The sequence below is a fragment of the Sphingomonas brevis genome (assembly GCF_023516505.1).
GTDB classification, from domain to species: Bacteria; Pseudomonadota; Alphaproteobacteria; order Sphingomonadales; family Sphingomonadaceae; genus Sphingomicrobium; species Sphingomicrobium breve.
Genome location: NZ_JAMGBB010000001.1, coordinates 666,638 through 779,312, shown reverse-complemented (window position 1 = coordinate 779,312; position 112,675 = coordinate 666,638). Strand labels below are relative to the sequence as shown.

The window sequence follows — 112,675 nt, the reverse complement described above, 5'->3', positions numbered from 1 at the left end:
GAAGTGATCAATCCCAGCACCAGGATAGTTAGCCCTATCACCAGCAATAGAATGCCGGACACGAGCCACGGGCCGCGCCCTAGCCTTGGGCTTACTCGAGGCCGTGCCCGCTTTGGCGTCGGCTCGACAGCTGGGGAGGCGCCTTTGTCCGCAAGCGATTCCACGGCTTCGTGCACCGCGGCCATCTGCTGCGAGCCGCCACGATCCGGCAGATCGATTGTCTGGAATTGCCTGAAGCCAAGTGGCGGCAGGGTTCCGTCAATCGTGACCGGAACCAGCCGCCCGGTGTCGCGCCCGACTGAAGCCTCGTCACGAACCCAGGCGGATTCGATCGAGTTTGCGGACCACAGGACGACGACAGCGTCAGCGGACTCAAGCGCTTCCTCGATTGCCTTCGAAAATTGCGCGCCGCCGCGGACATGGAGGTCCCACCAAACGGCGTGGCCCGCCTTTTCCAGTGCAGCTGCGACCGGGCGGGCTCGCTCGGTGTCGTCACGGTCATAGCTCAGGAAGACCTTGGCCATTGGCTGCCCCCAGCGAGAAGGGTTTTGGTCCGAATTCCTTTTGTGAGCAAGGAGGGCCGAATCTACACGGTTGGCAGAGGGGCGGGTGCGCCGTAAGAGCGCATCCGCCCCTTCGCATGTCTGGGCCCGACGAAAGAGGAACTGCCGCAATATGACCCGACCGCGCTTTCACCGCATCCTGCTGAAGCTGTCGGGTGAGGCATTGATGGGGCCGGGCCAGTTCGGGATCGATCCGGAAACGGTTGCCAGCATGGCCGGTGAGATAGCGGCCGCCAAGGAAGCCGGGCACGAGCTCTGCCTGGTCGTTGGCGGCGGCAACATCTTCCGGGGAATTGCCGGGGCCGCGCAGGGCTTCGATCGGGCGACCGGCGACTATATGGGCATGCTGGCGACGGTCATGAACGCGCTGGCCGTGCAGAACGCGCTGGAGAAAATCGGGATCGATACCCGTGTCCAGTCGGCCATTCCCATGTCGAGCGTGTGCGAACCTTACATCAGGCGCCGCGCCATGCGCCACATGGAGAAGGGCCGCATCGTGATTTTCGCCGCCGGCACCGGCAATCCCTATTTCACCACGGATACCGCGGCTGCCCTGCGCGCGGCTGAAATGGGGTGTCATGCCCTGTTCAAGGGCACCAGCGTCGACGGCGTCTACAATGCAGATCCCAAGAAGGTGCAGGACGCCAGCCGCTATGACACGCTGAGCTTCAATCGCGTGCTCGCCGACGATTTGAAGGTGATGGATGCCAGCGCAGTGGCGCTGTGCCGCGATAATAATATTCCGATTGTCGTGTTCAACATCCGCCAGCCGGGCAACCTCGCCGAGGTCCTGGCCGGGCGAGGAACCGCGACGATCGTTCAGAACGAGGAGTAGAGGATGCCCGCCTACGACAAGAATGACATCAACCGCCGGATGCACGGCGCTCTGGAAGTCCTGAAGCACGACCTGGCGGGACTGCGGACAGGCCGGGCATCGACCGCCTTGCTCGACCCGATCCAGGTCGAAGTCTATGGCGCCAATATGCCGATCAACCAGGTTGCGACGGTATCGGTGCCCGAACCGCGCCTGCTGACCGTCCAGGTTTGGGATCGGACCAATATCGGCCACGTGGAAAAGGCGATCCGCAATGCCGGCATCGGTATCAATCCGATCGTCGACGGTCAGTTGATCCGCCTGCCCATTCCCGACCTGACCGAGGAACGGCGCAAGGAACTGGCCAAGCTGGCGAGCCAATATGCCGAAAAAGCCCGGGTGGCCGTCCGCAACGTTCGCCGCGACGGCATGGATGACCTCAAGACCGACGAGAAAAAGCACGAGATCAGCGAAGACGAGCATAAGCGGCTTGGCGCCGAAGTGCAGAAGATGACCGACGAGACGATCAAGGAAATCGATGCCGCTGCTCATTCGAAGGAACAGGAAATCCTCGGCAAGTGACTTCCCGCGCTGCCCCGAAAGAGGGGGCACCAGTTCACGGCACCAGCGCCGGGGGCGTGCCTCGCCATGTCGCAATCATCATGGACGGCAATGGGCGCTGGGCCGCCAAGCGAGGCTTGCCCCGCGTTGCCGGCCACCGCGCCGGCGCCGAGGCGGTTCGCGCGGCGTTGAAGTCGGCTGCCAAAGCCGGGATAGAAGTACTTACGCTTTATGCCTTTTCTTCCGAGAATTGGCGACGGTCCGAGGAGGAGGTGAGCGACCTCAAGGGCCTTCTTGGATATTATCTCGAACGCGAGCTGGACGAATTGGATCGCCAGGGTGTCCGGTTGTTGCTGATCGGCGATCACACTGCTTTCGGTCCGCAGCTGGTCGAGCGGCTTGAGCGCGCCGTGGAACGGACGGCGGCGAACGATCGCCTGACGCTGGTTGTCGCGCTGAGCTATGGCGCAAGGAGCGAAATTGCGGGGGCGGCCCGCAAACTCGCCGCCAAGGTGAAGTCAGGCCTATTGGACCCGTCGGCGATCGACGAGGAGCTGTTCGGTTCCGAACTGATGACCGCTGGCCTGCCCGAGCTCGACCTGGTGATCCGCACTTCCGGCGAGAAACGGCTGTCGAACTTCCTCTTGTGGCAGGCGGCCTATGCCGAGCTGATCTTCATTGACACGCTTTGGCCGGATTTTGACGAAGCGGCGCTCGCAGCTGCTCTTGAGGAATATTCAGGGCGGCAGCGCAGGTTCGGCGGCCGATGAAGGAACTGGCTACCCGCACTGTGGTCGGCGTCCTGCTGATCGCGGTCGCGCTCGGCGCGGCGTTTCTTGGCGGCACGATTTTCGCCATCATGGTCGCCTTGATCGCGACGGTGATGTACGTCGAATGGTCGCGGATGCTGTCGAACTGGGGCGCCGCCTGGAAGGTCTATGGCTTTTTCTATTGCCTCTTGCCGGCCGTTTCCCTGCTCTGGATTCGCGAGCAGGCGGAATATGCTGGCATCGGCAGGGGCTCGGACCTTCTCATCTGGGTGTTCCTGGTGGTCTGGTCGACCGACATCGGAGCCTATTTTGCCGGTCGCGCCATCGGGGGTCCGAAACTGGCGCCCTCGATCAGTCCAAACAAGACGATCGCCGGCCTGGTCGGCGGCGTGATCAGCGCCGCGATCCTTGCCGGCTCCTGGGCGGTCTACATGGACCTGCCGTCGCACCTGTTGTGGCTGGCCGCCCTATTTGCGGTTGCGGCGCAACTTGGCGACCTGTTTGAGAGCGGGCTGAAGCGGCGCGCCGGCGTCAAGGACAGCGGCACCTGGCTGCCCGGTCATGGCGGATTGCTCGACAGGCTCGACGGACTGGTGCCGGTCGCAATGTTGACCGCGGGCCTGATGATGGTGGGCTGGCTATGAAGCGCCGTACCGTCTCGATCCTCGGAGCGACCGGCTCGGTCGGGACTTCGACGCTCGATCTCATCGAGCGCCATCCCGACAGGTTCGAGGTGGTTGCGCTGACAGCGGCCCGCAATGTCGAGGCGCTCGCCGATGCCGCACGCCGGACGAATGCCAGGCTGGCTGTCATTGATGATGAGACCCGACTTGCCGAGCTCCGGCAGCGGCTGCAAGGCAGTGGCTGCCGCGCCGCCACCGGCAAGGAGGCGCTGGCCGAAGCGGCGGCAGGCGAGGCCGAATGGGTCATGGCGGCGATCGTCGGATGTGCCGGGCTTGAACCGGTCATGGCGGCGATCGAAGCTGGCCGAACGGTTGCCCTCGCCAATAAGGAAAGCCTGGTTACCGCCGGCGCGCTGATGACCCAGGCGGCGGCCCGGTCGGGCGCCGAGATCCTGCCGGTCGACAGCGAGCACAACGCCATTTTCCAATGCCTGGCCGGCAATCGACCCGGCGACGTCGCCAAGCTGGTGCTTACCGCCAGCGGAGGGCCGTTCCGCACCAAGAGCCGCGACGAAATGGCGGCAATGACGCCCGAGCAGGCGGTGGCACATCCCAATTGGTCGATGGGCGCCAAGATCAGCGTCGATTCGGCGACGATGATGAACAAGGGGCTCGAGCTGATCGAGGCCCATCACCTGTTCGGCCTGCCGAGCGAGCGGATCGAAATCCTCGTGCATCCGCAATCAGTCATCCATTCGATGGTCGAATATGTCGACGGGTCGGTGCTGGCCCAGCTTGGCAGCCCGGATATGCGCATTCCGATCGCGCATGCGTTGGCATGGCCCGAGCGGATCGACACGCCGGCGCAACGCCTCGACCTGGCCCGGATCGCAAAGCTGACTTTCGAAGCGCCTGATTTTGAACGGTTCCCGGCATTGCAGGCGGCACGCTCGGCGCTTGAAGCCGGCGGGTCCGCGCCGACCGCGCTCAATGCCGCCAACGAGGAAGCCGTCTCCGCTTTCCTGCAGCGCAGGATTGGCTTCCTCGACATTATCGGCATTGTGTTGGAGACCATTGCCCGGACTGGCGTATCCGCGCCTCAATCCATCGCCGAAGTCATCGACATCGATCGGAAAGCAAGAGCAATGGCAAACAATCTGATGCGCGAGATGGCCGCCTGATGCTTGCCCAGCCGCCACTGTGGTTCATTATCATCGCCTTCCTTTGTGCGCTGGGACCGCTGGTCCTGTTTCACGAGCTTGGCCATTATTGGGTGGCACGCTGGCTCGGCGTTGGGGCCGAGCAATTCTCGATCGGCTTCGGACGCGAAGTGGCAGGCTGGACCGACAAGCGTGGGACCCGCTGGAAGATCGGCTGGCTGCCCTTGGGTGGCTATGTCCGCTTTGTCGGCGATATGAATGCGGCAAGCCAGCCTGGCGAAACGTCCAAGCTGCCGCCGGAAATTCGTGCCAAGTCATTTCACTTGAGGCCTTGGTGGCATCGTTTCCTGATCGTGCTGGCCGGGCCGGTCGCCAATTTCATTCTGGCCATCGCGATCTTCGCCGCATTTTTTGCGGTATTCGGGGAGCCGCGGACCTCGAACATGGTGAGCGCGGTGATCGCGGGTGGTCCGGCAGATATTGCCGGCATCGAGCCGGGCGACCGGATCCTGTCGGTCGCCAACCGCGCTACGGAATCCTTCGAGGACGTATATCAGGCCGTCACGCTTCGGCCGGATGAGAATGTCGATGTCGTCATTTCGCGCGATGGCGAACAGCGGCTCGTAAAAGTGCGTATCGGTGTAAAACTCGAACAGGACCGCTTCGGCCAGAAGTTCAAGGTCGGCCGCCTGGAGATATTGGGGAGCGAACGGCAATATGTTCCGCCGTCAGCCGTCAACCTGATCCCGTCCGCGACGGCCTACACCTTCAAAATCACCCAATGGATGATCGATGGCATATGGCAAATCCTGTCAGGCCGCCGTTCGGTCAAAGACCTTGGCGGGCCGCTGAAGATGGCACAAATCGCCGGCCAGCAAGCTAGCCTTGGTCCGTTTGAGTTCATCCAGCTGATCGCGCTCTTCTCTATAAATCTGGGGTTCATCAATCTCTTGCCAGTCCCTGTCCTGGATGGCGGACACCTTGTTTTCTATGCGGCGGAAGCCGTGCGGCGGCGGCCCGTCAGCGAACGGGCTCAGGAGTGGGCGTTTCGAGGCGGCCTTGCGCTGCTGCTTGCCCTGCTAATCATGGTAACTGTCAACGACTTGGCGTCTTTTGGCCTGTTTGAGCGACTTGGGCGCTTGATTGGATAGAAGGGTTGGGGCAGGGCGTGACAATCATCTGCGGCACCGCGGGCAGCGGGCCGCCCAGCAAATTAGGCGGGGAAGCGTGAGTTCCAGCACCACTCAATTTACCAAGCGGATCGGCGGGTTCCTGTTGGTCGGTACCATCCTTGGCGGCTGGTCCGCTCCCCTCCTGGCGCAGAATGCTCCCGCGCAAACGGCTCCAGCGCCGGCCGCGGTGACGCCGCCGCCGGCACCGGCACCGGCGCCGGCGCAGGCAATCTCCGGGACCATACGCTCGATCCGAGTGGACGGTTCGGAACGCCTCGAACCCGAGACGGTTCGCAGCTATTCGAACCTGTTCCCGGGTCAGGAATATAGCGCTGAATCACTCGATCAGGCGCTGAAAGACCTTTACGCTACCGAACTGTTCGCGGACGTGGTCATTACTGGCGCCGAGACCGGCAATTTGGTCGTTACGGTGCGTGAGAACCCGGTCATCAACCGCATCGTCCTGGAGGGCAACAAGCGCATCAAGGACGACAAGATTTCCCCGGAAATCAAGCTTTCGCCGCGACAGATCTTCACACGTTCGAAGGTCCGTGCCGACGTCGACCGGATTATCGAGCTTTACCGGCGGCAAGGGCGATTCGCGGCAACCGTCGAACCCAAGATCGTGCAGCTCGATCAAAACCGCGTGGACCTCATTTTTGAGATCAGCGAAGGCGACAAGTCCAAGGTCCGGGCGATCAATATCATCGGTAATCAGGAATATTCCGACGGCCGTCTGCGCAAGGAGATGTTCACCAAGGAAGCTGGCGGTCTGCTCGGCATTCTGAAGTCGAACGATAGCTATGATCCGGATCGCCTGGCCGCTGACCAGCAGAAGCTGCGAGCCTTTTACCTGACGCAGGGATATGCTGATTTTCGCGTGGTTTCGGCGCTGGCCGAACTTACCCCCGATCGCGAAGACTTCATCATCACCTACGTGATTGAGGAAGGGCCGCGATATAAATTTGGCACGGTCGAGGCCGAAAGCGAACTTCGCGATTTCCCGGCCGAATATATCAAGGCCGCGGTCCAGATTAAGCCCGGCAGCTGGTTCAATGCCAAGCAGGTCGAAGATGCGACGACCGGGCTTAATGAACTTGCTGGCTTGCGCGGCTATGCCTTCGCCGACGTGTCGCCCAATTTCGATCGTGACGCCGAAAAGCGCTTGATGAACCTCACTTTCCGGGTTGCAGAAACGCCGCGCGTCTATGTCGAGAGAATCAACATCCAGGGCAACACGGTTACCCGCGACAAGGTTATCCGGCGCGAGTTTCGCTTGAACGAGGGCGACGCCTTCAACGCTTTCAAGCTCAAGCGCAGTCAGGATCGAATCCAGAGCCTTGGTTTCTTCCAGGAAAATCTGGAGATCAAACAGGCGCAAGGTTCTTCCAGCGACCGCGTCAATCTCAATGTCGACCTGGAAGAAAAATCGACTGGCGAACTGCAGCTGTCCGCCGGCTATTCGAGCCTTGAACGGTTCATCCTGTCGGCGTCGGTCGCCCAGCGCAATTTCATGGGCAAGGGCCAGCAGCTGCAGACCGGAATTAGCTACTCGCGCTATTCGAAGGCGATCCAGGCCGGGTTCAGCGAACCCTATTTGTTCGACAAGAGCATCCTGCTTGGCGGCGAGGTATTCTATCGCGACTACAGCAGCTTCAACTTCCAGGGTAATAACCGCAACCAGACCTATGGCCAGCGCTCGATCGGAAGTTCGATCCGCTTGGGCTTCCCGGTCACGGAATATGTGAGCTTCGGTACCCGCTACTCGCTGGTTCAGGACAAGATCACGCTCGATGAAGATATCTTCTTTACCGACCCGGATTTTGTTGCCGATCCAGACGGCAATGGTCCGCTAACCTCGTCCAACGGCCCGCTTGATCCAGTGTGCGATCCGCGCAAGGCCAGCCGCTATCTCTGCCAGGAACTCGGCACTCGACTGAGTTCGGTGCTCGGCTATACGGCTGCCTTTGACGACACCAACGGCATTCATGCCACACGCGGACAGCGTGTGGTGTTCAATCAGGACTTTGCCGGGCTAGGGGGCGACACCAAATATATCAGGACGAGGATCGACGGGACGAAATATTTCGGCCTTCCGGCCGGCTTTATCCTCTCGATCCACGGAGAGGGCGGCTATATCCACCCGCTCTCGAAAGAGGATGAGGTCGGTCGCGATCCGATCCGCCTGACCGATCGTTTCTTCGGGCCGCAAATGCGTGGTTTCGATATCCGCGGAATTGGTCCTCGCATCATTCGTGTGCCCTATGTGGACGCGGATGTGCTGGATGACGAAGATTCAAAGAACGCCATTACCGACGCGCTTGGCGGCCGGGCCTTTTACATGGGTCGAGTGGAAGTCGAATTTCCAAACTCCTCCGCCCTCAAAAACCTCGGGCTTCGCCCGTCGGCTTTCGTAGATATCGGATCGGTGTGGAACTTGACGAAGCCGGTACTGCTCAACGATCCCGGTGCCTGCTCGGGTCCCGACGGATCGGACGCCGGTACGTCCGAAGACGTAATCAACCTGCTGCCTGGCCAAACCTGCGCCGAAGCGGCAGCCCCGCGGCCGGACGCTGCCGAATTCGACTTCATTCCGCGATCGGGCTTCAGGGAATTGTATCGCGGAGACTCGATCAAGCCACGTTTGTCGGTTGGCATTGGCGTAAACTGGGTTTCTCCGTTCGGCCCGCTGCGTATCGACATCGCCAAAGCTCTGCTGACGCAGAAGGGCGATGAAACCAAACTATTTTCATTCAACGTAGGAACACAATTCTAATGATTACTCGTCTTACCGCCGCGCTCGTCGTGGCTTCCGCTCTCGCTACTCCGGCGCTTGCCCAGCGCGTCCCCGCAGCTCAGGTCGCGGTTGTCGACCTTGCGCGGGTCGGTCGGGAATGCACCGCTTGCAAGACCGCTGGGACAGCATTGCAGTCACAGGTTGCCGCCTTCAACAGCCGCCGCACGCAGCTTAACACGCAGCTTCAGCCGGAGCGCACCTCGCTGCAGGCCGCGGTCACCGCATTGAATGGCAAGCAACCGGACGCGGCGCTGACGCAGCGCATCCAGGCGTTCCAGCAGAAGGAAGGAAGCGCGGCCCAGGAACTGGAGCGCCAGCAGAACCAGATCCAGCGCAACCAGGCTTATATTAGCCAGCAGATCAACGCCAAGCTTGCTCCGCTGCTTCAGCCCGCCATGGACAAGCGTGGCGCCAACATCCTGCTCGACAGTGAAGCGGCGTTGCGTTTCGCAACCACTGTCGACGTTACCAATGACGTTTTGGCCGCACTGAATGCGGTCCTGACGACGGTTTCGACGACCGCTCCGGCGCAGCCTGCCCAGCAGCAGAACCCGCAGGGCCGGTGAACGAAACCACCGAAAACGCCGCCATCGGGCCGCTGGATGTCCGGCGGGTGATGGCGGCGTTGCCGCATCGCTATCCGATGCTGCTAGTCGACCGGGTCGAACAGATTATCCCGGACCGATCGATCACCGCGATCAAGGCGGTGACCATGAATGAGGGCTTTTTCCAGGGTCACTTCCCGGGAAGGCCGATCATGCCCGGCGTGCTTATCGTCGAGGCGCTGGCCCAGGCCGCTGGAGTTCTGGCGGTGGAAAGCCTCGGTCTCGCTGACAGCGGCAAGCTGGTCTACTTCATGGCGATCGAAGGAGCCAAGTTCCGCAATCCGGTCGAACCAGGGTGCCTGCTGCGGCTCGACGTAGAGTTCGTCCAGAAGCGCGCGACGGTTTGCAAGTTCACCGGGCGGGCATCGGTCGACGGCAAGCTCGCCGCCGAAGCCAGCTTCACGGCGATGATCGCCGACCCGCCTAGCGCTTGATGGTCCAACCGCCGTTTGCGGGCCGTATCCTGAAGACTTCCTCGAAGCGCTCGCTGGCCGTCAGGCTGGCGGGCGCTTCGTCCATCTGGACCTTGCCATCGGCAATCAGGAGCGCCCGGCTGAAATGGCTGAGCTGAGCAAGGTCATGAACCGCGACGAGGACCGACTGACCGGACCGGGCGATATTTTCCAGGACCTCGATGATGTGGATGACCCAATAGGGATCGAGATTGGACAGAGGCTCGTCCAACAATAGGACTTGGGGGTTTCCAACCATCGCGCGGGCGAGAAGGATTCGAGCGCGTTCGCCGGTCGACAGGCGATTGACCGGGCGGTCCGCCATGCGCTCGAGTTCCAGCAGTGAGATGAGCTCGTCGATCCGGCAGTCATCCCGGCGGTCGAGCCCGAGAGCAATGACGTCACGGGCGGCAATCGGCCAGGTCACGTCGCGCGAGGCCGGGAGGAAGGACAGCAGCCTGCGGCGGCGGGCGATGGGCGCCTGATCGAGATCCTCGCCGTCGATCGCGACGACGCCCGCAGCGCCTTCGATCCGGGCGAGGGCACGCAGAAGGCTGGTCTTGCCGCCACCGTTGGGACCAACCAGCGCGACCAGCTCGCCCGCCCGGACGTCGAGGTTGGTCGGTTCGAGGCGGCCGGGAATCGCGACCTGGCGGGCGGCAAGTGACGTCATGCCGTCACCCTCCTCCGCATGGTCACCACCAGCCAGACGAACAGAGGGGTGCCGAACAGAGCGGTGACGACGCCGACCGGGATCGGACGGTCGAGCGGCACCGCGCGGACGACCAGGTCGGCAGCCGCGAGCAGGATAGCGCCGATCAATGCAGCGGGGACCATCGCCGAACCGGGGTGCCCACGGCTGAGCGTACGGCCAAACACCGGGGCGACCAATCCAACGAAGCCGATCGCCCCGGCGACGGAAACGCAAGCGCCAACTGCAATTGCGGAGAGAGCGATCACCTCCAGGGCGAGGCGGCGCGGCTTCAGGCCGAGCGAAGCAGAGACGTCTTCGCCAAGCGCGGTCAGGTCGAGCGCCCGGGCACGGCGCAGCAGCAGGGCGGAGGCAATCGCCGCCGGGATGAGCGCCGCGGCTGCCTGGGCGAGGCTACGGTCGGCGAAATTGCCCATCAGCCAATCATAGGCGTCGTAAAATGCAAAGGGCGAAGGGGCGAGCGCGAGGGCAAGGCTGGTCGCGGCCCCTGCGGCGAGTGAAATGGCAAGACCGGCCAGAAGCAAGGTGGTCGTGTCAGCCCTGCGCCCGGCTAGTGTGACCAGCAGCGCCAGCGTGCCGATCGCGCCGATGGCGCCGCAGGCCGCCAGCAGCAGCGGCTGGGTAAGGCCAAGCCAATAGCCGCCAACGACGGCGCCCAGTGCCGCTCCGCTCGATGCCCCGCTGATGTCGGGCGAGGCGAGAGGGTTTGCGAATATTGCCTGCAGGGCCGCGCCACTGATCCCCAGTACCGCGCCGTACCCAAGCACCAGCAGGGTCCGCGGCAGGCGAAGCTGGACCAGGATCAGGTCGGCCAGATCGGGATTGATGGCCCGGGCCTCGGCCAGCGGGCCCAGCGGCAAGAGCAGATGCGCCGCAATCGCGAGCAATAACCCAATTGCCAGCAAGGCCTTCACAAGGCGCTCCGCAGGCGCTCGACCTCGCCCAGCATCAATGGACCGGCACAGGTCCAGGGACGGCCGTCGATGGTGACGATCTTCGATACCTTCGGGCTGGCCAGCGGATGCTCGAGCCAAACCTGGCCCAGCGACCGCTCGGAACGGCGATAGGTCGAGCGTAGCAAGACAGCGGGCGGGTTCATCGCCAGCTGTTCAAGCGTGGCACGACCGCCGGGCAGCGCACGTTGCTCGAGCCCGCCCATCCGCATCCATTCCGCCTCGACCGATCGGGCGGCGACGCTATTGCCACCGGCGCCGAGGAAAATGGCGTCACGGGCGGGCGGTGCGGATCGCCGGAGGCCGGCCAGCTTCGCCTTCCAGGGGAGCGCGCGGCTTTCATCGCCCAATGCACGGGCAACCAATGTCATGCTGTTTGAAATATCGGCGATGGTCGCCGGATAGGGCAGGTCGAGCGTCCTAAGGCCCATCTGCCTGGCGATCATCACCGTCGATTTTCCGCCTCCGCCCATTGTAATCAACAAGTTGGGCCTAGTTCTTAAGGCACTTTCAAGGTCGCCGCGATTGCCAGGATAGCGTTGCCCGAGGCGCCAAAGCGACGAGTCCGCCGGATCGCGCGACAATCGGCTGACACTGGCGATCTCCTGCGGCCTGGCCAGCAGCAGGAGATATTCGTCAGCGCACATGTTGAGCGATGCCACCCTCAGGGCAGCGCTAGTCGCCAAGAGCGACGCGAAGCCCGCCAAAGACACTCCTCCCTTCAGTCCGATAGCCGAATACATCCTGATAATCGTCGTCGAAGGCATTGGCGACGCGCAGATGCGCTTCGATCCGGTCGGTCAGGCGATAGGCGACTTTCGCGCTGGCCAGCCAATAAGCGTCAAGCCGGACCGACTCGGCCGGGAAGAAGTCGAAATCATCATCCGTACGCTCGCCGGTATAGGCGATTGCCGCGCCATAGCTTAGTCGGCCCTTGGCGCCATCGAGGGCCACGCTCCCGCTATGCTTGGGACGGCGTGTCTCCCTGAGCTGACCGCCGCCAACTTGCGGTTCGCTGGCATCCAGCCATGCGTAGTTGACGGTCAGGCGAAGGGCCGCCCACGGCTGATAATAGCCTTCCAATTCGACGCCCTGGCGCTTGCTCTTGCCCTCGGCGTTTATTGCCGTCGACGTGAAGTCAGGCAGGAAGATCGTCGCGATCTCATCCTTGAGCCGTTGGTGAAAGTAAGTCAGCGCTCCGCCGATCTGGTCGGTGGCATAGCGCAGCGAAACTTCGCCGCCGCGGCTTGATTCCGGCTTGAGTGCGGGATTGCCGACGAACCGGTCGGGCGAAAAGCCAAACAGGTCGAAGAATGTGGGTTGGGAAATGCCATCGCCGTAGCTGGCGGCGAGCGAAATCCCATGCCCGACGTCGGCCCTCAGCGAGGCGCGAATGCTGGTGGCGTCCTTGAAGCGGGAGAAGATGTCGTGGCGGACCGCAACGCCGCCGCTCACCGGACCGATATCGGCTGCCCGCCATTCCAGCGTCAGCGATTCATGGTGCCGGGCCTGGTCCTGGTTGGGATAGTTGCCACGAGCCTCGAAGGTCTCGCGCTCACTCTCGATCGCGCCGATCAGCTGATGCTTCCCTAGCCGGTGCCCGCCTTCAAGCGATAATGTTCGCCTGTGGGCGGTGGTCTTGTTGAGGAATTCATCGTCGAGATAGTTGCGATTGGACGAGCCGAGCAGGCCGGCGGATGCGATCGCATAGCTGGTTTCGCGCTGGCCATATTCCGCAAACAGCCTGCCGGCAGCCATCCCAGTGCGGCTTTTGTCCAGAGTGTCTCCATGGGGGAAGGGGAAGGCGCTGAGGAAGCCGTCAAACTCGCTCTTGCCCTTGATCGCGAAGCCCGACGTTCCGATCAGCAGGGAAGGGGCGGCGCGGTAACGCCCGGCCATTCGAAGACCGTAGTTGTAATAGCCGTCCCGGTCGCCATCGCCGTCGAAACTGTCGATTCCGTCACTGCGCTGCCCGGCAATGCCAATGGAAATGCCGCCATCGGCATCGCCTGCCTCGGTACGACCCGCGCCACGCCAAGTCGAATGGCTGCCGCCTTCGACAAAAGCCTGGCTGCCGCCGGCTCCCGGCGCCGGTCCGCTTACCGCCACAACCCCGCCGATCGCTTCGGAGCCCCACAGCGCCGATTGCGGGCCGCGAACGATCTCGATGCGGCTGGCGAGGTCGGCGTTCAGGAGCTCGAACCGAGGCTCATTGCCGGAAGCCGGGTCGTTGGCGCGGATGCCTTCCACGAACAGCAGGCTGTGATTGGCCTCGGCACCGCGAATGCGCACTTGAGTAAGAGAGCCGGCGGGTCCGCTGACGCCGACGGCGACCGACGGCACGAGCCGCAGCAATTCAGGTATGGATGGCGCTCCAAGACGCTCGATGCGCTTTTCGTCGATCACCGTTACGCTGGCCGGCGTGTCCGATATGCTTTCCTCGGCACGTGACGCGGTGACGACGATTGCTGGTGGTTCTATCGCTTGAAAATCAATCATTTGCAGTCCTTCTCTTCCATGACATGTCGTCACGGAGGGAAGGCGCGCGCCGTTGAGGCGTGGTCTGACCCACGTCCCAAGGCTGGTCCCGGCCGAGGAAACGGACGACGGGCCAAGGCGGGTATCTGACTACGCTCAGCGGATGCTGAGATCACAGTTGCGGGCACAGTGCCGGATGTTCGCCGGCTTCCCCCTTCGCTCCCGCCATTACGGCAGGAGACCCTGGTCGCTGTGGGCGAACTGCTCCGGCTGACTGCAACTTGTCAAGCGAGGCGGCATAAGCTAGGGGCGCGCTTCACTTCTTGAGGCTGGTCGGAACCAGCCAATTTACAAGGAATTTGTCATGAAGAGCGGGACGCACCCCGATTATCACTTCATCACCGTCGAGATGACCGATGGCACCAAGTACCAGACCCGTTCGACCTGGGGCAAAGAGGGCGACACGTTGCACCTCGACATTGATCCCTCGGCTCATCCGGCGTGGACCGGTGGCAACAGCCGCATGCTCGACACCGGCGGCCAGGTTGCGCGCTTCAACAAGCGCTTCGGCGGCCTGTCCCTGGCCAAGAAGTAACGCGCGCAATCAGTCCGGGGGACTGATGAGCACGTTACTCAACCAAGAGCTGCAACAAGCATGACAAAGGCGCCGGTTGTAGAGACCGAGCGCCTTCGCCTGCGCGCATGGCGCAAGGACGATTTTCGTCCTTACCACGCCCTTCTCCAGCATCCGGACGTTCACCGACACTTCGGCCCCGAGCCGATGGGGCAGGAGGATTGCTGGCGTCGCCTGCTGGCCGCGGTCGGCGGCTGGGAAATCAACGGTTTCGGCACTTGGGCGGTCGAGCGAAAGAGCGACGCCAAGCTGGTCGGCAATGCCGGGCTGTTTACTGCCTGGCGCGGGCTTGACCCTGAATTCGGCGACGATCCGGAAATGGGCTGGATCTTCGCCAAGGAAGTTCATGGCCAAGGGATGGCCGGCGAAGCGTGTCGTGCAGTGATCGAATGGGCCAAAACCAACCTCGATCCGACGCCGATCTGGGCAATCATCGCCCCCGCCAATGAACCTTCATTGAAACTCGCGGATAAGCTTGGGTTCGATCGGCTGCACCAGGCCGATTATCACGGCGATCCAACCTGGGTGCTGAAACGCCCGGCGTGGTAACTCGGCAGACCGCTGGAGTTCCGGCCTAGAAGGCGGGAATTCCCGTGATCGCGCGGCCGAGGATCAGCGCATGGACGTCATGCGTGCCCTCATAAGTATTGACCGTCTCCAGGTTCGCGGCATGGCGCATCACGTGGAATTCCGCCGAGATGCCGTTGCCGCCATGCATGTCGCGGGCCATCCGGGCGATATCCAGCGCCTTGCCGCAATTGTTGCGTTTGATGAGGCTGATCGCCTCGGGGATCAGTTCACCCGCTTCGAGCCGGCGGCCGACGCGCAGCGCCGCCTGGAGGCCGAGCGTGATCTCGGTGATCATGTTGGCGAGCTTCAGCTGAACCAGCTGGTTGGAGGCGAGGGGCTTGCCGAACTGGGCCCGGTCGAGGGTGTACTGGCGCGCGGCCGCGTAGCAGGCTTCAGCGGCGCCCATCGCGCCCCAGCCGATGCCGTAGCGGGCACGATTGAGGCAACCGAACGGACCCTTGAGGCCCGAGACGTTGGGAAGCAGGGCGTCTTCGCCGACTTCGACCTCGTCCATCACGATTTCGCCGGTGATCGAAGCACGAAGCGAAAGCTTTTCCTTGATCTTTGGCGCGGAAAGGCCGGGCATGCCCTTCTCGAGGACGAAGCCGCGGATCGCGCCGCCATGCTCTTCGGACTTGGCCCAGACCACGAACACGTCCGCGATCGGCGAGTTGGTGATCCACATCTTGTTGCCGGTCAGCTTGTAGCCGCTTGGCGTCTTGGTGGCGCGGGTACGCATGCTGCCCGGGTCGGAGCCGCTGTCGGGCTCGGTCAGGCCGAAGCAACCGACCAGATCGCCCTTGGCGAGTCCGGGAAGGTACTTCCTGCGCTGTTCCTCGGAGCCGTAGGCGTTGATGGGATGCATCACGAGCGAGCTCTGCACCGACATCGCCGAGCGGTAGCCGCTGTCGACCCGCTCGACCGCGCGGGCGATCAAGCCATAGCTGACGTAGCCGAGGCCGGCGCCGCCATATTCGGGGGCGATGGTCGCACCCAACAGGCCGAGATTGCCCATCTCGCGCATGATCTCGCGGTCGAAATTCTCATTGAGATAGGCTTCGGTGACCCGCGGCTGCAGATTGTCCTGGGCGAAAGCCTCCGCCGTATCGCGGACCATCCGCTCTTCGTCGGTCAGCTGATGATTGAGGTCGAACGGATCGGCCCAGTCGAACGGCAGGATGGCAGGCTCGCCCACTTGTTGCTCCAGGGTAATGAGGTGTGTGTGGGCGCCCTTTAGCGATGCTGGCTAATTGGCGCCACCCCCGCCGCTCGAGCTTGAGCCGCCGCCACCGAAGCTCTGCCTCAGGGTCAAGCCGAAGTTGAGGTGACGGTTGCGCTCCCTGAACTCGTCGATGACGAACGGATCGGCCGCTCCGCGATGGGGATCGAAGATCAGCCGCTCTCGCAGGCCGGGGGTCTCGATGGCGTTATCGAGATCGAGCGTGATCGTCGTTCCGGCCCGCGGCCGATATTCGACGAACGCGGTCATGTAGACGCCGCCGTTCCAATTGGTATCGAACTCATCGGTGCGGAAGAAGGTGAAGCGGTCGCGGTCGGCGATGTTGAACCCATAGGAGAAGTTGCCGATGTCGTGGCGGACGTCGATGTTCCACTGCCAATCGGGGAAGAAGTCGGACCAGTTGCGCTGTTCGCCGCTGATCGGGTCCTCGACCCGGGTCCGCTGGATGGTACCGTCGAACTTCACGCGGACGCCGTTGAGGCCGATCTGGGCCAGCGGGGCGTCGAGCGTCAGGCGGGCGAAGTAACGCTTGCCGGTGCCGAGGTTACCAGGGGCGTCGAAGCAATCCTCGGGGTGCAGCGGGTCGCAGATCAGCACACGGTCCTGGAAGTCATTGACGAGGTCATAGCCGACATCGAGCTTGGCGAGGCCCTCTCCGAGCAAGGGATGCTCGAGCGTTCCGCGAAACTCCCAGGTCTGCTGCGGCACCAGATTCGGGTTGCCGCCATTGATTCGGTCGGCCGACAATTCGGCCGAACTTATGAAGTCGTAGAAGTCGAGCTGGGCGACTGTGCGCCGGACCGACAGCTGGCCATGCCAGCCCTTGCCGCCCTTCCAGTCGAACGTCAGGCTCGGCTTCCAGAACCGAAGCGGATCGCGGTCGAGGTCGACGTCGCCGCGGACGCTGATCTTGGAATATTCATAGTTCACGCCGGCATCGACACGGATCGAATTCGACAGCTGGCGGCCAACCCGAACAAAGGCCTCGGCGCGCTTTTCCTTCACGTCCGCCTGGTCGACGGCGAGGTCGACGGGGTCCAACTCTCCATCCGCGCCGAAGCGGAACAGCTGGACCTGATGATCGAGCGTGTTGAGCGCGCCTTCAATGCCAGTTTCCACGGAAAATCCGCCAAGGTCGGACCGCGTCCAGTTCACCCGAAGAATGGTCTCGTTGCGCTGGGCGTCCTGAAGTTGTTCCGAGCCACCGAGCACATCCTCTCCGCCTTCTGTGCGCAAGCGATAGCGCTCCAGCCAGTCACGCTTGCGGCGGGTGGCGAGGCCGACAAGCTTGACCGCGCCGCCGGCCAGCGGCTGGGTGACGTCACCGCCAAGCTCGAACACCGGATTGTCGAAATCCTGGATCAGGTCGTCGTCGCGCTCGGGCGAACCGGTCGGCGTTACATGGTTGCGCTGCTTGAGGTCGAACTGACCCGGCGACCAGCGCGCATTGAGGCGGTAGGCCTCGTTGCTCGATTTCTCCAGCGCCCAGCTACCCGACACATAAGGATTGAAGTCGTGATAGCTGTTATGCTTGCGGCGGAATTCGAGCAGTTCGCCGGTATCGGCGTCGCGGAGCGTGTCGGTGCCTTCCTCATGGTTGAGGGCGTTTGCGAAGCCAGCCGACAGGTTGATGCTCGACGAGCCTTTGCGGATCAGCGCCGAGACCGAGCCGTCGGGCACGACCTTGCCGGTGTAGAGCCGGCGCGCCGAGGCGGTGATATTGCCGTCGATGCCACCGGCGGCAGACAGGATGACGTTCAGGACCTGGCTCTTGGTCGAATATTCCGAGCCGTAAAGATCCCCGGGCCCGACCTCCACCCTGACCACTCGATTGGCCGGGATTCGGGCGAGGGTGGTTTCCAGCGACTCCGCCTTGGAGCTCGGCCGCGCGCCATTGATGACGACGTTGCCGGCGGCGCCGGCGAAGCCGCGGGTGTCCTGGTCGCCAAGGTCCAGCGCGAACCCCGGCACCTGGCGGGCAATGTCGAGCGCGGTGCGCGGCGCATATTGGGCAAAGAAGGCGGCCTGATATGCAGTCGTCCGCGTTGCCTTGGATGCGGGCGCGGCGGCGACCGGCGCATCGCCCTGCTGGGCGGAAGCGGGTGGAACAAGAGCAGTCGACAAAGCAATGAAACTGCAAGCGGAAAGGCCGCGACGCATGAAATTGATCCCCTAATTGTTTGGCGGGGACCTACGCTTACAGTTGTAGTTGCGGGAGCGTCGTTCGATCAATCGACGAACGGCTCTGCCAAGTGGCGAAGGGGCGAATGAACGGTCGAATCGGTTTCGATTCAGGCTTCATCTCGCGTTCATTCTGGCAACGGAACTTTTCCCGGATTTTTGCATTTTTCCGGCGCCAAATCGCAGCGCGAATATCCTGGATCGCGACTGCCATTGAAGGAGCGAGATACGGGAGACGAATGATGACAGACGACGCTTTGGGCAACGCCGCCTATTATCGCCACCGGGAAGCTTCGGAACTGGAACTGGCCTCAAAGGCACCCGCCGAAGACATTCGCAAAATCCATCTGCAACTGGCCCGACGATATGCCGGGCTTGCCGATGAATCAGAGGCGGAAGCCAGAGCCAACTCGTCAAGTTCGGACTGAGCGAACTTTGAAATTGGGGGAGAGTGGCCACCAACCTTTGCAGAATGAGGCCGGTGGGGTAAGCGCCCGCCATGCGGAGAGGTGGCCGAGTGGTTTAAGGCAGCGGTCTTGAAAACCGCCGTGGGTGCAAGCTCACCGTGGGTTCGAATCCCACCCTCTCCGCCAGTTCTCGATAGGCACCACAGTTCTCGGCGGCTCGACAGTCCGTGCAAGCCTCGGGACAAACATGCATGGGCGGTTCACTTAACCTCGGTTAGCGTTGGGCGATGGTGGTTGGAGCAACAGTAAAGATACTTTCGGCGTTGGCGGTGACGGCATTGGCGTCAAATGGGCAGGAAGATCCGCTTGCGCCATTGCCCGAAGCTCAGCGGCCGGCAGCGCCGCTGATCCTGCAGCCGCCGCCGGTAGCGCTACCGCAGCCAAGTGCCCCGCTGACCGGCTTTACCGCCTACAAGGTGCGACTGTCCGCCTTGGCGCGGAGCGCGGGGGTGCGCGACGCGACCATTCAGGCGGTTATTCCCTATCTTCAGCTCAATGGCCGCGTCGTCCAACTCGACCAGGCGCAGCGCCCGCTGTCGACGAGCAGCAACGCCCCAAGTTCGTTCGGGCCATATATCAGTCGGCATATTACCTCGTCGCTGATCAGTCGCGGCTATGCGCGCTACGCCGGGCATTGGACCAATCTGTCGCGAATCCGCGAGCGCTATGGCGTCGAGCCGGCGGTCGTCATCGCGATCTATGGCAAGGAAACGAGCTACGGGTCGATCACCGGCACATTCGACCTGGTCGAGGCGCTCGCGAGCTTGGCCTATGAGGGCCGCCGCCGTTCGATGTTCGAAGGCGAATTTGTTGCCGCGCTGCAGCTGCTTGACGCCGGAGTCCGCAGAAGCACGCTCAAGGGCAGCTATGCCGGCGCAACCGGTTACCCGCAATTCATGCCGTCGGTCGCCTTGCGGCTTCGAGCGGACGGCGACGGCGACGGCTATGCCGACATCTGGCGAAGCGAGGATGATGCCTTCGCGTCAATCGCCAATTATCTGCGCGACGCCGGGTGGAAGCCGAACCTGCCATGGGGCGTGCCGGTATCACTGCCCGCCAACCTTGATCGCGCCGCGATCCGGTCCGCGATCAAGCCCCCGCGTTGCCCGGCGGTTTACAGCCGCCACAGTCGCTGGCTGACCGTTCGCGAATGGCGGGCAATGGGCGTCAGGCCTGCCGACAGCCGTGTTCCGGACAATGAGATGGCGACCCTGATGGAGACGCCAGGCGCCTATGCGCAGGGTTACCTGCTGACCACCAACTATCGGTCCATCCTCGATTATAATTGCTCCAACTATTATGCGCTGACCATCGGCCTGCTGGCCGATGCGATTTCCCGGCGCGGATAGCACTCGCGCCGCTTCGAACAGGGCGCTAGACAAGGCTTCGTCCCACCCTGAAGGATTCGAAGCCCCTCCATGATCCGCGCCGCCCTGTTCCTGACCGCCGCTTCGCTCGCACTCGCTTCCGCCGCTCCGGCCAAGGCACCACCGTTCGATACGCCCGCCAAGATCGCCTATCTGGTCGACTTGTCGTCCGGCGCGGTGCTGCTGTCGAAGAATGCCGACCAGCGCATGCCGCCGGCGTCGATGGCCAAGATGATGACCACCAACGTCGCCTTCGAGCTGATCAAGAAAGGCGACCTGAAGCTCGACAAGATGTGCACGGTGCGGCCGGAAACCTGGCAAAAATGGCATGGCCCGCAGGCCGGGTCGACCATGTTCCTGTCACCTGGCGAGCAAGTCAGCGTCGAGAATCTGCTGAAAGGTATCATCACGCTTTCGGGCAACGACGCTTCTGTCGTGCTGGCCGAATGTATTGCCGGGACCGAGGAAGCCTTCGCCGAGGTGATGAACGACAATGCCAGGCGGCTGGGACTAACCAATAGCCGTTTCGGCAATTCGAACGGCTGGCCGGACGAAGGCCGCACCTATGTCAGCGCGCGGGACCTGGCGGCCCTGGCCCGGGCAGAGATTGAAAACTACCCGGACCTCTACAAGAAATTCTACAGCCTGACCCAGTTTACCTGGGGCAAGACGCTGGGTTCCGGCACCGACATTACCCAGGCCAACCGCAACCCGCTGCTGGGCCGCGTCCCAGGGGCCGACGGGCTCAAGACCGGCCATACCGACGAGGCGGGCTATGGCTTTACCGGCTCGGCCGAGCAGAACGGCCGCAGGCTGATCATGGTGGTCGCGGGCCTCGACAGCTTCAACCAGCGGATCGAGGAATCGGTCAGGCTGATGCAGTGGGGCTTCAATGCCTGGCAGGCCAAGCCGCTGTTCAAGAAGGACACGGTGGTCGGTACCGCCAATGTCCAGCTGGGCGGATCGAGCGAGGTCAATCTGGTCGCGCCGCGCGACCTCAACATCACCATTCCCGCGGGCCTGCTGTCCAAGGTGAGCAGCATGAAAATCCGCTACCAGGGGCCGATCAAGGCGCCAATCGCCAAGGGGCAGCATGTCGCCGACCTGGTGGTGACAACGTCGGACTCCGGCGAACAGGTGATGCCGCTCGTCGCTGCGGATGAAGTCGGCGAAGCCGGGTTCTTCGCCCGGGCCTGGATCGGCCTCAAGCAATTGCTCGGAATGGCGTGAGCGAACGCGGCAAGTTCATTAGCCTCGAGGGCGGGGAAGGGGTCGGCAAGTCGACCCAGCTCGCCGCGCTGGCCGATGCGCTTCGGGCGCAAGGAATCGAGCTTGTCCTGACCCGTGAGCCAGGAGGCAGCGACGGAGCGGAGAAAATTCGCGAGCTGCTGCTCACCGGGGACGAGGATCGGTGGGGAGCCGAGGCCGAGGCGCTGCTGTTCGCGGCGGCGAGGGCCGATCATGTCGACAAGGTCATTCGGCCGGCGATCTTGGCGGGCAAATGGGTGTTGTCCGATCGATTCGTCGACAGTTCGCTGGCCTATCAGGGTGGCGCGGGCGATCTCGGCATCCAGGCGGTACGCGCGATCAACGCCTTCGGCATCGGTGAATGGTTTCCCGACCGGACGTTGGTACTTGCCTTGGCCGAGGGCGGGGCGCGGGCCCGGGCGCGAGATAATGAAATGAGCGACAGGATCGGCGGGCGGCCGGCCAATTATCATCAAAAGGTCGACCTGGCATTCCGCCAAATTGCCAGCGAGGAGCCGGCTCGACTCCGTATCATCGATGCGTCCGGGAGCCCGGAAGAGGTCACCGGCCGATTGCTCGACGCCATCGCGGACCTGCTGCCATGATCGTTGGGCAGGGAGTCCTTTTAGGGCAAGATCGGGCCGTCGAGGCCTTCGCCAGCGCCTGGAGATCGCGGAGACTACATCATGGCTGGCTGCTGACTGGGCCAAGGGGTGTCGGCAAGGCGAGCTTCGCCAGGGCGGCGGCGACGCGGGTGCTGGCCGAGGCAGCCGGACCAGCCTTCGAACAAACTGGTCTTGAAACCCCTGACGACCACCGGATCGCCCGGTTGATCGCTGCCGGAAGTCATCCGGACTTCCGCTGGCTGGAGCGGCTGGAGAAAGAGCGCGGGGAGGGCATTGCGCGCAACATCAGCGTCAAGCAGGTGCGCGAACTCGGCGAGTTTCTGAACCTGACGCCGTCGCTGTCCCAGTGGCGGGCGATCGTCATCGATAGCGTCGACGATCTCGAGGCTTCGGCGGCCAATGCGCTGCTCAAGATGCTGGAGGAGCCGCCAGCCAATACGCTCTTCTTCCTGGTCAGCCACGCGCCTGGGCGGTTGCTTCCAACCATCCGTTCGCGCTGCCGCCGGCTGGACTTCGGAAAGCTTGACGATGACGCCATGACGTCACTGCTAAGCCTTTCATTGCCCGGGACAAATTCATCGGAGATCAAGCGGCTGGCGGAGTTCGCCAATGGCTCGATCGGCCGTGCGCTGGGCATCGCCGAGCTCGACCTGGCGCCGTTGGAGAGCGAAGCGCTGGCGATCCTCAGGCAAGGCGACCCCGACAACGCGCGGCGGTCCAAGCTGGCCTCGGCACTGGGCGGCAAGGCGGCGGCGGAACGCTATGCCGCCTTCCTCGAGCTGGTTCCTGGCCTGATTGCCGGCGAAGCGACCGGGTTGGCGGGTGACGCTCGGGGACGGGCGCTCGATGCCTATGCGAAGGCACGGGAAACGGCCCTGGTGGCGCCGCGACTGTCGCTCGACCCGGCGGCCACCATATTCCAGCTGGGCACCATCCTCGCCTCGGTTGCTCCGGAACCAGCATCCCGTTAGGGGCTTGGGCAATGTCCGAGCCCTATTATATCACCACCGCGATCAGTTATCCCAACGGGAAGCCGCACATCGGCCATGCCTATGAAGCGATCGCGGCCGACGCCATGGCCCGCTTCCGTCGTGCCCAGGGGCGCGATGTCAGGCTGGTTACCGGCACCGACGAACATGGGCTCAAGATGGTCCAGACGGCGCGTGCCGCAGGACGCGAGACGAAAGAGTATGCCGACGAAATGTCGTCTTATTTCCGTCAGATGTGCAATGATCTGAATATCAGTTATGATGCCTTCGTGCGGACCACGGAGCCGCGCCACTATGAGGCGAGCAGGGCGATCTGGCGGGCGATGGAGGCCGCCGGCGACCTCTACCTCGACCGTTATGAGGGCTGGTATTCGGTTCGCGACGAAGCCTTTTACGACGAGAGCGAGCTCGTCGAGAGCGAAAGCGGGGAGAAACTGTCTCCGCAGGGAACGCCGGTCGATTGGACCGTCGAAGAGACCTGGTTCTTCCGCCTGTCCAAATATCAGGATCGGCTGCTCGCGCTCTATCGCGAAAACCCCGGCTTCATCCGCCCGGAAAGCCGCCGTAACGAGGTCGTGCGGTTCGTCGAGGGCGGACTCAAGGACCTCTCCGTGTCGAGGACCAGTTTCGACTGGGGCGTGCCGGTGCCGGGATCTCCGGACCATGTGATGTACGTCTGGGTCGACGCGCTGACCACTTACATGACCGGGGTCGGCTATGCCCAGGACGAGGCGGAATATGCCCGTTACTGGCCGGCCGATGTTCACCTGATCGGCAAGGACATTGTCCGCTTCCACGCGGTTTACTGGCCGGCCTTCCTGATGTCGGCGAACCTGCCGCTGCCGAAACAGGTGTTCGGCCATGGCTTCCTGCTCGCCCGGGGCGAGAAAATGTCCAAGTCGCTCGGCAATGTGGTCGACCCGATGGAGCTGGCCGAGCGGTTCGGCGTAGATCAGCTGCGCTATTTCCTGCTGCGCGAAATCAGCTTTGGCCAGGATGGAAGCTATTCTTCCGAAGCGATCGTCAATCGCGCCAACAGCGAGCTTGCAAACAGTTTCGGCAACCTGGCCCAACGTAGCCTGTCGATGATCTTCAAGAATTTGGATGGCATCATTCCGGCGGCGGGGGAGGCTGAAGAAGATCGCGCGCTGCTGGTTCAGGTCGACGATGCCTGCGCCGAGCTGGCCCAGGAGTTCGACCAATTCGCTTTCTCGACGGGCCTGGAAGCGTGGATGGCGGCGGTGTTCGCCTGCAACCAATATGTCGACACCATGGCTCCGTGGGCACTGAAAAAGACTGACCCGGACCGCATGGCGGCAGTGCTCGGCACTTTGGTCGTGGCAGTGCGCAGGCTCGCCGTGGCGGTTCATCCGGTGATACCGGCCTCGGCGGATAAGCTGATCGCGCTGATCGACAGCGGCGAGGGCGGGAAGCCGATCGCCCAGCCGACGCCAATTTTCCCGCGGCTCGTGCTTGAGGAGGAAGAGGCGGCGTGAAACTGGTCGATAGCCATTGCCACCTCAACTACGCTGGCCTGGTCGAGCGGCAGGACGAGGTGCTTGCTAGCGCCCGAGCACGCGGAATCGCTGGATTTCTGAACATTTCGACGCGGCAGAAGGAATGGAATGACGTCATTGGCGCCGCGACTCGAAACGAAGACGTCTGGGCCACTGTCGGAGTTCATCCGCATGAGGCCGATGCGCATCCCGATCTCGGCGCCGCGGCGCTGATCGAGGCCACGCAGCATGACCGCGTGATCGCGATCGGGGAGTGCGGCCTCGATTATTATTACGACAAATCGGACCGGGCGGCGCAGCGCGAGCGGTTCCAGGCGCATATCGAGGCGGCGCGGGCGACCGGCCTGCCGCTAGTGGTTCATACCCGCGATGCCGAGGACGATACCGCCGAAATACTGACCCGCGAGGTGGGCAAGGGGGGCGTCGCCGGAGTGTTGCATTGCTTCACCGGCAGCGCCGAGCTGGCGCGCAAGGCGCTCGATCTCGGATTTTACATCTCCATTTCGGGGATTGTGACGTTCAAGAACGCCAAGGATCTGCAGGAGACGGCAAGGGCGATTCCGCAGGACCGGCTGCTGGTTGAGACGGATTCGCCCTTCCTGGCGCCGGTTCCGCATCGCGGACAAACCTGCGAGCCGGCGTTCGTCGCCGACACCGCTGCCTTCCTGTCCGACCTGCGGGACGAGCCGCTCGACGAGCTGGCCGAGGCGACCACCGCCAACTTCTTCAGATTGTTCAATAAAGCCGCCGCATGAAGGTAAGCTGCTGACGAACCTCGACAAACGGCTGGATTATGCCACGCTGGCTACCCGGCTGCCCGACTGGGCCGAGCCGGCCAATGACGGCCTGGAGCTTGCGCTTTGACCAACGACTGGATGCTTGGCAGCTTGTATCTGCTGATGGCGATCATGCTGGTCGCTGGCTCCCTGATTTCGCGCCGCGAGAAATTCGCCAAGCTGGCGACAATCGCGCTGGCCTGGATCGCGATCTTCGGGGCTGGTTTTGTCCTGTTCAGTTTTCGCGACGATCTCAGCTATGTCGCGCAGCGCCTCAAGGCCGAGGCAACCGGCGATCCGGTGGTCGAGGGCCAGGAAGTGCGCATTCCGATGGCGATCGACGGGCATTTCTGGATTGACGCTCAGTTGAATGGGCAAAAGGTCAAATTCCTGGTCGACAGCGGTGCCACCATGACAACGATCGGCCGCGACGTGGCCGAGGCCGCGGGCGTCACCGTCAATGATGGCCGGACCCAGGTCGTGCGGACCGGCAACGGGATGCTGCGCGTGGCGACCGGCCGGGCCGACGAACTGTCGGTGGGGCCGATCAATCGCCAGAACATCGGGCTGCACATTGCCGATCGGGAAGAGCTGAACGTGCTCGGCATGAATTATTTGTCTTCGCTGGAACGCTGGGGGGTCGAGGGTCGATGGCTGATCCTCAAGGGATGAGCTTTGCAGGGGCTTTGCTGTGGATCCCCTGTGCTGGCTGACGTAGTGCTTAACATAATATATATTATCATACTCAAAGATCAGATCGGACAGGGCCCTTCAAACGGTCCCTCACGCCTTGGAGATAGACAAAAATGGGCCTCGACCGCCTCGACAATATCATGAAGCGGCTGCGCGATCGCGAGACCGGCTGCGAATGGGACAGCGTTCAGACCTTCGAGACGATCGCACCCTACACGATCGAGGAAGCCTATGAGGTCGCCGATGCTATCCAGCGCGGCGACATGGACGCACTGGTCGACGAGCTCGGCGATCTGCAGCTCCAGGTCGTGTTTCATGCCCGAATGGCCGAGGAAGCCGGCCATTTCACGCTGCAGGACGTGCTGACGCGCATTTCTGACAAACTTGAGCGCCGTCACCCCCATATCTTTGGCGAGGCCGAAGAAGGCGGCCATCATCTGTGGGAGGTCATCAAGGCCGAGGAACGCTCCAAGCTCGATGACAAGAGCGCGCTGGCCGGCGTTGCACTCGCCCTGCCCGCGCTGGAGCGAGCGATGAAATTGCAGAAGCGGGCCGCCCGGACCGGGTTCGATTGGCCCGATATTGACGGTCCCAAGGCCAAGATCCGCGAGGAACTGGACGAAATCGCCAGTGCGCCGCCAGAAGAGCTGGAAGAGGAAGTCGGTGACTTGCTGTTCGCCGTCGTCAACTTCGCACGGTTTCTGAAGATCGAGCCGGAAGAGGCGCTGCGCAAGGCTAATCGCAAGTTTGAAACGCGGTTCCGGAAAATTGAGCAGGCGCCCGGCTTTGCCGAAATGGACCTGGATCAGATGGAAGAGCTTTGGGTTGCGGCAAAGAAGGCGTCGGTCGAAGCCTAGAGGCGCTCGAAGCGTGCCCAATTCTCTGGACTGAGCTTGACCGCAAGCTGGAGCTGATCGCCATCGGATTGTTGCTCGAGCACTTCGCCGCGGGCGTGGAGCCACGCGATCCGCTCGCCGTCGCCGGCATTGAGGCGAATATGGTGGGTCTGGGCGCCGGAATGGAGCAGGTGCGAGATGGTCTCACGCAGGTCGTCGACCCCCTCCCCGGTGAGCGCACTGACCGCAGCCACATCCTCACGCCGCTCCGCTTCGCCGAGCAGCTCGTTGCGTTCGCCGGTATCGAGCAGGTCGAGCTTGTTCCACACCTCGATCCGGGGCGGGGAATCCTCCTCGGCCAGTCCAAGCGTGGAGAGCACCGCTTCGACGTCCGCGGCCTGCGCGTCGCTGTCGGGATGGGCGATATCGTGGACGTGGAGGATGAGGTCGGACGCCGCCACCTCTTCCAAGGTGGCACGGAACGCCGCGACCAGCTCAGTCGGCAAGTTGGAGACGAAACCGACGGTGTCGGAGAGTATCGCCCGGTCGAAACCGGGAATCTTGACGTTGCGCATGGTCGGATCGAGCGTCGCGAACAGCAGGTTCTCGGCCATCACAGACGCCTGCGTCATGCGGTTGAACAGGGTCGACTTGCCGGCATTGGTATATCCGACCAGCGCGATTATCGGCCAAGGCGCTCGCTGGCGGCGGCCGCGGTGCAGGCCGCGGGTGCGGCGGACCTGGTCCAGCTCCTTGCGGATTCGCGCCATGCGGTCGCGGATCAGCCGCCGGTCGGCTTCGATCTGGGTTTCGCCCGGCCCGCCGAGGAAGCCGAAGCCGCCGCGCTGCCGCTCAAGGTGGGTCCAGCTGCGCACCAGGCGACCGGCCTGATAGTCCAAATGGGCCAATTCGACTTGCAGCCGCCCTTCCGCCGTCGCGGCGCGCTCACCAAAGATTTCGAGGATCAGCCCGGTGCGATCGATCACCTTGCACCGGGTCTCATCCTCCAGCGTCTTTTGCTGGACCGGTGTCAGGCCGGCGTCGACCACCAGCAGCGTAGCGTCATACCGCTCGGCCAGCGCGGCAATTTCCTCGACCTGTCCCTTGCCGAACAGGCTGGCGGGCCGAACCTGGCGCAGGCGAAAGCTCTTCTTGCCGATGACGTCGACGCCGATCGCCTGGGCGAGGCCGACGGCCTCATCGATCCGCGCGTCGAGCGAGCGCAAGCCTCCTGCCCCGACCCGTTCCGGCACCACAACGAGCGCGCGTTCGCCGCGCGCCACGCCGCTGTCGTCTGTTCGTTTGAAGATGCTCAGCCGTCGTCCTCCGGGGTGGTTTCACCCCCCAGGTGAAGCGGATGGCCCGGCTGCAGCGTCGAAATGGCGTGCTTGTAGACCAGCTGTACCTGCCCGCCGCGTTCGAGCAGCAACGAAAATTGGTCGAAGCCGGCTACCGCCCCCTGAAGCATGACTCCGTTGACGAGGAATATGGTCATCGGCTCCGTTTCACGCGCCGCCGCCTGCAGGAACAAGTCCTGAAGCATCGGCTTCTTTCCGTTGCCCCCTTCCCCACCGGCGGCCAGCTCAAGATCGGCCGGCGCATGAGCGGGCATGATGGTCGAAATGGCATGTTTGTACACCAGCTGCGCATTGCCATCGCGGCGCAGCAGCATCGAGAAGGGATCGAACCAGGTCACGATCCCCTGCAGCTTGACGCCCTTGACCAGGAATATCGTCACCGGAACCTTGGACCGGCGGATCGAATTCAGGAATTGATCCTGCAAGCTCAGCGCTTTGTCGGCCATGGCTGCGGCTATTCCTCATCCCGCTTGTCGCCCAGGCCAAGCGCCTTGAGCTTGCGGTGAAGGGCCGATCGCTCCATTCCGATGAACGAGGCGGTCCGGGAAATATTGCCCGAAAAGCGGCGGATCTGGATCTTCAGATATTCGCGCTCGAAGCTTTCCCGCGCCTCGCGCAAGGGCGAGCCCATGATCGCCATCGACGCGCCGCCCAGCCCCGCCGACCCCTGGGAATCGATTACTTCGGGGGGCAGCAGGTCAACCTCGATGCAGCCGATCTGATCGCCAGGAGTGAGGATCAACGTCCGCTCGATGATGTTCCGGAGCTGCCGGACATTGCCCGGCCAGTCGTGGGCCTGGAGCGCGGCAATTGCCTCCTTGGACAATTCCGGGGTTTGAATTCGCCGCTCGGCCGCAAAACGGGCGAGGAAGTGGTTGACCAGTTCGGGGATATCCTCGCGCCGCTCGCGCAGCGGCGGGATCCGGACCGGAACGACGTTCAGGCGGTAATATAGGTCCTCACGGAAGCGCGCAGCCGCAATTTCGTCGGCAAGGTTGCGCGACGTCGCCGACAAAACCCGAACGTCGACCTTGACCGGGCGCTGGCCGCCGACCCGGGTGTAGCTTTGGTCGGTCAGGACCCGCAGGATCTTGGCCTGCGTCGTCGCCGGCATGTCGGCGATTTCGTCGAGGAAGATGGTTCCGCCGTGAGCCTGTTCGAGCAGGCCGGGGCGGGATACGCCGCCCTGCTCGCTTCCGAACAGCTCTTCCTCGACACGGTCCGGGCTCATCATCGCCGCGGAGAGGACGATGAACGGGGCGGCGGCGCGCGGGCTCCAATTGTGGATCATTCGCGCGGCGATTTCCTTGCCGACACCAGCGGGCCCGGTGATCATCACCCGGCTCCCGGTCGGAGCCACACGCTTCAAGGTTGCCCTCACCGTATTGATCGCCACCGAGGTGCCGTCGAGCTGGTCGTCGGGACCAAGCTGGGTCCGCAGGGTCGCCACTTCGCGGCGAAGCCGGTCGGTTTCGGTGGCGCGGCCGACAAGGTGGAGCAGGCGATCGGCCTTGAACGGCTTTTCGATGAAGTCGACCGCGCCTTCCCGGATGGCGGCGACGGCGGTGTCGAGGTTGCCATGGCCGGAGATCATCAGCACCGGCAGCGTGGCGTCGCGCCGCTTGATCTGTTCGAGCAGCTGCAGCCCGTCGAGCTTGGAGCCCTGGAGCCAGACGTCGAGCAGCACCAGGCTGGGACGGCGATCGTCGATGGCGTCGAGCGCGGCATTGCTGTCGGCGGCCGAGCGCACGGCATAGCCTTCATCCTCCAGCACACCGGCTACCAGCTCGCGGATATCCGCCTCATCGTCGACCACCAGCACCTCAAGCGCCATCAGCTATGGTCCTCCTCGTCATAATCCTCATCTTCGCCCTCGCCGGGCGCGGCTGCGTTCGGTTCCTCGGTCGCCAGCGCCTCGAGCCGGTCGGCATCGAAGGCGATACGCACCCGGGTCCCTCCCCCCGTCCTGTCGAGAAAGGCGATCTCGCCAAGATGTTCCTCGACAATCTTCTTGACGATGGCGAGGCCGAGGCCCGTCCCGCGGACGCGGGTCGTCATATATGGCTCGGTCAGCCGCTCGCGGTCCTCGGGCAGTCCCACGCCGGTGTCGGTGAGGTCGACGACCAGCTGGTCCGCTTCGCGCTTGATGCAAAGGTCGATGCGGTCTCCATCGGAATGTTGTTCTCCACGATTTCGCCTCAATTCAATGGCTTCCACCGCGTTCTTGACGATATTTGTAAGCGCCTGGCTGAGCTGCCGCCGGTCGCAGACCATGCGGATGTCACCCGACGGCGGATCGATGCTGAAGCTGATGCCCGGATGGGCAACCTCATGCAGGAACAGGGCGGCCCGGGCGATGTCGTGAACATTCTCGTCGCGGAACACCGGCTTCGGCATCCGGGCGAAATTGGAAAATTCGTCGACCATCCGCCGCAGGTCGCCAACCTGCCGGACGATCGTGTCGGTCAGGCGGGCGAAGGTTTCCGGATCGGACGTGACTTCTTCGCCGTAGCGACGCTGCAGCCGTTCCGCGGCAAGCTGGATCGGGGTCAGCGGGTTCTTGATTTCATGGGCGATCCGCCGGGCAATGTCCGACCAGGCGGCGCGGCGCTGGTCGCTCAGCTGGTCGGTGATATCGTCAAAGGTCAGCACCGATCCATCGGCGTAGCGCATCCGCTTGACCGCCAGGGTGCGCTGCCCTTCGGCCAGATGGACCAGTACGTCGGCGTCGCGGCTCTCTCCACTGAGGAATTCGCCAAGCTCTGGCGAAACGTCGCCGAGCTCGCTGCCTTCGATGCTGTTCCCGCCCCGCTGCATCAGCGTTTCCGCCGACCGGTTCGTCAGCAAGATGCGGCCCGATCCGTCGAGCGCGATGACGCCGGCGGTCACGCTCGACAGCACCGCCTCGATGAAGGCGCGCCTTGTGTCGAGCTGCTCATTTGCGCTGATCAGCGCCCCGGTCTGCTCCTGGAGCTTTCCGGTCATGCGATTGAAGGCGGTCCCCAGCGTCGCCAGCTCGTCATCGGGATCGCCGATGATCGGAACTCGTGCGGTGAAATCCCCCTCCTCGATCCGGCCTGCGGCATCGACCAGCTCTTCAACCGGACGGAGAAGGCGATCGGCAATCTTCAGCGCGGCGAAAATGGCTCCGGCCGCGACGATGAGAGCCAAGGCGAGCAGTGCAGCGTTGAACTGGAGCTGATTGATCCGACTCCGCTCGAGGAGTTCGCGATAGTCCGTAAGGACGCCGGTGGCGCTTTCGATCTGTTTCCGGAAATCGCTGGTGACTTGTTGTGCCACATAGAGATAGGCGCCGGGGTCATTGGTTAGCGGGGTGATGACGGCGATCCGTCCCTGCGTCACGACCTCAGCTGCTTGCGTGTCGCCTTTGAGTTGGGCCAGTGCTTGGGCGACGCGCGATGGATCGATGAGCCCATCAACGTAATTGACGCCGCTTAACACCACCATCGGCTGATTTGGCGTAACTCTAATAACCGCGGCCTCGTTGAGACCGCGCTGATAGGTTTGGTAGGCAACGAATTGGTCGAAGCGCGGGTTCGCCATGGGCTTGGGACCCATATATTTATAGAAATCGGAAACCATGGTGACTGCCTCGCCACCAACGCGATTGACCTCACTGGTGTAAGTCGACTGTGCCAGCTGGGCCGTATTTTCCAGCATCCCCTTGGCGCGATCCGAGAACCAGAACTCCAATCCCGATTGCAGCAGGAACGACGCGAAAATGGCGATAATGACCGTTGGAACCGCCGCGATCACCGAGAATAGCGCGACCATTCGCGTATGAAGCTGGCCGGTGCCGATCGCTCGCGCGACCGCCCGCGCCCTTGCGATTCTCCGCGACAAGAGCACCATCAACGCGATGGCTGGAATGAGGTTACCAATAAGCAGAACTGCGATCAGCCCGGGAGACAGCATCGTCCCGGGCGCGCCCCCGCGGGTCAGCAGTAAATAGCTAAGCACCAGCATGCCGGCGAACAGCGCGGCGCTGGCGTAGGTGGCCCAATCGTAGATCCGGCCGCTTTCCTTCTCGCGAGCGAGCCAGCGGGGAATCGGGCGTTTCTTCAGGTCAGATTCGAGTGTCTGCACATCCATGCCAGGCAAGGCCTAGCATGGACGCGTTGCATAAAGAACACAGTTTCTAGTCAGGCGGCCGACCGCGCGAGCCAGGGCGAATAGAATTCCTCGAGCATCGCGGTGACGACCTTGGGATCGTCCTGGGTGTTGACCCGGTTACGGAACTCGGCCGAGCCCGCCAGCCCCTTGGTGTACCAGCCGATATGCTTGCGGGCGAGATTGACGCCGGTCTGCACGCCATAGAGCGATTGCATGGCGTCATATTGCTCGAGGATCAGGTCGAGCTGCTCGTCCATCGAGGGGTCGGGCCTGTGACCGTCGGCGGAAAGATCGCTCATTACCTGCCCCAGCAGCCAGGGCTTGCCGTAGGCGCCGCGGCCGATCATCACCCCGTCGGCGCCCGACTGCGCCAAAGCCGTGCGGGCGTCCTCAAGGCTGCAAATGTCGCCATTGACGATCACCGGCAGCGTGGTCGCCTGCTTGACCGAACGGACGAACGCCCAATCGGCCTCGCCCTTGTACATCTGGCAGCGGGTGCGGCCATGAACGGTGATCATCTTGATCCCGAGGTCCTCGGCGATGCGGGCGAGCTCCGGCGCGTTGAGACTGTGATGGTCCCATCCCATCCGCATTTTGAGCGTCACGGGCACCTTCACCGCCTTGACGGTCGCGTCGATGATCGAAGCGGCCAGCGGCAGGTCGCGCATCAATGCCGACCCGGCATCGCCATTGACTACTTTCTTGACCGGGCAGCCCATGTTGATGTCGATGATCGCCGCGCCGCGCTGCTCGTTGAGCTTTGCCGCCTCGGCCATTTCGACAGGTCCGCAGCCGGCAAGCTGGAGCGACACCGGCTCCTCGCTCGGATCCCAGGCCGCCTTCTGGAGCGACTGGCGGGTCTCGCGGATCATTGCCTGGCTGGCGATCATCTCACTGACGGTAAGGCCTGCCCCGTAGCGCTTGACGACCTTGCGGAACGGCAGATCGGTGACGCCCGTCATCGGCGCCAGAATGACGGGCGCGTCGATGGTCACCGGACCGACGTGGATGGGCTTTACCAGGCTCATGGGAGGGCGCGCCTTTACAGGAAGGGCCGGATACGGGCAAGGCGCGGCGCCAATGACTAAGCAAACCGTCACCGCCCTCATCGTTGCCGCCGGCTCCGGAAGCCGGCTCGGCGGAGGAATAGCCAAGCAATTTCGCCCGATCGGAGGCAAGGCCGTGCTGGCCCATGCGGTCGACGCATTGGCGTCACATCCGGCGATTGACGCAGTGCGCGTGGTCATCGGACAAGGTCAGGAAGAAATGGCCGGGCAGGCCCTTGGCCAGCGCGATGTCGGCGAGCTTATCATTGGCGGCGCCGAGCGGTCTGACAGCGTTCGCGCCGGCCTCACCGCGATCGATTGCGACGTCATCCTGGTTCACGACGCCGCCCGTCCCTTTTGCCCGCCACAGGTGATCGACCGGCTACTGGCTGCGCTGGAAAAGCATCAGGGGGCGGTACCGGTCCTGTCGATACCCGACACAATCGCCCGGGCAGGCGAGACGCTCGGCGTTCCACTCGACCGGACCGACGCCGTGCGCGTGCAAACCCCGCAGCTCTTCCGGCTTGCGGATCTCAGCGATGCCTTCGCCCGCTGGACGGGCCCATCGCCAACCGATGAAGCAACCGTCGCGAGGGCCGCCGGGCTGACCATTGCGGCGGTCGAGGGCGATGTTCGGCTCGACAAGCTGACCGGGCCTGCCGATTGGGCCCGGGCCGAAGCTATGCTAGCCGCACGCCTGATCAGCCGCACTGGCTTGGGTTTCGACGTTCATGCCTTTGCCGGCGAAGGGCCGATCATGATGGGCGGGATCGAGATTCCACACGAACGCGGCCTGGCCGGCCACAGCGATGCCGATGTCGTGCTACATTCAATTACCGATGCGTTGCTGGGCGCTGCCGGCCTGGGCGACATCGGCCAGCATTTCCCCCCATCTGAACCCCGGTGGAAGGGTGCTAATAGCGAGATCTTCCTGGCCCATGCCGCGACGCTGATCCGCGAGCAGGGTGGGCTGATCGACTTTGTGGACTGCACGGTGATTTGCGAAGCGCCCAAGCTGCACCCATATCGCGACGTCATGCGGTCACGCATCGCCGAAATATTGCAACTTCCCCAATCCAGCGTGAGCATCAAGGCCACTACCACCGAGCGACTTGGCTTTGCCGGGCGCGGAGAGGGAATCGCGGCCCAGGCGGTGGCGACCATTCGGATGGACCCAAATGATGAGTGATTACCTTCTTCCTGATGACCTGGTCGCCAAGGCGCGGGCAGTGATCGACGCAAACCGCCAGGCAGGCCGACGGGTCGCCGTCGCCGAAAGCTGCACCGGCGGGCTGGTCTGCGCCGCCCTGACCGAAATACCCGGGTCTTCGGACGTGCTCGAAGCCGGCTACGTCACCTATTCCAACCAGGCCAAGATCGCCGAGCTGAATGTCTTTCCGGACGTCGTCGAGACGTTCGGCGCGGTCAGTGTCGCTACAGCCTGGGCGATGGCGCAGGGCGCGCTCGAGGCATCCGGAGCCGACGTCGCGGTCGCGATCACTGGTATCGCCGGACCCGATGGCGGAACCGAGCAGAAGCCGGTTGGAACGGTGGTATTCGCCCGCGCCGAGAGGCGGGCCGGCCCGGACGAAATCGTGGCGGACCAACAATTGTTCGATGCCAAGGAAGGCCGTTCGGGAATTCGCCGTCAGGCGGCGCTTTGCGCGCTCGACCTGCTGATGCCGTAGAGCTGCTCGGCGCGCTTTTCGAACGCGCCCGTCATGCGCCGCAGCGCCCGGTCGAACATCGATCCGGCGAGACTCTCGAAAATCCGCGACTTGAACGCGAAATCGACCGAAAAATGGACGTTGGTGCCGCCCTGCGGCGCGGGTTCGAAGCGCCATTCATTCTTCAGATATTTTAGCGGGCCTTCGATGTAGTCCACGCAGATATGCCCTGGCCGCTCCTTGGTCACACGGCTGGCGAACCGCTCCTTGAACGCATTGAAGCCGACGATCAAGTCGGCGACCATCTCATGCTCGCTGTCGGACCGGATGCGGACCGCGCTGACCCATGGCAGGAACTCGTCATAGCTGCCGACGTCGGCGACGAGGTCGAACAGCTGATCCGGGGTATATGGTAGGTGGCGCGTCTCGCTATGCCGCGGCATCAGGCGATGACGCCCCCTGCCCTCGCCAGCTGGGCGTTGCGGGCATCGCGCATCTTCTGGAAATCGTCGCCGGCGTGATAGCTCGACCGGGTCAGTGGCGATGCCGCGACCAGCAGGAAGCCCTTGGCCCGGGCAATCGAGGCGTAGGCCTTGAACGCGTCGGGCGTAACGAACTCCTCCACCTTGGCATGCTTCGGCGTCGGCTGGAGGTACTGGCCCATCGTCAGGAAATCGATCCCGGCCGAGCGCATGTCGTCCATCACCTGATGGACCTCGAGCCGCTCCTCACCCAGCCCGACCATCAGCCCTGACTTGGTGAAAATCGACGGATCGAGCTTCTTGACCTGCTCTAGCAGACGCAAGGAAGCGTAATAGCGCGCGCCGGGACGGATCGTCGGATAGAGCCTCGGCACGGTCTCGAGATTGTGATTGTAGACGTCAGGCCGCGCCGCGACGATCGCCTCTACCGCTGCTTCATGCTTGTTGCGGAAGTCGGGGGTCAGGATTTCGATCGTCGTATGCGGAGTTTCGCGGCGCAGCGCCTCGATCACCTTGACGAATTGCGACGCGCCGCCGTCGGGCAAGTCGTCGCGATCGACTGAGGTAACGACAATATGCTCAAGGCCGAGCTTGGCCGCGGCGATGGCGACATGCTCCGGCTCCAGCGGGTCGACCTTCATCGGCATGCCGGTCTTGACGTTGCAGAAGGCACAGGCCCGGGTGCAGGTGTCGCCAAGGATCATCACCGTGGCGTGCTTCTTGGTCCAGCATTCGCCGATATTCGGGCAGGCAGCTTCCTCGCACACCGTGGCGAGGTTCAGGGAGCGCATCAGCTTGCGCGTCTCATGATAGCCTTCGCTGACGGGTGCCTTGACCCGGATCCAGTCGGGCTTGCGCTGCTTGGGCGCCTGGGGAGGAACAGGAAGCGGAGCGTTCATGCCGGGCCAGATAGCGATTTGGATCCCGACTTGCCACCCCTGCCCCGTTGCCGGTAGCGAGCGCGGCGATGACTCGCTTTTCCGACATGCTCGACGGCTATCGCCGCTTTCGCACGACCGACTGGCACAATGAGCATGAACGATGGGCCGAACTGGCCGAAGGCCAAAGCCCGAGAGTCATGGTCCTTGCCTGCTCCGACAGCCGAGTCGAGCCGGCCGTGATCTTCGACGCCAATCCGGGCGAGATGTTTGTCGTCCGCAACGTTGCGGCGCTGGCCCCGCCGTTCGAAACGACACCGGGTTTGCATGGCGTTTCCGCCGCGCTGGAATTTGCCGTGACACAATTGGAGGTCGAGGAAGTGGTCGTGATGGGCCACGGCCTGTGCGGCGGCTGCGCAGCGGCACTGACCCGGAAATTCGACCATGCCGCGCCGGGCGAAGGCCACTTCATCGCCGAATGGGTGAGCCAGCTGGACGAAGCGCGCGACCGCGTTACCGCCAGGCATAGCCACCTGGATCGCGACGCATTCCTCGAAATGGAGTGGGAGGGCGTGCGGGTCTCGCTCGCCAATCTCCGCACCTTCCCCTGGGTCGCGGAGCGGGAGGCCGATGGCAGGCTATCGCTGCACGGCTGCCATTTTTCGATAGCGGATGGCAGGCTCTACATACTCGACGAGGCGGAAGAAACCTTCCGCCCCGCCTGAACTTACATTGCTAAATATCTAGCGACGATACTCTTCGCTGACGCCGTCCCCCGGACGGCTAGCAACGAGTATTATAATCGTAGATCGGGTTGCCGTACTGGTCGACGTAATAGCAATAGCCGCGGGTATCGCGATAATATTGCCGTCCCTTGATCACCGCACCGGCGACGCCGCCCAACACCGCGCCAACGACGGCACCGGTTATCGGGTTCACACCGGGAACCACGGCACCAACGACCGCGCCCGTGGCGCCGCCGATCGCCGCGCCAGTCGCGACGCGACGGCCCTGCGAGTCATATTGATAGCCGCCATTGTAGCCATAGGGATCGGTGGCGCAGCCGGAGACTGCGATGCTGCTTGCTATTATGGACGCAAAAACTAGACGCTTCATCACAACATCCTTCCTGAATCTTTTTCGCCGTTCGTGGCATTAAAGCGTTCAGACGCCGGTTTCGTTCCGACCCCGTTGCGGAATGAACGGCAGATAAACAGAACGAAAGACTCGATGGCTGACCGTAACGACTTTGCCGAATCCGAGCTGAACATTGCCTTGCTGATCGACGCCGACAACGCCTCGCCGGACCATATTGACGAGGTGCTTCTGGTGCTGGGAGAGCTTGGCACGATCAATATTCGCCGGGCCTATGGCAACTGGGCCAAGACCAGCCTCAAGGGCTGGGGTGCGTTAACCGGACTGCATTCGATCGTGCCGATGCAGCAGTTCGACGTGGTCAAGGGCAAAAGCTCCACCGACATGCGGATGACGATCGACGCGATGGACCTTCTCTATCGCGGTCACGTCGACGGGTTCGGCATCATGTCATCGGATTCCGACTTCCTGCCGCTCGCCCAGCGGATCCGCGAGGACGGCCTGCCGGTCTACGGTTTCGGAACCGCCAAGACCCCGACCAGCTTCCAGCAGGCCTGTACCCGTTTCTTCGATGTTGCAGCGCTGGCGGCGGCCGAGGCCGAGGCACTGGAGCAGCCGATCGTTGGCGAAGGCCAGCGGCCGATCGATACCGAGCTGCTTCACGTCCTGGGCAACGCCTTCAAAGCCTCGAAGCGGGACGAGGAAGGCTATGCCGCGCTCAGCGAAATGGGCCAGCGAGCCAAGGCCGTGTCGAGCTTTGCGGTCCGCAACTACGGCTTCAACCGGCTGTCGGACCTGATCAAGGCGCTGCCCAATTTCGGCACCAAGGTCGGCGATGACGGCCGGATGATGGTCAAACGGCTGCGCTAGGCGAAGGCAGGGAGGCAATCGATGGCGGAAGGCCGTTTTGGACCGCAGGCGCTGAGCCTGCTTCGAATCGTTGCCGCGCTGCTGTTCCTCATGCACGGCACCGGCAAGCTGTTTGGCTTTCCGGCAATCGGCATGAATCCACCAGTCCTCTCAATGTTCTGGATCGCCGGCGTAATCGAGATCTTCGGCAGCCTGTTGCTGATCGCCGGCCTGTTTTCGCGGCCGGCGGCCTTTCTGCTCTCGGGAGAAATGGCCTACGCATATTGGACCGTGCATGCGCCGGACTCGACCTTCCCCCTTTTGAATCATGGCGAGTCTGCGATCCTGTTCTGCTTCATCTTTCTGGCTGTCGCAGCGGCAGGGCCCGGACCATGGAGCCTCGACGCGAAGCGCAACAGGACCGTCGTCAGAACCGAGGATGCGACCGGCGAACCGCTGCCGGAAGGTTGATCAGAGCAGGTCGAGCGTTACGGTCACCCGATCGCCGGCGGAAATGCCGGCGCGCCGGCAGACATCGATCTTCATCGGCAGGAAATAACCGCCGCTCTTCTGTGGAAAGACCGACGTCCGCCACACGATCTCGCCGATGGTGCATTCGACCTTGACCGAGCGGAATCCGCGCGGATTGAGGAAGGCGTGAGCCCGGATTTCGAGCGATGCATCCTCGGCGATCGTCAGGAAGTGCGAACCGCCCTCCCCGTTCGACCAATATTGCAGGGGCGCGGTGACGGCGATCATGGCTGCTTGCGCCGGAATTCGGCTTCGCTGGCGAAACAGATGGGCATATGACATCCTTTGCAGCAGGACGAAGCTGTATTATATGAGCTATACAGTCAAACGAGGCCTGGAATGTTAAGCCGCATTTTCTGGATTGGGATAGCCGGAGTTGCGCTGATCGCGGGAATGATCCTGCAGGACGGCAACGGAATATTGTCATGGGGCGATGACTCCGATCATGCGCGATCCGTCGCGGAGCGGATCGAGGCGCGCGTCGACCGCACCATCGATCATAGCTTCGACAAGATGACGGTAGTCAGCAGCGACGGCGAGGAAGTCGACGTGCCGGCGGAAACCAAGCGCGCGCTGGCCGACGCGGTCGGCCGGCTGGTCAAGGCCGAAACCGACCTCGCCCTGCTCCGCGTCCGCGACGGGACCGACGAGGAAGTTGCGGCGGCCGATGTCCGGCGGGACCAGGCGCGAGCCGATCTGGAAAGGCTGAAGGATCAAATCAACCGCCAGAAGCAGCTGACTGCGGATGGCCGCGACGAGCTCCGGGACCAGATCCGCGAGGACATTCACGAAACCGTCCGCGCAGCCGTCAAGAACTGATGTTTGACGTTTCCATCGCTCTGCCGGGCCAACCCGGATCGCTGGCACGCTTCGGCGAAATCCTGGGCGCTGCAGGCGTCAGCCTGGAAGGCGGCGGCGTGTTCACCGTCGACGGCGTCGGATACGCCCATTTTTTGGTCGAAGATGGCGAAGCCGCGCGAGTTGCGCTCGAAAATGCCGGGATCGGCATTGCGACGGTGCGGCCGGTATTGATCCGTCGGCTGAAGCAGGAAATTCCGGGCCAACTTGGCGCGATCGCCGGCGCCCTGGCCGATGCCGGAGTCAATATAGAGACCCAGTACAGCGATCATGCCAACCGGCTGATCCTGGTCGTCGACGACATGGCAGCCGCCGAACGCGTGACTGCCGATTGGGTCTCCGCGTAGCGACTTACCTCGTCAGCTTGCGGTAGGTCGTCCGGTGCGGGCGGGTGGCTTCCTCACCCAGGCGACGGACCTTGTCTTCCTCATAGGCCTCGAAATTACCCTCGAACCATTCGACGTGGCTGTCGCCCTCGAACGCCAGAATGTGGGTCGCAAGCCGATCGAGGAAGAAACGGTCGTGGCTGATGACCACGGCGCAGCCGGCGAAATTCTCGATGGCCTCCTCGAGGGCGCTCAACGTCTCGACGTCGAGGTCGTTGGTCGGCTCGTCGAGCAGCAGCACATTGCCGCCGCGCTTAAGCATCTTGGCGATGTTGACGCGGTTGCGCTCGCCGCCTGACAGCTTGCCGACATTCTTCTGCTGGTCCTGGCCCTTGAAGTTGAAGGCGCCGACATAGGCTCGGGTCGACTGGTCGTGGCCGTTGACCTTCATATAGTCGAGGCCGTCCGAGATCTCCTCCCAGACATTATTCTTGTCGTTGAGGTGATCGCGGCTCTGGTCGACATAGCCGAGGTGGACGGTCGGGCCGATATCGACGTTGCCGGAGTCCGGCTGTTCCTGGCCGGTGATCAGCTTGAACAGGGTCGACTTGCCGGCGCCGTTGGGGCCGATCACACCGACGATGCCGCCGGGCGGCAGCGTGAAGGACAGGTCGTCGAACAGCAGCTTGTCGCCATAGGCCTTTGAGATGTTGTTGACCTCGATGACCTTGCCGCCAAGCCGCTCCGGCACCTGGATGAGGATTTCGGCCTTGCCCGGGACATGCTTTTCCTGGGCGGCGACCAGCTGGTCGAACTTGGCGATACGCGCCTTGGACTTGGTTTGGCGGCCCTTGGGGCCCTGCCGGATCCACTCAAGCTCGTCCTTGATCGCCTTCTGGCGACCGGATTCCTCACGATCCTCCTGCTCAAGGCGCTTGGCCTTCTTCTCCAGGTAGGTCGAATAATTTCCCTCGTACGGGAAGTATTTGCCGCGATCGATTTCGAGGATCCAGCTGACCACATTGTCGAGGAAGTAGCGGTCGTGGGTGATCATCAGCACCGCGCCGGCATATTCCTTGAGATGGCTTTCCAGCCACTGGACGCTTTCGGCGTCGAGGTGGTTGGTCGGCTCGTCCAACAGCAGGATCGACGGCTTCTGGATCAGCAGGCGGGTCAGCGCGATGCGGCGCTTCTCGCCGCCAGACAGATTTTCGACCGGCCAGTCCGACGGCGGGCAGCGCAGGGCCTCCATCGCCACTTCAAGCTGGTTGTCGAGCGTCCAGCCGTCGACCGCGTCGATCTTTTCCTGGAGGGTACCCATTTCCTCCATCAGCGCGTCGAAATCGGTGTCGTCCCTGGGGTCGCCCATCTCGGCCGAGATCGCGTTGAAGCGATCGACCATGTCAGCGACATCGCGAGCACCGTCCTTGACGTTTTCAAGCACGTTCTTGGTCGGGTCGAGGTGCGGTTCCTGCGGCAGAAAGCCGACGGTTACATTCTCGCCAGGCCAGGCCTCGCCCTGGAAGTCCTTGTCGATGCCGGCCATGATTTTCATGAGGGTCGACTTGCCGGCGCCGTTGGGGCCGACGATGCCGATCTTGGCGCCGTGATAGAATTGCAGGTTGATGTGGCTGAGCACCGGCTTTTGCGCGCCGGGGAAGGACTTGGTCATGTCCTTCATCACAAATGCATATTGGGCGGCCATTGGGTCGCGACATCCTTCAAATGCGGGAATTTGGCAGGGCAAATAGGGGAAGGACGCCGCGGAATCCAGCCCTACCCGTCGCCCCAGCGCAGGCTGGGGCCCATGTCAAATTTTGCATGGATGCCAGGCTTCGCTGGCATGACGAAAGAGGGAACAGCCTAATCCCTGCCCACCATGTCCTCGACGCCGGCGAAGCGGTAATCGCGAAACTGCTCACGCAGCGTCTTCTTTGAAAGCTTGCCGGTGGCGGTATGCGGCAGCTCATCGACGAATTCGATCGCATCAGGCAGCCACCATTTGGCGACATGGACAGTCAGATGCTCGCGGATTTTGACTGCGCAGACGTCGCTCCCGTCCGTCCTGACGCAAACCAGCAGCGGCCGTTCGTCCCATTTGGGATGGGGAATGCCGATTGCGGCGGCTTCCGCGACGCCCGGGCAGCCAACCGCCGCATTCTCCAGGTCGATCGAGCTGATCCATTCTCCGCCCGACTTGATCACGTCCTTGGACCGGTCGGTGATCTGGACGGTGCCGTCGGGATGGAGCGCCGCGACATCGCCAGTGTCGAACCATTCCCCGTCCTCGGTCGCGTCGGCGTCCGCCTTGAAATAGCGCTTGATCACCCACGGGCCACGGGCCTGCAGCCGGCCCGATGTCTCGCCATCGCGTGGCAAGACATTGCCATCGTCGTCCACCGTGCGCAGCTCGACGTTGAAGGGCACCCGTCCCTGCCGCGAAATATAGTCGACCTTTTGATCGACTGAATATTCGTTCCAACCGAGGGGCCGCGAGCCGCAGGTGCCGATCGGAGAGGTTTCGGTCATGCCCCAGGCGTGGCCAACCTCGATGCCCCGTTCCAGGAACCAGCGGATCATGGCGCGCGGTGCGGCAGACCCACCGATGGTGACCTGTTCCAGGTCACCCAATTCCTCGCCGGTCCGCTCGATATATTCGATCATTGTCAGCCAGATGGTGGGAACGCCGGCGCTGTGGGTAACCTGTTCTTCGCGGAACAGCCGGCACATGCGGTCCGGGCGATAGTCAGCCGACAGGACCAGCTTGCAGCCGACCATCGGCGCCGCCCAGGGCACGCCCCAGGCGTTGGCGTGGAACATCGGCACGATCGGCAGAACCACGGCGCGCTTGGACAGGTTGAAGATGTCGGGCGAAGCCTCGGCCAGCGTGTGGAGCATGGTCGAGCGATGCTCGTAAAGCACCCCCTTGGGATTGCCGGTTGTCCCGCTGGTGTAACAGAGGCCGCAGGGATCGCGTTCGTCGCCTTCGACCCACTCATAATCGCCGTCATGGGGGGCCAGCCATTCGGCGAAGCCCAAGTCGCCGTTCCAGCCCTCGGGCGGATCGTAGCAGATATATTTTTCGATAGTCGTCCAGTGCGGCTTCATCCGCTCGACCACGCCCGACCAGACATGGTCGTAAATCAACACCCGGTCCTCGGCATGGTTGGCGATATATTCGAGCTGTTCGTCGAACAGCCGTGGGTTGATGGTGTGGAGAATCCCACCCATGCCGATCGCGCCGTACCAGCTGGTCAGGTGATGGCTGTGGTTCATTGCCAGCGTGGCAACGCGATCCCCGGGGCCGATGCCAAGCGCTTCGAGCGCCTGGGCCATCCGCCGGGCGTCTCGAGCGATGCTGCGCCAGTTGGTTCGGCTCGTCGTGCCATCGGCCCAAGCGGTAACGATTTCGCCATCGCCATGCTCGCGCTCGGCGTGGTCGACCAGCCGCATGACGCGGAGCGGCCAGTCCTGCATTGCACCCAATGTTTGCACGCCCATTCCCCCGCGCGTCTCAAGCTGTCAGCTTTGCCACGCTCCGGCCCGGATACAAGTGCTTATTTTGGGCGGCTTTTTAGAAAGGAAGCTTGAATCCGGGCGGCAGCGAAAGTCCAGCCGTCATCGACTGCATCTGCTCGCCGGCGGCGGCATCTGCCTTCCCACGGGCATCGTTGATCGCCGCTGCGATCAGGTCTTCCAGCATGGATTTTTCGGCCGGAACCAACAGGCTGTCGTCGATGGCCACGCCGAGAATGCGGCCCTTGGCGGTCGCCTTGATCTTGACCAGGCCCCCGCCCGACACGCCCTCAACTTCGACCTTGTCGAGATTTTCCTGCGCCTGGGCAAGTTGCGCCTGGGCGGCTTCGGCCATTTTCATGATTTCATCGAGGCTGGGCATTAGGCTTCTTTCCGGTCAATCGATTCCAGGGTTGCGTCGGGAAATTCATCAAGCAGCGCGCGGACATTTTGTTCCTCGAGGACGGCTGAGCGCATCCGTTCTTCCGCCATGACTTCCTGCTGCTGAAGCGAGGGCGATCCGCCCTCGTCGGTCAGGCGCACCTGCCAATTCTGGCCAGTCGCGGCCTTGGCTGCGGCAGCCAGCTCTCGCGGGAATTCCGGGCCGAGCGGCTTCAACGGCTTCAACACCAACTCGCCGGGTTCGAAACTGACCAGGCCGACATGATCGCGCAGCTGGACGCCAAGCAATTGCTTGCCTTGCTTCTCTACTGCATCGACCAGCGACGGATAGTCTGTCGGCACGCTGGCCTTCGCTCCGGGCGGTGCCGTAGCGCTTGGCGCCGCTGGAGCGGCAACTGACGTGCCGCCGCCCGACAGCATCGCGGCAAGCGCCGAGGGATCAGGCATGTCGGCGGCATGGATCAAGCGCAGCAGGGCCATGGTCGCCGCCTCATGCGGATCAGGGGCGATGCGGACATCCTCCAATCCCTTGAGCAGCAGCTGCCATAGGCGATGGAGGCTGCCCCAACCAAGGCGCCCGGCCAGCTCGGCGCTATGCTCGCGCTCCTCGGCGGACTGCAGCATATCGGCCTTGGCCCCGGCCTTGGCGCGGGTCACGGCGTGCATCGATTCCATCAGGCCGCGGAGCAGCGAGCCTGGCTCAATGCCCAGCGCATGGGCCTCGTCGAGCTGCTCGAGCGTCGCGGCAAGGTCCCCAGTCAAGAGGGTTTCGAGCAATCGGCGGATACGCCCGCGGTCAGCCTGACCGAGCATGTCGCGCACCTGTTCCGCAGTGACCTTGCCTTCTCCATGCGCAATCGCCTGGTCGAGGATCGACAGGCCGTCCCGGGCGGAGCCTTCAGCGGCGCGGGCGATTGCGTGGAGGGCCTCCGGCTCGACCTCAACATTCTCCGCAGCCGCAACCCAGGCGAAATGCTCGGCCAGTTTCTCGGCCGGGATGCGCCTGAGGTCGAACCGTTGGCAACGCGACAGAACCGTCACCGGAACCTTGCCGACCTCGGTGGTGGCGAACAGGAATTTCACATGTGCCGGCGGTTCCTCAAGCGTCTTGAGGAGCGCGTTGAACGCGCTCTTCGACAGCATGTGAACTTCGTCGATAATGTAGATTTTGTAGCGCGCGGAGACACTGGCGTAGCGCACCGCCTCGATAATCTCCCGAACGTCGTCGACCCCGGTGTGAGAGGCAGCGTCCATCTCGATCACGTCGATATGGCGGCCCTCCGCAATCGCCCGGCACGGCTCGCAAACGCCGCATGGCTCGATGGTCGGCCCGCCGTGCCCGTCCGGGCCGATGCAGTTCAGCGCCTTGGCGACGAGCCGCGCGGTCGACGTTTTGCCGACCCCGCGCACCCCGGTCAGCAGGAATGCGTGGGCAATGCGGCCGCGCTCGATCGCGTTGCCGAGCGTCTTCACCATCGCGTCCTGGCCGATCAGCTCGGCGAAGGTCTGCGGCCGGTATTTGCGGGCGAGCACGCGATAGTGCGCCTCGTCATTTGGCCGCTCGGGCAGTTCGGGAAGGTCTAGGCCAAGGCCCGGCGATTCGTCGTCAGTCATCGAGGATGGTTTAATGATCTCGACCCGGCTTTGCGAGGCGCGAGTATTGCTTGCATCATGTGAGCCATGTCCCCATATGGCGCGCGGAAGTCGGCGGACGGCGCTGTCGCCAACCTGGTCAGATCCGGAAGGAAGCAGCCACAACGATTTCGTGCCGGGTCGTCGGCTTCCACCGCTCCCAAATGCCAAGCCCTTCATCGGCCGTTCACGCGATGGGACCGAGGTAGCCTCATGCCGCTTGTCGCGCCGATCATCGCTCTCCTGATGTCCGCCGCCGCGGCCGACGAACCGCCGATCACCGTGAAGGCCTATCCCTGGGCACCATTCATCAGTCCGATGGGCGAGCCGTTTCGCGGACGGGCGACCGCCGAATCTCCCATCGCGCGATGGTTCGGGCAGGCGGACGCAAACCGGGACGGCGTGCTGACCGCCGACGAAATGCAGGCCGATGCCGACCGCTTCTTCGCCAAGCTCGACGATAATCACGATGGCCAGATCGATCCCCAGGAAATCACCACCTATGAGTGGGAGGTCGCGCCCGACGTCCAGGTGAACACGGACTGGAAGCGGCCCCGGGGCGACACTGCTCCCAAGCCTGAACCGGACCGGGACCACCCGTTCGGCGATGACCGGAAACGAGGAGACCGATACGACGGCTATCGGTTGGACGGCCTTCAGGGGGGCGCCCGTTACGGGCTGCTCAATATCCCTCAGCCAGTGGCCAGTGCCGATGCCGACTTCAACCGGGCAGTCACGCTTGCCGAGTTTCGACAGGCCGCTTCCACCCGGTTCAAGCTGCTCGACAGCGATGGGCAGGGACGCCTCACGCTTGCGGCGCTGGAAGCCCGGTTGCCCACCCGGCCAAAGGGGAAAGGCGAGAAGCACCGCAAGGGCGAGTTTGACAGCCGGGTCGGCCAGCCGCTGCCCAAGGGCGACTAGCGGTCGAGGTTATAGGCTCCGCCGGGCATCTGAACGGTGATGGTCCCGACGTCATCGCTAAGGTTGATCTGACACGCCAGACGCGACGTCGGGCGGACCTGCCAGGCAAGATCGAGAAGGTCGTCCTCTTCCTCGCTGGCAGGCGGCAAGCGGTCGAAGTCCTCCTTCGCCACCACCACATGGCATGTCGAGCAAGCCATCTGCCCCTCGCAGGCACCTTCGAGCGGCTGGCCTTCGCGCTGTGCGAGGTCGAGTAAATTGGTGCCGGACGGTGCCTCGATTTCATGGTCGAGTGTCCCGTCGGCCTTCAGAAACCGGACCTTGATCATGCCGGAAGCCGGGCCTGGGCGTTGGCGGTCTCGTTGATCCGGCGGCAGGCCGAGGCCAGCTCCTCCTCGCCAGTGTAGCGTCCGAAACCGAGGCGGATCGAAGAGCGCGCCTGCTGGTCGCTCAGCCCAATTGCGCGGAGGACGTGGCTGGGACGGCCGGAGCCGCTGGCGCAGGCGGAGCCGAGCGAAAAGGCGATATTGCGCATGTCCGAGATCAATCTCGCGCCGTCCAGGCCGTCGCGGCGAAGGTTGAGATTTCCCCGGTAGCGATGGGCCACACTACCATTAATATTCCAATTCTGTCCGAGTGTTGTCAGCGCAAGCTCATATAATTTCTCAACATGTACCGCATCGGCGTCGCGCCGTTCGGACGCTAGTTGTGCCGCCTCGCCCATCCCGACGCACAAGGCGGGCGACAATGTGCCGGAACGCAGGCCCTGCTCCTGCCCACCGCCATGCAACAGCGGCTCGGGCTCACAGCCGCTCCGCATCCACAAGCCACCAACTCCCTTCGGGCCGTGGATTTTATGGCCCGACACGGCAACCAGGTCCGGTCCATCGGGGATCGCCAACCGGCCAAAGCCCTGCACGGCGTCGCACAGCATCAGTGCGCCGGCCCCGTGGGCAAGCCGCGCAAGTTCGGCGATCGGCTGGATCACGCCGATTTCATTATTGACCAGCATCGCCGCGACCAGCGCCGTATTGTCGTCGATCGCGGCTTCGGCCATGTCGCGATCGATGCGACCGTCCGCGCCAACCTGGAGCCGGACGACCTCAATGCCCTTCCCTTCGAGCCACTCGGCGGTATCGAGCACCGCGGCATGTTCGGTAGCGACGGTGACCAGCTTGCGGCGCTTGGCGGTCTCGAAAACGCCCTTGAGCGCCCAATTGAGCGCCTCGGTCGCGCCGGAGGTGAAAGCGAAGTGCCCGCCGCCGAGGCCCAGCGTCTTTTCAACCTGCCCCCGAGCGACCTCGATCGCCGCTGCCGCCTCACGGCCCCATTTGGAGGGACTGTGCGGGTTGGCGAACTTCTCCTCGATCCACGGCCGCATCCCGGCCGCCACCTCGGGAGCAACGGGCGTGGTCGCCTGGTAATCGAGATAGATCATGCCGCCCGAGCGCGGCTCGCGATCCGCGACCATTCGGCGAGGAAGGCATCGACCTCTGCTTCGGTCGTCATCGGACCGAAGCTGATCCTGAGGAAGCCGCCGGCGATTTCTGGCGCGACGCCCATTGCCGACAGCACGGCGCTTTCCTTCATCTTGCCCGACGAGCAGGCGCTGCCGGCGGAGACGGCGATGCCGGCCAGATCGAACTGAACGAGCAATGCGGCGCTCGATGCGCCGGGCAGCGATATGGCACCGATGGTCGGCAGGCGTGGACTGTCTTCACCGATCACCACTCCGCCGGCGGCCCTTACACCCTCGTCGAGCCGCGAACGAAGGGCGGCAAGCCGCTCCATATCATAGGGCTTTGCCGATAGCGCAGCGGCAAAGGCCAGCGCGCTCGGCGCGTCCTGGGTGCCGCGGCGATAACCCTTTTCCTGCCCGCCGACCGGCTCCAGCGTGCCGAGGTCCCTGACCAGCAGCGCGCCAAAACCCGGCGTCGCGCCCAATTTGTGCGCCGAAAGGGCGATGAAATCGGCGTCAGGAAGCGGATATTTGCTGGCGCTCTGCGCGCAGTCGGCCAGCAACAGCGAGCCGGCCTCCCGGATCATCGGCGCCAATCGCTCAAGCGGCTGCAGGATCCCGGTCTCGTTATTGACCATCTGGATCGCGACAAGTGCCGGTCCTTCCGCAAGGATCGCTTCGAGCGCTGTTTCGTCGATCAGGCCGCCGGCATCGACCGGAACGACCTTCGAGCTTGCCCCCATCGCGTGCGGCACAATGGCATGCTCGGTCGCGCCATGGGCGCGGCCAGGAATGCGCGCGCGCGCCGCGACGATTTCGACCGATTCACTGGCGCCGCTGGTGAAAATGACGTCATGACGCCAGCCCAATACCTCGGCGACGGCCGACCTGGCCTCTTCCAGCGCCGAGCGCGCCTTGCGCCCCTCGGCATGCGGAGAGCTGGGATTGGCCCAGGCGTCATAGCCGCGTTCAAGCGCCGCCCGAGCCTCGGGCAGGACGTTGGTCGTGGCGGCATGATCAAGGAAAATTCGAGTCGCTGAATCGGTCATGTGAAATCTACAGAATCCTGCCGTTGCCAGAGGTTGCGCCAGCCCTATATAGGGTCCGCCGCCGCGGTGCATCCCTTCCGCGGATTTTCAGTCCTAGTAGCAGGCGAAGCGACCACCCATGCCCGAAGTGATTTTCCCCGGACCCGAAGGCCGTCTGGAAGGCCGTTTCAGCCCGGGACCGCGCCCGCGTGCGCCCGTCGCCATGATCCTGCACAGCCACCCGCAGGCCGGCGGGACGATGAACAACAAGATCGTCCAGCTGCTCTACAAGGATTTCGTCCGCCGCGGCTTCGCCACGTTGCGCTTCAACTTCCGCGGTGTCGGCAAGAGCCAGGGAACGTTCGACAATGGCATCGGTGAGCTGAGCGATGCCGCTTCCGCGCTCGACTGGGTCCAGCAGATTCACCCCGAGGCGGAGCAAACCTGGGTCGCAGGTGTCAGCTTCGGCGCCTGGATCGGCATGCAGCTTCTGATGCGACGCCCGGAAATCCGCGGCTTCATCTCGATCGCGCCGCCGGCCAACATGTATGATTTCAGCTTCCTCGCCCCCTGCCCTGCATCGGGCATCATCATCCAGGGCGAGGCCGACGAGGTAGTGACGCCTGGCGCGGTCCAGAAGCTGGTCGACAAGCTTCGTACCCAAAAGCACATCACAATCGCCCACGACACCATCCCGGGCGCCAATCACTTCTTCGCCAATGAAATCGACCTGCTGATGAAGAGCGTGGACGGCTATCTGGACTATCGTTTGGACCCGAGCTGCCCGATCAGGTGAGGCACCATGGTGCGTCATCCCGGGCTTGACCCGGGATCCGCCTTTTCTTCCTTTGGCCAAAGAAGGCAGACCCATGATCGGCATGCGGTACTGTCTGGGGGACAGTACCGGTCCGATCATCAAGGCCGGGGTGACGGGGTTGGTTCCGGAACTAAAGCGTCCAGATCAGCACATTCCCGACGAAAATGATTCCGCAGGCGATCATTAGCAGCCCACGCTGACGTTCCTCTGGCCTCATCGCCAGTTTCACGCCGAAGATCAGCAGCAGGATTGCCGCGATCATGGTGACCGCGAGCGCGGCGGAGGCGACGGTGCTCAACGATTGCCCTTTCATTGCTTCTTAACCCATCCGGCCCATGGTCTACGCCCATGCGCGATGTCCAGCAGCAACAGGCGCGCCTCGAGGAGGCGTTCGAGCGGATCGAAGAGACGATTCTGCCGTGCATCGCCATGATGCTCGACACGCTGCTCGACGCTTCGGCCAATCTATCCGAAATCGACCCGAAGGTGCTGATTGCCGAGCTCCAGACGCTGGCTGCCGAGCTTGAAGAGCTGACCCGGGCGGTCGAGCGCAATTCGCCGGCCCATGTCGAGCCCGGCGAATATCGGATCGCTTCCGCCTAGCTGACCAGGCGAGCGTGAAGCGCGGGGTCGATATTCCCGCCCGACACCAGCGCCACCGTCTCCGGGATGATTTCCACCTTGCCGGATAGCAGAGCCGCCATCGACACCGCGGCGCCCGGCTCGACGACCAGCTCATGCTCCTGCCAGGCCCAACGAACGGCTGCTACCGTTTCCTCCTCGCTGACCGCCACTCCACGGGCATCGCGATCCTTGAGAATGCCCAGGGTAAGCGGCGAAACTCTTAGCGTCTGGATCGCATCGCAGAGGGTCGGCGGCGGGTTTGGGCCTACCGGCACAATTTCTCCCACCTCCAGCGATTTCCGCATGTCGTCCCAACCTTCCGGCTCGACCGTGACGATCGCGGCATCGGGACAGGCAAGGGCAAGTCCCGATGACAGGCCGCCGCCGCCGCAATTCACCAGTATCTGTGCAGGCGATGCACCAAGCTGGTCGATTATCTCCAGTCCTGCCGTCCCCTGGCCGGCAACGATGTGAGGATCGTCAAAGCTCGGCACGACGACCGAGCCTTTCTCCGCCCCCAATCGAGCGGCGATTTCCTCTCGGTTCTCGGTAGCGCGGTCGTAGAAGATGATCTCCGCGCCATGGGACCTTGTGCCTTCGATCTTCTTTGCCGGCGCGTCAGCCGGCATGACAATGATGGCGTGAATGCCAAGGCGTTCGGCGGCAATTGCCACGCCCTGGGCATGGTTGCCGGAGGAAAAAGCGACCACGCCGCGACGGCGCTGCTGCTCGTCAAGCAGCATCAGCCGATTGGTCGCCCCGCGCAGCTTGAACGATCCGCCGGTCTGCAGGCATTCGCATTTGAGCCATATGCGTTGCCCGCGAATCCGTGACTCAATTAATGGCGTTCGCTCGACCGAGCCTGAAATTCGTTCCCTGGCCGCCAGAATATCGTCGCGGGCCACTTGAGGATAATTACCCAAACCCTTCAACTCCTTGCTCTTTCTGCGAACCGTTTCTTGCCGGGGACCAACACGGGACTAGGGCTCCAAAAAAACTTTACATGGGGGACCCCCGCACATATATCGCGCCTCCGCTGCCCCATGGGACTTCCAACCGCAAGGCAGCTTTGTCTCGATCTACCAGTTGGAGGTCCCTTGAGTTGCACAACCATCATAGCGCGCTGGGGCTAGCTACCGCCCTCCGACCGGTTCAGCCGGTCACGCTACTTCGTCCGCATGCCGCCACGCGTGCCGCCCGCTTCTTTGCCGAGAAGTTTCCGGGCAAGTCGCTCTATGCGGTCAAGGCCAACCCCTCGCCTTCCCTCCTGAAGGTGCTGTGGGATGCGGGGGTCACCCATTACGACGTTGCTTCGCTTGGAGAGGTCCGGCTGGTGGCGGAAACGCTGCCAGACGCGACGCTGTGTTTCATGCACCCGGTCAAGGCCGAGGAAGCGATCGCCGAGTCCTACTTCAACTATGGCGTGAAGACCTTCAGCCTCGATACGCTTGAGGAGCTGGAAAAGATCGTCCGTGCCACCAAGGGTGCCACCGATCTCAACCTGCTGGTTCGCCTGCGTGTTTCGTCGGATCACTCCAAGCTCAGCCTCGCCTCGAAATTTGGGGCCGAGCCGCATGAGGTCAAGCCGCTGCTGATGGCAGCCCGCCAGGCGTCCGACGCGCTCGGCCTCTGTTTCCACGTCGGCAGCCAGGCGATGAGCCCGACGGCCTTTGCCGAAGCGATGACGCGTGTCCGCGATGCTATCGTGGAGGCAGCGGTCACGGTTGACATCGTCGATGTCGGCGGGGGCTTCCCCAGCTGGTATCCGGGCATGGAACCCCCGGCCCTCGAAGCCTATTTCGAGGTCATCCACCGCTCGTTCGAAGAGCTGCCGATCAGCTATTCCGCCGAGCTTTGGTGCGAGCCGGGCCGTGCGCTGTGCGCGGAATATGCCAGCGTCCTTGTCCGCGTCGAAAAGCGCCGCGGCAGCGAGCTGTACATCAACGACGGCGCCTATGGCGCGCTGTTCGATGCGGCGCATATCGGCTGGCGCTACCCGGTCAAGCTACTCCGCGAGGAAGATTCGAACGTCAAGGATGCGGCGTTCAGCTTCTACGGGCCGACGTGCGACGATCTCGACCATATGGCGGGGCCGTTCATGCTGCCCGCGGACGTGCAAGCCGGCGATTATATCGAGGTTGGCATGCTCGGCGCCTATGGCTGCGCCATGCGCACCGGCTTCAACGGATTCGGGGTCGAGGACCATGTCGTCGTCACCGATGAACCGATGGCATCGCTCTACACGGACGTACCGGAACGCGAGCGTACTTCGAACGTCATCACGCTGTAGCAACGGCATTATTTATTTAATCGTCATCCCCGCGAAAGCGGGGACCCAGACTTGATTTTTTGCTAGGTTCCCGCTTGCGCGGGAATGACGAACAATTGGAGCATTCCATGACCACCGACACGCTGAACAAGGTCCAGGACGTCGACGCCCTGGCCAACGACACCCGCAAGGCGGAGCTGCTGAAGAGCGAGGTCGAGCATATCGACATCACCAGCTTCGATGCCCGCCCGATCGTCGAGGCCATGGGCAAGATGAGCTTCACCAGCCGCGACCTTGCCCGCGCCGCCGGTATCTACAACCAGATGCTGGCCGATCCCAATTGCTCGGTTTGGCTGGTGATTGCCGGATCGACCTCGGCCGGCGGCTGCATGGACCTTTATGCCGAGCTGGTGAAGAACAATATGGTCGACGCCATCGTCGCCACCGGCGCCAGCATCGTCGACATGGATTTCTTCGAAGCGCTTGGTCACAAACATTATCAGGCGCTCGAAATCCCTGACGACGACACGCTGCGTTCTCTCTACATCGACCGCATCTACGACACTTACATCGACGAAGTGGCCTTGCAGGATTGCGACTATACGATCGGCAAAATCGCCGACAGCCTGGAACCGCGCCCTTATTCGAGCCGCGCCTTCATCCGCGAAATGGGCAAGTGGCTGAGCGAAGGGAACGGCAAGAAGGACAATAGTCTGGTCAAGCTCGCCTATGAGCATGACGTGCCGATCTTCTGTCCGGCGTTCACCGACAGTTCGGCCGGGTTCGGCCTGGTCAAGCACCAGGTCGACGCGATGAAGCGCGGCGGCCACTGGATGACGCTCGACAGCATCGCCGACTTCCGCGAGCTGACCGATATCAAGATTGCGGCCGGGACCACCGGCCTGCTGATGATCGGCGGCGGCGTTCCGAAGAATTTCGCGCAGGACACCGTGGTTTGTGCCGAAATCCTCGGCCACGAAGATGTCGAAGTGCATAAATATGCCGTGCAAATCACCGTCGCCGACGTTCGCGACGGCGCCTGCAGCTCATCGACCCTCCAGGAAGCAGCCAGCTGGGGCAAGGTTTCGACCGCGCTCGAGCAGATGGTCTACGCCGAGGCTACCTCGGTCCTGCCGCTGCTGGCCAGCGACGCCTATCACCGCGGTCATTGGCAGGGCCGAGACAAGCGGCGCTTCGCCAGGCTGTTCGAATAGATCGGTTGCCAACCGAAACGAACTGAAGCACCCTCCTCTGAGAAATCAGGGGAGGGTTTTTCATGAGCTACAGCCCAATTCTTGTGCCGGTGGTGGCGCTGGTTGCCTGGACGTTTGTCGTCATGCTGTGGATGCTGGTCGCGCGGATGCGCGAATTCCGCCGGCTGGGGGTTACCTTCAATAACATTCCGGCGGGCGCGCGCGGCGTCGACATGGAGGGCAAGGCCAACCCATCTGCGCAGTGGAAATCCCACAATTACAATCATTTGATGGAACAACCGACGATCTTCTATGCGATCGCGATCACGCTTGCATTGATGAATTTCGGGGGCGGTATCAACTATTGGCTGGCGTGGGGTTATGTCGGTCTCCGGGTCATTCACAGCCTCATCCAGTGCACGGTGAATACGGTCCGCTACCGGTTGGCGATCTTCACGCTCGCCTCATTCTGCCTGCTCGGCCTTACAGTGCATGCCGGGGCGCGGATCCTCCACGATTGCCTGGGCTGGCACCTCATGCACTAGCGGCTGAAGGCCGAAGCCAGCTCCACATGGGTCGACCAGCGAAACTGGCCGACCGGACGCACCCAGTCGAGCCGGTAGCCGCCCGAGGCAAGGATTTCGGCATCCCTGGCAAAGGTCGCAGGATTGCAACTGACGTAGGCGATGCGCTCGACTGTGGACGCGGCCAGTTCGCGCACCTGCTCCTGCGCCCCGGCGCGGGGCGGATCGAGCACTACCGCGTCAAATGCGGCCAATTCCTTGCCATCACAGGGGCGCCGGTAGAGATCGCGATGTTCGACCGCGATTGGCCTGCCGGCGCGGTTGGCGGCGGATTTCACGGCGAGCACGGCTTCCCTGCCCGCCTCTGCCGCGGTGACTTGCCCACCCAGCGCAAAAGCAAAGGTGCCGAGGCCCGAGAACAAATCGGCCGTTCGCAACGCGGCTTCCGTCGCTTCGCGAACTGCGCTTACCAGGGCGGCCTCTCCGTCGTTCGTGGCCTGCAGAAAGGCACCGACCGGCAATGCCACGCCGATTCCGCCAAGCGTAGCGGTGACCGGTTGCGGCTCGTAGCGCGGCTCCGGCCCCAGGCCCTCGTCAACGCTCAAGCGAGCAAGCCGATTTGCCTCGCAAAAGGCCGCAAGCCCTTCGACTGCCTGGAGACCTTCGACTTCGATACCCTTGAGCATCAGGTCCACGCCCTGATCGGCCAGCGTCAGGTGGATTTCGGCCGAGCGTTTGGCAGGCAAATATCCGGCCAGCAGTTTGCGGAGCGGTCCCAGCAATTCGAACAGGCGAGGATGGAGAATATGGCACTCCATCATGTCGACGATGCGGTTGCTGCCGGCCTCGTTGAAGCCGATCATGACGCGGCCGCCCGACCGCAGCGTGCGCAGTGTTGCCCGGCGCCGGGTGCGCGGCGGCGACAGGTGCGGTGCGCGGATTTCAGCATCCAGGCCATGCTGGGCCAAGGCACCAGCCACGCGCGACACACAATAATCGGCATATGCATCGTCGGTCAGGTGTTGGAGCTGGCAACCGCCGCACTGCGGGAAATGGCTGCATGGCGCGATTTGATGGCCGGGGCCTTCTTCCAGCCTGCCATCGTCATGGATGATGTCACCAGGAACCGCGAACGGGACATGGCGGCCGCTGGCGGTTACTCCATCACCCCTCGCGGCAATGCGGATTATTTCCTCACTCACAGGACGGATGGGATGGCTTCGAGGAGATCGTCGGCAATCATGTGCGGGCCGGCGGCCTCAGCGGCTCTGCCGTGCAACCAAACGCCAGCGCAGGCAGCATCGAAAGCCTCGAGTCCCCGGGCCCGCATCGCCGCGATCATCCCAGCGAGGACGTCGCCCGTGCCGGCCGTGGCCAGCCAGGCCGGTGCCGGGGGCGCGAAGCCCAGGCGTCCGTCCGGCGCGGCAACCAGCGTGTCCGGCCCCTTGTAAACCACAACCGATTGCGAACGGCGGGCTGCTTCCAGCGCACGCTCGGCCTTGCTGCCTTCCAACTTGCCGAACAGCTTGCCGAATTCGCCCTCGTGCGGAGTCAGGATGACGTCATGGCCATGGAGCCGTTCGGGATCGCCGACCAGGCCGATGCCGTCGGCGTCGATGACGATCGGTTTGGGCGCGGTCAGGGCCAGGGTCAGCACCGGCGGCACGTCGCCAAGCCCCGGTCCGACCAGGATGCAACCGATGCGCTCATCCTGCAGATCCGCGCCACCGGACTGGACAACCGAAGAAGGCAGGCCGGAAATGGGCAGCGACGTCGATACCCGCACGTAGCCGGCACCACTTTTCGCGGCTGCCGTCGCGGCCAGGACGATCGCGCCCGGCATTTGCCCCGCAAGGCAATGGACGAGGCCGCGGCTATATTTATGTCCCGCTGGGTCGAGAGATGGCAGGTCTGGGCGTTCGATTTCGAACCAATCCGCGCCAGGATCGATGCCGATGTCGGCGAGCACGGTGCGCCCCATGCGCGACATGGCGGGCATCAACCGGTGCGCGGGCTTCAATGCGCCAAAACTGACGGTCAGGTCGTAATTCCCGATCGCTGACAGCAACGTGCCGTCATCACTGGCGACGCCGCTTGGTAGGTCACAAGCAACCGCCACCAGCGCCTTATCGACTAGCAGCAAAAGTCTTTCCGCAACAACGGGTTCCAGCCCACGGCTTAGCCCGGTTCCGAACAAGCAATCGATGATGATCGGCGCTTCAGTGGCTGCGGCGAACGACTCTACCGGGCCATCCCATTGGCCCCTTGCCCATTTCGCGGCATCGGCCGTCGGCTCGGCCAGCGCGGCGACCCGGACAGTGTAGCCGGCATTTTTAAGGAAGCGGGCTGCAACATAACCGTCGCCGCCATTGTTACCGGGCCCGCATAAGATCAGCGTTTCTCGCGGGCCGGCATAGAGACGGACCGCCTCGGCAAGCGCCCTGCCCGCCTGTTCCATCAACACCGTTTCAGCTATCCCGGCGTCAATCGCTGCCGCTTCGGCGGCGCGCATTTGCTCGGCGGTGAGGATCGGGCGGCTCATCTGGCGCACCTAGCGCAAATCGGTCGCCAAATGCCACCATTCGACCGGGCAAGCGGCGGCAGCCGCGTCGCGGGCGGCCTCATTGCCGAAGAGAGCGAAACAGGTCGCACCGCTGCCCGACATGCGCACAAGATTGGCGCCGGTTCGGTTTTTCAGCCAATCAAGCACGTCGCCAATGGCTGGCACCAGCGAGCGCGCGGGCAATGCAAGGTCGTTGCGCCCACGCCGCCAATCGCCAAGCGGCCCGCGATCGATCCCGTCCCAGGTCGCGAACACATCGCGGGTCGACAGAGCGACACGCGGATTGACCAGCAGCACGGCCTGACCCGAAATCGCCAGATCCTGCACCAGTTCAAGCTTGTCGCCGGATTCCGTCCCGCGCGCGCTCAGACTGAGGAGGCAGGCCGGGACGTCCGAACCGATCTTCGGAGCAACGTCCACGGCGAAGGACGGGTTCAGATTCCACAGCCGCGTCAACAGCCGGAGCGCCGCGGCTGCGTCGGCGGACCCTCCGCCCATGCCCGAGGCGATGGGCAGATTTTTGGTGAGCGTCAGCGCGGCCTTGGGCTCAATATTGGCAGCGTCGGCCAAGGCATGAGCAGCACGAAGCACCAAATTCTGATCATCGGCGGCCAGGCTGTCGGCAAATGGCCCGACAATGTCGAGGCTGAGCTTGTCGCTATCCTCACCGTCGAGCCGGTCGCCGTCAGTGCAGAAAGCAAAGATCGTTTCTAGCGCATGCCGCCCATCGGGCAGCGTGCCGCGCACATGGAGCGCCAGGTTCAGTTTGGCCGGAGCCGGCTCCGACAGCCGCATCAGGGTGCGGCGGTGGCGGGGGTCAGGCCGGTTTCCAGCTTATCTTCAAGCCGGGTCTTGGCCTTGTCCTTGGCGGTGATCAGTGCGGCCTGCCAGGAAAAGCGCGCCTCGATCCGCCGCCCGGATGCGAACAGCGCATCGCCCAGATGCTCGTGAATCTCCGACTGCGACGGATCGCCAGCGGCTGCCCTGGTCAGGGTGCTGATCGCCTCGGGCAAGCGTCCGCGCTTGTAGAGCGCCCAACCGAGCGAATCCGTGATCGACGCATCGTTGGGACGGAGCGCACTGGCCTTGCGGATCATCGCCTCGGCGACGTCCAGGTCTTCTCCCCGTTCAAGCTTCCCATATCCGAGGAAATTGAGCAGCAGCGGGTTCTCCGGCTCAAGCTTCATCGCCACTTCGAGGTCGGCCTTGGCCTCGTTCCAGCGGCCAGCCTGCTCCAGGCTTGCGGCGCGGAACAGGTACAGGGTCCACAAGGAGTCGCTGCCTCCCTTTTTCGACCGGGCAATGGCTTCACCATAGGCGGCGGCGGCCTCAGCGTGGCGATCCATATCGCCCAGCACATTGGCCATCCGCGCATAATCCTGCGGTCCGGCATATGGCGACGCCGCGGCATCCTGTGCCCGCCGCAGAGCGCCGGCTTCATCGCCCTTGTCGCCCAGCAAACGAGTTTCGATGTCCAACGCTTCGCCAGCAAGAAGGTCGTTGGCCGGGATCGTCTGAAGCAATGACAAAGCGGCGTCCTGGCGGTCATCGCCATCTAGCAACAGTGCGAGCAGGATCGTTGCCTCGCTACTATTTGGACTGGCATGCCGTGCGACCTGGGTCAGCGAAATCGGCAGCGCCTTGTTCTGGTCGCGGCCGAGATCGACCGCCAGCGCCATCAGCATTTCGGCAAAGCCTTCCGCTGGCGTCTCGATTGCCGTGCCCAGCGGTTGCCCCTTGGCAATCCGGTTGCGCGCCGCGACCAGGGCCTCGTCATCTCCCTGGAGCATCACCAGTGCCTGGTCCTGCCGTTTCTGGCGAACCAGCGAGTCGGCGAAGGCCAGGCGCAGCCGGGCGTTGCGTCCGCCACCCTCCAGCAAGGCCTTTTGCGCCAGGGGCAAGGCTTCGTCAGTCTTGCCGAGCGCAAACAGCATGGCAGCGCGCTGTTCGTCGGCAATTGGGGTCAGCGGGCTTCCGCTAGGCAGCGATGCCAGCATGGCCGGCCCATCCGATTTGCCGCGCGACGTCAAATCCCACGCCTTGACCAGTGGCGCGAACAGCTCAACCTCTGTCGACGTCGCGCCCTTCTCCAAGCTGGCGACCGCACGCTTGGCCTTGCCGTTGCGCAAATCATCGGCTGCAAGCATCAGCCGCGCATCGATCGGCAACTGGTCGCCGGGTATGCCCTTGGCCAGCGAAACAGCGAGGTCAGCCTGCCCCGACTGGATGGCGGTGGCGATCGCCCGGCGGGCAATGGTCCGATCGGCGGGATCGGCAACTGCCATTGACGCGAACAGCCGCGCCGAGCGCGTCTCGTCGCCGTTCATTTCGGCGGCCCGCGCCTGGACGTAGGTTTCCAGCGGAATTGCCGCATGGGCAGATCCTGCCGCAAGGGCCAGGACGCCTACCGCGACGAAGAAATCACATGTTCGGGTAATTGGGACCTCCACCGCCTTCGGGAGCGACCCAATTAATGTTCTGGGTCGGATCCTTGATATCACATGTTTTGCAATGGACGCAGTTCTGCGCGTTGATCTGAAGCCGCGGTGAACCGCCGTCCTCGACGATCTCGTAAACGCCCGCCGGGCAATAGCGTTGTTCCGGCGCGTCGTAGAGCGCGAGGTTGACCTTGATCGGAACCTCGGCGTCCTTGAGCGTGAGGTGGATCGGCTGGTCCTCCTCATGATTGGTGTTGGAAATGAACACCGATCCCAGCCGGTCGAAGGTCAGCTTCCCGTCCGGCTTGGGATAGTCGATCGGCGAATAATGTTCCTTGCGGCCGATCTGACTGTGGTCGGCATGGAGCTTCAGGGTCCACGGTGTCCTGATCTTCAGCGTGTTGAGCCACATGTCGAAACCGGCGAACAGTGTGCCGATCGTCCCGCCCCACCGCGCTACGGCAGGCTGGGCGTTGCGGACCGTCTTAAGCTCGTCAGCGATCCAGCTGGAGCGGACCGCCGGTTCATAATCGTCGAGGATATCGCTCTGCCGGTCGGCAGAAATGGCCCGAAAGGCGGATTCGGCCGCCAGCATCGCCGACTTCATCGCCGTGTGGCTGCCCTTGATCCGCGGCACGTTGACGAAGCCCGCGGCGCAACCGATCAGCGCTCCGCCGGGAAAGGCAAGCTGCGGGATGGCCTGCCAACCGCCCTCGTTGATTGCCCGGGCACCATAGGAAGCACGCTTGCCACCCTCGATTTCGGCGCTGATCGCCGGATGGGTCTTCCAGCGCTGGAATTCCTCGAACGGCGAGAGATAGGGATTCTTGTAATCGAGCGCGACGACGAAACCGAGAGCCACCTGGCCGTTGGCCTGATGGTAGAGGAACCCCCCGCCCCATGCGTCGTCAAGCGGCCAACCCTGCGTGTGAATGACCCGCCCGGGTTGATGTTTGTCGGCAGGAATATCCCATAATTCCTTGATTCCGATGCCGAAAACCTGCGGCCCGCTTTCCTTGCGCAGGTCAAAGATGCGCGTCAGCTCCTTGGTCAAATGGCCGCGGGCCCCTTCAGCAAGGAAGGTGTAGCGGGCATGAAGCTCCATGCCGGGCTGGTAGTCCGGTTTGTGGGTTCCATCGCGAGCGACCCCCATGTCGCCCGTGGCGACTCCTTTGACCGACCCTTCCTCGTTGAAAAGCACTTCGGCCGCAGCGAAGCCCGGAAATATCTCCACCCCCAGCGCCTCAGCCTGCCCCGCCAGCCAGCGGGTCACATTGCCCAGGCTCGCGGTGAATTTGCCGTGGTTGTGCATCAATGGCGGCATCAGGAACTGAGGCAACGCCCATTTGCGGCTCTTCGTGAGAACCCAATGCTGGTTGTCGGTCACCGGTACGGTGAGCGGACTGTCCCGGTCGCGCCAGTCGGGGAATAGCTCTTCGATCGCCCGCGGGTCGATCACCGCGCCTGACAGGATATGCGCCCCGACCTCGCTGCCCTTTTCGAGCACGCATACTGAAATTTCGCGGCCTTTTTCCTCTGCCAGCTGCTTGAGCCGGATAGCCGCGGCCAGGCCGGCCACCCCTGCCCCGACGATGACCACGTCATATTCCATCGATTCGCGCTGGCTCATTCGCTCTCCTCGCTCTCCCGCTTCGCGCGGCTCGTTTCGCGCCCCTTGTCGCGTCTCACCGTCGTTCCGGCCTTGAAAGCCCTGCGATTCCTTGACCGCGCCGTCAACCTTGGACGACAGTGGGATATGGGTGGGGATCGGCAAGTTATTGCAAGCGATGGCGGGCGGGCAGCCGCCGACAGCCTGATCGGCTGGTGGCTGGACGCGGGCGTCGACGTGGCGGTTGGCGAGGCGCCGCGTGACTGGCTGCGCCGCAACCCAGCGCCGGCTGCGGATATTCCCCCGACGGCCAATGTCACCGAACCGAAGCCGGAAACTCTCGCCGCGCTTCAGGACTGGCTCGCCAGCAGCATCCAGCTGCCACTGGCATCGGCGACCGCGCGGCGAATTATGCCTCACGGGCCCGAAGAGCCCACGATCATGCTGCTAAGCGACGCCCCCGCACTTGAAGATTTGGCAAGCAGCCAGCCGATCGGTGGCGACGCCTGGCAGCTGACCGTCAAGATGCTGGCCGCGATCGGCGTGGGCGCCGAGGATGCTTACAGCGCGTCTCTGTCCTGCATTCATTCGCCTGGAACGCGAATGTCCGAGAAGGATCGCGCCGAATGTGCCGAGATCGCGCGCCAACATATTGCGCTGGCCAAGCCAAAGCGGCTGATCCTGTTGGGTGACGGTCCGTGCAAAGCCTTGCTCGGCGAACCGTTGACCCGGGCGCGCGGGCGCGTTCATCGGATTGAAGGGGTGCGCACGATAGCAACCTTCCACCCGCGCTGGCTGTTGCAACGGCCGTCCGACAAGGCGCTTGCGTGGCGCGACCTGTCATTGCTGATGAGTGAGAGTGATTGATGAAGTTCGGCTGGTTTTTGGTTGGAATGATGACGGCAGGCCCGGCGCTTGCCCAGGACGCCGATCCGCTTGCCCCGCTGGACGTTGGCACGGTCGACCAGGCCACTCAGACAACCGATCAGGGCAAGCCCAAGCCGCCCCCTGCGGCCACGCTCACGCCGGTGATTAAGCCGGTGGTCGTTCCGAAAGACTGGGCCGGCGTGCTGCTGGCAATCGGCAACGGCGAATGGGAGGCGGCCCGCGTCGGCATCGATGCCCTCGGCGATGACCCGCTCAAGCCTTATGCCAAGGCCGAGCTCTTCACCGCCAAAAATTCGCCGAAGGTTGATCTGCCGGTGATTCTGGCGCTTCTCGCCGAGGCGCCCGAGCTGCCGCAGGCCGAGCAGTTGCAGCGGATGGCGATGACCCGTGGCGCGGTCCAGCCGCCGGCGATCATGTGGCCGCGGCCGACCGTAGCGCTTGGCGCCGCGCCTCGCCGTGGCAAGACCAGGCCAGTCGAAGGCGAGCGAGCAGCCGACGAGCTTCGGCTCGCGCTGGAACCGCTCATCAAGGTCGACGACGGAACAACCGCCGAGGCACTTTTCCTGGCCGCCCTTCCCAACCTGTCGTTCGAGGCAAGGGCCGAGGCCGCCCAGCGCGTGGCCTGGATGTATTTTGTGAGCGGTCGCGATGCCGACGCGCGGCGCGCGGCAGATTACGGACGGCCAGGCGCGACCGGCGAATGGGCGGCTCAGGCGGCCTGGATTTCGGGGCTTGCCTCGTGGCGGATGAACGACTGGAACGCGGCTTACGATTCATTTCGCCAGGCTGCGTCGCTGGCCCGCGAGCCCGAATTCAATGCCGCCGCTTATTATTGGACCGCCCGCGCCGCGCAGGCGAGCCGCCGCCCGGCCGAGGTTGCCCCATTGTTGAAGGCCGCTGCCCGGTCGCAGGAAAGCTTCTACGGGCTGATGGCGCGCGAGACGTTGGGGATGGACAAGCGCCTCCCCAAAACCGCGCCGTCGCGAGACGTCGAACGGCTGGAGGCCCTGCCCAATATTCGCCGCGCCACGGAACTGCTGGCGATGGGGCGGCGGGCCCAGGCCGAGGAGCTGCTGCGCCACCAGGCGAAGATCTGCAATCCGGCCGAGCATCGATCGCTGGTGCAGCTTGCCAAGAAGATGGACCTGCCCGGCGCCCAGTTCTGGCTGGCTCATTTCGGCCAGGCCGGCGCCCGGGTCGATGCCGCCGACCGCTATCCGGTTCCGAACTGGACCCCTTACAACGGCTGGCGAGTCGATCCCGCGCTGGCCTACGCCCACATCATTCAGGAATCGAATTTCCGCACTGACGCGGTCAGCCCGGCGGGCGCGGTTGGACTGATGCAGGTGCGGCCCGGGACCGCGGGCGACACGGCGCGAAGCCGCGGTACCAGCGTCAGTGCCGCGAATCTCAAGGACCCGCTGGTCAACATCGATTATGGCCAGGCGTTTATTGAGCTCATTCGCTCCAATGCCGCCACGCGCGGCCAGCTACCCAAAGTGATCGCCGCTTATAATGCGGGCCCGGTCCCGGTCGAGCGTTGGGCCTATTATGACCGCGGCGATCCGTTACTATGGATTGAGAGCATCCCATATTGGGAGACGCGCTTCTACGTGCCCTCGGTGCTCCGCAACATGTGGGTAATCCAGGGATTGGAGGGAGAGCAGACGCCGACCCTGACCTCGCTTGCCCAGCATAAATGGCCCGATTTTCCTAGCCGGCGCCGCTAATCGTTCTTGATATGTTCTATGGATTTGGGCATGGTGCCGCCATGCCGGTCGAGTCCATCAAGGCGCGCGGGGCAACCCGAAATTCAACCCCCACCCGTTTCAATCTCAAGGAGCGGGTCAGCGACGGAGATTGGCTCGACAGCGTGGAAAGTATCGACGGCATCGTGCCCCGCCGCACCACCGTGACGATTGAGAAGCCCAAGTCGATCCTTACCCGAAATAGCTCCCCCGACGTTGGCTTCGATCGGTCGATCAATCCCTATCGCGGATGCGAACATGGCTGCATCTACTGCTTTGCCAGGCCAACCCATGCCTATCATGACCTTTCGCCGGGCGTTGACTTCGAAAGCCGCCTGTTCGCCAAACCCGAAGCCGCAAAACTGCTTCATGCCACCCTTTCGCGTCCGGGCTATGAGGTCGCGCCGATCGCCTTGGGCACGAACACCGATCCCTACCAGCCGATCGAGGAGCATTGGCGGATCACCCGTTCTATTCTCGAGTTGCTGCTGGAAACCAGGCACCCCTTTACCATCACCACCAAGTCGGATCGGGTCCTGCGCGATCTCGACATCATTGCGCCCGCGGCCAGGTTGGGACTGGCGGCGGTGGCGATTTCAGTCACATCGCTCGACCCCAAGGTGCATCGAACTCTCGAGCCGCGAGCCCCGGCGCCGCGCAAACGGCTGGCGGCAATCAAGGCCCTGAGCCAGGCCGGCGTTCCGGCGTTCGCCTCGATCGCTCCTGTAATCCCGCAAATTACCGACCATGAAATCGAAGCGCTGGTCGAAGCGGCCGCGGAGGCTGGGGCAAGTGGCGCGACATTCCTCCCGGTGCGGCTTCCGTTCGAGGTCGCGCCGCTGTTTAGGGCCTGGCTCGACGAACATTATCCCGACCGCGCCGCCAAGGTGATGGCGACCATCCAGTCGATCCGCGGAGGTCGCGACAACGATCCCAACTTCTTCACCCGGATGAAGTGCCAGGGACCCTGGGCCGAGCTGATTCGAACCCGTTTCGAGATCGCCTGCCGCAAACATGACTTGCCGCGGCTCAAGATCCCCCTCCGCCGCGACCTGTTCGAACCGCCGCAGGGCGACCAGCTTCGCTTGTTTTGATGGCCGCGGTTCGAGATTTGATCATGTTATTTCGACCAACGGCGGTGACAATGTTGCATGCCGCCGCTAGCTCTTCGGGCATGGTTCGTTCGTTCGTCGCAGCCGCGCTGCTCGCCGCCGCTTCTCCCATTTCAGCCCAAGTTCATGCTTCGCCGTTGGTCGACCCCAAGGTTGCGTCACTGCGCGACCTGGCGCTGGATCGGGACCAGCATGCCTGGGACATTGTGGAGGGCCTTACGACTGAGGTCGGACCGCGGCTGGCCGGGACGCAAGCCGAGGCGCGCGCCCGCGACTGGGCGGTAACCAGGCTTACCGCAATGGGTTTCGCCAATGTCCGCATCGAGCCGTTCGACATGCCCGTCTGGTCACGCGGATTTGAAAGCGCGGAAATTCTGGCTCCATTCCCGCAAAGAATGGTCGTTGCCGCGCTCGGTAACAGCGGATCGACCGGTCCCGAGGGCGTGACTGGCGAGATTGTCGCGTTCGACAGTGTCGACGCGCTCAAGGCCGCGCCGGATGCGGCCGTCCGCGGCAAGATTGTGTTCGTCGATCACCTGATGCCGGCCAATCAGGATGGGTCCGGCTATGGGCAATTCGGAGCGCCGCGCCGGCAAGGGCCGACCATCGCATCGCAAAAGGGCGCCCAGGCGATCGTCATCCGCTCGATCGGCACCGACCATCACCGCAACCCGCACACCGGCGTGATGACCTTCAGCGATGGAGCCAAACCCATTCCTGCGGGCGCCTTGTCGATCCCCGATGCCGAGCAGTTGGTTAGAATCATCAAGCGAGGCCAGCCGGTCCGAATGCGGCTGGTGCTTCAGAACCAGACCATTCCCGGCCAGTCGGGCAATGTTATCGCCGAGGTACCAGGGCGCGATCCGTCACTGCCGCCGGTGCTGGTTGGCGGTCACCTGGACAGTTGGGACCAGGGCACCGGCGCGATCGACGATGGCGCTGGAGTGGCCATAGCGGCCGCCGCCGCCAAGCGGATCATGGATGCCGGCAGGCCGCTTCGGACGATACGGGTCGTCTGGTTCGGCGCCGAGGAGCCCGGCCTGTTCGGAGGCGAGGCCTATCGCGCCAAATATGGCAAGCAGCCGCACTATGCGCTGATCGAGAGCGACTTTGGCGCCGACAAGATCTGGAAGGTCGACAGCAAGCTGGGCGATGCCCGCAAGGCCGAGGCGGAGGCGATCGGCAAGGCGCTGGCGCCCCTTGGAATAGTCACGGGCAAGTTCGATGAGGCCGACGGCTCGGATATTGGCCCGATGCTGAAGGATGGCCATCCCGGTGTCGGGCTGAGCCAGGATGGAACTCGCTATTTCGACATCCACCACACGCCTGACGACACGCTCGACAAGATTGATCCCGCCCAGCTTAGGCAAAATGTCGCCGCCTGGACGGCGGTGCTGGCGATCCTGTCGGGCGGCATCGAGGAGCCAAAAGCCCGCAAGCGGCGTTAGTGACCCCGGCAAGTCTTTGCCGGGAGGAACATAATGCGCTCGATAATCTTACTGCCCCTGCTCGCGATGGGCCTTACTGCGTGCCAGGTTACCAAGGACGAAGGCAACGACACGGTCACGGCCGAGTTCAACGCCGACGTCGCCGAAAACGGCCTGTCCGATGCCGGCAATATGGCCGAAAATATTGCCAGCGATGTCGGCAATGAGGCCGACAAGATTGGCGACAAGGCCGAGAATGTCTCGGTCGAGGTCGACACCAACAAGGCGAATTAGCCTTTTCGCTACGATAATGCGCTGCTAGGCGCGCAATTCGCCGGCGTCGGGGAGTGGCGCAGCCTGGTAGCGCATCTGCTTTGGGAGCAGAGGGTCGCAGGTTCGAATCCTGTCTCCCCGACCATCGCGGCTCGTCACCATCCTGGGGATGGTGCCGAGTACGCGATCATGCCAGTTTCTTCGACGGTGGGGCCTGTAGCTCAACGGTAGAGCTGGCCGCTCATAACGGCTTGGTTGTAGGTTCGAATCCTGCCGGGCCCACCATTGCGATCAGGCAAGTGGCAATATCAGCGTCAGATCCGATGCCGAAAGCCGAAGGTCGCCCCCAGCCAGGCGTGCGAGGCCGCGAACCAGGCGCAGTGCAAAACCGAGACCCAGGCTTGCTCCCTCGCCCGTTGCTTCGGTCGAATAGGCCGGGTCGAACAGTCGCGATTCGCCAAGATGCAGCGTCGTCGCGGGCCGGCTGACCGCGATCGTAAGCCGACCCCTGCCCTCCTTGGCCTCCACGTGGATGGTTTCGTGCGCGGCGGTGGAATCGATCACCGCCCGAAGGAACCGCTTCAGCAGCCGTTCGGCCAGGTCCCGATCGAGGCTCGAGCGAAGCTGGCTCGTTTGCGGAGAGACCCGCAGCTGCACGCCATTGGCAAGCGCCTGGTTGGCCCATTCCTCGACCAGCGGGGCCATAATTTCAGCCAGTGGCGCGGCATCGACCTTGCCGGGCTGGCGGCCCTGCAGCCGCGCGGCGAAGTCGAGATCCTCGATCGCTGCCAGCAACATCCTTGCCTGGACGACAATCTCCGCCGCGCGTTGGCGATAGTTGCGGTGCGCCGGCCCGAGATATTGGCCGTCGATGATCTCGGCAAAGCCGATGATGGCATTCAACGGGGTCTTGATCTCGTGGATTGTCTCGCGAAGCGCTTCGGCATCGGCGGCCGCGGCAAGCTTCGGGGGCGCCGAGGGCGCATCGACCTGCTGACCCTCGCGGCGAGCGATTCCGCGGTAACCGAGAAAACGGCCGTCGACAGGCGAAAAGGCCGGGATTCCGGACAAGCGCCAGTCACCGTCAAGCGCGGGCGTCGGCAGCGTAATCAGCGTATCTTCAAACGGCAGCCGGTCGGTGAACGCCCGAATAAGCTCTCGCGGGGCGCCTTCCTCGCCCGGCAAGCTCCGACCGATCAAGGCCCCGCGCGGTGCGCCCTCGACCCAGCCGATCTCACCCGCTGCGTCGCACTCCCATCGGAAAAGGCCGGGGGTAAGCGAGTGCTGCGGCAAAGCCGCTGGCGGCCGCGGCAAGTCCTGCGACGCGTCGTCCATCAGTTCCGGCTCGCCAGCCTCGCGCTTGGTCTTCAACCGTTCGATGCGGGCGGCAATGTCGCCAATCGAGGGATGCGGCTCTTCGGCGGCCGGGGCGGCACTCTCCTCAGCAATCGGCTCTGAAGCTTCAGACACGTCTCCCCTGATCGTCCGCATGAAGGACGCGACTTCCTTGCTCGCGGCAGCGGCCACCTCCGCCCAGCCCGCGTCATTGAGCGGAGCAGCGGCGAGCAGCGGCGCGGCCACCTCAAGCCGGTCGCCAGCGAAAATCGCGATCAGGCGGGGCTCGGCGGCGCGGCCGGCAATGCTCCGGGCGGTTGCGGCGCGGATCGGCCGCGCGACCGACCGCATGCCGGTCCTGACCATCGTCAATGCCGCATCCAGAAGAGCGGGATCGATTTCGTAATGTGGGCGGGACAGGAGGTCGACGAGCTGGCGCCAGCGGACAGTCCGGTCGTGCGCATCGGCGACCGGTTGGGTCATCACTGTCCTTAGGCGATCATCAAAACGCACTTCACTTCGCCCCCCGCAGGCTTGGCCGCGCGCAAGCTTTGCGGTTTGGGCCCGCCGACTGACAGGGGGTGGAGATTAACCATCCCAATTTGGCACAAAATAAGGGCGCCGGACCGGCCGGCCCGACGCCCCGATTTCAGGCTTCAAGATAGCCTTGGATCAGCCTTTTTGGGCGACGTAGGCGAGCCACAATTTGGCAAGATCCGCTTGGGCTCCGCCCGCGGAATTGAGCGCAGCCGTCGCTCCGGCCTTGTCGCCCGCCTGGGCCAGCGCCATGCCAAGCCGAAGATTGGCGAGGTCCTTGTCGACTCCGCTCTTGCCGAGCGCGGCGCGCAGCAGGTCGGCCGACTGGCTGTAATCGCCATAGCCATAATAGGCCTCGGCGATCACCATCGCCTTCTTGGCGTCCGGTGCGGCCTTGGCGGCGGTCGCCGATGCGGCCAGCGACGCCTGGTCACCCTGGGCCCGGCCCGACGCCGTGCCGTAGAGCTGGCTGAACATGTCCTTCGACCGATCGATCGCCTTGGCGGCAAAGCCCTGGTCGAGCACGGCCTTGGCTTCGCCCGGGAACCCCTTGGTCACAAGCGTGCTGGCGTAGCGGTAATAGTCATTTTCGCCGGCCAGCGATCCGGTGGCGCGTGCCAGGCGCATCGAGTCCAGCAATGCCGCATCGGCGGCGTGCGTCGACATCTGGTAGATGCGGATCGTGTCACGCCAGTTGCCGGGGTTGGGGTAGGCTGAAACCCACTCACGCGCCAAGGTGGGAGCAGTCGGCAGCTTGGCATTGTACGACAGCGCCACTGCCCGCTTGTACCAGGCTTCCTCGGCCTTCTGGCCGGCAGCAGTCCGCGCCGCAATGGCCTTCTGGATCAAGCCAATTGCCTCGGCCGTGCGGTTTTGGTTGTTGCGCGTTTCAGCCAGGAGGACGAGCGCCTCGACGTTATTCGGATCGCTCTTCAACACCTGGTCGAAGGCAAATCCGGCGGCGTCATAAGCCTTGGCGTTATACTGAAGCTTGCCGAGGTTGAGGAAGACTGGTCCCACTTCGGCCGGCTTCAGGAATCCGCTGTCGACAACCTCCTGGAGGCTGCTTGCCATCGCGGCATTGTCGTTGGCAGCGATCGCCGCCTTCAGCTGCAGCTGCGCGATAATATATTTGTCGTCCTTGGTCTTGGCCTTGGCCTTGGCGGCCGCAGCCTTCGCTGGGATATTGGCCACATCCTTGTTGTTGACTGCCGTTTGGAGCTCGACGATCTCCTTCTTGGCCGCGCCTGAGACCTTTGGCTGGTTGCCGCTATCCTGCTTGGCGGCGTCATCGCTCATCTGGTTGGAGGACGGCGTCGGCGCCGGCGGCGCGGAACCATATTGCGCCTGGGCCGGGGTAGCGATCGCGAAGCCTGCACCTGCGAGCAGCAGCGCCATGGCAGTCGAAGTTAGTTTCATTCCAGTCTCCTGATGCGCCGCTCCTGCTCATCAAGGCAGCGCGAATGTCGTGGGATACCGGGGAAGCCCCATAGCCTTGTCGCCCGGTTGCGAAAAGCGGCAATAGCGATACGGGCATGAACTCCAATTGAACCGCGCTTTTGCGCGCGTGCGCGTTACGCGCGCGCGGGGGTGGCCTTATCCCTGCCTATCCGCTAGCAAGTCGGAGGGGCGCGCCTGCCGGAAACGCGGGCGACTCTCCCGTGTCCAATACCAACAAGAACGACAGGAAATATCTTGGCGACCCAGCCTCCCGCCGACGAACATCAACACGGCGACATTGCCCCCATCTCCATCGTCGAGGAGATGAAGACCAGTTACCTCGATTATGCCATGTCGGTGATCGTCAGCCGCGCGCTGCCTGACGTGCGCGACGGTCTGAAGCCGGTCCACCGCCGCATCCTGCATGCCTGCCAGGAGGCGGGCTATGTCGCCGGGCGGCCCTATCGCAAATCGAGCCGCATCGTCGGTGACGTCATGGGTAAGTATCACCCCCACGGCGACCAGGCGATTTACGATGCGCTGGCCCGCATGGTGCAGAGCTGGTCGCTGCGTGTGCCGCTGATCGACGGCCAGGGTAATTTCGGCTCGATGGACCCCGATCCGCCGGCCGCCATGCGTTACACTGAAGCCCGGCTCGCCAAGGTGGCCAACTTCCTGCTTGGCGACATCGACAAGGACACGGTCGACTTCCAACCCAACTACGACGCCAGCGAGCGCGAGCCGCAGGTGCTGCCCGCGCGCTTCCCAAACCTGTTGGTCAATGGCGCCGGTGGCATTGCGGTCGGCATGGCGACGAACATTCCGCCGCACAATTTGGGCGAGGTGCTTGCCGCGTGCCGCGCCTATATGGACGACCCGACGATCAGCTCCGAAGGGCTGATGGAGCATGTCAAAGGTCCGGACTTCCCGACCGCGCCGCTGATCCTGGGCACTTCGGGCATCCGGGCGGCTTATACGACAGGCCGCGGATCGATCCTGATGCGCAGCAGGGCGCACGTCGAGGAAGGGCGCGGCGATCGCCGCTCGATCGTTTTGACCGCCATCCCTTACCAGGTTGGCAAGTCGGGCCTGGTCGAAAAGATCGCCGAGGCAGCCAAGGACAAGCGGATCGAAGGCGTCTCGGATATTCGCGATGAATCCAACCGCGAGGGCGTCCGGATTGTCATCGACCTCAAGCGCGATGCCACGCCCGAAGTCGTGCTGAACCAGCTGTGGCGCCACACTCCCGCCCAGTCGAGCTTCCCGGCCAATATGCTCGCGATCCGCGGCGGCCGCCCCGAAACGCTCGCGCTCCGCGACATCATCGAAAGCTTCGTCAAATTCCGCGAAGAGGTTATCACCCGCCGCTCAAAGTTCGAGCTGCTGAAGGCACGCGAACGCGCTCATATCCTGCTTGGCCTGGTGGTCGCGGTCACCAATCTCGACGAGGTGGTGAAGCTGATCCGCGGCTCGGCCAGTCCCGCCGAGGCTCGTGAAAAGCTGCTCGAGCGCGATTGGGCCGCGGATCAAATCCGCCAGTACATCGCACTTGTCGAAGCGGTGGAACCGCAGGCCAAGGGCGAATCCTATCGCCTGACGGAGATCCAGGTCCGCGCAATCCTGGAATTGCGCCTGCACCGCCTGACCGCTTTGGGCCGTGACGAAATCGGCGGCGAACTCGAAGGGCTCGCCAAGAATATCGGCGAGCTGTTGGAGATCCTTAGCAATCGCGCCCGCCTGTACGAGGTCATGCGTGAGGAGTTCGACGAGGTCGATGCCGAGTTCGCAACGCCCCGCGTGGCCGAGATCACCGCCGCATTCGACGGGCTTGAGGACGAAGACCTGATCGAGGTCGAGGACATGGTCGTGACGGTGACCATGACCGGCTACATCAAGCGCACTCCCCTCGCCCTGTTCCGCGAGCAGAAGCGCGGCGGCAAGGGCCGCTCGGGCATGTCGACCAAGGATGAAGACATCGTCACGGAGCTGTTCGTCACCTCGACACACAACCCGGTGCTGTTTTTCTCCAACATCGGCCGAGTCTACCGGATGAAGGTATGGCGGCTGCCGGAAGGCGGGCCGACCGCAAAGGGCCGCCCGATGGTCAACCTCCTGCCGCTGGCCGAAGGGGAAACGATCACGACAGTGCTCCCGCTACCCCAGGACGAGGCCGAATGGGGTGGGCTGCACATCATGTTCGCCACTGCGAAGGGGACGGTCCGGCGCAATTCGATGGATGCCTTCACCAACATTCCGACTGCAGGCAAGATTGCGATGAAATTCGGCACCTCCGAGGAGGGCGAAGAGGGCGAAGAGGATAACCTCGACCGAATTATCGGCGTCGAATTGCTGACCGAAGACGATGACGTGCTGCTTGCCACCCGCAACGGCAAGGCGATCCGCTTCAAGTCGACTGACGTGCGCGAATTCCAGAGCCGCGCCTCGATGGGTGTGCGCGGCGTCAGGCTGCAGGGTGACGACCAGGTCATCTCCATGTCGATCCTGCGCCGGGTCGGCACGACCCCGGAGGAACGCGAAGCCTATCTCCGCTGCCCGGCCTGGCGGGAAAAGGACGAGGAATGCACCCTGCCCGCCGATCGCTACGCCGCCTTGGTGGATGGCGAACAGTTTCTGCTGACCGTTACCGAGAACGGCTACGGTAAGCGCTCGTCGACCTATGAATATCGCCGCACCAATCGCGGCGGTCAGGGCATCATCAACATCGTTACGTCCGAACGTAACGGCGGCGTGGTTGCAAGCTTTCCCGTCAAGCCAGGTGAATCTCTGATGCTGGTCACCGACCAGGGGAAGATGATCCGCACGACCGTGGGCGATATCCGGATTGCCGGACGCAACACGCAAGGCGTCACCATCTTCAACGTCAAGGACCAGGAAAAGGTCGTGTCGGTCGCCAAGATCGACGAGAGCGACGAGGAAGAGGTAGAACTGGACGGGGGCGACGAGATTGCGCCGGAAAGTGGCGGCGATACGTCGGAAGACCTCGCCGCTGGTCCGGACGACGGCCAATAGGGGAACGTGGGCGTCGGCGGGCGCGTTGAATTTAGGTGAATTCTAACCGGAGGAAACCCTGATGCCGCTCGCCAACAACGCCCTTGTCCTGGTCACCGATGGCCGCAAGACGCTCTTCTTCCGCAACGAAGGCGACGAAAACCAGATCGACCTCCGCACCGAGGATTTCGATGAGCGGGAGGATCTTAGGGACGGCGAAATGAAAACCGATGCGCCAGGCGCGATCGGCCAGGGTGGCGGTTACAGCGGGCGGGTGGCCTATGAGGAGACCGATTTCCACCAGCAGGAGGAAGACCGTTGGGCCGTGGCTGCGGCCGAGCAGGTCAACCGGCGAGCGCTGCGCAACGATTTCGACCAGCTGGTGATCATCGCACCGCCCAAGACCCTCGGTGTCCTGCGCAAGAAGTTGCACAAGGAAGCCGAGCGGAAACTGCTGTGCGAAATTCCCAAGGAGATGACCCGCCGCCCGATCCCCGACATTGAGGCGCTTCTGGTCGGCGAGACCAAAGCGGAAGCTCCCGCCGACTTTTAGGGGAAAAGGTGGGTCACTTCGGCGTTCGGCGCCTCAGCCGCCAACAGCAGAGTACGGTGGCAGCCGGCGGGATCGCGCTCAAAGCAAAGAAGCGCGCTTGGCGCTTCGGCCGCCAGCTCGCGCATTTGCTCGGACTGGACCATTGCTTCGGGCAGATCCAGCTGGCCGGCGTAAATTCGCTCCAGATCCTCCTGCCGTCCGGCCCTCGCCGCTGAACGGCCGTCCGCGGGTGTCCCCAGCGCTTTCAGGTGAACATAATCGATCCCGACCTCGGCCAGCGCGTTCTTGAGGGGGTTCTTCGAAAAACCGGGCCTGCGCGAATTGGGCACGGCCCTGATATCGATCACTCGCTTGACGCCCGCCTGCTCCAGCGAAGCGAGAAACTCGCCCATCGTTGTCGCTTCATAACCGATGGTGAAGATGTGCATTTCGAAACTCTAGCCGTTCGTGTCGAGCGAAGTCGAGACACGTCCCTCGACTTCGCTCGGGACGAACGGATATGGGGGCGCTCAAATGACTCAAGACGTTCACATCATTGGCGGCGGACTGGCCGGTTCCGAAGCTGCGTGGCAGCTGGCGGCAACGGGGCTGAAGGTCCGCCTCAGCGAAATGCGCGGAGGCGGCGACATGACGCCCGCGCATGAGAGCGACCGGCTGGCCGAAATGGTCTGCTCGAACAGCTTCCGCTCGGACGATGCCGAAAACAATGCCGTGGGCTTGTTGCACCAGGAGATGCGGGCGCTGGGCTCGCTGATCATGATGGCGGCCGACCAGCACCGGGTTCCCGCTGGATCTGCCCTGGCCGTCGATCGCGAAGCCTTCGCCGCGGAAGTAACTTCACGGATTGCCGACCATCCGGGGATCGAAGTCGTGCGGGAACGGGTCGATGCACTACCTGCCTCCGGATCGACGATCATCGCGACCGGCCCCCTGACGGCGCCCGGCCTGGCCGAGGCGATCGCCAAGATCACCGGCAGCGACGCCCTCGCCTTTTTCGATGCCATCGCTCCGATCGTTCACCGCGATAGCATCGACATGGACGTCTGCTGGATGGCGGCGCGGTGGGACAAGGGCGGCAAGGACTATATCAACTGCCCGATGACGAAGGATCAGTATGATGCCTTTGTCGCGGCGCTGAACGAGGGTGAAAAGACCGAGTTCAAGGAGTGGGAGAAGGACACGCCCTATTTCGAGGGCTGCATGCCGATCGAGGTAATGGCGGCGCGCGGGGTCGAAACGCTCCGCTTTGGACCGATGAAGGGCGTCGGCCTCGACGATCCGCGCACCGGTCGCTGGCCGCACGCCGTCGTGCAGCTTCGCCAGGACAATGCGCTCGGCACGCTATGGAACATGGTCGGCTTCCAGACCAAGCTGAAGCATGGCGAGCAGGTGCGCATCTTTCGCACCATTCCCGGGCTGGAGAATGCCGAGTTCGCCCGGCTGGGCGGTATCCACCGCAACAGCTTCATCAGATCGCCCGAATTGCTCGACGAACAGTTGCGCCTGAAGGCCATGCCGAACATCCGCTTCGCCGGTCAGATCACCGGCTGCGAAGGCTATGTCGAAAGCGCCGCGATCGGCCTGCTGGCGGCACGATTTGCCGCGGCGGAGTTGCAGGGCCGGACCCTCCCCACCCCGCCCCCGCAGACCGCGCTGGGTGCGCTGGTAGGTCACATTACCGGCGGCGCCGACGCGGAGACCTATCAGCCGATGAACGTCAACTTCGGGCTGATGCCGCCGATCGAGGGCCCCAAGGCAAAAAAGGCCGACCGCAAGCGGCTGTACACCGACCGGGCCCGCGCCGCGCTGAAGGAATGGTTGAAATCAGTTCCTCCCCAAGATCCGATCTTGGGGAGGGGAACCAAGCGCAGCTTGGTGGAGGGGTAAACGGCTCAAAGCGGTTCGGACAATCTCACGGACCACTGCTTCCAAATCGTTCATCACTTCAGGCACGGCAAAGCGAGCCACGTGTAACCCTTGGCTTCGCAACCAGCTGTCGCGACGACGATCTCGGTCGGCCTCCGAACCCATTTGATGGGCCATTCCGTCAATCTCGATGACCAAGCGCGCAGCCGGACAATAGAAGTCAACAATACAGCGCCCGAATGGATGTTGCCGCCTGAACTTGAGACTTCCCGGTCGCCTGCGTAATTCCCGCCAAAGCAGGACCTCAGGCAACGTCATTTCTCGTCTCAGCGCCCTGGCACGAAGGACAGTTTCGTTTCTCTCGCGTCGTGGCGGCACTTACCCCTCCACCATCTTCGATGGTTCCCCTCCCCAGGCAAGCGGGGGAGGACCGTTAGCTGCAGGCGCAAGCCGGCTTCTTCGGTCGCGATTTGGGCGCGGTCGACGCAAATTCGACGGGATTCAGGATCTGGTCCCTGTCGGCATCGGCCTCCGCGAATTTCTTGATGGATCAAGCGGCCCACTCCTCGAAACTCAATCTGCCATCATGGTCGACATCCAGTTTGCCGAATGACTTGCGCCGAGGCTCCATCAGCTCCGCCATGCTGAGCTTGCCATCCTCATTTGCATCGGCGCGAGCGAAGCGCCTTTGCTCCTTGCCCTTGGCGTCAGCCTCCGGAGCGTCAGGGATTGATAGACTCTCGCCTGACGCCGCCGCCAGGCGTGGTTCCGGCGCCGGAGCTATTCCGGGTGCCTCGGCATGGCCTTGCAGCGCGAAGACGGCGCCAGCGACAAGTAAAAAAACGGCAGCGATGCCGGCGATCCAACGGGTCATTGGCCCTCCAAATTAGGGCGATCCGGCAAGGCAATTTTTATGGCCGGGATTTAGAAATTCAATCCACTTAGGCGACGAATCCAAATCCAAAATGGCGAAGCAATGCCGCAGCGCGCGCGGGCGTGGCCTCGCTTTCGATTGTCATTCCTTGCTTTAGGTCACGCGCGCCAAGGCGGGCGAATGCGGTCAGGGGACGCAATCGTCGAGGAAATCGGTGGCCTTTCAAGTTGCTCAAATCAAATGAAGATTGCGCGAATGCAGCCATGCGCATCCGCCGGATTTGAACCAGGGCATAAACCCGGCCCGCTGCTTCCAGGAACGGATCGCTGGCACCCAGCAACTTCGCCCCGATTGCGAACAGGCGCACACCCCGTTCCTCGACCTTGTTCAAGTCGGGCACTTCATCCAGCAGGGTAGTCCAGCCATCCTCCAGCGCAGCCAGCTCCTTGCCTGTAATGCCCAACGGTAACAGCTCGGCGGCGGCGGCATGCAATCGCGGCTCGGGCGGCGGCGGGCTTCTATCGAGCCGCTCCAACGCCTCGCGCCACCAGGCGAGCCGGATCGCGCCCAGCGCCGGCTGCGTCGACGACGTCACGACTTCGGCGAGCGCATCGTCGATCGCAAATAGGGCATCGAAGGCGGGCCGGAGCTTTGCCGGCCAATAAAGCCGGACGAGATCGCGGTCCGTCAGCTCAACGATAGGAGACAGCCTTGGCAGCCGCTACCACGTCATCCGCCTTGATCAGCGCCAGCTTCTCGAGGTTGGCGGCATAGGGCAGCGGGACGTCGACATTGGTTACCCGCGTCACCGGCGCATCCAGATCGTCGAAGCCCTCTTCCATGCAGATCGCCATAATCTCGCTGGCGATGGAGCAGGTCGGCCAGCCTTCCTCGACCACCACCAGTCGATTGGTCTTGGCGAGCGATGTAAGCACGGTCTGCTTGTCGAGCGGGCGCAGGGTTCGAAGGTCGATCACCTCCGCGCTGATCCCGTCGTGCATCAACTGTTCGGCGGCCTGCAGCGCCACGCCAACGCCGATCGAATAGGTCACCAGCGTGACGTCCTTGCCTGGACGTACGACCTTGGCCTTGCCGATCGGCAGGACATAATCGTCGAGGTCGGGAACGTCGAAGGTCTGGCCATAGAGCAGCTCATTTTCGAGGAACACGACCGGATCCTCGCTGCGGATCGCCGCCTTGAGCAGCCCCTTGGCGTCCGCCGCGCTGTAGGGCGCGATCACGATGAGGCCGGGGACGCTGGCATACCAGGGCCCGTAATTCTGGCTGTGCTGGGCGCCAACCCGGGCGGCGGCACCGTTGGGACCACGAAACACGATCGGGCAACGCATCTGGCCGCCCGACATATAATTGGTCTTGGCCGCCGAATTGATGATGTGGTCGATCGCCTGCATGGCGAAATTGAAGGTCATGAACTCGACGATCGGCTTCAAACCGCCCATCGCCGCGCCGGAACCGAGGCCGGCGAAGCCATATTCGGTGATCGGCGTATCGACCACCCGGCGCGGGCCGAATTCCTCAAGCAACCCCTGGGTGACCTTGTAGGCGCCCTGGTACTGGGCGACTTCCTCGCCCATCACGAAGACGCGGTCGTCGGTCCGCATTTCTTCGGCCATGGCATCGCGAAGCGCCTCGCGGACGGTCATTTCCTTCAGCGGAGTGCCTTCCGGAACGTCGGGCTCGTCATGCGTGGCGGCGACGTCGGCAACCAGGTCGCGCGCGGCGGTTTCCATCTGGTGCGGCGTCGGCGTGACCGACTCCGGCTCGGGAATCGGCGCGGCCTGCGGCTCGGGAGCCGAAGTCCTGGGTTCGTCCGCCTTGGGAGCAGCAATTTCGCCATCGCCGCCCATCAATGCGATGACGGTGCCAACTTTCACGCCGTCGGTGCCTTCGGCGACCAAGATCTTGCTGATCGTTCCCTCGTCGACCGCCTCGAACTCCATGGTCGCCTTGTCGGTCTCGATCTCTGCCAGAATATCGCCGGAGGAGACGTTGTCGCCTTCCTTGACCAGCCATTTGGCGAGCGTTCCCTCTTCCATGGTCGGCGAGAGCGCGGGCATTTTCAGTTCGAGTGCCATCAGTAGCTCTCCACCAGCACGTCGGTGTACAATTCGGCGGGCCCAGGCTCCGGCGCCTCCTCAGCGAACTTCGCAGCTTCGACAACGATATCCTTGATTTCCTTGTCGATTGCCTTGAGCTCCTCTTCCTTGACGCCGAGCTTCTCCAACAGCTTCGCGGCATGGTCGATCGGGTCGCGATGCTCGCGATAGTCCTGCACTTCCTCGCGCGTCCGATACTTGGCCGGATCGGACATGGAGTGGCCGCGATAGCGATAGGTCAGCAGCTCGAGAATGATTGGCCCCTTCCCCGCCTGGGTCCAGGCCATGGCTTCCTCCGCCGCGCCACGTACCGCCAGCACGTCCATCCCATCGACCTGGATGCCTGGAATCCGGAAACTCTCGCCGCGCTTGTAGAAATCCGGTTCCGAAGCCGCCCGCTCGACGGCTGTCCCCATCGCATAGCGATTATTCTCGATCGCATAGATCACCGGCAGGTCCCACAGCTTCGCCATGTTGAAGCTTTCATAGACCTGGCCCTGGTTGGCCGCGCCGTCGCCGAAATAGGCGAGACAGGTTCCGCCATCGTTCGAATATTGATGCTTGAAGGCGAGGCCGGTGCCGAGCGCCACCTGCGCCCCGACGATGCCGTGGCCGCCATAAAAGCCATGCTCGACACTGAACATGTGCATCGAGCCGCCCTTGCCCTTGGAAATGCCCGCTTCGCGCCCGGTCAGCTCGGCCATGATGACCTTGGGGTCGATGCCATAGGCCAGCATATGGCCGTGGTCGCGATAGCCGGTGATGACGCTGTCGCGTCCGACCTTCATCGCCGACTGCAGGCCGACGGCAACCGCTTCCTGGCCGATGTAGAGATGGCAGAAGCCGCCGATCAGGCCGAGCCCGTAAAGCTGGCCGGCACGCTCCTCGAAGCGGCGGATGAGCAGCATCTGCTTGTAAAAGTCGAGCAGCTCCTCTTTCGAGGCCTTGTAAGGCTGCGGCTCTTTCGGGCGCTCCCTGTTGGGCTTGCCGGGCGCTGCGGTTGCGGCAGCGGTTTTGCGGGCGGTTTTCGCCACAGGCCTCTCCAGTCAATCGTCGATTGGCCGCGCTATAGGAGCGGCAGGCCCGAAAGGGCAATCCGTAGTCTCAGCTATTCGTGGATTAGTTGTCGAGCGGAACGACGACTTCGTCGGCCCGGACGAGGCCGAGGTCCTTGCGAACCATTTCATCGGCGAGGTCGGGATCGGCCCGCCGCGGATCGAGCAGCACCGACTTATGCTTGAGCTCGGCCCGCTCTGCCTGGAGCGCCGCCAGCTCGGACTTGCGGACCTCTAGCTGTTGGGCGTAGCCGCGCCAGGCGAACAGGCCGTTAGGCCCGGCAATGGCATGGCCGGCAAAGGTCCCGATGACGAGCAGCGCCAGCGCCGGCATGGCCGCGCGGCGGATCAGTCCGATGCTCCTGGGACGATTGACCGTCATAAAGTTAGAAGAATCAGAAAGACGCCATGAAGGCAAGCGCTTTCATGGCATTGATTCACAGAAATTTTTCCTGTGACTCGTTGGTGTTGCCTTGAGGACTCAGTTTGGCCGGTATGCCTTGATCGCGGCGGCGCCCGCATATCCGGCCGTGTCGCCCAGTTCCTCTTCGATCCTAAGGAGCTGGTTATACTTGGCGGTCCGGTCGGAACGGGCCAAGCTGCCGGTCTTGATCTGGCCGCAGTTCAGCGCAACCGCGAGGTCGGCAATGGTTGAATCCTCGGTCTCCCCGGAACGGTGCGACATCACCGCGGTGTAACCGGCAGATTGAGCGAGGCGGACCGCATTGGCGGTCTCGGTCAGCGTTCCGATCTGGTTGACCTTGACCAGGATCGAATTGGCGATTCCGTCGCGGATACCGTCCGCAAGCCGCGCTTCGTTGGTCACGAACAAATCGTCGCCGACCAGTTGGACCCGGCTGCCTAGCCGTTCGGTCAGCGCCTTCCAGCCCGCCATATCGTCCTCGGCCATGCCGTCTTCGATCGAGGCAATCGGGTAGGCGTCGGCAAGCTCGGCCAAATATGCGGCCATTTCATCCGGAGACAGGCTGCGCCCCTCGCCTTCCATGGCGTAGCTGCCGCCTTTGAAGAATTCGGTCGAGGCGCAGTCGAGCGCGATCAGCACGTCACTGCCGAGCTTGTACCCCGCGGCCCCGGTCGCCTCGCCGATGAAATCCAGTGCCGCCCGGGCCGACGCGATGTCGGGCGCAAACCCGCCCTCGTCGCCAACCGCCGTGCTGAGTCCCTTGGCGTGAAGCGCGGACTTCAGCGCGTGGAAAATCTCGGCACCGCAACGCAGCGCTTCGGAGAAATTGGGAGCGCCGACAGGCATCACCATGAATTCCTGGAAGTCGATCGGATTGTCGGCATGGGCGCCGCCGTTCAGAATGTTCATCATCGGTACGGGAAGCAGCGTCGCCCCGGTTCCGCCGACATAGCGATAAAGCGGCAGGCCGCGCGCTTCCGCGGCGGCTCGCGCGGTCGCCAGGCTGACCCCGAGGATCGCATTGGCGCCGAGGCGGCTCTTGTTCGCCGTGCCGTCCAGGTCGATCATCGCGGCATCGACTTCGGCCTGGTCTTCGGCTTCGTAACCGACGATGGCGTCGGCAATCGGGCCGTTGACCGCCCTGACGGCCTCGCCGACGCCCTTGCCGCCCCAGCGCGATTTGTCTCCATCGCGTTTCTCGACCGCTTCATGAGCGCCCGTGGACGCGCCCGAGGGCACGGCCGCGCGCCCCATCGATCCGTCTTCCAGCGTAACATCGACCTCGACCGTCGGATTGCCCCGGCTATCGAGGATCTGCCGGGCGTGGATGTCGACGATCGCGGTCATCAGGTCACCTTTTTCGATGGAAGTTCGTTGCGGCCCCTATACGGCGCGGGGCAAAGGGTGCAACTTATCGACTGTACCGGAACGATGAGCGGGCGTGCCGGGTTTTGAGGCAAAAGGAGGAGAAGCCATGCCTGACCCGAAAGATGAAACACTACCGGAAGGGACGGATTCGATCGTCGCCGGCGCATCGACCGAAAATGAGGAGGCATTGATCGTGCGGGAACCCACAGCTCGCGACAAGGCGCTCGAAAAGATCAAGAGCGGCACTGGCAAATTGTCGGGCCAGGCCGCTGACAAGGCCCGCGGATTGGTCGGCCAGGGACTGGAGCGAGGCGGCGAAGCGCTTGCCAACGTCTCCAAGCTGGTCGGCGATACCGCCGCAGGATTGGATGAGCGGCTTGGCGAGGAATATGGCGAATATGCGCGCAAGGCCGCCAGCGCTCTCGAAGATGCCGCCAGCAAGGTCAGCGCCAAGGATCCGGACGAGCTGATCGAGGATACTCGGGAATTCGTCCGCAAAAGTCCGGGCGTGGCTCTGGCAGGCGCGGCAATCATCGGCTTCGCCCTGGTACGGCTGGTCAAGTCCGGCCTCGATCAGGGTCGCAAGGACGACGAAGAGTAAGCGATGGCGAGCGGGGGCGACGACGATGAGAGGCCGATCGGTGAGCTGTTCGGACAGCTGATCGACGAGGGCAAGGCCTATGCCAAGGCTGAGCTCGGCCTGGCCAGGGCCAGTGCCGAGGCCAAGGCCGATGCGGCCAAGAAGCCGGCCCTGTACGGAGTGGCGTCATTTCTGTTCCTGATCGCCGGTGTCGTCGTCCTTTGCATGACGCTGGCGCTGGCGCTGGCGACGCTGGTTGGTCCACTGGCCGGCGGCCTCATCGCCTCGCTGATCACGTTCGGGATCGCCTATGGCCTGTTCCTGCTGGCCAGGCATGAAGCCGAGAGGCTCAAGTGAACGATACGCCAGAGATCGTGTCCGCCCGCATCCACGTCGCGAAGACCAGGGCCGCGCTGCTCGACACAATGCGCGAGTTGCAGCAGCGGCTGCAGCCCAAGACGCTGGCCAGCGAAGCGTGGGAAAAGGCCAAGGACAAGGGTGCCGACCTGGCCGAGGACGCTGTCGACGCGGTTGCCAAGCGGCCCGTCGCGGTCGGCGGGGTAATCGCCGCATTGGCCATGTTCATCGCCCGCGAGCCGCTCAAGAAGGCAACAGTCAAATTTTATGACGCCATGACGCCATTGTTTGAACCCAGGTCCAAGTCCGTGGCGTTGAAGGAGAAGCGCGCAGCCAAGCCAGCTCGGGAGCCTGCGAAGCGGCGGACGACGCGAGCGGCGTCCCGGCGGACAGCGCAAAAGAAGACGGAGAAAGCATGATGCCCCGGCAGCAGACCAGTTCCACCTCCCCCAGCGCCCGCGAACGCGCGATCGACGCTTATGACAACGCCCGCGAACGGACTCGCGATCAGGTCGAGGGTTCTCCCCTCCTGGCACTTGGCGGCGGGCTTGCTCTGGGTGCCCTCGTCGGGGCCTTGCTTCCAAGGACCAGGGCCGAGCAACGGCTGATGGGCAAGGCCGGCAGCCGGATCACGACCAGCGCACGGGATGCGTTCGATGCCGCCAAGGAAGCAGGCCGCGAGCGACTGAGCGAACTTAACATCACCAAGGATGCAGGTGCGAGCGCGGTCCAATCGCTGATCGATGGGATCGGCGAGGCTGCCCGGTCCAGCGGCCAGGCGGCGGTCGACGCCGTCCGCTCCAAGGGCTGATTGAACCGGCAGCGGCTTTGGTGCTAGCGGGCGGCGAATGAGCAAGCTCCATCTCGTCTTCGGCGGGCGGGTCAAGGATCCGCAAGGCCTGGAATTCACCGACCTCGAGAAAATCGACCTGGTCGGCCTGTTCGACAGCTATGCCGCGGCGGAAGAGGCGTGGCGCGGGGCTGCCCAGCGCAGCGTCGACGATGCCGAGATGAAATATGTGGTGGTGCACCTCCACCGGCTGCTTGAGCCAGGCATGGAGGGCATTTCGCGGCCGAAGAGCTAGGGCTTCAAGCTTTACGGTACCGCCACAGCAACAAGGGGCGTTGCATGAGCATGCCGGCGATAAAGCCGCCGATATGCGCCGGGGTGGCCAGGAGCACGCCCTCGCTTCCTGCCAGCATTGCCGTCATCCATTGAAGCACGACCCATGTGACGAGCAGCCAGGCCGCATGGATCCAGCGGTTGAGCTTCACGTTCCTGGTGACCTGCTTGGGCTGACCGAAGAACAGTGCGTAGAGGCCGAACAAGGCGCTGATCGCCCCGCTGGCGCCGACTAGCGGAATGGTGCTTCCCGGATCGACGGCAAACTGAGCCGCGGCCGAGACGAGCGCACCGGCCAAATAGGCTAAGACCAAGCCGCCGGCGCCGATCACCCGCTCGACCTGCGTTCCCACGAACACCAGCATCAGCATGTTGATCGCAAGGTGCAGCCAACCGCCGTGGAGCAGTGCCGAGGTCAAGGGCGTCAGTATCGCCGGAATTGCTCCTGGCAAATCCAGCTGTCCGGTCAGCCGCGCCGGGATGAACCCTCCAAACGTCGCCGAATAATCAACGCCGGCAAAAAGGATCGCGGCCGCGGACACCGCCACCGTGATGATGGCGATGATCGTAGTCGCGCTGCGCCATTGCACTAAATGAACTCGATCTTGGCAATCTCGTAGGAACGGTCGCCGGCGGGCGTCGACACGTCGACCTCGTCGCCCTTCTGACGGCCGATCAGCGCGCGGCCCAGCGGTGAATTATAGCTGATCCGCCCCACCCTGGCGTCGGCCTCGGTCTGGCCCACCAGCTGGTATCTCACTTTCTTGTCGTCCTCGTCGAGCAAGGTAACGGTGGCACCGAACACGACCTTGTCACCGGAAAGCGTGCTCGGATCGATCACGAGCGCCCGGCTCAGCCGGTCTTCAATATCGGCGATCATCGCCTCGATCTGGCCCTGCCGTTCCTTGGCGGCGTGATATTCGGCGTTCTCGCTGAGGTCGCCATGGGCGCGCGCCTCCTCGATCGCGTCGATCACTTCAGGCCTCTCCAGCTTCAGCCGCTTCACATCTTCGTTTAGCTGCTGATAGCCTTCGGCCAGCATCGGCACCTTGTCGCTCGCCATTTCAAAACACCTTTGTCTCTTGCCAAAATCCGCCCCGGCGCCGCTCCATCTGGCAGCGCATTGTCGGGCAGGATTTGCGGAAAATCAGTCGTTCGAGGCCGAATAATAGGATTGTAGCGATTTTACTTCAAGCGCGTGACCGCGCAACGCCCCTATCGCTCGTGCCGTTGCAACGCTGGCCGGCGCAGTGGTGAAGTATGGCACCTTGTTCTTCAGGGCCGCCTCGCGGATCGCCTGGCTGTCCTTCAACGATTGCCAACCCTCGGTGGTATTGAACACCAGCTGCACCTGGCCGTCGACGATCTTGTCGACGATGTGCGGCCGCCCTTGCGCGACCTTGTTGACCCGCTCGACCGGCAGGCCCTGCGCTTCGAGATGGGCGGCCGTCCCGCCGGTCGCGATCAGCCTGAACCCCAGGTCGATCATCTTCTGGGCAGCCGGGACGATATGGTCCTTGTCGGTATCCTTGACCGAGATGAACACGGTCCCTTTCTCCGGCAAAATGACTCCGCCCCCAAGCTGAGACTTGGCGAAGGCAATATCGAAATCACTATCGATTCCCATGACTTCACCGGTACTCTTCATTTCCGGTGATAACACGGGATCGGTGCCCGGGAACCGCACGAACGGGAACACGCTCTCCTTGATGGCGATATGCCCGATATCCCGATCGATCGGCTCGAAGCCAGACAGCGGCTCGCCGGCCATGACGCGCGCCGCGATCTTGGCGATCGGGCGGCCGATCGCCTTGGCGACGAACGGCACGGTTCGGCTGGCCCTCGGATTGACCTCAATCAGGTAGATTTCGCCGTTCTTCACTGCATATTGGACGTTCATCAGCCCTTTGACGTTGAGTGCCAGGGCCAGCGCCTCGGTCTGCCGCTCGATCTCGGCGACGACCTCATCCGACAGGCTGTAGGGCGGAATTGAGCAGGCGCTGTCGCCCGAGTGAACGCCGGCTTCCTCGATATGCTGGAGGATACCAGCAACCGCGACCTGCTTGCCGTCGCAGATCGCGTCGACATCGACTTCGATCGCGTCGCGGAGGTACCGGTCGATCAGCACCGGCGAGCGGCCCGATACCTGGACCGCGGTGGCGATATAGTGATCGAGCTGCTCCGGCCCGTCGACCACTTCCATCGCCCGCCCGCCAAGGACATAGCTGGGTCGAAGCAGTACTGGGTAGCCGATCCGTTCAGCGACCGCGATTGCCTCGTCGCGGCTGCGCGCGAGGCCGTTGGCCGGCTGCTTGAGCCCCAGCTTGTCGACCAGCTTGGCAAACCGCTCACGGTCCTCGGCAAGGTCGATGCTGTCTGGCGAAGTACCAAGGATCGGAATGCCGTCGGCCTGCAGCTCGGCGGCGAGCTTGAGCGGCGTTTGTCCGCCTAGCTGGACGATTACCCCTTCGAGGATACCTTTTTCCGCCTCGCGATGGAGGATCTCGAGCACATCCTCGGCCGTCAGCGGCTCGAAATAGAGGCGGTCCGACGTGTCAGGGTCGGTGGAAACCGTCTCAGGATTGCAATTGACCATGATGGTTTCGAAACCGGCATCCTTCAGGGCGAAGGATGCGTGGCAGCAGCAATAGTCGAACTCGATGCCTTGCCCGATGCGGTTCGGACCGCCGCCCAGAATCACCACCTTGCGCCGGTCGCTGATCTCGGCCTCGTCTTCGGGCTCGCCGAGCGTATTTGCCGTCGAAAAGAGCGGCGCCTCATAAGTCGAATAAAGATAGGGCGTCGCGGCATCGAATTCGGCGGCGCAGCTGTCGATCCGCTTGAACACCGGCCGAACGCCGAGCTTCAGCCTGGCCTTGCGTACTTCGGCCTCGGTCACGCCGCCCGTCAGCGCCTTCAGCGCGTCATGAACCACGCCGCCGCCGCCGGCCGCAACCTCGGACATCTGCCGCTCGACATGGGCCGACCGCAGGGCCAGCTGGGCGAGCCGCTTGTCGGAGAAGCCCATCGCCTTGAGCCGCCGCATCCCGGCCGCATCCTGCGGCAATCCCTCGTCGCGCACCTGTTCCTCGGCGCCGACGATTTCCGCCAGCCGCTCGATGAACCAGGGATCGAAACCCGACACTTCATGGATTCGTTGCACGGTAAAGCCGTGCCGCAGCGCTTCGGCCGCGACCAATAGCCGGTCGGGTGTCGGCCGGCGCAACCGGTTCTCGATCTCGGCTTCCGAAGCGGTTTCCAGGTCGCGTACCCGGTCGAGGCCGCTGAGGCCCGTTTCCATCCCGCGCAGCGCCTTTTGCAGGCTCTCGGCGAAGTTCCGGCCGATCGCCATTACCTCGCCGACCGACTTCATCGCGGTCGACAGGTGATCCGACGCGCCCTTGAACTTCTCGAAGGCGAAGCGCGGCACCTTGGTGACGACATAGTCGATCGTCGGCTCGAAGCTGGCCGGGGTGGCACCGCCGGTGATGTCGTTGGCGATCTCGTCGAGCGTGTAGCCGACCGCTAGCTTGGCCGCGACCTTGGCGATCGGAAAGCCGGTCGCCTTCGAAGCCAGCGCCGATGACCGCGACACGCGCGGGTTCATTTCGATCACGATCATCCGCCCGTTTTTCGGATTGATCGCGAACTGGACGTTGGAGCCTCCCGTTTCGACGCCGATTTCCCTCAGCACGGCAATCGAAGCCGAGCGCATCCGCTGATATTCCTTGTCGGTCAGGGTCAGCGCCGGGGCGACTGTAATGCTGTCGCCGGTATGAACGCCCATCGGATCGACATTCTCGATGCTGCAGATGATGATGGCATTGTCCGCGCGGTCGCGGACCACCTCCATCTCATATTCCTTCCAGCCGAGCAGCGACTCCTCGATCAGCACTTCATTGGTCGGGCTGGCGTCGAGGCCGCTTTTGACGATCTCGACGAACTCTTCGCGGTTGTACGCAACGCCGCCACCGGTGCCGCCGAGCGTGAAGCTGGGCCGGATGATCGATGGCAGGCCGGTGACCTCGAGCAGCTTCAGCGCATCGTCGAGGTTGTGGGCAATTCCTGACCGGGCGCTTTCCAGCCCGATCTTGTCCATCGCCACCTTGAACTTTTCGCGGTCCTCGGCCTTGTCGATCGCCTCCGCCTGCGCGCCAATCAGCTTCACGCCATATTTCTGCAGCACGCCCGTGCGGTTCAGGGTCAGGGCGGTGTTGAGCGCGGTCTGGCCGCCCATCGTCGGGAGAAGCGCGTCAGGCCGTTCCTTCTCGATGATCTTTGTGACGATGTCCGGCGTGATCGGCTCGATATAGGTCGCGTCCGCCAGCTCGGGATCGGTCATGATCGTTGCCGGGTTCGAATTGACCACGATCACCCGATAGCCTTCGGCCTTCAGCGCCTTGACCGCCTGGCTCCCCGAATAATCGAACTCCGCCGCCTGGCCGATGACGATCGGGCCGGCACCGATAATGAGGATCGAGCTGATGTCGGTACGCTTGGGCAAGTCAGTCTTTCTTTTCAAACAATTGGAACAAGGGTTTGCGGCTATTCGGCATCGGGATCGGCCTTGGGTTGCCGGACCATCGAGGCTTCCCAGCCGTCATATTCGGCGCCGAACTGATCGGCCAGGTCGCACATCTTCTTCATCTCGCTTTCCGACCAGCTGCGGTCGGTCACCGCGAAATTCTCGGCAATGACCCCTGGCGACGTATTGGTCGAGCTGACGACATAGCCATCGTTGCCGAGCGCTTCCTTCAGCCCGTCGATGTCTCCGTCGTAGAAATAATGGATCACGTGGCGCCCATCGGACAGATCCTCGCCGTTCGACGTAAGCGCCGAAAACACCCCTTCGTTCATCAGCACCTGCCGCTGCCAGTCATTATCGGCCATCAGTTTGCCTCCTCAGGAAAATCGATGCCGTCGATCACCACCAGCTTGAGATGGTTGCGCTGGGCGAATTGATAGGCGCAGTGGCGCTGGGCCGGGCTGGGCGCCTGCCGAAACAGGATCAGCAGCTTCCTGGCCTCATTGTCCTGGATCAGCTCGCCATAGGTAAGGCCGCAGGCAAGGCCGGCGTCATTAAGCTCTGCCACGCTGTGCATTCGCGGTGTTGCACAGGCGGAAAGCGCTAATGCCACGCCGCCGATCAAGAGTACGCCAACTTTCATTTGGCTTTGGCCGGGAAGAGCGATTTGACGTCGAGCTTCGGCACGGTCGGCGCATTGAGCTTGCAGGACTTCTCGGCAGCCTTGACCACCTTCTTGAGCAGGTGGGACACTTCGCCTCGCTGCGACGATTCCGGCGTCAGTCCCGTCTGGACTTCCTGGAATGCCACTGACTGGCAGCCGCGGAATCCGGCGATGATCCGGACATAGTCCTTGGCGCGCTCGACGCTGATGGCGAGATTGCCGCCATTGAATCCGGCCTCGCAGGCCTCGGCGGTGCAGGGTTCATTACCAAGTGTGACCTGCCGGGCGACATACCATTGCCCAAGAGGAAGGCCGAAAATATCCTCGGGCAAGGCTACGCCGGCCTGGCTGGCGGGTACCTCGACAATGTCCTGAGCCCAAGCGGGAAACGCAGACAGGGCTAGCATCGCCGACAAGCAGAATTTGTGCATCACGCCTCCTTCGCCAGCTGCTTCACGAACCGCTCGAACAGGTAGAAACTGTCCTGCGGGCCGGGGCTGGCCTCGGGATGATATTGCACGCTGAACGCGGGGCGGTCTGTCAGTTCAATCCCGCAATTGCTGTCGTCGAACAGGCTAACATGGGTCTCGCGGACATTGTCGGGCAGGCCCGCACGCTCGACCGCGAAGCCATGGTTCATGCTGGTGATCTCGACCTGCCCGTCGGACAGCCGCTTGACCGGATGGTTGGCGCCTCGGTGCCCCTGGAACATCTTGGCGGTCTTGCCGCCAACCGCCAGCGCAAGCATCTGGTGGCCAAGGCAAATGCCGAACAGCGGCTTCTTCGTTGCCAGCATCGACTGGATCACCGGCACCGCATATTCGCCGGTCGCTGCCGGATCGCCCGGACCGTTGGACAGGAAGAAGCCATCGGGCTTGTGGCTCATCACCTCGTCGAACGAGGCGGTCGCCGGAAGCACCGTCACGCGCGCACCGGCTTCGACCAGGTTGCGGAAAATGTTGCGCTTGGCGCCGTAATCGATCGCCACGACATGAGGCTTGGACATGTCGTTATCGCCGAGAGCGTAGCCTTCGCCCAGCTCCCACTTGCCGCCGCTCCACGCCTCGAGCTGGTCGCGACTGACTTCCTTTGCCAGGTCCATGCCTTCGAGGCCGGGCCATTCGGCCGCCATCTGTTGCAAGGCCTCAAGGTCGAAATGGCCGCTGGCGTTATGCGCGATCGCGATGGTCGGCGGCCCTTCGCGGCGGACGAGGCGGGTCAGTGCCCGCGTATCCACGCCACTAATGCCGATCCGGCCGGTAGCGGCCATCCAGGTCGGGAAATCCTGCTGGCTGCGGAAATTGGACGGCGACGTGACTGCCTCACGCACCAGGCAGCCGAGCGCGTGCGCTTCGCCTGCCTCGACGTCTTCTTCATTGGCGCCGACATTGCCGATGTGGGGAAAGGTGAAGGCAATGATCTGCCGAGCGAACGACGGATCGGTCATGATTTCCTGATAGCCGGTCATGGCGGTGTGGAAGCAAAGCTCGCCCACGACCTGCCCTTCGGAGCCGAAGCCCCTGCCCCAGATCGTCCGGCCGTCGGCGAAAACAATGACTCCCGTGGCCCCGTCAGGTTGTGGGGTGCGCGCGGGATGTGCATCGGCCATCGGCGGGAGGAGCCTTCCGTCTAAAAGTTTGCGGCGATTTCGCTAAGCCATGGCCGCTACGCAAGAATGTGCGGTACGTCAACGCTGTGAAACGCCGCGTTTCGCCGTTAGGACTGGTGTTTTCCGATGAAGCGAAACGGATGGGCGGATGATTCGCGACGAGATCAAGGCTGCGCTGATTGGCGCGATGAAGGGCGGCGACAAGGAAGGCACGGCGACGATCCGGCTGATCCAGTCATCAATCAAGAACCGCGACATCGAACTTCGCACCGCTTCGGCCCAGCCCGACGATGATTTGCTGATAACCGAAGTCCTGCAGAAGATGATCAAGCAGCGCCGCGAATCGGTCGAGCTTTACCGCAAGGGCAACCGCGAGGAGCTGGCGGCCAGGGAAGAGGCCGAGATCGAGGTGATCGAGCGCTTCCTTCCCGCGCAGATGGACGACGCGGAGGCAAGCGCCGCGATCCAGGCGATCATCGCCGAGCTAGGCGCATCATCGATGAAGGACATGGGCCGGGTGATGGGCGAGGTGAAGGCGCGTCATGCGAGCTCGATCGAGCCCGCCCGGGCCAGCGCCCTTGTCAGGGCTGCACTCGCCTAAAAAATTTGGGGACACCCGATTGGTGCCCCCAAACTCGCTTAAGCTATGCTGTGACTTTGCTGCCGCTGGCGCTTCCGCCACCGGCAAGACCCATTACGCCTTGCATGGTCAGCTCATAAAGCAGCACGGCCATCGCGGCAGCGGCCGCACCGGCTGCGCCGAGCTGGAGGTTGGCCATCACCGCGCCAAGTTGCGCGCCGATAGCCGGGATAACCGCCATTGCGGTCCCGATCAGCGGCAAGGCGACCACCGCAACGAGCGTCAAGACGAGCCTTTCGCGGGGCATGGTAATTCCCGAAATCAGGCCGAGCACGACCAATATCAGCGCCACATTCATTCCGGCCATGGGCACGAAACCGGCGATTACTGCGACGAGTATGTAGAGTGAGCGGGCGAGCCCGCCGATCTTGGTCAACATGTTGTTCCCCTCCCAAATTGCCCCGCCGCAGCGATCTGACGCCACTGTCTGCCGGAACAGAGGGAGAGTAACCCGATTTCGGCTTATCCACAGGATGGAATTAACGCCCTTGATTCAATCATCTGCGCGCAATGTTAAATTTTCACATAACGCTTGCGACGACAAAACGCCGACTCGGTTGAGCAGCGCTCATCGACCTACTATCGCTAAACAGGTGACGCTTTCCCCCGCCTGGCTGGATGAATTAAGGGCGCGGACGACGCTGTCCGCGGTCATCGGGCCGTCGGTCAAGCTGATCAAGGCAGGGCGCGAATTCAAAGCCTGCTGCCCCTTCCACAATGAAAAGACGCCCAGCTTCACCATCAACGACGAAAAGGGCTTTTATCATTGCTTCGGTTGCGGCGCGCATGGCGACGCCATCCGGTTTTTGACCGACCAGCGTGGCCTGCCCTTCATGGATGCGGTCAAGGAATTGGCCGGCAAGGCGGGGATGGAGGTGCCGGCCCCCGATCCGCGCGAGCGCGAGCGGCAGGAGCGTTCGGCCGGTCTCCACGACGTGATGGAGGCCGCGGCGCGCTGGTTCACCGAGCAGCTGGACGGCGTCGATGGCGCCGCGGCCCGGGACTATCTGAAGCAGCGCGGCATTACCGACGCCACCAAGCGCAAGTTCGGCTTCGGCTTCGCCCCGGACTCTCGCGGCAAGCTCAAGACGGCTCTCAAATCGTTCGGCGAGGATAGGCTGGTCGAGGCAGGCCTGTTGATCGCCGCCGAGGGCAAGCAGCCCTACGACCGGTTCCGCGGGCGGCTCACCTATCCGATCCGCGATGCGCGCGGCCGCTGCATCGCCTTCAGCGCCCGAATCCTGGGGCCCGGCGAGCCAAAATATCTGAACTCGCCCGACACGCCCCTGTTCGACAAGGGCCGTACGCTGTTCAACCTCGACCAGGCGGGCCCCGCCAGCCGGCAGGCCAAGCGCATCGTCATCGTCGAGGGACAGATGGACGCCATCGCGCTCGACCAGGCGGGGATCGGCGAGGTGGTTGCGCCACTGGGAACGGCATTGACCGACGCCCAGCTGGAGCGGCTGTGGCGGCTCGACGCGCAGCCGATCTGCTGCTTCGATGGGGATTCCGCCGGGCAGAAAGCAGCGGTGCGGGCAGCAACGCGCGCGCTCCCACACCTCGGCCCTGAACGGACCCTGAGGTTCGTGGCGCTGCCGGCGGGCCAGGACCCCGACGACCTGGTGAGGTCAGGCGGCAAGGAGGCGATTGATGCGCTTCTCGCCGCCCCCGAGCCGCTGGTCGAGCGGCTGTGGCGGCACGAAGTCGATGCGGCCCCGCTCGACACGCCCGAAGCCCGCGCCGGGCTGAAGCAGCGGCTGATGGAGCATGCCGGGGCAATCGGCGATCCCAACGTTCGCCAGCTCTACCGCGACGAATGGCTGCGCAAGTTCGACGCGCTGGTCAGGCCCCAGAGGCAGGGTCAGGGCCCGCAGCAGGGCCAGGCGCGCTCGCTCTACCCGCGGCGCGAATGGAAGCACCGCTCGCAGGACATCCGGGGGATGTCCGAGTACGGTGCTCGGGGCGGCCGCTTCGCCGCGCCCAACCCGCCGGCCCTGGAAAGCACCCGCAGCGTCCATAAGACCGGAATCGAACCAGCCATTGCGCGCGCGCTGCTCAGCGGGTTCATCCTCTACCCCGAGGCGCTGCACGATCATGTCGAGGAGCTGGCGCACCTCAACCTGGTCGATCGCGGCAGCGCATCCTTACGCGATCAGCTGGTGCAAATCGCCATGTCGGGCCAGCACCTTGATCGCGACGGCATAAAAACCATATTGGGAAGCCAAGCGGCGGGCATTGGTGTCCGGCGCGGTGCGATGCGTTTTTCCTTCACCCAGGCGGGCAGCAACCCGGAGGTCGCGCGAAGCGACTTGGGTTCGGCGTTGGAGGCGATAATCGCATTGAGCGAAATCGAAGTTGCGCTGAGCGAAGCGACGACCAGGCTGAAGCAGGAAATCAGCGAAGTCGGCTATGCCGAGCAGCAGCGGCTGATGAGCGCTCGCAAGAGTTATAACGACAGGCTGGCGTTGCTAGCCAGCAGTGAGTAAGCGGCGGATTAATGGCGAAGAACGAAACCCAAGAAATCGAAACCGAAACCGGCGATGCGCCGCTGATCGACCTCAACGATGCCCAGATCAAGAAATTGATCGCGCGGGCGAAGAAGAAGGGCGTCATCACCTATGATGAGCTCAACGAGGCGCTGCCGCAGGACCAGATGAGCTCCGAGCAGATCGAGGACATCATGTCCGCGATCAGCGAAATGGGCGTCAACATCGTCGAAACGAGCGATTCGGAAGACGAGGACGACAAGGACGAGCCCGAGGAAGAGGTCGATCCGCTCGACGACGGTTCGCCCCGCCCCGCGGTCGCGACCAAGAAGGAAGCGGTCGACCGCACCGACGATCCGGTGCGCATGTACCTGCGCGAGATGGGCGCGGTGGAGCTGCTCAGCCGCGAGGGCGAGATCGCCATCGCCAAGCGCATCGAGGCCGGCCGCGACACGATGATCTGGGGCCTGTGCGAAAGCCCGATCACCTTCAACGCGATCATCGAATGGTCCAATGCCCTCAACGAAGGCACGATGCAGCTGCGCGAGATCCTCGATCTTGAAGCGATGCTCAGCAAGGGCCCGACCGCCGAGCAGATCAACGAGAGCGAGGAAGGCGGCGAAGGCGAAGGCGAGATCAGCGCCGCCGCCGCCGGCCCGGCCTTCAAGGAAGAGGAAGAGCCGGAAGAGCCCGAGGTCCAGACCGGGGACGAAGAAGACGATATGGTCGAGCGGCGCACCCAGCGGCCGGTCGAGGAAGAGGATGAGGACAACACGCTCAGCCTCGCCCAGATGGAAGAGGCGCTGAAGCCCACCGCACTCGAGAAATTCGCCTCGATCACCTCGCTCTACAAGAAATTCTCCAAGATCCAGCACGCCCGCATGGAAGCGCTGGGCAGCGGCCAGATCCTCTCTACGGCCGACGAGAAAAAATATCAGAAGCTTTCGGAACAGCTCACCGCCGAGGTGGAGAGCGTCCAGTTCCACGCCGCCAAGATCGAATATCTCGTCGACCAGCTGTACAGCTATAACCGCCGGCTAATGGCCCTGGGCGGGCAAATGCTTCGGCTGGCCGAGCGCCACCGCGTGCCGCGCAAGGCGTTCCTGGAAAGCTATACCGGCAGCGAGCTTGACGACGGCTGGCTCGATCGCGCGTCGAAGATCGACAAGAAGTTCGCCGCCTTCGCCGCCGCCGAACAGGACAGCGTCGAGCGCATCCGTGGCGAGATTGCCGAAATCTCCCAGTCGACCGGCATGGCGCTCATCGAGTTCCGCCGCATCGTCAACCAGGTCCAGAAGGGCGAGCGCGAGGCGCGCATCGCCAAGAAGGAAATGGTCGAGGCGAACCTGCGCCTGGTGATCTCGATCGCCAAGAAATACACCAACCGCGGCCTGCAGTTCCTGGACCTGATCCAGGAGGGCAACATCGGCCTGATGAAGGCGGTCGACAAATTCGAATATCGCCGCGGCTACAAGTTTTCGACCTATGCCACCTGGTGGATCCGGCAGGCGATCACCCGGTCTATCGCCGACCAGGCGCGGACCATCCGCATCCCGGTGCATATGATCGAAACGATCAACAAGCTCGTCCGCACTTCCCGCCAGTTCCTGCACGAGACCGGCCGCGAACCGACGCCGGAAGAGCTGGCCGAGCGCCTCTCCATGCCGCTGGAGAAGGTCCGCAAGGTGATGAAGATCGCCAAGGAGCCGATCAGTCTTGAAACGCCGATCGGCGACGAGGAGGATTCACACCTCGGCGACTTCATCGAGGACAAGAACGCCGTCATCCCGGTCGACGCCGCGATCCAGGCCAACCTCAAGGAAACCGTCACCCGGGTCCTCGCGTCCCTTACCCCGCGCGAGGAGCGCGTGCTGCGCATGCGCTTCGGCATCGGCATGAACACCGATCATACGCTGGAAGAAGTCGGGCAGCAGTTCAGCGTCACCCGCGAACGTATCCGGCAGATCGAGGCAAAGGCGCTCAGGAAGCTCAAGCATCCGAGCCGGTCGCGGAAGATGAGGTCGTTCCTGGATCAATAGCGCCGTCGCGAGAAGCGTAGCGAAGGCCGTCCGTCATTAAGGAAAGTGAGATCCCAGCTTTCGCTGGGATGACGTTGGTGGGTACTTTGCTCTGCTTTTGGGGAAATGACGAGTGAAGTCGGCAATTTCCTCGACGCCGACTTCCATTTTGAACGTCATCCCAGCGAAAGCTGGGATCTCATTTCTGCTCTGCTAGCTTCGTCAAATGCCTGGCGGCTGGACGTACATCATGACCAATCGGCCACGCGGCGTGCTCTACATCGGAGTAACCTCAACGCTACCTGACCGTGTCTGGCAGCATCGCAATGGCAAAGGCTCGACCTTCTGCCGCCGGTACAAACTGACTCGGCTGGTTTATGCGGAGCAGCATGAGAGCATTCAGGATGCAATCGCACGCGAGAAGGCCGCGCAACTGGACGATTGAGCTGATCGAACAGGTCAATCCGCAGTGGTTGGATTTGTGGGATAAGCTCAACGCGTAGGTTTCAAAGCCAAATGAGACCCCAGCCTTCGCTGGGACGACGAATGGTCGGGAAACTTCTGTCCTACAGCCTATCGTCTGTGCCACTTCCGGGCGACTCGTTCGGCTCATTCAAATCGTAGTTTCACTTGGGCGTCCGGCGTTCGCCGGCCCACCATGGTCACCGTGAACATGTGTGAAGTTTCGCACTTGCAGTCCTAATCGGCCGGCGCGGCCGCACCCGATTGCGGGCGTGCCGCCAAACGCCTATTGCCCCGCACCCCTCCCAAATTCACTTCAACGTCAGCAACATCTTTCTAAAGCCCACCCCTTGAGCGCGACGCATTACAGCAACCGGAACGGCCAGGAAGGGACGTCGCCGCGGCGGCGCGTCGGCTCGTTCCTGCTGGCGGTGGCGATCGAGGTGCTGCTTCTGCTGGCGTTCCTGACGATCGATTTTCACGACAAGCCCAAGCCGCAGTTCCAGGGCGGCGCGATCTCCACGTTCGACCTTTCCGCCGAAAAGGAGGCCAGCGCCAGCAAGGCGCGCGCCAAGGCCCAGCCGCAACGCTCGCGCCCGCGCCCGATTTTCCCGCCAATCAAGCCCAAGCAGGTCATTCCGGAACGTCCGCTCGACCTAATCCCGATGAGCAAGGAGGACCTTGAGGCCTCCGACATCGCCAAGCTGGGTAGCAATGCGCCGGGGGCCGGCCAGCTCGCCCAGGGCAGCGCGCCGGGAGACAGCGCGATGGTCGGAAATGCGCCCAATGGCGAGCCGCTCTACGCCGCCGAATGGTATCGCGAGCCGACCAACCAGGAGCTCGCCGCCTATCTTCCCAAGACCATGCCGGAGGATGGCGGCTGGGGGATGGTCGCCTGCCGCACCGCGCCGCGCTTCCGGGTGGAGGATTGCGTCGAGCTGGGCCAGGGGCCGGCCGGGTCGCACCTTGCCGGAGCAGTGCGCCAGGCGGCGTGGCAGTTCCTGGTCCGCCCGCCTCGGGTCGGCGGCAAGAGCCTGGTCGGCGAATGGGTGCGGATCCGCATAGACTATTCGGTCAGCAAGAGGGCCGAAGGGCGAGAGCTTTACCTGCGTGATTAACCGGTGTTAAGTCCTGGCTTGGCGACTCGGTCGGGGGGCCGGTCGCCAAAACTCCCCCGGAATCCCCAAAACTCCCTCGGACTTCTACGCCTTGTCCTTGCCCATCGGCGCGAGCCAGGTCACGAGGTCCCATTCGTTCCTGATTGCGAGCAGCAGGATCGCGGTGATCGCGACCGCCACTCCATGGACCGCCCAGGCCTCGCCGGCCCAGAAGGCCCATGCGACCTCGGCGACGCCCAGTGACAGGATGGTCGGGAAAACGCCGTAGAACCATACGTCGCTCCAGTGCGGCGGGTCCTCCTGCCAACACAGCTTGCGGATCCCGACGATCGACTGAACGCCGCGATAAAGCCCCCACAGCGCGACGATCGCGGCGATGATCGCATAATATTGCGCGGCGATCCCCGGAGTCAGCGCGGCGGCGCTCAGCACCAGGACGAAACTCACCTGCAGCACCACCGGACCCATGTAGAGCCTGGCGCCCGCCATCATTGTCGACCGCGGCTTGTCCTGCATCAGGGTCACGACGACGAAGATCAGGCCGATCAGCACGGCCGCCGCCGAGCCCGCCAACAGGTAGAATTCGCCCCAATGTTCGAACATCGCACCAGCCTCCCGCTGGCCGGCACCCTATCAAAGCTCGGCATGGGGTCCATAGCCAGCTTTGATTGGCGGGTCCTGCCGTCACGGAGTAAATCCGTGACGTCAATCCGGTCGGGCTTGCGCCCGCCGGTCGGCCGCCATTCATTGCCTCTTCGCGCTGGTTCCAGTTTGCCATGCAAACTGTCTCCTGCGCTCGGCAATTCATGTGGCGAAATTCACCAACCAGACAGCCCTGAATTGGTACCTGGCGCCAACTTTTCCGCATCGCTCAAGCGATACATCCCGGAAATCGGCCATTGGCACGGCCATTGCATATTAGCTGGCATGGTAACCCTGACCGCCAGCAAGAAGGACGAGATGATGACCAAGACGACCCCGCTTCCCCTGCGTAACGACACCATCCTTGGTGTGTGCGAAGCGATCGGCCGCGATTTCGGCTTCAACCCGCTGTGGCTTCGGCTGGCGTTCATCCTGCCGCTGTTCTTTGCGCCCAGCCTGGCGATCGGCGCTTACCTGGCCCTCGGCCTGGTGGTCGGCGCTAGCCATTGGTTCTCGCCCGACGTGCCGGCGGCCGATCAGGTGGTCGACGCCAAGGCGACCGTGATCGAGGAAGACGCCGCGCTGCCGATGGCTGCGTAAATATCCACAGATTTTTCGGGCCCGGACCGCTTCCCCACCCCATCCGGGCCCGAGAATGTCCCGTTTCGAGCCGTTTTTTAACCTGCCTCACCAAAAGATGAAGCGCTCCTAAACCCTGTCTTTACGCAAGCCGGTTAGAAGCTGGCCTCAAGGTTCAACGCCAGGACCGACCGAATATTACAGGAGAGTGTGGGGATGGCGATCAATCAGGCAGTCGACCGGACGGCGATGACCGCTGCCCAGGCGCAGCTGGCGCGGGTCGAGGCCGAGGGTTCGGCCGAGCACTCCTATCGCCTCCACCTGATGGCCATGACCGGCCCCAACCAGGCGCGCGACCTGGCCGATGCCGTCCACCTTTTTTGTTCGCTCTACGGCCGTCATCCCGGCCTGATCGAGCTGGCGCTCAACAATTGCCCAGCCGGCCCGGTCCGCGATTGGCTGAAGGAAGCGTCCGACGCCTATGAGCGCGAGCGACTTTACCTCGTGCGCCTGACCGCGTCGGTCGGCCCTCTGCCTTCGACACCCGGCGCCGCCGAGACTGAAGCGGCATTGGTTGCGGCCCGCCATGCGATCGAGACCCTGGCCGGATCGGAACGGCGCGGCTGCGCGCTCGGCGCCGCCACCGCGCTGATGAGTGACTGGCCGGCGATCCGCGCCTTGCTCGACCGTGCCGCCGACCGCGTCGGCATGCAGATCCCGGTCCTGACCCTTCCCGACCAGCCGTCGATCGTCCGCGTGATCGGCGACGGTACCGACGGCGCCCCCAGCGAGCGTGCGTTGGGCTTTGGCGGCGAGCAATTGCTGCTTCAGAACCGCGGCCTGTTCGACCTGCTCGAAGCAAGGGCGGCCGCCCGCATCGACTAACCGCAATTTCCCGTTTGCCCCGAGCGTGTCGAGGGGCGCGTGTCTCGACTTCGCTCGACACGAACGGAAGTTTGGCCTTAGAGCCGCCCCATGCGTTTCGAAGGCACTTCCAACTATGTCGCGACCGATGACCTCAAGGTCGCGGTCAATGCCGCCGTCAAGTTGCGCCGCCCCTTGCTGGTCAAGGGCGAGCCGGGGACGGGAAAGACGGTGCTGGCACACGAAATCGCCGAAGCGCTCGGCGCCCCTCTGATCGAGTGGCATATCAAGTCGACCACCCGGGCCGTCCAGGGATTGTATGAATATGACGCCGTTGCCCGCTTGCGCGACGGACAGCTCGGCGACGAGCGGGTCCATGACATCAAGAACTACATCAAGCGTGGCAAGCTGTGGGACGCATTCACCTCTCCCCAGCTGCCCGTGTTGCTGATCGACGAGATCGACAAGGCCGATATCGAATTCCCCAACGACCTCCTCCAGGAACTCGATCGGATGGAGTTCCACGTCTACGAAACCAACGAGACTGTGAAGGCGGTCGACCGGCCGGTAGTGGTGATAACGTCGAACAATGAAAAGGAGCTTCCCGACGCCTTCCTGCGCCGCTGCTTCTTCCATTACATCCGCTTTCCCGACCGCGATACGATGAGCGCGATCATCGACGTCCATTTCCCTGGTATCCAGAAGCTGCTGGTCAGCCGCGCGCTCGACATCTTCTATGACATTCGCGAGGTTCCGGGCCTCAAGAAGAAACCGTCGACCAGCGAACTGCTCGACTGGCTAAAACTGCTGCTGCACGAGGACATGCCGCTCGAGGTGCTGCAGAACCAGGATCCGACGAAGGCGATCCCGCCGCTCCACGGTGCGCTGCTCAAGAACGAGCAGGACGTGATGTTGTTCGAGAGGTTGGCTTTCATGGCGAGGCGCAAGGTCTAGGTGCCTGACGAGCCGAAAAGGCGCCGGCTCGCAACCAGGCTGATCCGCCCGGATCGCCGGGCTTCAACCGATTTCCAGTCGCTCGCTACGTCCACATCGCGCGGATCGACCGTATTATTCAAATCCGTGGCCGATGCGCGGGATTCCAGCGACCCCGACCAATATCGCTACGGCCTATACGGCACGCCGACAGTGCGCGAGCTGGCGCTGCAGATCGCCGCCATAGAGGGCGCCGAGCATTGCTTGATTGTACCCAGCGGCCAGGCCGCGATCGCCTTGCCCTATTTCGCATTCTGCAAGTCGGGCGACCATGTGCTGCTGACCCGCAGCGCCTATGGCCCCAACACCGAACTGGCATTCGACACTTTGAAGGACCTGGGCATCGAGGTCGAGCGCTACGACCCTATGATCGGCGCGGGCATTTCGGACCTGATCCGCCGCGAGACCCGATTGATTTGGACCGAAAGCCCGGGCTCGATCACAATGGAGGTACAGGACGTTCCGGCGATCTGCGCGGCCGCCCACGAACGCGGCGTGCTGGTCGCTATCGATAACACCTATGGTGCTGGCGTATTGTTCGACGCCTATGGCGCCGGGGTAGACATCAGCGTCCAGGCGCTAACCAAATATGCCGGCGGCCACAGCGATCTGCTGCTGGGGTCTATCACCACTCGGGACGTCAAGCTGGACCAGCAATTGCGCGCGGCCCAACGGCTGCTTGGCATGGGCGTTTCGCCCGACGATTGCTCGCTGGTGCTTCGGGGCCTCAAGACGCTTGACGTCCGGCTGCAGCGGCTCGGAGATTCGGCGCTGAAAGTCGCGCAATGGCTCAAGGAGCGCGATGAGGTCACCGCCCTGCTCCATCCTGCCTTTCCGGACTGTCCCGGTCATGACATCTGGCAGCGCGATTGGACTGGCTCGGCCAGCATCTTCTCCGTGATTTTCGGAAATTGGACCCGCGAGCAGGTTGTCTGCTTCGTCGATGCGCTGGAGCTGTTCGGCATTGGCTACAGCTGGGGCGGCGCAGGCAGCCTGGTCATGACCTATGGCGATCTCAGGCGCCCAACGCCGGAGACGGGCAAATTGCTTGTCCGCCTCAATGTTGGTTTGGAAGACCCAGAGGATTTGATCGACGATCTTGAGCAGGCGCTGTCACGCGCCTGCCCCTGATCATTCGTCCCTGTAGGCCAGCTCGAAATTGCCCCAGCGGCGGCCCTTGAAATAAAGCGGCACGAAGACGTTCTTCACCGGAATATATTTGTCGCCAAGCTCCATCCGATAGGTCGACAACATCGCCGGCTGCTCGCTTTCACAAGCCTTGCGGGTAATTTCGTCCATGAAGATGCGCTTGTTGCGGCAATTGGCATCGTTCCACACCGGATCCGGCCCCGGAGATTTCGACCGCTCGCTGAGATGGGTCGGCAGATAGCCGTCCAGGTTGGTTATCGCCGATCCGATGATCTTCGGCTCCTTCGACTTGAACTTGTCGAGCAGGGGCCGGACCAGCCTGTCGGCCGTCTCGGCAAAGCCGTTGTTGTACTGCGGCGGGTTTGAGCCCTCGATCAGCTGGTAATTGCGGTCGTGGACTGCCTCCATGCTGATCTCGCCGCGGTCGATCGCCTGTTCGACGGCGGCGTTGATCGCCCGCATCGCTTCCTGGGCGAGCAGGATCATCGGCGTATCGTCGATGTCCGCGCCCGAATTGGCAAGCGTGTCGAGCATATTGTTGGACAGCATTTCCAGGTGGCTGAGGCGCTTCTGGGCCTTGATCAGCTTGCCGCCATTGTCGCGCGCATCGCCGGCGAAATCGCTGAGCCCTGCCTTAACGCGGTCCACGCTGGTCTGAATAAGGCTCGTGGAATGGGCGATGCCCTCGGTCTGGCGATCGACCATGGAGACGATCTCGGTCACTTCCTTGACCGTGTCACTGATGGCGCTGAATCCGGTTTGGGCGGCGCGGCTGCGCTCGACGCCGGTCTTGATCTCTGACGTTACGGCACTGGCCTCGCGGGTCAGCTCACCAATGGTGGATGCGATCTGACTAGTCGCTGCGCGCGTGTCATGGGCCAGTTTCTTCACTTCGGCGGCGACGACGGCAAAGCTGCGGCCGGCATCTCCGGCTCGCGCTGCCTCGATCGTGGCATTGAGCGCCAGCATATTGGTCTTGCGGGCAATCGTCTCGATTGTCGAAGAAACAGTCTGAACCTGGTTCATTGCCGAAGCGAAGCCCGCCATCCGCTCGCCCAGTTGGACGACCAGCTCGGTCAGGCCCTTGAACCCCTGAATAGTTCCGTCGATCGCCTCACGCCCGGCTTCGAGCTTGGCCTTGGCTTGTTCGGAAAGAAGCCGGGCTTCGTCGGTCGAATCCGATACGCGGGCCTGGTCGGCGAGAAGGCGGGTGGTCACTTCCTCGAGCGTGTCGAGCACCTTCAGATGCTCGCCGATCCGCTCGGCCACACCTTCGACGTAACCGGCAACGTCGCTGCACTCGATCGACAGCGAGCCACAGTCGCGAGCGACATTCCGGATCGCATTTTCGGTAATTTCTTCAATGCCGAGCGTGGCCATTTGACCCAGTTCCCCACTAACAATCCGGGCATGGCTTACCGGCCAAGTGCTAAAGCCTAGTTAACTATGCCCGGGCCGGGAGATCGTCATGCCGGGCTTGACCCGGCATCCGCCTTACTTCTTACGGAAGACACAGAAAGGCAGACCCATGATCAGACCGGCACTGTCCCCCTGACAGTGCCGCATGCCGATCATCAAGTCCGGGGTGACGGTTTTCCAGATGTTCATTGGTTTCGTCGAAGCGCTCCGCAAAGGCGGTATTCCTGCCTCTCTGAAGGAGCATCTGCTGCTCCTCGAGGCGATGGACGCGGAGGTGATTTCGGCCGACCCCGAGCAATTCTACTATCTGGCCCGCGCAACCTTCGTTCATGACGAAAGCCAGCTCGACCGCTTCGACCGGGTGTTCGCCGAAGTGTTCAAGGGGCTGATCGCGACCGGCGCCGAAGGGATCGTCGCGGAAATTCCCGAGGAATGGCTGAAGCTCATCGCCGAGGCATATCTGACGCCCGAGCAGATGGAGGCGATCAAGAGTCTCGGCAGCTGGGAAGAGATTATGCAGGTGCTGAAGGACCGGCTGGCCGAGCAACAGGGCCGGCACCAGGGCGGCAGCAAATGGATCGGCACCGGCGGCACATCGCCCTTCGGTCACGGCGGCTATAATCCGGAAGGGGTGCGGATCGGCGGACCGGGGCGGCACGGCCGGGCGATCAAGGTGTGGGAAAAGCGCGAGTTCAGGGACCTGGACGGCACCCAGGATCTTGGCACGCGCAACATCAAGGTGGCTTTGCGGCGCTTGCGGCGTTTCGCCCGGGAAGGCGCAGCCGAGGAACTTGACCTCGACGGGACGATCGACGGCACGGCGCGCCGCGGGTGGCTAGATGTCCATATGCGGCCCGAGCGGCACAATGCGGTCAAGGTTCTGCTGTTCCTGGACATCGGCGGGTCGATGGACGGGCATGTGAGGATTGCCGAGGAGCTGTTCTCGGCATGCAAGAGCGAGTTCAAGCACCTCGAGCATTTCTACTTCCACAATTGCGTCTACGAGGGCGTGTGGAAGGATAACCGCCGCCGACATGTCGAAAAGACGCCGACGCATGACGTCATCCACAAATTCGGCCGGGATCATAAGCTGGTGATCGTCGGCGATGCGTCGATGAGCCCCTATGAGATCACCCATGCGGGCGGGTCGATCGAGCATATGAACGATGAAGCAGGCGCGGTTTGGCTTAAGCGGCTGACCGATGCCTATCCAAGTGCGGCGTGGATCAACCCGACGCCGGAAGCCTATTGGGGCCACTCGGCCTCGACCGCGATTTTGAAGCGGCTGATGGATGAGCGGATGTATTCGCTTACGCTGGACGGTCTCGACGATGCGATGCGCGAGCTAAGCCGCAAGCGCTAATAAAGCAGATAGGATCGGCGCTCCTCAGCCCACGCCTGCTCGTCGGGCACAGTGATCGCATCAAGGTCGCCGGGCTCGGCGTTTGGATCTTCGACCCATTCGCGGAGCAGCGGCGAGCCGTTGATGACGTCGATGGCCAGGACATCGTTAGTATATTCGTAGGCGAAGTCTTTGCCGCGCCAGATCTCATAATCCGGGAAAAGCTTGCGGATCGCCTTGAAGGCCAGCGATTGCAGCCGCCACGGCTTGAACGCCTGGTGATCGTATAGATCACCCTCGGCGTGGATATGCACGCCGCTGCAGAGCTGGCCGACATGCTTGTGAAAGGTTGGCTCGAACGAGATATCGCGCAGGATGCAGCCTTCGAGCCATTGCGGCGCGGTGTCGCGCATGACCTTGATGACTGCCCGAGCGTCGATGTCGGGTGCGCCGAAAAGTTCGAGAGGGCGAGTGGTGCCCCTGCCCTCGCTCAATGTCGCACCTTCGAGCATGACCGTCCCGGCATAGCATCGCGCCATGTTGAGGTTGGCGGCATTGGGGGACGGGTTCACCCAGATGCGGTCGGTCGGCCAGCCGAAGCCCGGTCCCTCGCCGGGGCGATAACCCTCCATCTCGATCACGCGATAGTCGACGTCGAGCTTGAAATGGTCGACGAACCAGCGGCCGAGCTCACCTAGCGTAAGGCCATGGCGCATCGGGATCGGACCGGCGCCAACGAAGCTTTCCCAGCCGGGCCGAAGCGTCAGCCCCTCGACCGGCCTGCCGGCGGGGTTGGGCCGGTCGAGCACCCAAACCGCCTTGCCATGCTCGGCCGCGGCTTCGAGCATGTAGAGCAAGGTGGTGATGAAGGTGTAGATGCGGCAACCGACGTCCTGCAGGTCGATCAGCACGACATCAAAGGTAGACATTGACTGGCCGGTCGGACGGCGAACTTCGCCGTAGAGGCTGAAGACCGGGATTTCGTGGACCGGATCGATGAAATCCGGGCTTTCGACCATATTGTCCTGCTTGTCGCCGCGAAGGCCATGCTGCGGACCAAAGGCGGCCGTGAGGCGGATCCCCGCTTCGGCTAGCGCATCGAGGCTGTGAGTTAGGTGATAGGTGACCGACGCCGGGTGCGCGACCAGCGCGACGCGCTTGCCCTCTATCGGCTTGCGCAGTTCCGGGTCGACCAGAAGCCGTTCAACGCCCAACATCATTCCGCGCTTACTCCATCCAAAAGCAGGGACCGCACCGCCGCGGCGTGAAAATCGGGCTTGCCCGGAGCGAAGGCGGTTGACCAGTAGCTGATGGTGCCGCCGACGTCTTCAATCACCGCCGTGAGGCCGACATGCGCGGGGTTGGGAAATATGGTTCTGATCTCAGCACTGAACTGCAACTGATTATTTTCATGAAATAATTCGGTTTCGACCGATGCATCTGCATTGGCCATGCCCGAACGATAGCCGGCGAAACCATAAGCCGCCCACTGACCCGACGGCGAAAAGTTGAATTCGCGGTAGGCCTGGGCCTCGCCAGACACGAATAGTTCGAAGCAGGTCGTGCGCCAGAGGTTGTCGGCCCGTCCGGGCAAGGCGGGTGGCGGAATGACCAGTTTCGCAAGGTCACCGCGAACCAGGAAGATGGCGACTGCGCCGTCGCTCATGCGCTCAAGCTCCGCGTCGATCGACTGGATCGCGCCGGCAGGGGCATCGGGATGGCGGTAAAGGCTGGGCACGGACAAACCCTAACGTCATTCCCGCGAAATGACCAAAACGCACTTTCCCCCAGAAAGTGCTGGTTTTGGTCATGGAACCTAGTTTTTGCTTTTCACTGGGTCCCCGCTTGCGCGGGGATGACGAAGTTGAATTGCGTAGCTAAGCGAGCATTTCGATGAGCGAATTCAAATCCTCCCTGCTCCGCCTGCTCGACGAGCGCGGCTATATCCACCAGGCTACGGATAGCGCCGGGCTCGACGCATTGGCGTCACGCGAGGTTGTAACCGGCTATATCGGCTTCGACGCAACGGCGCCGAGCCTGCATGTCGGCAGCCTGGTGCAGATCATGATGCTCAGGCGAATGCAGCAGGCCGGGCACAAGCCGATCGTGTTGATGGGCGGAGGGACGACCAAGATCGGCGATCCCAGCGGCAAGGACGAAAGCCGCAAGCTGTTGAGTCACGAGGATATTCAGGCCAACATCGCGTCGATCCGCAAGGTCTTCGAACATTTCTTGACCTTCGGTGACGGTCCGACCGATGCGATCATGGTCGACAATGACGATTGGCTAGGCAAGCTCGCCTACATCGACCTGCTGCGCACCGTCGGCCCGCATTTTACGGTCAACCGCATGCTGACCTTCGATTCGGTTAAGCTCAGGCTCGACCGGGAGCAGCCGCTGACGTTCCTGGAGTTCAATTACATGATCCTCCAGGCCTATGACTTCCGCGAGCTTGCGCTGCGGCATGCCTGCCGCCTGCAGCTCGGCGGGTCGGACCAGTGGGGCAATATCGTCAACGGCGTCGACCTTGCCCGCCGCATGGACGGCACCGAGCTGTTCGGCGTCACAACACCGCTCATCACCACCGCTGACGGCGCCAAGATGGGCAAGACCGCCAGCGGTGCCGTTTGGCTCAATGCCGACCAACTATCCGCTTACGATTATTGGCAATTCTGGCGGGATACTGCAGATGGTGATGTCGGAAAATTCCTCAAGCTCTTTACAGATTTACCTCTCGATCAGATTGCGGAACTCGATAAGCGCCAAGGGCAAGAGCTCAATGAGGTAAAGGAAATCCTGGCGACTGAGGCGACGGCGCTGTTGCATGGCCGGAAGGCGGCAGAAGCAGCAGCCAAGTCGGCACAAGAGGTGTTTTCTGAGGGAGGAATAAGTGCAAGCCTTCCAACTTATACAGTCGACGGCGGATCAATTGGTCTTGTCGATGCCTTGGCATCCTTGGAGCTGTGTGTATCGAAGGGAGAAGCGCGGCGGCTAATTCGACAAGGAGGTGCTCGAGTAAACGGTGAGAAGATATTGGACGAGAAATACGTCATCATCTTAACTGAACCCGTCCGCGTGTCGGCGGGGCGCAAATCTCACGGCGTGCTTTTGCCCAGGCAGTGAAATCCAATGACGAATTCAAACTTGTTTTTTGAGGTTAGACACCAACAAAACAGAATTCAGATTTTTGGCGATTTGAGACTCAACTCATTGCCGCGCCTTATCTCGGCACTACACCAACTTGTTTCCAAGGCGGGATATCCGGACGTTACTCTAGATTTTTCGAGCCTAACGTCCATTACACATTCGGTCATTCCGCCCCTCTCAGCTCACCTCCGGTGGCTTGTCCGAGATAGAAAGGTGGAGTTTGAGTATTGGGCACCGCGACAACAACAACTCAGCACAAGGCTCATCAAGTTGGGTCTGCCGCATTATGTTGAGCACCGGAAGTTCGCGAAGCCTCGGCTCAACTCGTCAGATCCATCTGTCCTACAGTATCTGGATCAAGATGAGCGCGAGGTGGCGGTTGACAAGGTCATCAAATCGGCGCTCCGAAAAACAGATCTTAGCCGGGCCAATATTGCTGCACTAGAGTGGGCCGTTAATGAAATCACCGATAACGTCCTTACGCATTCACAGTCCCACGTGGGCGGGTTTCTGATCTGCCACAAGTTGTCACATCACGACATTCTCGAATTTACGGTTGCAGATGCCGGAATCGGAGTTGCGCGTAGCCTTGGAATTCTGGACGAATGCGAGGCCGTTGAGCGAGCGATCCAAGAGGGCGTTACGCGAAACAAATCGACAAATCAGGGAAACGGACTCTACGGCACTTACCAACTAGCACTGGCCTCATCTGGTATTTTTGCCCTGAACTCGGCGCACGCCAATCTGTATGTAACAAAGGCGGGCGAGATGCATATCCGTGACGAAAGTATTCCATACAAGGGCACATACGTTGTTTGCCAAATCGACTGTGCAAATCCACAGCTTATTGAACATGCACTAACAATTGGGGGGCGTGAGCACTCGCCGGCCTATGACTACATCGAACGCAAACACGAGCAGGCAGGGGGCGTTCTAAGAGTTGAGGCAAAAGACCTGTGTCAAACCTTCGGGAGTCGCCAATCAGGAATTGAAGCACGAAGGTACATCTCAAATCTGCTGCGAGATGATGATGGACTGCGCCTTGAAGTGGATTTTGCCAATGTGTTTGTGATTTCTAGCAGCTTTGCCGACGAAGTTTTCGGAAAGCTGTTCGTAGAGATGGGACCCCTCCGCTATATGCGGCGGATATCGCTTCGCAACGTAGCGCCAGCCATCGAAGGATTGATTGATCGTGCTATTACGCTCCGATCTCAGACAGGCCTCTAGGCGCTACCCGCCCCTAATCAGCTCCACCGCCGCGTCGCGTTCAAACAGATAGAGACACAGTCGCGCGGCCTGGCCGCGGGTCGACGCCAGGCCACCGTCGCGATCGAGAAGCAGGCGGGCGTCGCCCTGGGCGATTGGCGCCAGCTCGGCGACGTCCTCCGGAGTAGCGACCTTGAACAGCTGCTCGCCCGACTGGCGCGTGCCGAGCATCTCGCCGGGCCCGCGCAGCTTCAGATCTTCCTCGGCAATGCGGAAACCGTCATTGGTCTCGCGCATCAGGGCCAGGCGCGACCTGCCGGTTTCGGTCAGATTTTGGCCGCGGAGCAGGATGCATCGGCTGGCCGCCGCCCCGCGCCCGACCCGGCCACGGAGCTGGTGGAGCTGCGCGAGCCCGAAGCGCTCTGCCCCTTCGACGATGATCAAGGAAGCGTTGGGGACATCGACCCCAACCTCGATCACAGTTGTGGCGACCAACACGCCGAGCTCGCCATTGGTGAATGACGCCATGACGTCATCCTTCTCCGCGCCCTTCATCCGGCCATGGACCAGGCCCACCTTGGTCTCGCCGAAGCGAAAGCGGAGCAGCCGAGCGCGCTCTTCGGCTGCAGCGGCGTCGATCGCCTCGCTCTCCTCCACCAAAGGGCAGACCCAATAGGCCTGGCCGCCGGAAGCCAAGTGCCGGCCCAGCCCGTCGACCACGTCGGTCAGCTTCTGGTCGCTGATCACCAATGTCTCCACCGGCGTACGGCCGGGCGGCATCTCGTCGATCCGGCTTACGTCCATTTCGCCATAGTGGGTCAGGGTCAGCGTGCGCGGAATCGGTGTGGCCGTCATTGCCAGCAGGTGTGGAGGATGCTCGGCCTTTTCGCTGAGCAACAGCCGCTGCGAGACGCCGAAGCGATGCTGCTCGTCGATCACGATCAACCCGAGCTTCTTGTAGCCGACATGCTGCTGGAAGATGGCGTGGGTGCCGACGAGAATGTCGATCGAGCCGTCCGCGAGGCCCATCAGCACGGAGTCACGCGCCCGGCCTTTTTCGCGACCAGTAAGGATGGCGATGCGAACGCCAATCGCCTCGCACTGGCGCTGGAGGGTAGCATGGTGCTGGCGGGCGAGGATTTCGGTCGGGGCGAGCATCGCCGCCTGGGCGCCGGCCTCTACCGCTTCCAGCATCGCAAGCAGCGCCACCAGCGTCTTGCCCGAGCCAACGTCACCCTGGAGCAAGCGCAGCATCGGTCGGTCCTGGGCCATGTCGCCGCGGATCTCGCCGATGACCCGCTGCTGGGCGTTGGTAAGCTGGTAAGGCAGCTGCAATTTGTCCGTCAGCCGCCCATCGCCCTGGAGCGGAACGCCCTTCTTGCGCCGAGCGACCTGCCGAAGCAGCATCATCACTAGTTGGTTGGCAAAAATCTCATCGTATGACAGGCGCTTGCGGGCATTTGTTGCGGCAGGATCGGAGTGAATTTCAGCCAGCGCCTTACGCCAGGCCGGCCAATGATCGTGTACCAGCTGCGACGGCTCAATCCATTCTGGAAGCTCGGGCGCGCGCTCCAGCCCGGTCAGCGCCAGCTCGCGCATGCGCTTGTTGGAGATGCCCTCGGTCAGGCCATAGACCGGCTCGCGCAGCGCAACCTCGCTCGCCTTGGCCGGCTCCAGAACTTCCGGATGGACGATCTGCCACTCCTGCCCCCACTGATCGAGCTTGCCGATCACGGTCCGCATCTCGTTGAGCGGCAGCTGTTTCTTGGCCCAGGCCGGATTATTGAAGAACGTCAGCGTAATCATGTTGTCGTTGTCGTCACGGGCGTAGATGCGCAGCGGCGCCTTCCCCGAACCGGCGCGGACTTGCTCAGGCAAGACGTCAAGCACCACGATCCGGCCCAAGAGCGCCTGGCTTGCATGCGGTGCACGAACCCGGTCGATCGTCCCCGTCGGCAAATGATAGGCGAGATCGATGGCGCGGGTGAGGTGGAGGCGGGCCAGAGATTTGGCGATTCCAGGCCCGACGCCCTTCAACGCCTCGACTTCGGCGAATAGTGGATTGAGCAAGTCGGGACGCATCGGCGCGACACTAGCGAGAGCGAGGCCAACTGCCTACATGGACCGTCGAGAACCCGCTGCGAGTCCGCCGCGGGTCGATTTGCGTTGGGAGGAATGCTGGTCATGGACGATGTCATGCGGGCGCTGCAGTACCGCGCCTGGCATCGCGGGACGCGCGAGGCCGACATGATGATCGGCGGGTTCTTCGACGCCTACCATGCATCCTGGGACGCGCACGAACGCGCCCTGTTCGCCGCACTGTTGACCGAGCAGGACGTCGACATCATGGCCTGGGCGATTGGGACGCAGGATGTGCCCGAACGCTACCAGGGGCCGATGATGGATGCCTTCAAGCGCCTCGACTTCATCCGGACAGCCAAATGAGCGAGCCGCTGAATCGCATTTTGAAGGCCGAGGGGCCGCTGACACTGGCCGGGGTCCCGGCGGGCTTCCTGCCCTGGCTAGCGTCGGACCTCGCTCGGGCGGCGCACGGGACCGGCGATGGCGGCCGGGCGGTGATCATCGCGGCCGACGAAGCGGCGATGCGTGCGTTGCAGGACACTGTGCCGGTGTTCGCACCCGAGGTAGAAGTGCTGAGCTTTCCAGCCTGGGACTGCCTGCCCTACGACCGTGCATCCCCCGCCCTTCGAGTGATGGCCGAGCGATTGGCTGCGCTGGAGAAGCTTCAGGGCAAGCGCAAGGGCCCGCAACTGCTGCTGACCACAGCCAATGCGATCACCCAGCGCATCCTTACGCCATTCCGCATCCGCCAGCTGACGCGGATACTGGCAGAGGGCGAGCGTATCGAGCGCGACCGGCTGGTCGAACTGCTAGTCGCCAACGGCTACCAGCGGACCGATGCCGTGCATGACCAAGGGGAGTTCGCGGTGCGCGGCTCGATCGTCGACCTGTTCCCGGCAGGCGAGGAACAGGCGATTCGGCTCGACTTCTTCGGCGACGAAATTGAGACGATGCGGCGGTTTGACCCCGCCGACCAGCGCAGTACGGGAAATGCCGAAGCCTTCACCTTGATGCCGGCGAGTGAGGCATTGCTCGACGAGGCGACAGTCAAGCGGTTCCGGGCGCGTTATCGCGAACAATTCGGCGCCAACGCCACCGGCGACCCGCTCTATCAAGCGATCAGCGACGGGCGGCGGCTGGCGGGGATGGAACATTGGCTGCCGCTGCTCGAGGAGAAGCTTGCAACCCTGTTCGACCATCTCGGCGACAACGACGTCATCGTCCGGGATTCGAACGCCGACGGGGCGCTGGAAGCGCGGCACGAAGCAATCGACGATTATTTCGCCAATCGCGAAAAGGCGATGATCGCCGAGCCGGGCAGTTATCGCCCGCTCGCTCCCTCATCGCTCTATTTATCGAACAAGGAATGGCGCGGGGCCGTGGAGGAGCGGCCGATTCACCAGGTCACCCCCTTCCAGCAACCGGAGGGCGGCAAGGTCATCGACTTCGGGGTCGATGGTCCGCGCGACTTTGGGCCGGAGCGCGCGCAAGGCGCCAATGTCTATGACGCGGTCGCAAAACAGGTCGTCAAACTACGGAACGGCAAGAAGAAAGTCGTTCTTGCGAGCTATACGGTGGGAGCTCGGGAGCGACTTGCCGGATTGCTCGAGGACCATGGCCTTAAGGGCCTGAAGCTGGCCGGCAGCTGGCAGGAAGCGTTGGGAGCCCGGACCGACGCGGCGCTGATCGTCCTGCCGCTCGATCATGGATTTGCCGGACCGGACGTCGCCGTCCTTACCGAGCAGGACATGCTCGGCGACCGGCTGGTGCGGCGCAAGAAACGGCGCAAGAGCGCCGATGCCTTCCTCGCCGAGCTGGCCGCACTTACGCCGGGCGACCTGGTCGTGCACATGGAGCATGGCATCGGCCGCTATGAGGGGCTGACGTCGGTGATGGTCGGCAAGGCGCCGCACGATTGCGTCGCCCTCTCCTACGCCGGCGGCGACCGGCTCTACGTCCCGGTCGAAAATATCGACGTTCTGACCCGTTATGGCGGCGCAGGAGACGGGGCCAATCTCGACCGGCTGGGCGGCGAGGCGTGGCAGCGGCGCAAGGCGCGGATGAAGGAGCGGATCCGCGAGATCGCGGGCGAGCTGATCAAGACCGCGGCGATCCGGGCAACGCGGCCGGGCCAGGTGGCCGAGGCGGATGCGACTTTGCCGGAATTCGTCGACCGTTTCCCATTTGAAGAGACCGACGATCAGGACCGGGCGATCGCCGAGGTGCTGGAGGATCTGGGCAGCGGTAGGCCGATGGACCGGCTGGTCTGCGGAGACGTCGGCTTCGGCAAGACCGAAGTGGCGCTGCGCGCGGCGTTCGTGGCAGCAATGGCCGGCTACCAGGTGGCGCTGATCTGCCCGACCACGCTGCTAGCAAGGCAGCACTACCGCAATTTCGTCGAGCGTTTCCAGGGCTTCCCGGTTGAGATCGGGCGTCTGTCGCGGCTGGTCCCGGCGGCCGAGGCCAAGACGACCAGGGAGAGGCTGGAGCAGGGCAAGGTCGATATCGTCATCGGCACCCACGCGCTGCTGTCGAAATCGATCGGGTTCAAGAAGCTTGGCCTGGTGATTGTCGACGAGGAGCAGCATTTCGGGGTCGCGCACAAGGAAAAGCTCAAGGCG

At 63.1% G+C, this 112,675-nt stretch carries 112 protein-coding genes, 3 tRNA genes, 1 other RNA gene, 1 pseudogene and 1 riboswitch (2 of these 118 cut by a window edge); of the genes and pseudogenes, 64 read left to right on the top strand and 53 right to left on the bottom strand.

The features are described 5' to 3' along the window. A protein-coding gene (locus LZ518_RS04065) for a toll/interleukin-1 receptor domain-containing protein (protein WP_249914748.1) crosses the window boundary here: on the bottom strand, positions 1–524 show its start. 1,420 nt of this gene lie to the left of the window's left edge; 524 of the gene's 1,944 nt are visible here — the first part of the coding sequence; the start codon lies at positions 522–524; its stop codon lies beyond the left edge, outside the window. Positions 525–675: 151 nt separating this feature from the next. On the opposite strand from LZ518_RS04065, the gene pyrH reads away from it, so the two are divergent. The 9 genes from pyrH to fabZ all read left to right on the top strand — a co-directional run bounded on the left by pyrH (position 676) and on the right by fabZ (position 9,499). After that, positions 676–1,398, top strand: a complete 723-nt coding sequence (pyrH, locus tag LZ518_RS04060) for a UMP kinase (RefSeq protein ID WP_249914747.1) — start codon at positions 676–678, stop codon at positions 1,396–1,398. Between the two features lie 3 nt (positions 1,399–1,401). Next, positions 1,402–1,959 (top strand): ribosome recycling factor, encoded by a 558-nt coding sequence (gene frr / locus LZ518_RS04055; protein WP_249914746.1) that lies wholly within the window; start codon positions 1,402–1,404, stop codon positions 1,957–1,959. 80 nt (positions 1,960–2,039) lie between these two features. Next, positions 2,040–2,708 carry a polyprenyl diphosphate synthase gene (gene uppS, locus LZ518_RS04050; protein WP_249916495.1) on the top strand — a complete coding sequence of 223 codons (669 nt, stop codon included), beginning with the start codon at positions 2,040–2,042 and terminating at the stop codon, positions 2,706–2,708. Continuing rightward, positions 2,705–3,352 carry a phosphatidate cytidylyltransferase gene (locus tag LZ518_RS04045; RefSeq protein WP_249914745.1) on the top strand — a complete coding sequence of 216 codons (648 nt, stop codon included), beginning with the start codon at positions 2,705–2,707 and terminating at the stop codon, positions 3,350–3,352. Before uppS ends, LZ518_RS04045 begins: the two co-directional genes overlap by 4 nt. After that, positions 3,349–4,512, top strand: coding sequence for a 1-deoxy-D-xylulose-5-phosphate reductoisomerase (locus tag LZ518_RS04040; RefSeq protein WP_249914744.1), 1,164 nt, complete (start codon positions 3,349–3,351; stop codon positions 4,510–4,512). The genes LZ518_RS04045 and LZ518_RS04040 overlap by 4 nt, the downstream gene beginning before the upstream one ends. Next, positions 4,512–5,642, top strand: a complete 1,131-nt coding sequence (rseP, locus tag LZ518_RS04035; protein WP_249914743.1) for an RIP metalloprotease RseP — start codon at positions 4,512–4,514, stop codon at positions 5,640–5,642. The genes LZ518_RS04040 and rseP overlap by 1 nt, the downstream gene beginning before the upstream one ends. Before the next feature lie 76 nt (positions 5,643–5,718). Continuing rightward, on the top strand, positions 5,719–8,439 hold the full coding sequence (gene bamA / locus LZ518_RS04030) for an outer membrane protein assembly factor BamA (RefSeq protein ID WP_249914742.1): 2,721 nt from the start codon (positions 5,719–5,721) through the stop codon (positions 8,437–8,439). Further along, positions 8,439–9,026 (top strand): OmpH family outer membrane protein, encoded by a 588-nt coding sequence (locus tag LZ518_RS04025; protein WP_249914741.1) that lies wholly within the window; start codon positions 8,439–8,441, stop codon positions 9,024–9,026. The genes bamA and LZ518_RS04025 overlap by 1 nt, the downstream gene beginning before the upstream one ends. Next, positions 9,023–9,499 (top strand): 3-hydroxyacyl-ACP dehydratase FabZ, encoded by a 477-nt coding sequence (gene fabZ / locus LZ518_RS04020; RefSeq protein ID WP_348538665.1) that lies wholly within the window; start codon positions 9,023–9,025, stop codon positions 9,497–9,499. The genes LZ518_RS04025 and fabZ overlap by 4 nt, the downstream gene beginning before the upstream one ends. Here the strand turns inward: fabZ and LZ518_RS04015 are convergent. The 4 genes from LZ518_RS04015 to LZ518_RS04000 are packed head-to-tail and all read right to left on the bottom strand — an operon-like array spanning position 9,489 to position 13,681. Beyond that, positions 9,489–10,190: an ABC transporter ATP-binding protein gene (locus LZ518_RS04015; protein WP_249914740.1), complete on the bottom strand. Its 702-nt coding sequence runs from the start codon at positions 10,188–10,190 to the stop codon at positions 9,489–9,491. The two genes, fabZ and LZ518_RS04015, sit on opposite strands and share 11 nt — an antisense overlap. Then, entirely contained in the window at positions 10,187–11,143 is a 957-nt protein-coding gene (locus tag LZ518_RS04010; protein WP_249914739.1) for a FecCD family ABC transporter permease, read from the bottom strand. The genes LZ518_RS04015 and LZ518_RS04010 overlap by 4 nt, the downstream gene beginning before the upstream one ends. Further along, positions 11,140–11,844: a TroA family protein gene (locus LZ518_RS04005; protein WP_249914738.1), complete on the bottom strand. Its 705-nt coding sequence runs from the start codon at positions 11,842–11,844 to the stop codon at positions 11,140–11,142. The genes LZ518_RS04010 and LZ518_RS04005 overlap by 4 nt, the downstream gene beginning before the upstream one ends. A gap of 13 nt (positions 11,845–11,857) precedes the next feature. Continuing rightward, positions 11,858–13,681, bottom strand: a complete 1,824-nt coding sequence (locus LZ518_RS04000) for a TonB-dependent receptor domain-containing protein (protein WP_249914737.1) — start codon at positions 13,679–13,681, stop codon at positions 11,858–11,860. Between the two features lie 99 nt (positions 13,682–13,780). After that, a riboswitch (cobalamin riboswitch) is annotated at positions 13,781–13,921 on the bottom strand. Positions 13,922–14,024: 103 nt separating this feature from the next. Between LZ518_RS04000 and rpmE the strand changes: the two genes are divergently transcribed. Next, positions 14,025–14,255 (top strand): 50S ribosomal protein L31, encoded by a 231-nt coding sequence (gene rpmE / locus LZ518_RS03995; protein ID WP_249914736.1) that lies wholly within the window; start codon positions 14,025–14,027, stop codon positions 14,253–14,255. 60 nt (positions 14,256–14,315) lie between these two features. Then, entirely contained in the window at positions 14,316–14,843 is a 528-nt protein-coding gene (locus LZ518_RS03990) for a GNAT family N-acetyltransferase (RefSeq protein WP_249914735.1), read from the top strand. 25 nt (positions 14,844–14,868) lie between these two features. On the opposite strand, the gene LZ518_RS03985 is transcribed toward LZ518_RS03990, so the two are convergent. Together LZ518_RS03985 and LZ518_RS03980 are read right to left on the bottom strand one after the other, a co-directional pair. Continuing rightward, positions 14,869–16,059 (bottom strand): acyl-CoA dehydrogenase, encoded by a 1,191-nt coding sequence (locus LZ518_RS03985; protein ID WP_249914734.1) that lies wholly within the window; start codon positions 16,057–16,059, stop codon positions 14,869–14,871. Positions 16,060–16,110: 51 nt separating this feature from the next. Then, a complete protein-coding gene (locus tag LZ518_RS03980) occupies positions 16,111–18,228 on the bottom strand; it encodes a TonB-dependent receptor plug domain-containing protein (RefSeq protein ID WP_249914733.1) in 2,118 nt (705 codons plus the stop codon). A gap of 143 nt (positions 18,229–18,371) precedes the next feature. On the opposite strand from LZ518_RS03980, the gene LZ518_RS03975 reads away from it, so the two are divergent. The 10 genes from LZ518_RS03975 to mazG all read left to right on the top strand — a co-directional run bounded on the left by LZ518_RS03975 (position 18,372) and on the right by mazG (position 26,825). Continuing rightward, positions 18,372–18,713: a hypothetical protein gene (locus LZ518_RS03975; protein ID WP_249914732.1), complete on the top strand. Its 342-nt coding sequence runs from the start codon at positions 18,372–18,374 to the stop codon at positions 18,711–18,713. Positions 18,714–18,788: 75 nt separating this feature from the next. Continuing rightward, positions 18,789–18,878: transfer RNA gene (locus LZ518_RS03970), tRNA-Ser, on the top strand. A 101-nt stretch (positions 18,879–18,979) separates the two neighbouring features. Further along, positions 18,980–20,101, top strand: coding sequence for a lytic murein transglycosylase (locus LZ518_RS03965; protein ID WP_249914731.1), 1,122 nt, complete (start codon positions 18,980–18,982; stop codon positions 20,099–20,101). Between the two features lie 69 nt (positions 20,102–20,170). Further along, positions 20,171–21,349 (top strand): D-alanyl-D-alanine carboxypeptidase family protein, encoded by a 1,179-nt coding sequence (locus LZ518_RS03960; protein WP_249914730.1) that lies wholly within the window; start codon positions 20,171–20,173, stop codon positions 21,347–21,349. Further along, a complete protein-coding gene (gene tmk, locus LZ518_RS03955; RefSeq protein WP_249914729.1) occupies positions 21,346–21,972 on the top strand; it encodes a dTMP kinase in 627 nt (208 codons plus the stop codon). Before LZ518_RS03960 ends, tmk begins: the two co-directional genes overlap by 4 nt. Then, the gene (locus LZ518_RS03950) at positions 21,969–22,964 is read left to right on the top strand and encodes a DNA polymerase III subunit delta' (protein WP_249914728.1); all 996 of its coding nucleotides are present in this window, start codon (positions 21,969–21,971) and stop codon (positions 22,962–22,964) included. The genes tmk and LZ518_RS03950 overlap by 4 nt, the downstream gene beginning before the upstream one ends. Before the next feature lie 11 nt (positions 22,965–22,975). Further along, positions 22,976–24,478 (top strand): methionine--tRNA ligase, encoded by a 1,503-nt coding sequence (metG, locus tag LZ518_RS03945; protein ID WP_249914727.1) that lies wholly within the window; start codon positions 22,976–22,978, stop codon positions 24,476–24,478. After that, the gene (locus LZ518_RS03940; protein ID WP_249914726.1) at positions 24,475–25,254 is read left to right on the top strand and encodes a TatD family hydrolase; all 780 of its coding nucleotides are present in this window, start codon (positions 24,475–24,477) and stop codon (positions 25,252–25,254) included. Before metG ends, LZ518_RS03940 begins: the two co-directional genes overlap by 4 nt. A gap of 105 nt (positions 25,255–25,359) precedes the next feature. Then, positions 25,360–25,947 (top strand): retropepsin-like aspartic protease family protein, encoded by a 588-nt coding sequence (locus LZ518_RS03935; protein ID WP_249914725.1) that lies wholly within the window; start codon positions 25,360–25,362, stop codon positions 25,945–25,947. Between the two features lie 134 nt (positions 25,948–26,081). Continuing rightward, positions 26,082–26,825, top strand: a complete 744-nt coding sequence (mazG, locus tag LZ518_RS03930) for a nucleoside triphosphate pyrophosphohydrolase (protein WP_249914724.1) — start codon at positions 26,082–26,084, stop codon at positions 26,823–26,825. On the opposite strand, the gene hflX is transcribed toward mazG, so the two are convergent. The 5 genes from hflX to dusB are packed head-to-tail and all read right to left on the bottom strand — an operon-like array spanning position 26,822 to position 33,324. Continuing rightward, positions 26,822–28,120: a GTPase HflX gene (gene hflX, locus LZ518_RS03925; protein WP_249916493.1), complete on the bottom strand. Its 1,299-nt coding sequence runs from the start codon at positions 28,118–28,120 to the stop codon at positions 26,822–26,824. The two genes, mazG and hflX, sit on opposite strands and share 4 nt — an antisense overlap. After that, positions 28,117–28,608, bottom strand: a complete 492-nt coding sequence (gene hfq / locus LZ518_RS03920) for an RNA chaperone Hfq (protein ID WP_249914723.1) — start codon at positions 28,606–28,608, stop codon at positions 28,117–28,119. The genes hflX and hfq overlap by 4 nt, the downstream gene beginning before the upstream one ends. An 8-nt stretch (positions 28,609–28,616) precedes the next feature. After that, a complete protein-coding gene (gene ntrX / locus LZ518_RS03915; protein WP_249914722.1) occupies positions 28,617–29,996 on the bottom strand; it encodes a nitrogen assimilation response regulator NtrX in 1,380 nt (459 codons plus the stop codon). Continuing rightward, on the bottom strand, positions 29,996–32,275 hold the full coding sequence (locus LZ518_RS03910; RefSeq protein ID WP_249914721.1) for a sensor histidine kinase NtrY-like: 2,280 nt from the start codon (positions 32,273–32,275) through the stop codon (positions 29,996–29,998). Before LZ518_RS03910 ends, ntrX begins: the two co-directional genes overlap by 1 nt. A gap of 50 nt (positions 32,276–32,325) precedes the next feature. Continuing rightward, positions 32,326–33,324 (bottom strand): tRNA dihydrouridine synthase DusB, encoded by a 999-nt coding sequence (gene dusB / locus LZ518_RS03905; RefSeq protein WP_249914720.1) that lies wholly within the window; start codon positions 33,322–33,324, stop codon positions 32,326–32,328. Between the two features lie 52 nt (positions 33,325–33,376). Here dusB and LZ518_RS03900 point away from each other — a divergent pair, with 52 nt between their 5' ends. Together LZ518_RS03900 and LZ518_RS03895 are read left to right on the top strand one after the other, a co-directional pair. Next, entirely contained in the window at positions 33,377–34,531 is a 1,155-nt protein-coding gene (locus tag LZ518_RS03900; protein ID WP_249914719.1) for a bifunctional 2-C-methyl-D-erythritol 4-phosphate cytidylyltransferase/2-C-methyl-D-erythritol 2,4-cyclodiphosphate synthase, read from the top strand. Continuing rightward, positions 34,524–35,030 carry a CinA family protein gene (locus tag LZ518_RS03895; RefSeq protein ID WP_249914718.1) on the top strand — a complete coding sequence of 169 codons (507 nt, stop codon included), beginning with the start codon at positions 34,524–34,526 and terminating at the stop codon, positions 35,028–35,030. Before LZ518_RS03900 ends, LZ518_RS03895 begins: the two co-directional genes overlap by 8 nt. Here LZ518_RS03895 and LZ518_RS03890 read toward each other — a convergent pair. Together LZ518_RS03890 and lipA are read right to left on the bottom strand one after the other, a co-directional pair. Further along, the gene (locus tag LZ518_RS03890) at positions 34,991–35,452 is read right to left on the bottom strand and encodes a type II toxin-antitoxin system RatA family toxin (RefSeq protein ID WP_249914717.1); all 462 of its coding nucleotides are present in this window, start codon (positions 35,450–35,452) and stop codon (positions 34,991–34,993) included. The two genes, LZ518_RS03895 and LZ518_RS03890, sit on opposite strands and share 40 nt — an antisense overlap. After that, positions 35,452–36,390, bottom strand: a complete 939-nt coding sequence (gene lipA, locus LZ518_RS03885) for a lipoyl synthase (RefSeq protein WP_249914716.1) — start codon at positions 36,388–36,390, stop codon at positions 35,452–35,454. The genes LZ518_RS03890 and lipA overlap by 1 nt, the downstream gene beginning before the upstream one ends. Positions 36,391–36,458: 68 nt before the next feature. Here lipA and LZ518_RS03880 point away from each other — a divergent pair, with 68 nt between their 5' ends. Further along, positions 36,459–37,094, top strand: a complete 636-nt coding sequence (locus LZ518_RS03880) for a carbonic anhydrase (RefSeq protein WP_249914715.1) — start codon at positions 36,459–36,461, stop codon at positions 37,092–37,094. Between the two features lie 58 nt (positions 37,095–37,152). On the opposite strand, the gene LZ518_RS03875 is transcribed toward LZ518_RS03880, so the two are convergent. After that, positions 37,153–37,485, bottom strand: coding sequence for a YMGG-like glycine zipper-containing protein (locus LZ518_RS03875; RefSeq protein WP_249914714.1), 333 nt, complete (start codon positions 37,483–37,485; stop codon positions 37,153–37,155). Positions 37,486–37,599: 114 nt separating this feature from the next. On the opposite strand from LZ518_RS03875, the gene LZ518_RS03870 reads away from it, so the two are divergent. After that, positions 37,600–38,334: an NYN domain-containing protein gene (locus LZ518_RS03870; RefSeq protein ID WP_249914713.1), complete on the top strand. Its 735-nt coding sequence runs from the start codon at positions 37,600–37,602 to the stop codon at positions 38,332–38,334. A gap of 21 nt (positions 38,335–38,355) precedes the next feature. Continuing rightward, entirely contained in the window at positions 38,356–38,784 is a 429-nt protein-coding gene (locus LZ518_RS03865) for a DoxX family protein (protein WP_249914712.1), read from the top strand. Here LZ518_RS03865 and LZ518_RS03860 read toward each other — a convergent pair whose 3' ends face one another. Beyond that, entirely contained in the window at positions 38,785–39,072 is a 288-nt protein-coding gene (locus LZ518_RS03860) for a DUF1905 domain-containing protein (protein ID WP_249914711.1), read from the bottom strand. A gap of 111 nt (positions 39,073–39,183) precedes the next feature. Here LZ518_RS03860 and LZ518_RS03855 point away from each other — a divergent pair, with 111 nt between their 5' ends. Together LZ518_RS03855 and LZ518_RS03850 are read left to right on the top strand one after the other, a co-directional pair. After that, positions 39,184–39,663 (top strand): hypothetical protein, encoded by a 480-nt coding sequence (locus LZ518_RS03855; RefSeq protein WP_249914710.1) that lies wholly within the window; start codon positions 39,184–39,186, stop codon positions 39,661–39,663. Then, positions 39,663–40,049: an amino acid-binding protein gene (locus LZ518_RS03850; RefSeq protein ID WP_249914709.1), complete on the top strand. Its 387-nt coding sequence runs from the start codon at positions 39,663–39,665 to the stop codon at positions 40,047–40,049. Before LZ518_RS03855 ends, LZ518_RS03850 begins: the two co-directional genes overlap by 1 nt. 4 nt (positions 40,050–40,053) lie before the next feature. Here the strand turns inward: LZ518_RS03850 and ettA are convergent, their stop codons facing one another. From ettA to LZ518_RS03830, 4 genes are all read right to left on the bottom strand, one after another. Further along, on the bottom strand, positions 40,054–41,733 hold the full coding sequence (gene ettA / locus LZ518_RS03845; RefSeq protein ID WP_249914708.1) for an energy-dependent translational throttle protein EttA: 1,680 nt from the start codon (positions 41,731–41,733) through the stop codon (positions 40,054–40,056). 158 nt (positions 41,734–41,891) lie between these two features. Further along, positions 41,892–43,529, bottom strand: coding sequence for a long-chain fatty acid--CoA ligase (locus tag LZ518_RS03840; RefSeq protein ID WP_249914707.1), 1,638 nt, complete (start codon positions 43,527–43,529; stop codon positions 41,892–41,894). A 73-nt stretch (positions 43,530–43,602) separates the two neighbouring features. Further along, entirely contained in the window at positions 43,603–43,926 is a 324-nt protein-coding gene (locus tag LZ518_RS03835) for a YbaB/EbfC family nucleoid-associated protein (RefSeq protein ID WP_249914706.1), read from the bottom strand. Next, positions 43,926–45,560 carry a DNA polymerase III subunit gamma/tau gene (locus LZ518_RS03830; protein WP_249914705.1) on the bottom strand — a complete coding sequence of 545 codons (1,635 nt, stop codon included), beginning with the start codon at positions 45,558–45,560 and terminating at the stop codon, positions 43,926–43,928. The genes LZ518_RS03835 and LZ518_RS03830 overlap by 1 nt, the downstream gene beginning before the upstream one ends. Positions 45,561–45,642: 82 nt before the next feature. On the opposite strand from LZ518_RS03830, the gene ffs reads away from it, so the two are divergent. Together ffs and LZ518_RS03820 are read left to right on the top strand one after the other, a co-directional pair. Then, positions 45,643–45,737: signal recognition particle sRNA small type (gene ffs / locus LZ518_RS03825), an RNA gene on the top strand. A gap of 54 nt (positions 45,738–45,791) precedes the next feature. Further along, positions 45,792–46,499, top strand: a complete 708-nt coding sequence (locus tag LZ518_RS03820) for an EF-hand domain-containing protein (RefSeq protein WP_249914704.1) — start codon at positions 45,792–45,794, stop codon at positions 46,497–46,499. On the opposite strand, the gene LZ518_RS03815 is transcribed toward LZ518_RS03820, so the two are convergent. Genes LZ518_RS03815 through LZ518_RS03805 form a run of 3 tightly spaced genes read right to left on the bottom strand, consistent with a single transcriptional unit; the run spans position 46,496 to position 49,007 of the window. Continuing rightward, complete coding sequence (locus LZ518_RS03815) at positions 46,496–46,828, bottom strand: 2Fe-2S iron-sulfur cluster-binding protein (RefSeq protein ID WP_249914703.1); 333 nt, start codon at positions 46,826–46,828, stop codon at positions 46,496–46,498. The two genes, LZ518_RS03820 and LZ518_RS03815, sit on opposite strands and share 4 nt — an antisense overlap. After that, complete coding sequence (locus tag LZ518_RS03810) at positions 46,825–47,937, bottom strand: cysteine desulfurase family protein (protein WP_249916492.1); 1,113 nt, start codon at positions 47,935–47,937, stop codon at positions 46,825–46,827. The genes LZ518_RS03815 and LZ518_RS03810 overlap by 4 nt, the downstream gene beginning before the upstream one ends. Then, positions 47,934–49,007, bottom strand: a complete 1,074-nt coding sequence (locus LZ518_RS03805) for a cysteine desulfurase family protein (protein ID WP_249914702.1) — start codon at positions 49,005–49,007, stop codon at positions 47,934–47,936. Before LZ518_RS03805 ends, LZ518_RS03810 begins: the two co-directional genes overlap by 4 nt. A 118-nt stretch (positions 49,008–49,125) precedes the next feature. On the opposite strand from LZ518_RS03805, the gene LZ518_RS03800 reads away from it, so the two are divergent. Beyond that, on the top strand, positions 49,126–49,782 hold the full coding sequence (locus LZ518_RS03800; protein ID WP_249914701.1) for an alpha/beta hydrolase: 657 nt from the start codon (positions 49,126–49,128) through the stop codon (positions 49,780–49,782). 151 nt (positions 49,783–49,933) lie between these two features. Here the strand turns inward: LZ518_RS03800 and LZ518_RS03795 are convergent, their stop codons facing one another. Then, positions 49,934–50,101, bottom strand: a complete 168-nt coding sequence (locus LZ518_RS03795; protein ID WP_249914700.1) for a hypothetical protein — start codon at positions 50,099–50,101, stop codon at positions 49,934–49,936. Between the two features lie 50 nt (positions 50,102–50,151). Here LZ518_RS03795 and LZ518_RS03790 point away from each other — a divergent pair, with 50 nt between their 5' ends. Next, positions 50,152–50,406: a hypothetical protein gene (locus tag LZ518_RS03790; RefSeq protein WP_249914699.1), complete on the top strand. Its 255-nt coding sequence runs from the start codon at positions 50,152–50,154 to the stop codon at positions 50,404–50,406. On the opposite strand, the gene LZ518_RS03785 is transcribed toward LZ518_RS03790, so the two are convergent. Beyond that, positions 50,403–51,350 (bottom strand): threonine ammonia-lyase, encoded by a 948-nt coding sequence (locus LZ518_RS03785; protein ID WP_249914698.1) that lies wholly within the window; start codon positions 51,348–51,350, stop codon positions 50,403–50,405. The two genes, LZ518_RS03790 and LZ518_RS03785, sit on opposite strands and share 4 nt — an antisense overlap. A gap of 179 nt (positions 51,351–51,529) precedes the next feature. Between LZ518_RS03785 and LZ518_RS03780 the strand changes: the two genes are divergently transcribed. From LZ518_RS03780 to LZ518_RS03770, 3 genes are all read left to right on the top strand, one after another. Beyond that, on the top strand, positions 51,530–52,717 hold the full coding sequence (locus tag LZ518_RS03780) for a type III PLP-dependent enzyme (protein ID WP_249914697.1): 1,188 nt from the start codon (positions 51,530–51,532) through the stop codon (positions 52,715–52,717). A gap of 107 nt (positions 52,718–52,824) precedes the next feature. Continuing rightward, positions 52,825–53,910 carry a 1,9-bis(guanidino)-5-aza-nonane synthase gene (locus tag LZ518_RS03775; RefSeq protein WP_249914696.1) on the top strand — a complete coding sequence of 362 codons (1,086 nt, stop codon included), beginning with the start codon at positions 52,825–52,827 and terminating at the stop codon, positions 53,908–53,910. Between the two features lie 62 nt (positions 53,911–53,972). Continuing rightward, positions 53,973–54,434, top strand: a complete 462-nt coding sequence (locus LZ518_RS03770) for an MAPEG family protein (RefSeq protein ID WP_249914695.1) — start codon at positions 53,973–53,975, stop codon at positions 54,432–54,434. Here the strand turns inward: LZ518_RS03770 and LZ518_RS03765 are convergent. Genes LZ518_RS03765 through LZ518_RS03745 form a run of 5 tightly spaced genes read right to left on the bottom strand, consistent with a single transcriptional unit; the run spans position 54,431 to position 61,044 of the window. After that, a complete protein-coding gene (locus tag LZ518_RS03765) occupies positions 54,431–55,615 on the bottom strand; it encodes a class I SAM-dependent RNA methyltransferase (protein WP_249914694.1) in 1,185 nt (394 codons plus the stop codon). The genes LZ518_RS03770 and LZ518_RS03765 overlap by 4 nt on opposite strands. Then, positions 55,612–56,955: an NAD(P)H-hydrate dehydratase gene (locus LZ518_RS03760; RefSeq protein ID WP_249914693.1), complete on the bottom strand. Its 1,344-nt coding sequence runs from the start codon at positions 56,953–56,955 to the stop codon at positions 55,612–55,614. The genes LZ518_RS03765 and LZ518_RS03760 overlap by 4 nt, the downstream gene beginning before the upstream one ends. A 9-nt stretch (positions 56,956–56,964) precedes the next feature. Next, positions 56,965–57,771, bottom strand: coding sequence for a 4-(cytidine 5'-diphospho)-2-C-methyl-D-erythritol kinase (locus tag LZ518_RS03755; RefSeq protein ID WP_249914692.1), 807 nt, complete (start codon positions 57,769–57,771; stop codon positions 56,965–56,967). Then, on the bottom strand, positions 57,771–59,426 hold the full coding sequence (locus LZ518_RS13515) for a tetratricopeptide repeat protein (protein WP_249914691.1): 1,656 nt from the start codon (positions 59,424–59,426) through the stop codon (positions 57,771–57,773). The genes LZ518_RS03755 and LZ518_RS13515 overlap by 1 nt, the downstream gene beginning before the upstream one ends. Next, positions 59,398–61,044, bottom strand: a complete 1,647-nt coding sequence (locus tag LZ518_RS03745) for an electron transfer flavoprotein-ubiquinone oxidoreductase (protein ID WP_249914690.1) — start codon at positions 61,042–61,044, stop codon at positions 59,398–59,400. Before LZ518_RS03745 ends, LZ518_RS13515 begins: the two co-directional genes overlap by 29 nt. Before the next feature lie 45 nt (positions 61,045–61,089). On the opposite strand from LZ518_RS03745, the gene LZ518_RS03740 reads away from it, so the two are divergent. From LZ518_RS03740 to LZ518_RS03710, 7 genes are all read left to right on the top strand, one after another. Further along, positions 61,090–61,890, top strand: a complete 801-nt coding sequence (locus LZ518_RS03740) for a uracil-DNA glycosylase (RefSeq protein ID WP_249914689.1) — start codon at positions 61,090–61,092, stop codon at positions 61,888–61,890. Between the two features lie 26 nt (positions 61,891–61,916). Further along, positions 61,917–63,641, top strand: coding sequence for a lytic transglycosylase domain-containing protein (locus LZ518_RS03735; protein WP_249914688.1), 1,725 nt, complete (start codon positions 61,917–61,919; stop codon positions 63,639–63,641). Between the two features lie 41 nt (positions 63,642–63,682). Then, on the top strand, positions 63,683–64,753 hold the full coding sequence (locus LZ518_RS03730; RefSeq protein ID WP_249914687.1) for a PA0069 family radical SAM protein: 1,071 nt from the start codon (positions 63,683–63,685) through the stop codon (positions 64,751–64,753). 80 nt (positions 64,754–64,833) lie between these two features. Next, positions 64,834–66,219, top strand: a complete 1,386-nt coding sequence (locus LZ518_RS03725; protein ID WP_249914686.1) for a M20/M25/M40 family metallo-hydrolase — start codon at positions 64,834–64,836, stop codon at positions 66,217–66,219. 33 nt (positions 66,220–66,252) lie between these two features. Beyond that, positions 66,253–66,492: a hypothetical protein gene (locus tag LZ518_RS03720; protein ID WP_249914685.1), complete on the top strand. Its 240-nt coding sequence runs from the start codon at positions 66,253–66,255 to the stop codon at positions 66,490–66,492. 47 nt (positions 66,493–66,539) lie between these two features. Next, positions 66,540–66,616, top strand: a tRNA-Pro gene (locus tag LZ518_RS03715). A gap of 65 nt (positions 66,617–66,681) precedes the next feature. Beyond that, positions 66,682–66,756 (top strand) — tRNA-Ile (locus LZ518_RS03710). 6 nt (positions 66,757–66,762) lie between these two features. Here the strand turns inward: LZ518_RS03710 and LZ518_RS03705 are convergent. Further along, complete coding sequence (locus tag LZ518_RS03705) at positions 66,763–68,289, bottom strand: sensor histidine kinase (RefSeq protein WP_249914684.1); 1,527 nt, start codon at positions 68,287–68,289, stop codon at positions 66,763–66,765. A 189-nt stretch (positions 68,290–68,478) separates the two neighbouring features. After that, positions 68,479–69,762, bottom strand: a complete 1,284-nt coding sequence (locus LZ518_RS03700; protein ID WP_249914683.1) for a tetratricopeptide repeat protein — start codon at positions 69,760–69,762, stop codon at positions 68,479–68,481. A 276-nt stretch (positions 69,763–70,038) separates the two neighbouring features. Between LZ518_RS03700 and gyrA the strand changes: the two genes are divergently transcribed. Further along, positions 70,039–72,813: a DNA gyrase subunit A gene (gene gyrA / locus LZ518_RS03695; RefSeq protein WP_283938151.1), complete on the top strand. Its 2,775-nt coding sequence runs from the start codon at positions 70,039–70,041 to the stop codon at positions 72,811–72,813. A 61-nt stretch (positions 72,814–72,874) separates the two neighbouring features. Continuing rightward, positions 72,875–73,345: a host attachment family protein gene (locus LZ518_RS03690; protein WP_249914682.1), complete on the top strand. Its 471-nt coding sequence runs from the start codon at positions 72,875–72,877 to the stop codon at positions 73,343–73,345. Here the strand turns inward: LZ518_RS03690 and LZ518_RS03685 are convergent. Continuing rightward, positions 73,342–73,773: a DUF488 domain-containing protein gene (locus LZ518_RS03685; RefSeq protein WP_249914681.1), complete on the bottom strand. Its 432-nt coding sequence runs from the start codon at positions 73,771–73,773 to the stop codon at positions 73,342–73,344. The two genes, LZ518_RS03690 and LZ518_RS03685, sit on opposite strands and share 4 nt — an antisense overlap. A gap of 85 nt (positions 73,774–73,858) precedes the next feature. Between LZ518_RS03685 and trmFO the strand changes: the two genes are divergently transcribed. Beyond that, the gene (trmFO, locus tag LZ518_RS03680; protein ID WP_249914680.1) at positions 73,859–75,232 is read left to right on the top strand and encodes a methylenetetrahydrofolate--tRNA-(uracil(54)-C(5))-methyltransferase (FADH(2)-oxidizing) TrmFO; all 1,374 of its coding nucleotides are present in this window, start codon (positions 73,859–73,861) and stop codon (positions 75,230–75,232) included. Here the strand turns inward: trmFO and LZ518_RS03675 are convergent. The 7 genes from LZ518_RS03675 to eno form a co-directional block, all read right to left on the bottom strand. Then, complete coding sequence (locus LZ518_RS03675; RefSeq protein WP_348538664.1) at positions 75,170–75,589, bottom strand: endonuclease domain-containing protein; 420 nt, start codon at positions 75,587–75,589, stop codon at positions 75,170–75,172. The genes trmFO and LZ518_RS03675 overlap by 63 nt on opposite strands. Positions 75,590–75,761: 172 nt before the next feature. After that, positions 75,762–76,085 (bottom strand): EF-hand domain-containing protein, encoded by a 324-nt coding sequence (locus tag LZ518_RS03670; protein ID WP_249914678.1) that lies wholly within the window; start codon positions 76,083–76,085, stop codon positions 75,762–75,764. 67 nt (positions 76,086–76,152) lie between these two features. Continuing rightward, positions 76,153–76,680, bottom strand: a complete 528-nt coding sequence (locus LZ518_RS03665; protein ID WP_249914677.1) for a hypothetical protein — start codon at positions 76,678–76,680, stop codon at positions 76,153–76,155. A gap of 97 nt (positions 76,681–76,777) precedes the next feature. Further along, on the bottom strand, positions 76,778–78,181 hold the full coding sequence (locus LZ518_RS03660; protein ID WP_249914676.1) for a pyruvate dehydrogenase complex E1 component subunit beta: 1,404 nt from the start codon (positions 78,179–78,181) through the stop codon (positions 76,778–76,780). Further along, entirely contained in the window at positions 78,181–79,236 is a 1,056-nt protein-coding gene (pdhA, locus tag LZ518_RS03655) for a pyruvate dehydrogenase (acetyl-transferring) E1 component subunit alpha (protein WP_249914675.1), read from the bottom strand. The genes LZ518_RS03660 and pdhA overlap by 1 nt, the downstream gene beginning before the upstream one ends. An 85-nt stretch (positions 79,237–79,321) precedes the next feature. After that, positions 79,322–79,639: an FtsB family cell division protein gene (locus LZ518_RS03650; RefSeq protein WP_249914674.1), complete on the bottom strand. Its 318-nt coding sequence runs from the start codon at positions 79,637–79,639 to the stop codon at positions 79,322–79,324. Between the two features lie 99 nt (positions 79,640–79,738). Continuing rightward, on the bottom strand, positions 79,739–81,028 hold the full coding sequence (eno, locus tag LZ518_RS03645) for a phosphopyruvate hydratase (RefSeq protein WP_249914673.1): 1,290 nt from the start codon (positions 81,026–81,028) through the stop codon (positions 79,739–79,741). 127 nt (positions 81,029–81,155) lie between these two features. Here eno and LZ518_RS03640 point away from each other — a divergent pair, with 127 nt between their 5' ends. The 5 genes from LZ518_RS03640 to LZ518_RS03620 are packed head-to-tail and all read left to right on the top strand — an operon-like array spanning position 81,156 to position 83,071. After that, the gene (locus LZ518_RS03640; RefSeq protein ID WP_249914672.1) at positions 81,156–81,650 is read left to right on the top strand and encodes a hypothetical protein; all 495 of its coding nucleotides are present in this window, start codon (positions 81,156–81,158) and stop codon (positions 81,648–81,650) included. A gap of 3 nt (positions 81,651–81,653) precedes the next feature. Further along, positions 81,654–81,986, top strand: coding sequence for a phage holin family protein (locus tag LZ518_RS03635; protein ID WP_249914671.1), 333 nt, complete (start codon positions 81,654–81,656; stop codon positions 81,984–81,986). Further along, positions 81,983–82,405 carry a DUF3618 domain-containing protein gene (locus LZ518_RS03630; protein WP_249914670.1) on the top strand — a complete coding sequence of 141 codons (423 nt, stop codon included), beginning with the start codon at positions 81,983–81,985 and terminating at the stop codon, positions 82,403–82,405. The genes LZ518_RS03635 and LZ518_RS03630 overlap by 4 nt, the downstream gene beginning before the upstream one ends. Continuing rightward, on the top strand, positions 82,402–82,797 hold the full coding sequence (locus tag LZ518_RS03625) for a hypothetical protein (protein WP_249914669.1): 396 nt from the start codon (positions 82,402–82,404) through the stop codon (positions 82,795–82,797). The genes LZ518_RS03630 and LZ518_RS03625 overlap by 4 nt, the downstream gene beginning before the upstream one ends. A 37-nt stretch (positions 82,798–82,834) precedes the next feature. Beyond that, positions 82,835–83,071 (top strand): DUF4170 domain-containing protein, encoded by a 237-nt coding sequence (locus LZ518_RS03620; protein ID WP_249914668.1) that lies wholly within the window; start codon positions 82,835–82,837, stop codon positions 83,069–83,071. Between the two features lie 4 nt (positions 83,072–83,075). Here the strand turns inward: LZ518_RS03620 and LZ518_RS03615 are convergent, their stop codons facing one another. From LZ518_RS03615 to carA, 7 genes are all read right to left on the bottom strand, one after another. Next, positions 83,076–83,699: a rhomboid family intramembrane serine protease gene (locus LZ518_RS03615; protein WP_249914667.1), complete on the bottom strand. Its 624-nt coding sequence runs from the start codon at positions 83,697–83,699 to the stop codon at positions 83,076–83,078. After that, positions 83,699–84,172 carry a transcription elongation factor GreA gene (greA, locus tag LZ518_RS03610; RefSeq protein ID WP_249914666.1) on the bottom strand — a complete coding sequence of 158 codons (474 nt, stop codon included), beginning with the start codon at positions 84,170–84,172 and terminating at the stop codon, positions 83,699–83,701. The genes LZ518_RS03615 and greA overlap by 1 nt, the downstream gene beginning before the upstream one ends. Positions 84,173–84,256: 84 nt before the next feature. Then, the gene (carB, locus tag LZ518_RS03605; RefSeq protein WP_249914665.1) at positions 84,257–87,613 is read right to left on the bottom strand and encodes a carbamoyl-phosphate synthase large subunit; all 3,357 of its coding nucleotides are present in this window, start codon (positions 87,611–87,613) and stop codon (positions 84,257–84,259) included. 41 nt (positions 87,614–87,654) lie between these two features. Beyond that, a complete protein-coding gene (locus LZ518_RS03600) occupies positions 87,655–87,999 on the bottom strand; it encodes a ribonuclease E inhibitor RraB (protein WP_249914664.1) in 345 nt (114 codons plus the stop codon). Then, on the bottom strand, positions 87,999–88,277 hold the full coding sequence (locus tag LZ518_RS03595; protein WP_249914663.1) for a hypothetical protein: 279 nt from the start codon (positions 88,275–88,277) through the stop codon (positions 87,999–88,001). Before LZ518_RS03595 ends, LZ518_RS03600 begins: the two co-directional genes overlap by 1 nt. Beyond that, complete coding sequence (locus tag LZ518_RS03590; protein WP_249914662.1) at positions 88,274–88,729, bottom strand: hypothetical protein; 456 nt, start codon at positions 88,727–88,729, stop codon at positions 88,274–88,276. The genes LZ518_RS03595 and LZ518_RS03590 overlap by 4 nt, the downstream gene beginning before the upstream one ends. Next, positions 88,729–89,907, bottom strand: a complete 1,179-nt coding sequence (gene carA / locus LZ518_RS03585) for a glutamine-hydrolyzing carbamoyl-phosphate synthase small subunit (protein ID WP_249914661.1) — start codon at positions 89,905–89,907, stop codon at positions 88,729–88,731. Before carA ends, LZ518_RS03590 begins: the two co-directional genes overlap by 1 nt. A gap of 148 nt (positions 89,908–90,055) precedes the next feature. On the opposite strand from carA, the gene LZ518_RS03580 reads away from it, so the two are divergent. Continuing rightward, positions 90,056–90,508, top strand: a complete 453-nt coding sequence (locus tag LZ518_RS03580; RefSeq protein WP_249914660.1) for a GatB/YqeY domain-containing protein — start codon at positions 90,056–90,058, stop codon at positions 90,506–90,508. A gap of 43 nt (positions 90,509–90,551) precedes the next feature. Here LZ518_RS03580 and LZ518_RS03575 read toward each other — a convergent pair whose 3' ends face one another. Next, positions 90,552–90,926: a hypothetical protein gene (locus LZ518_RS03575; RefSeq protein ID WP_249914659.1), complete on the bottom strand. Its 375-nt coding sequence runs from the start codon at positions 90,924–90,926 to the stop codon at positions 90,552–90,554. Positions 90,927–91,140: 214 nt separating this feature from the next. On the opposite strand from LZ518_RS03575, the gene dnaG reads away from it, so the two are divergent. The 4 genes and pseudogenes from dnaG (at position 91,141) to LZ518_RS03555 (ending at position 96,631) form a co-directional block, all read left to right on the top strand. Continuing rightward, entirely contained in the window at positions 91,141–93,033 is a 1,893-nt protein-coding gene (gene dnaG, locus LZ518_RS03570) for a DNA primase (protein WP_249914658.1), read from the top strand. A gap of 11 nt (positions 93,034–93,044) precedes the next feature. Continuing rightward, positions 93,045–95,072 (top strand): RNA polymerase sigma factor RpoD, encoded by a 2,028-nt coding sequence (rpoD, locus tag LZ518_RS03565; protein WP_249914657.1) that lies wholly within the window; start codon positions 93,045–93,047, stop codon positions 95,070–95,072. Between the two features lie 205 nt (positions 95,073–95,277). Then, positions 95,278–95,554 (top strand): annotated as a pseudogene (locus LZ518_RS03560) (GIY-YIG nuclease family protein). A gap of 309 nt (positions 95,555–95,863) precedes the next feature. Then, a complete protein-coding gene (locus tag LZ518_RS03555) occupies positions 95,864–96,631 on the top strand; it encodes a hypothetical protein (protein WP_249914656.1) in 768 nt (255 codons plus the stop codon). An 84-nt stretch (positions 96,632–96,715) separates the two neighbouring features. Here the strand turns inward: LZ518_RS03555 and LZ518_RS03550 are convergent, their stop codons facing one another. Then, a complete protein-coding gene (locus LZ518_RS03550) occupies positions 96,716–97,234 on the bottom strand; it encodes a hypothetical protein (protein ID WP_249914655.1) in 519 nt (172 codons plus the stop codon). 324 nt (positions 97,235–97,558) lie between these two features. On the opposite strand from LZ518_RS03550, the gene LZ518_RS03545 reads away from it, so the two are divergent. The 4 genes from LZ518_RS03545 (at position 97,559) to LZ518_RS03530 (ending at position 100,840) form a co-directional block, all read left to right on the top strand. After that, the gene (locus tag LZ518_RS03545; RefSeq protein ID WP_249914654.1) at positions 97,559–97,873 is read left to right on the top strand and encodes a PspC domain-containing protein; all 315 of its coding nucleotides are present in this window, start codon (positions 97,559–97,561) and stop codon (positions 97,871–97,873) included. Between the two features lie 195 nt (positions 97,874–98,068). Then, a complete protein-coding gene (locus LZ518_RS03540) occupies positions 98,069–98,737 on the top strand; it encodes a DUF6975 family protein (RefSeq protein WP_249914653.1) in 669 nt (222 codons plus the stop codon). A 90-nt stretch (positions 98,738–98,827) separates the two neighbouring features. Continuing rightward, on the top strand, positions 98,828–99,670 hold the full coding sequence (locus LZ518_RS03535; protein WP_249914652.1) for an AAA family ATPase: 843 nt from the start codon (positions 98,828–98,830) through the stop codon (positions 99,668–99,670). Then, positions 99,671–100,840 (top strand): cystathionine beta-lyase, encoded by a 1,170-nt coding sequence (locus LZ518_RS03530; protein WP_249914651.1) that lies wholly within the window; start codon positions 99,671–99,673, stop codon positions 100,838–100,840. Here the strand turns inward: LZ518_RS03530 and LZ518_RS03525 are convergent, their stop codons facing one another. Next, complete coding sequence (locus tag LZ518_RS03525; protein WP_249914650.1) at positions 100,841–102,238, bottom strand: methyl-accepting chemotaxis protein; 1,398 nt, start codon at positions 102,236–102,238, stop codon at positions 100,841–100,843. A gap of 220 nt (positions 102,239–102,458) precedes the next feature. Here LZ518_RS03525 and LZ518_RS03520 point away from each other — a divergent pair, with 220 nt between their 5' ends. Next, entirely contained in the window at positions 102,459–103,640 is a 1,182-nt protein-coding gene (locus LZ518_RS03520) for a vWA domain-containing protein (protein ID WP_249916490.1), read from the top strand. Here the strand turns inward: LZ518_RS03520 and LZ518_RS03515 are convergent. After that, on the bottom strand, positions 103,637–104,839 hold the full coding sequence (locus LZ518_RS03515) for an exo-beta-N-acetylmuramidase NamZ family protein (protein WP_249914649.1): 1,203 nt from the start codon (positions 104,837–104,839) through the stop codon (positions 103,637–103,639). The genes LZ518_RS03520 and LZ518_RS03515 overlap by 4 nt on opposite strands. Beyond that, positions 104,836–105,357 carry a DOMON-like domain-containing protein gene (locus tag LZ518_RS03510; protein ID WP_249914648.1) on the bottom strand — a complete coding sequence of 174 codons (522 nt, stop codon included), beginning with the start codon at positions 105,355–105,357 and terminating at the stop codon, positions 104,836–104,838. Before LZ518_RS03510 ends, LZ518_RS03515 begins: the two co-directional genes overlap by 4 nt. A gap of 155 nt (positions 105,358–105,512) precedes the next feature. Here LZ518_RS03510 and tyrS point away from each other — a divergent pair, with 155 nt between their 5' ends. Beyond that, on the top strand, positions 105,513–106,742 hold the full coding sequence (gene tyrS, locus LZ518_RS03505; protein ID WP_249914647.1) for a tyrosine--tRNA ligase: 1,230 nt from the start codon (positions 105,513–105,515) through the stop codon (positions 106,740–106,742). Positions 106,743–107,036: 294 nt separating this feature from the next. After that, entirely contained in the window at positions 107,037–107,993 is a 957-nt protein-coding gene (locus LZ518_RS03500) for an STAS-like domain-containing protein (protein ID WP_249914646.1), read from the top strand. Positions 107,994–107,996: 3 nt separating this feature from the next. Here LZ518_RS03500 and recG read toward each other — a convergent pair whose 3' ends face one another. Further along, positions 107,997–110,054: an ATP-dependent DNA helicase RecG gene (recG, locus tag LZ518_RS03495; protein ID WP_249914645.1), complete on the bottom strand. Its 2,058-nt coding sequence runs from the start codon at positions 110,052–110,054 to the stop codon at positions 107,997–107,999. Between the two features lie 102 nt (positions 110,055–110,156). Between recG and LZ518_RS03490 the strand changes: the two genes are divergently transcribed. Both LZ518_RS03490 and mfd read left to right on the top strand, forming a co-directional pair. Continuing rightward, a complete protein-coding gene (locus LZ518_RS03490; RefSeq protein WP_249914644.1) occupies positions 110,157–110,417 on the top strand; it encodes a succinate dehydrogenase assembly factor 2 in 261 nt (86 codons plus the stop codon). Beyond that, positions 110,414–112,675, top strand: the 5' portion of a protein-coding gene (mfd, locus tag LZ518_RS03485; RefSeq protein WP_249914643.1) for a transcription-repair coupling factor. 1,236 nt of this gene lie beyond the right edge of the window; 2,262 of the gene's 3,498 nt are visible here — the first part of the coding sequence; its start codon is at positions 110,414–110,416; its stop codon lies off the right edge, out of view. The genes LZ518_RS03490 and mfd overlap by 4 nt, the downstream gene beginning before the upstream one ends.

Bases quoted from the DNA above. Each gene is read 5' to 3' on its own strand.
- pyrH (WP_249914747.1), top strand. From the start codon at position 676: ATGACCCGACCGCGCTTTCACCGCATCCTGCTGAAGCTGTCGGGTGAG.
- frr (WP_249914746.1), top strand. From the start codon at position 1,402: ATGCCCGCCTACGACAAGAATGACATCAACCGCCGGATGCACGGCGCT.
- uppS (WP_249916495.1), top strand. From the start codon at position 2,040: ATGGACGGCAATGGGCGCTGGGCCGCCAAGCGAGGCTTGCCCCGCGTT.
- LZ518_RS04045 (WP_249914745.1), top strand. From the start codon at position 2,705: ATGAAGGAACTGGCTACCCGCACTGTGGTCGGCGTCCTGCTGATCGCG.
- LZ518_RS04040 (WP_249914744.1), top strand. From the start codon at position 3,349: ATGAAGCGCCGTACCGTCTCGATCCTCGGAGCGACCGGCTCGGTCGGG.
- rseP (WP_249914743.1), top strand. From the start codon at position 4,512: ATGCTTGCCCAGCCGCCACTGTGGTTCATTATCATCGCCTTCCTTTGT.
- LZ518_RS04025 (WP_249914741.1), top strand. From the start codon at position 8,439: ATGATTACTCGTCTTACCGCCGCGCTCGTCGTGGCTTCCGCTCTCGCT.
- LZ518_RS04015 (WP_249914740.1), bottom strand. From the start codon at position 10,190: ATGACGTCACTTGCCGCCCGCCAGGTCGCGATTCCCGGCCGCCTCGAA.
- LZ518_RS04000 (WP_249914737.1), bottom strand. From the start codon at position 13,681: ATGATTGATTTTCAAGCGATAGAACCACCAGCAATCGTCGTCACCGCG.
- rpmE (WP_249914736.1), top strand. From the start codon at position 14,025: ATGAAGAGCGGGACGCACCCCGATTATCACTTCATCACCGTCGAGATG.
- LZ518_RS03990 (WP_249914735.1), top strand. From the start codon at position 14,316: ATGACAAAGGCGCCGGTTGTAGAGACCGAGCGCCTTCGCCTGCGCGCA.
- LZ518_RS03975 (WP_249914732.1), top strand. From the start codon at position 18,372: ATGAACGGTCGAATCGGTTTCGATTCAGGCTTCATCTCGCGTTCATTC.
- LZ518_RS03965 (WP_249914731.1), top strand. From the start codon at position 18,980: ATGGTGGTTGGAGCAACAGTAAAGATACTTTCGGCGTTGGCGGTGACG.
- LZ518_RS03960 (WP_249914730.1), top strand. From the start codon at position 20,171: ATGATCCGCGCCGCCCTGTTCCTGACCGCCGCTTCGCTCGCACTCGCT.
- LZ518_RS03950 (WP_249914728.1), top strand. From the start codon at position 21,969: ATGATCGTTGGGCAGGGAGTCCTTTTAGGGCAAGATCGGGCCGTCGAG.
- metG (WP_249914727.1), top strand. From the start codon at position 22,976: ATGTCCGAGCCCTATTATATCACCACCGCGATCAGTTATCCCAACGGG.
- mazG (WP_249914724.1), top strand. From the start codon at position 26,082: ATGGGCCTCGACCGCCTCGACAATATCATGAAGCGGCTGCGCGATCGC.
- hfq (WP_249914723.1), bottom strand. From the start codon at position 28,608: ATGGCCGACAAAGCGCTGAGCTTGCAGGATCAATTCCTGAATTCGATC.
- ntrX (WP_249914722.1), bottom strand. From the start codon at position 29,996: ATGGCGCTTGAGGTGCTGGTGGTCGACGATGAGGCGGATATCCGCGAG.
- LZ518_RS03910 (WP_249914721.1), bottom strand. From the start codon at position 32,275: ATGGATGTGCAGACACTCGAATCTGACCTGAAGAAACGCCCGATTCCC.
- dusB (WP_249914720.1), bottom strand. From the start codon at position 33,324: ATGAGCCTGGTAAAGCCCATCCACGTCGGTCCGGTGACCATCGACGCG.
- LZ518_RS03900 (WP_249914719.1), top strand. From the start codon at position 33,377: ATGACTAAGCAAACCGTCACCGCCCTCATCGTTGCCGCCGGCTCCGGA.
- LZ518_RS03895 (WP_249914718.1), top strand. From the start codon at position 34,524: ATGAGTGATTACCTTCTTCCTGATGACCTGGTCGCCAAGGCGCGGGCA.
- LZ518_RS03890 (WP_249914717.1), bottom strand. From the start codon at position 35,452: ATGCCGCGGCATAGCGAGACGCGCCACCTACCATATACCCCGGATCAG.
- lipA (WP_249914716.1), bottom strand. From the start codon at position 36,390: ATGAACGCTCCGCTTCCTGTTCCTCCCCAGGCGCCCAAGCAGCGCAAG.
- LZ518_RS03880 (WP_249914715.1), top strand. From the start codon at position 36,459: ATGACTCGCTTTTCCGACATGCTCGACGGCTATCGCCGCTTTCGCACG.
- LZ518_RS03875 (WP_249914714.1), bottom strand. From the start codon at position 37,485: ATGAAGCGTCTAGTTTTTGCGTCCATAATAGCAAGCAGCATCGCAGTC.
- LZ518_RS03870 (WP_249914713.1), top strand. From the start codon at position 37,600: ATGGCTGACCGTAACGACTTTGCCGAATCCGAGCTGAACATTGCCTTG.
- LZ518_RS03865 (WP_249914712.1), top strand. From the start codon at position 38,356: ATGGCGGAAGGCCGTTTTGGACCGCAGGCGCTGAGCCTGCTTCGAATC.
- LZ518_RS03860 (WP_249914711.1), bottom strand. From the start codon at position 39,072: ATGATCGCCGTCACCGCGCCCCTGCAATATTGGTCGAACGGGGAGGGC.
- LZ518_RS03855 (WP_249914710.1), top strand. From the start codon at position 39,184: ATGTTAAGCCGCATTTTCTGGATTGGGATAGCCGGAGTTGCGCTGATC.
- LZ518_RS03850 (WP_249914709.1), top strand. From the start codon at position 39,663: ATGTTTGACGTTTCCATCGCTCTGCCGGGCCAACCCGGATCGCTGGCA.
- ettA (WP_249914708.1), bottom strand. From the start codon at position 41,733: ATGGCCGCCCAATATGCATTTGTGATGAAGGACATGACCAAGTCCTTC.
- LZ518_RS03840 (WP_249914707.1), bottom strand. From the start codon at position 43,529: ATGGGCGTGCAAACATTGGGTGCAATGCAGGACTGGCCGCTCCGCGTC.
- LZ518_RS03835 (WP_249914706.1), bottom strand. From the start codon at position 43,926: ATGCCCAGCCTCGATGAAATCATGAAAATGGCCGAAGCCGCCCAGGCG.
- LZ518_RS03830 (WP_249914705.1), bottom strand. From the start codon at position 45,560: ATGACTGACGACGAATCGCCGGGCCTTGGCCTAGACCTTCCCGAACTG.
- LZ518_RS03820 (WP_249914704.1), top strand. From the start codon at position 45,792: ATGCCGCTTGTCGCGCCGATCATCGCTCTCCTGATGTCCGCCGCCGCG.
- LZ518_RS03815 (WP_249914703.1), bottom strand. From the start codon at position 46,828: ATGATCAAGGTCCGGTTTCTGAAGGCCGACGGGACACTCGACCATGAA.
- LZ518_RS03810 (WP_249916492.1), bottom strand. From the start codon at position 47,937: ATGATCTATCTCGATTACCAGGCGACCACGCCCGTTGCTCCCGAGGTG.
- LZ518_RS03805 (WP_249914702.1), bottom strand. From the start codon at position 49,007: ATGACCGATTCAGCGACTCGAATTTTCCTTGATCATGCCGCCACGACC.
- LZ518_RS03800 (WP_249914701.1), top strand. From the start codon at position 49,126: ATGCCCGAAGTGATTTTCCCCGGACCCGAAGGCCGTCTGGAAGGCCGT.
- LZ518_RS03790 (WP_249914699.1), top strand. From the start codon at position 50,152: ATGCGCGATGTCCAGCAGCAACAGGCGCGCCTCGAGGAGGCGTTCGAG.
- LZ518_RS03775 (WP_249914696.1), top strand. From the start codon at position 52,825: ATGACCACCGACACGCTGAACAAGGTCCAGGACGTCGACGCCCTGGCC.
- LZ518_RS03770 (WP_249914695.1), top strand. From the start codon at position 53,973: ATGAGCTACAGCCCAATTCTTGTGCCGGTGGTGGCGCTGGTTGCCTGG.
- LZ518_RS03760 (WP_249914693.1), bottom strand. From the start codon at position 56,955: ATGAGCCGCCCGATCCTCACCGCCGAGCAAATGCGCGCCGCCGAAGCG.
- LZ518_RS03755 (WP_249914692.1), bottom strand. From the start codon at position 57,771: ATGCGGCTGTCGGAGCCGGCTCCGGCCAAACTGAACCTGGCGCTCCAT.
- LZ518_RS03745 (WP_249914690.1), bottom strand. From the start codon at position 61,044: ATGAGCCAGCGCGAATCGATGGAATATGACGTGGTCATCGTCGGGGCA.
- LZ518_RS03735 (WP_249914688.1), top strand. From the start codon at position 61,917: ATGATGACGGCAGGCCCGGCGCTTGCCCAGGACGCCGATCCGCTTGCC.
- LZ518_RS03730 (WP_249914687.1), top strand. From the start codon at position 63,683: ATGCCGGTCGAGTCCATCAAGGCGCGCGGGGCAACCCGAAATTCAACC.
- LZ518_RS03725 (WP_249914686.1), top strand. From the start codon at position 64,834: ATGGTTCGTTCGTTCGTCGCAGCCGCGCTGCTCGCCGCCGCTTCTCCC.
- LZ518_RS03720 (WP_249914685.1), top strand. From the start codon at position 66,253: ATGCGCTCGATAATCTTACTGCCCCTGCTCGCGATGGGCCTTACTGCG.
- LZ518_RS03705 (WP_249914684.1), bottom strand. From the start codon at position 68,289: ATGACCCAACCGGTCGCCGATGCGCACGACCGGACTGTCCGCTGGCGC.
- LZ518_RS03700 (WP_249914683.1), bottom strand. From the start codon at position 69,762: ATGAAACTAACTTCGACTGCCATGGCGCTGCTGCTCGCAGGTGCAGGC.
- LZ518_RS03690 (WP_249914682.1), top strand. From the start codon at position 72,875: ATGCCGCTCGCCAACAACGCCCTTGTCCTGGTCACCGATGGCCGCAAG.
- LZ518_RS03685 (WP_249914681.1), bottom strand. From the start codon at position 73,773: ATGCACATCTTCACCATCGGTTATGAAGCGACAACGATGGGCGAGTTT.
- trmFO (WP_249914680.1), top strand. From the start codon at position 73,859: ATGACTCAAGACGTTCACATCATTGGCGGCGGACTGGCCGGTTCCGAA.
- LZ518_RS03670 (WP_249914678.1), bottom strand. From the start codon at position 76,085: ATGACCCGTTGGATCGCCGGCATCGCTGCCGTTTTTTTACTTGTCGCT.
- LZ518_RS03660 (WP_249914676.1), bottom strand. From the start codon at position 78,181: ATGGCACTCGAACTGAAAATGCCCGCGCTCTCGCCGACCATGGAAGAG.
- LZ518_RS03650 (WP_249914674.1), bottom strand. From the start codon at position 79,639: ATGACGGTCAATCGTCCCAGGAGCATCGGACTGATCCGCCGCGCGGCC.
- eno (WP_249914673.1), bottom strand. From the start codon at position 81,028: ATGACCGCGATCGTCGACATCCACGCCCGGCAGATCCTCGATAGCCGG.
- LZ518_RS03640 (WP_249914672.1), top strand. From the start codon at position 81,156: ATGCCTGACCCGAAAGATGAAACACTACCGGAAGGGACGGATTCGATC.
- LZ518_RS03635 (WP_249914671.1), top strand. From the start codon at position 81,654: ATGGCGAGCGGGGGCGACGACGATGAGAGGCCGATCGGTGAGCTGTTC.
- LZ518_RS03625 (WP_249914669.1), top strand. From the start codon at position 82,402: ATGATGCCCCGGCAGCAGACCAGTTCCACCTCCCCCAGCGCCCGCGAA.
- LZ518_RS03620 (WP_249914668.1), top strand. From the start codon at position 82,835: ATGAGCAAGCTCCATCTCGTCTTCGGCGGGCGGGTCAAGGATCCGCAA.
- greA (WP_249914666.1), bottom strand. From the start codon at position 84,172: ATGGCGAGCGACAAGGTGCCGATGCTGGCCGAAGGCTATCAGCAGCTA.
- LZ518_RS03600 (WP_249914664.1), bottom strand. From the start codon at position 87,999: ATGGCCGATAATGACTGGCAGCGGCAGGTGCTGATGAACGAAGGGGTG.
- LZ518_RS03595 (WP_249914663.1), bottom strand. From the start codon at position 88,277: ATGAAAGTTGGCGTACTCTTGATCGGCGGCGTGGCATTAGCGCTTTCC.
- LZ518_RS03590 (WP_249914662.1), bottom strand. From the start codon at position 88,729: ATGCACAAATTCTGCTTGTCGGCGATGCTAGCCCTGTCTGCGTTTCCC.
- carA (WP_249914661.1), bottom strand. From the start codon at position 89,907: ATGGCCGATGCACATCCCGCGCGCACCCCACAACCTGACGGGGCCACG.
- LZ518_RS03580 (WP_249914660.1), top strand. From the start codon at position 90,056: ATGATTCGCGACGAGATCAAGGCTGCGCTGATTGGCGCGATGAAGGGC.
- LZ518_RS03575 (WP_249914659.1), bottom strand. From the start codon at position 90,926: ATGTTGACCAAGATCGGCGGGCTCGCCCGCTCACTCTACATACTCGTC.
- rpoD (WP_249914657.1), top strand. From the start codon at position 93,045: ATGGCGAAGAACGAAACCCAAGAAATCGAAACCGAAACCGGCGATGCG.
- LZ518_RS03550 (WP_249914655.1), bottom strand. From the start codon at position 97,234: ATGTTCGAACATTGGGGCGAATTCTACCTGTTGGCGGGCTCGGCGGCG.
- LZ518_RS03545 (WP_249914654.1), top strand. From the start codon at position 97,559: ATGGTAACCCTGACCGCCAGCAAGAAGGACGAGATGATGACCAAGACG.
- LZ518_RS03540 (WP_249914653.1), top strand. From the start codon at position 98,069: ATGGCGATCAATCAGGCAGTCGACCGGACGGCGATGACCGCTGCCCAG.
- LZ518_RS03535 (WP_249914652.1), top strand. From the start codon at position 98,828: ATGCGTTTCGAAGGCACTTCCAACTATGTCGCGACCGATGACCTCAAG.
- LZ518_RS03525 (WP_249914650.1), bottom strand. From the start codon at position 102,238: ATGGCCACGCTCGGCATTGAAGAAATTACCGAAAATGCGATCCGGAAT.
- LZ518_RS03520 (WP_249916490.1), top strand. From the start codon at position 102,459: ATGTTCATTGGTTTCGTCGAAGCGCTCCGCAAAGGCGGTATTCCTGCC.
- LZ518_RS03515 (WP_249914649.1), bottom strand. From the start codon at position 104,839: ATGATGTTGGGCGTTGAACGGCTTCTGGTCGACCCGGAACTGCGCAAG.
- tyrS (WP_249914647.1), top strand. From the start codon at position 105,513: ATGAGCGAATTCAAATCCTCCCTGCTCCGCCTGCTCGACGAGCGCGGC.
- recG (WP_249914645.1), bottom strand. From the start codon at position 110,054: ATGCGTCCCGACTTGCTCAATCCACTATTCGCCGAAGTCGAGGCGTTG.
- LZ518_RS03490 (WP_249914644.1), top strand. From the start codon at position 110,157: ATGGACGATGTCATGCGGGCGCTGCAGTACCGCGCCTGGCATCGCGGG.